This window comes from Labrenzia sp. CP4 (assembly GCF_001579905.1).
Classification (GTDB): domain Bacteria; phylum Pseudomonadota; class Alphaproteobacteria; order Rhizobiales; family Stappiaceae; genus Roseibium; species Roseibium algicola.
The window spans coordinates 454,978-569,972 of record NZ_CP011927.1 but is presented as its reverse complement, the minus strand read 5'-3'; the positions used below and the strand labels follow the sequence as shown (position 1 = coordinate 569,972).

Here is a 114,995-nt window from a genome sequence, read left to right as displayed (position 1 = left end):
CCCGGAACCCGTGCAGGCGCGGAACTGTCGTTTCCTTTTCGTCACGCCCGATCCTGTCCAGTGCTGAGACCAGGCCGAGAAGCGGCTGCGAGATGGTGCGAGACGCAAGCCATGCCAGCAGCGCGGAAAGACAGGCAACCGCAAATCCGATCAGAAAGATATTGCGAACCAGAGCCGCCACCCGAGCGGACACGACGCTGACCGGCTGCTGCACGGCAACTTTCCAGCCCAGCCCCGGATAATCGCCAAGGCCCGAGGTTTCGACCTCCGCGACCACCATGTCGGGATTGCCGGGATCGTAGGCAGCAGTTTCCCGGGAGAGGCTTGTGCCTTCGGCGTCTTCCCCGACAAGCACCGAGCCGTCGCGCGCAAGCACGAAGAGGTCGAGCCCTTCCTTGCCGAGATTGTTTTCCAGAACATCGCGCCGGGTTTCTTCCGCCCAGCTCCAGCTCATGTGCGCACCGAGTACGCCCGCCAGTTTTCCGTTTTCGTCTTTTACCGGCATTGCCACGTCAACGAAACGAAACGGCGCTTCGTCGGGGCTTGTCCGCAACAGGTGGTCAAGCAACTTGGCAAGATGCACATCTTCGACCGCGGGCCTTTTCAGGCCACTGATGAACCAGGGCCGCTCGGCAACGGATGCGCCCTCCAGCATGCCCTTGGTTGCCGCCACGACCGTGCCGTCGAGAGATGCAAATCCGATCCAGGCATATTGCGGCAGGCTGCGCTGCAGCTGGTCAAGCGTTTCACGGATGATGTCGGGATTGCGGGTCCAGACAGGCTTCAGCAGTTCCATGTCTGCGATGTTGCGCACTTCGCGGTAACGGTCGAACATCGTCTGGTCCAGCCGCTGCGCCATGCTGCGTGCAATCAGGGTCAGGTCCCACCGGTTTTCCCGGATGGCTTCGCCGCGTGCAATCAGGGCCGCACCGAATGCCGCCACCGCAATCGAAAGGATGCAAAGCGAAGCCGCCAGAAGGGCAATCTGCTGGCGCAGACTGGTCCCGTCCCGCAATCCGATGAGGACTGAAGTTATTCTGGAAATTGGCTTACGTATCATCGGATCGTTTCCTGCTTAGACCCGCGCTAAGGGAAACTACTAATGGCCAAGTATAAATAAATCTTGAACCCGCCAGCGAAACCGACGCAGCCACGACTGCGCCAGTTGCAACTGAAAGTTTATCCGAGACTAGAAGAGCGAATAATTTTCGCCAATAAATACTTCAATCGGCATTATTGTCACTTTCGACGAAGGCCGGTTCAAGCTGCCTGTTCTGCACGGTTGCCGACAATCTTCACCACATCGGCCATGATGTCGGTGAGCTGGAAGTCCTTGGGCGTATAGACTGCTGCAACGCCCTGGGCTTTCAGCTGCACGGCGTCCTCATCGGGAATGATACCGCCGACAACGACCGGGATATCGTCGGCTCCAGCCGCCCGCAGCCGATCCATCACGTCGCGGACCAGGGCCAGGTGCGAGCCGGACAGGATCGACAGACCGATCACGTGAACGTCTTCTTCCACCGCGGCGTTGACGATCTGCGCCGGCGTCAGCCGGATTCCCTCATAGACCACCTCCATGCCGCAGTCGCGCGCCCTGACGGCAATCTGTTCCGCTCCGTTCGAATGCCCGTCAAGACCCGGTTTGCCGACCAGGAACTTCAACCGGCGACCGAGTTTCTTTGACACTGCTTCCACATCCGAGCGGATGTCTGCCAAGGTGCCGGCATTGTCCCGCACGGCCTGGCCGACACCGGTCGGTGCACGGTACTCGCCAAAGACCTCGCGCAGGGTCCGGCCCCATTCGCCCGTGGTCGCTCCGGCCTTGGCCGCGGCAATGGAGGGCTCCATGATGTTGCGGCCTTCCTGGGCGGCGGCTTTCAGGTCCGCCAGCGCGGTTTCGACCGCGGCCTGATCGCGTGCATCGCGCCAGGCCTTGACCTTCTCGACCGCTTCTTGCTCGACATGCTCGGAAACGGTGAGAATGCCGCCGTCTTCCCCGGCGGCCAGAGGCGAAGGCTCGCTGTCTGTCCAGCGGTTGACACCGACCACCACCTGGTCGCCGCCTTCGATCGCGGCAAGGCGTGCGGAATTGGCTTCCACAAGCTGGCGCTTCATGTAGCTGCTATCGACCGCGGCGACCGCACCACCCATGGCATCGATCCGGGCAAGTTCCTCGCGGGCTTGCGCCTTCAGCTCTTCCACCTTGCGGGTAATTTCGGCCGAGCCGTCAAAAATGTCCGCATAGTCCAGAAGGTCGGTTTCATAGGCGACGATCTGCTGCATCCGCAGCGACCACTGCTGGTCGAACGGTCGCGGCAGGCCCAGCGCTTCGTTCCATGCCGGCAGCTGCACGGCGCGCGCGCGCGCATTCTTGGATAAGACCACCGCCAGCATCTCAATGAGGATACGGTAGACGTTGTTTTCCGGCTGCGGCTCGGTCAGCCCGAGGCTGTTCACCTGAACCCCATAGCGGAAGCGGCGATAGCGCTCGTCCTCAACGCCATAGCGCTCCAGGCAGATCTCGTCCCACAATTCGGTGAAGGCGCGCATCTTGCACATCTCGGTAATGAACCGCATGCCCGCATTGACGAAGAAGGAAATCCTGCCGACAGCCTTCGGGAAGTCTTCCTCGGGAATGGCACCGCTCGCCTTGATGGAATCCAGAATGGCCACCGCCGTTGCCAGCGCGAAGGACAACTCCTGAACCGGTGTCGCGCCTGCTTCCTGCAAATGATAGGAGCAGACGTTCATCGGATTCCATTTGGGCATGTTGGAATAGGTCCAGGCGATGACATCGGTCGTCAACCTGAGCGAAGGCGCCGGCGGAAACACATAGGTGCCCCGGGACAGATATTCCTTGATGATGTCGTTCTGGGTCGTGCCCGACAGCAGTTTGCGGTCGGCGCCCTGTTCGTCGGCAGCCGCTATATAGAGCGACAGCAGCCAGGGTGCGGTCGCGTTGATCGTCATGGAGGTGTTCATCCGCTCCAGCGGAATGTCCTGGAACAGGGTGCGCATGTCGCCGAGATGAGCCACCGGAACACCGACTTTGCCCACTTCGCCGCGCGCCAGGGCGTCATCCGGATCGTAGCCGGTCTGAGTCGGCAGATCGAACGCAACGGACAGGCCGGTCTGACCCTTGGCAAGATTGCCACGGTAGAGCTTGTTCGATTCGGCCGCCGTCGAGTGGCCCGCGTAGGTCCGGAAAATCCACGGACGATCTTTCTCCGGCCGGCTCTCACCCGATGCACTCATGCCACTCATCCTCCTAAGGCGTTCTGCTGCCTGTTTTTTCTTGATTTGGCAGCACCGCGTCAGCCTGTTTCTCCCGAACAGTCAGCAGTGTGCCGGAGTTTACGCGACTGCGAAACCCCAATGTGCAATGCAAAATATGGTTGGCATCAAAACGCAAGTTAAGCAATAGTCGTATAGAACGGTGATCGTTTTTGAACAATAGTTGCGCAAAATTGGGTATTTGCCCGATTACGACTTGTGCAAATGCGAAATTCTGAGGCCCAAAAGAAGCCCTGGGAGGGGAGAATGACAGCGACCGCGGAAGCCAATGACAACCAAACGCGAGAGGGCGCGCCGGTGAAAGATCTTTATGAAATCGGAGAGATCCCGCCGCTCGGACACGTTCCCAAAAACATGTATGCCTGGACCATCCGCCGTGAACGCCACGGACCGCCGGAAGACGCCATGAAACTGGAAGTCGTGCCGACCTGGGAACTCGACAGTCACGAGGTTCTGGTTCTGGTGATGGCCGCCGGCGTCAACTACAACGGCATCTGGGCAGGCCTCGGCCAGCCGATCAGCCCGTTCGACGGTCACGGCGCCGCCTATCACATTGCCGGCTCCGATGCCTCGGGCATCGTCTGGGCCGTTGGTGACAAGGTCAAGCGCTGGAAAGTGGGCGACGAGGTCGTGGTTCATTGTAACCAGGACGACGGTGACGACGAGGAGTGCAACGGCGGCGACCCGATGTTCTCCACCTCCCAGCGGATCTGGGGCTACGAGACACCGGACGGGTCGTTCTCGCAGTTCACCCGCGTGCAGGCCCAGCAGCTTATGCCCCGGCCGCGCCACCTGACCTGGGAAGAAAGTGCCTGCTACACGCTGACGCTCGCAACCGCCTATCGCATGTTGTTCGGCCATCACCCGCATGAGCTGAAGCCGGGTCAGAACGTGCTTGTCTGGGGCGCCTCGGGTGGCCTTGGCTCCTACGCCATCCAGTTGATTACTGCAGCAGGTGCCAATGCCATTGGCGTCATCTCTGACGAGGACAAGCGCCAGTTCGTGCTGGATCTCGGTGCCAAGGGTGTGATCAACCGCAAGGACTTCAAGTGCTGGGGTCAATTGCCGACGGTCGGCTCGCCCGAATATGCCGAATGGTTCGCGGAAGCGCGCAAGTTCGGCAAGGCGATCTGGGACATCACCGGCAAGGGCAACAACGTCGATATCGTCTTCGAACACCCGGGTGAGGCAACCTTCCCGGTCTCCACACTGGTCTGCAAGAAGGGCGGCATGGTTGTCATTTGTGCAGGCACGTCAGGTTTCAACTGCACCTTCGACGTTCGCTACATGTGGATGCACCAGAAGCGCCTTCAAGGGTCACACTTCGCCCATCTGAAGCAGGCCTCGGCCGCCAACAAGCTGATGATCGAACGGCGCATCGACCCTTACATGTCCGAGGTCTTCCCCTGGGATCAGATCCCGAAGGCCCATACCAAGATGTGGAAGAACCAGCACGCACCGGGCAACATGTCCGTCCTGGTCTGCGCGCCGACCACCGGTCTTCGGACCTATGAGGACGTTCTGGAAGCCTCCACCCGCTGATCCGGCACGCCGCCTTCAGGGCAACCACCTGCAGGCGGCGGGCTCAACAAGCTCCCTGAAAGGCTGGGGGCCTCAAGCCCCGTTAGCCTCATGCAGCCTGACCAGCCCGTATCTCACGGGCTGGTCTTTTCTTTTTGATTACCCGGCGGTGGCGACCCAGCCTCTGAAGGTGAAGGCCGTGTAGAAGGTCTCGACGTCGACAAATCCGGCCTGCCTCAACAGATCCGCATCCTGTTCGGGCGTCAGCACCGGCAATCGCTCCTTCATCGCAGCCATGCCGTTTTCGGTAAGCGAGCGGGAAGTGCCCGATAGGGTGGAAAACGCTGCATATCTTGCCAGCCACCTGTCCTTGCCCGCAGGGTCGGTCGGAAAGCTGTGATGAACCGAAACGAAGGCCGCTCCAGGCTTCAACCGTTGCCGCAGCCCGGAAAGCGTCTTTAACCTCTCCTCCCGATCCAGAAAATGAAGCGTCAGCAGGCAGGCGGCGCCATCAAATTGTCTTTCGGGGGCATCCTGGATGTATCCCTCCAGCAGGCTCACTCTTGCCCCGAGGGGACCAAGATGCTCTTGCGCCTTTTCCAGCATGTCCGCGGACGGGTCGACACCAAGGAAACGCCAGTCGGGCTGCATGCGGGCAAAGGCCTTCAGTTCAACGCCGCCACCGGCACCAAGCACCAGGATTGTTCCGTCCGATGGCGCCCGCTCCGCAAGCAGCAGGCCGGTCATCTTGTGCATGTCTGCAAGTCCGGGAACGAGCCTCGCCGTTCTTTCCGCATATCCGGCGGTTGATGCGGCTCCGGAAAACAGGGACATGGAAAAGGTCCTCAAGCAAAGCGTGGCCTGGTGCTCCGATCCATACCAAGACGCCCGGCACCATCATGTTACTTTATATGTAACTTGAAAATTGCCATTCAAGAAACCTGCTCCATTTTTTCCAACCCATTGCGCGCGCACCCCAGCTGAAAGGCTTGTGCACCGGTTTCAGGAGCCTTGCGCCGCAATTCTGCTCAACTGTCGTCCCATCACCTTCCAAAGTGAGGCGAATCATGTGCCTCACTAAATCTCATTGATCCTGAGCGGGAGCTTCAACAGCGTGGCTGACAATCCGATGGTCCATCGATCCCTGAAACTCGCCCTCGCCGGAGCGCTGCTGCTCTCGGTTGCCGCCTGCATGGGCGACCGCATGCAGACGCCGCCCTTCTACGAGGACATGGCGCGTGTAGACGGTGTGGTGGATGCTGCAACGGCCGCTCAGATGATCTCGCAATACCGGATCAACAACGGACTGTCGCCAGTGATTGCCGATCCGCAGCTGACGTCCATTGCAAAATCGCAGGCCGACGCAATGGCCGCGGCCGGAAACGTTCAGGCATCGCTCGCCCCGAACCAGCAGCTGGCAACCCGCATGGCCTCCATCGGCGAGCCGAAGACGGCTGCCGCCGAAAACGTCAGCGCCGGATACAGGACCTTTGCCGAAGCTTTTTCAGGCTGGCGGGAAAGCCCGAAGCATAACCAGGTGTTGCTGACGAAAGACGCCACCCGGCTTGGCATCGCGACGGCTTACGCGCCCAATGCCAAACACAAGGTATTCTGGTCGCTGGTCATGGCCGGACCGAAACCGGCCCGGTAACAGCCCGCGTCAATAGATACGCGGCTCGAAATACCTTTGCGGATAGCCGGGAAATGAATCCCAGTAGGGCCGGATAATGATCGGCTGCGGCGGCGCGACCACGACAGGCGGCGCTTCGTAAAGCGGTTCCGGTGCATAGACGGGTCCCGGTTCAACCGGCGGCGGATCATAGGGAGGATCGCCCTTGTAGACCGGCCCGCCGCGATAGGCAGGCGCAGGCGCCTCCGCATAGATCGGGTAATCCCGGTAGTAGCGCTGCACACCCAGGTTGATGCCCGCGCTGGGGATCGGCCGGCCATAATAGATGCCTTCACCGCCATAGCTGAGATATTGGCCGGAAACCCATCCCTTCACATTGGTGAAGGCGGCATCGCACCAGCCGAAGTCTGCCGTACACCCGAAAATGGTTACCCCGCCCCCGCGCGGCACGGTGGCCATTACGGGATAATTGGTTCCCGGTCCGGCGCGCATGTTGAGATTGGCCGTCGTAAAGGCAATGGCCGGCCGTGATTGTGCGCTTGCTGGCAGCACCATCATCACGATCGCGGCAAATGCCAGCGAAAAGCGGATCAACATGTTCAAAACTCCAAAGTTCTGCGCCCTGACGCTTTCAAGAAGCGGCTAGCATCATGGCAAAAGTATAGCGCTGCAGGCGTCTCTATTCCTTCTCACGCCAAAGGCTGCCCGCCCCAGCTTGCGCCCAGCTTGCGTCCGATTTGCGTTCGGCCCGCATTTCGGGCTTGATAGGCGCACGAACAGCCGGGGGGCTTTGTGAAGTGAAACGAATTCAATCTGTTGCGTCTGCCATGGCGCTGGCGGCGCTCTGGTTTGCTGCATCCATTGCACCGGTGTCGGCCTTCGATGCGCATGCCGGCTATTATTACCCGGAAGTGCAGACCCAGGAGGTTTACGTCTCAGAACTGGGCCTTGCACCTGACACCGGCAAGCGGTCGCGGGCAGCCTTCGTCAGCGGCCTTGCATCCCAGAACGCAAAACTGGGGTATCCGCCAGGATATCACCTGTTCGCCAAGGGCACCGAACTGGAAAAACTGATTGTGGTTGCAACCGGCGACGGGCGCTATGACACGCTGTTCAGGCTGCGGGCCCTGCTTGCCTCGCTGACCTCGATGGCCCGCACGACGGAACTCTTCGCGCGGTCAAACCAGCCGCAAGACCTGAACTTCCTCGATCTTTGCAAGATGATCGGCTTCACCCAGGTCACGGTCAGCAACGGCAAGGACGTCACGCACCAGATCAAGGTGCGCTAGCGGTATTGGCCCTGGGAACGGTCAGCGCCTCAGCTTGCCGTTCAGCCAGTCGCGGTATTGCGACTTGGTTCCGAAGAACGCATTCCGGTCGACGTCGCCTTTGACGCCCGGCACCCGGCCCTCGGCCGTATACTGCCAGAACACCCAGTCGTCGCGCTGCTCATAGATGTTGTTCGGGAAGCTGGCGACCGAGCGCAGCCAGAATTGCTCGTTCCTGAGCGCACCGACCAGCCTGTCTCGGTGAAAATCGACCGAGGAATAGATCACCGGGCGCTTGCCGTAGTGCTTTTCCATTTCATCGAGGAAGATCTTCATGTCCCGCAGGATCTGCGGTCGTTCCGGCCGTTCCCGGCAGGTCTTGGAATGCGCATTCCATTCCATGTCGAGAACAAGCGGTAGGGCTTGCGGGTCGACGGGAACGATTTCCTTCACCCACGAAATCTGTTCTTCAACCGGACGGCAGAAATAATAGAAGTGATAGGCCCCGCGCGGCATGCCCGCCTGGCGCGCTGCCACCCAGTTCTCGACAAAGCGCGGGTCGACGTGGTCGCCGCCTTCGGTCGCCTTGATCCAGGCAAAAGCCACACCGCCCTGTTTAGCTGCCGCCCAATCGATATCGCCCTGCCACCGGGACACGTCGATGCCGTGTACCGCGTAGTCTTCTGGCGTTGGATCCGGAAAGTCGTAAGCCGCGCACGAGCTTAAAAAGATGAACCCGAAAATGGAACAAAACGATTTTACGATTGCCAGCACAGCGTCCTCGGCAGGGTTAAGAAAGGCTTTCACTCACCGCACAAAATGCGCGGGATTTCCTAACGGAGCGTAGACGAAATCACGATTTCTCCGCATAAACACGTATCTGTTATCGTGCGGGCAATCGAATAGGGCGGGATTGCGGCGGATCAAAGACGTCTGGTCTCTTTCCCTCAATGTATGAGCATGGAAATCGCGACCACCCTGATCGCCATTGGCGCCCTGCTGCTGCTCGGCATGCTGGCCGACGAAATCGGCCACAGGACGCAGATGCCCCGCGTGACGCTGCTGATCCTGTGCGGACTGGCAGCGGGCCCCGCCTTTCTGGATCTTCTGCCTGAAAACCTGACCCAGCTTTATGAAACCCTCGCCGTTCTGGCCCTGTCGATGGTCGCCTTCGTTCTGGGCGGCAAACTCTCCAGGGTCCATCTGCAGAACAGCGGCAAGGCCGTAACGGTCGTTTCGGCTTCAGCGGTCGTGTCAACAGCGATCGTCGTCTTTGCAGGTCTCGCCCTGCTCGGCTTTCCGCTGGAACTGGCACTGATTCTGGCAGCCCTGGCCACCGCCACCGACCCGGCAGCCACCAGCGATGTCATCCGCCAGTACCGCGCCAAGGGGCCCTTCACAACCATCCTGTCCGGCATCGTTGCGCTGGACGATATATGGGGCATTCTGGTCTTTGCGTTCTGTCTCATGGGAGCACAGGCGCTCATGGGCGGCGATGGTTCGGGCGCCCTTCTGCATGCGGTTTGGGAAATTGCCGGATCGCTCCTGCTTGGCGCGATTGTCGGCCTCCCGGCAGGCTACCTGTCAGGCCGCCTCCAACCCGGCGACCCGACCCTTGCCGAGGCGCTTGGCATCGTGTTCCTGACAGCGGGTCTGGCCATCTGGCTCGACCTCTCGTTCCTGCTTGCCGGCATTGCCTGCGGGGCCATGGTGGTCAACACCGGGCGTCACCATACCCGGCCGTTCTATGAAATCGAACATATCGAATGGCCGTTCATGATCTTCTTTTTCGTGCTGGCCGGTGCAGCGCTGCAGCCGGACCTGCTTTTGCAGCTTGGTCTCCTTGGCGCGGCATATGTTCTGCTGCGGCTCGCCGGGCGTCTGGCAGGAGGCTGGCTGGGCGGCAAGCTCAGCGGCGGGGCCGGAACCGACCGAAGCTATCTCTTCGGCCTCTCGCTTCTGCCCCAGGCGGGCGTCGCGCTTGGCATGGCCCTGGTTGCTGCCGAAGTGCTGCCGCAGTTCCGGGACGAAATTCTGACCGTCGCCATCGGATCAACCATCGTTTTCGAACTGCTCGGCCCCGCGGCCACTCAGCTCGCCCTGAGACGGGTCGGCGAAACCGGCAAGGCCGGGGAAGACGATCCCGAGATCTGAATTCGTTTGCACTCGGTGGCCGAATCCGTATGACTTGGCTATTCCCGCAACAAGCCTTGGCAAATTTCCCATGACAGACCGGATCAAACTCGTCACCTGGAACATCAATTCCGTGCGCCTGCGCATGCCGATTGTGGAACAGTTGATCGAGGAAGTCGCACCGGACGTGATCTGCCTGCAGGAAACCAAGTGCCCGGACGCCAATTTCCCGGAAAACGCCTTCCGCAAGGCGGGATACGAACACATGGCCATCCACGGCCAGAAGGGCTACCACGGCGTCGCAACGCTTTCCAAGCTGCCGCTGAGCAACATCGAGAAACGCGACTTCTGCCAGGTGGGTGACAGCCGTCACGTGGCGGCGGACGTGCCGTTCAATGGCTCCAGCATCCGGCTGCACAATTTCTATGTGCCGGCAGGTGGCGACGAGCCGGATCGCACCATCAACCCGAAATTCGGCCACAAGCTCGACTTCATGGCAGAGATGCTGGGATGGCTGAAAGGCGAGGAAACCTCGAAACCCGCCATTCTGGTCGGCGACCTCAACGTCGCGCCTTACGAGCACGACGTCTGGTCCCACAAGAAGCTCCTGAAGGTGGTCTCACATACCCCGGTCGAAACGGAACTGTTCGAGCAGGTCCGCGAGGCAGGCGGCTGGCTGGACGCCATGCGCCAGTTCACCCCGCTGGACGAAAAGCTCTACACCTGGTGGAGCTACCGCGCCAAGGACTGGTCTGCCGCCGACAAGGGCCGCCGTCTTGACCACGTCTGGGTGTCTCAGCCGCTCGCCCCGTATGTGAAGGGCACCACGGTCCTGCGCGACGCACGCGGCTGGGAAAAGCCGTCCGACCACGCGCCGGTGATCGCCGAATTCGCGATCTGAGGTCAATTCGAACAAGCGGCCCGGAAGGCCGCGCCGCGCATACTTCCGCAGCACTCAAGGCGTCACGATCACCTTGCCCTGCACCCGGCGCGCAGCGATTTCCTCAAGCGCGGTTGCCGTTTCTGCCAAATTGTAAACGCCGTGGATGTGCGGCTTCAGCTTGCCTTCAGACACCCAGGACAAAAGTTCCTTCATGTTGCGGCGATGGCCTTCCGGATCCCGGTCGAGTGCGGCACCCCAGAAGACACCGCGAATGTCGCAACCTTTCAGCATCACGATATTGAGCGGAATTTTCGGAATGTCACCCGCGGCAAACCCGATCACCAGGAACCGCCCCTCCCAGGCCGTTGCCCGGATGGCCTGTTCCGACAGCTCTCCGCCAACCGGGTCGTAGACGACATCCACACCCTTTCCACCGGTCAGCTCCTTCAGGGTTTCCTTGAGCGGGTCAACCGAATAATCGACCGTCATGTCAGCGCCGAGCGAGCGGGCAAAAGCGAGCTTTTCCTCAGATGAGGCGCAGGCAATCACCTTTGCTCCCATGATCGCGGCAATTTCCACTGCAGCCTGGCCGACGCCGCCCGATGCGCCCAGAACGGCAACAGTCTCGCCAGGCTTCAACCCGGCCCGGTCGCGATAGGCATGCAGCGTGGTGCCATAGGTCACGGTCAAACCTGCCGCGACTTCAAAGGAAATATCGTCCGGCAGCGAGACGAGATCGCCAGCTGCGACCACCACTTTTTCCCGCGCCGCGCCCCAGCGCATATAGCCCATGACCCTGTCACCGGGCGAAACCCCCTCGACGCCGGAGCCCACCTGGTCGACCACACCAGCGAATTCGGCACTCGGCGAAAACGGCATTTCCGGCTTGTACTGGTACTTGCCCCTGATGATCAGCGTATCGAAGAAATTGAGCGCACAGGCCTTCACCCGCACCACGACCTCCCCCGGCCCGGCAACCGGATCGGCAATCTCCTCGACAACCAGGCTGGAAGGCGGACCGAAGGTTTTGCAGAGACAGGCTTTCACGGCATCCTCATGACATTCTACGGGTAAAGCGCCGCTCGCGCTGCGCCGGGTGAGACGTTAGCAAGCCCTGTTCGAGGCGGGAATTGGCTTTCCGGATAAGCTGAAAACTTTCGAACATGGCGAAAGTCGGCTATGAGGCTGCCAAATCGAAAACGGACAAACTGATGCGCGGATATTTTGCAATCGGGGCCGAAGGCCTCTCGAAACGGATGAACCTGGGCACCTTGATGCGCTCTGCCCATGCCTTCGGCGCCAACTTCTTCTTCACGGTGGATGCCGACCAGAAGCTGCGCAAGGCGCCCCCCTCCGACACCTCCAAGAGCCCCGGCCACCTGCCTGTCTTCACCTGGGACAGCGTAGATACGATGGACCTGCCCAGAGGCTGCCAGCTTGTGGGCATCGAGCTCACGGACGAATCGATCGAGCTGCCGAGCTTCGGACATCCCCTTCAGGCGGCCTACGTTCTTGGTCCTGAAAGAGGCTCGCTTTCACCGCAGATGCTGGCGCGCTGCGACCACGTGGTGAAGATCCCGACTAAGTTCTGCATCAATGTGGCGATGGCCGGCGCGATCGTCATGTACGACCGTCACAGGGCGCTGGGTCGCTACGCGGACCGCTCCACCACGGCCGGCGCTCCCAGGATCGAACGTCCGAAACATGTCAGCGGCGGTCCCGTGATGCGCACGGGACGGAAAGTGCCGGGAACCTGAATGAGTTGTGCCTGAACTTCAGGCCGCCAGAATTTTGGGCGTCTCTTGCCCGGGGCCCCAATTAGTCCACATCCACGGACGTGTCGGTTTCCAGAAGCTGGCGCAAACGTCCGAAAGCAAGCCGGATACGGGATTTGACCGTGCCAAGCGGCAAGCCCGTGTGTTCGGCGATCTCGCTGTGCGACTGTCCTGCGAAAAAAGCCAGCCGAACCACATTCCGCTGCTCTTCAGGCAACTGCGACAAAGCAGCACGCACGCGTTTTTCCCGCAACTTCGCATCCATCTCTTCGGCAATGTCCGGCAGCGGCGTCGGGTGCAGGGACGGATCTTCGGGATCGAGCGCGGCAGACTTCTGGCGGCGGATCCTGTCGATACGCCGGTTCCGGGCAACCCGGAACAGCCAGGTGCTGGCATTGGATTTTTTCGGATCGAACAGATCGGCCTTGCGCCACAGCGTCATCATGACGTCCTGGGCGACTTCTTCGGCAAGGGCCTCATCGGCGCCCTGCTTCATCAGGTAGCCCTTCAGGCGCGGCGCAAAGTGATCGAACAGCTCGATGAAAGCCGCCTTGTCCCGGTCTTCCGCCACTTTGACAATGAGATCGGAAAAATACTGCACCTGCGTCAAAGACAATCAATCCCCCTGCCGATCCATCTTCTTTATCAGGTTCGGCATAATTCGAAAGGGGGGTCAAGCAGGTCTGCCACACTGTTGCCGCGTTTAACCGCAAAGCGATTAGGTTGGTGCACGCACCGAAAAACAGAAAATACAATTGTCGGGCTTCAACCCTTTCGTAACCCGCTTTAAGTTATCATTAAAGCAAGGTTTATATGTCAGACGGCAGTTGAACTAAATTTGACGGAAACTCAAATCCAACGGTGTGGAGATGATGAAAGCAAAATCGCTGGTTCTGGCCATAGCAGGTCTTGCCGTTTCGAGTGCAGCGGCTTTCGCACAAACCCCGACACTTCTGAAGCAGCACAAGGACTGGGCGGCCTATGCGCTGACCAGTGGCGGCGGCAAGGTTTGCTACGCGCTTACCAAACCGACGACGTTGCTTCCGGGAGATCGAAATCACGGGGACGTATTCTTTTTCGTGACCACCCGCCCGGCAGAAGGCGTCTCGTCCGAGCCGAGCCTGCTGGTCGGTTATCCTTTCAAGGACAAATCCTCGGTCAGCGTAGACATTGACGGCAAGGGCTTCACGCTCTTCACCAACAATGACGGTGCCTGGGTCGAAAATGCTGCAACCGAAGCGCAACTCGTTTCTGCCATGAGGGCAGGCCGGGAAATGACGGTGACCGGCGAATCCAGCCGTGGCACCCGCACCACCTACAAGTTCTCGCTGTCCGGCGTCACAGCCGCGATCGACGACTCCAACGCTGCCTGCCGCTAACGCGTTCAGGCAGCAGCTTCTCCGGCTTTCCCCTGCATCCGCAGGGCGAAAAGCCGAAGTCGGCCGGTGGTTTCCTTTCAGTCTCGACGTCACCCTGGACGGGCCAAACGGCCTATCCGGGTCGTTGTCGTTGCGTAAAAACAGCTCTGCATAGCTCCCCTGCACGTCAGCAAACTTGATTTTCGGCGCTTTTTGTGGTTTTGGGAGCGCTTGAAATCAGACCTGCAAGTCAGGTGCCCGGCGACCGCGTAGTCTTGCTCCAAGACGCCTGAAGACCCTGCCGGAAGAGATTACGGATCACGACATGGCAATTACGCTCGACATCGCGCGGGACAATCCGAACGCGCACACCGTTTCAGCCGAAGCCGTCCTGCCCGGCGAAGACAAGCCGACGCTGATCGGCCTGTCGCGCGAGGAACTGGGTGAAGCGCTCGGCACCATCGGTGTGCCGCAGAAGCAATGGCGCATGCGTGCCTCCCAGCTCTGGCATTGGCTTTATGTGCGCGGCGTGTCCGACTTTGCGCAGATGACGAATATCGCCAAGGACCTGCGTCAGAAGCTGGACGAAGCCTTCACGATCGCCCGTCCGGAAATTGTGTCCGAGCAGATCTCCGTCGACGGTACCCGCAAGTGGCTGTTCCGCTTTCCCGCGCGCGGCGCCGGCCGCCCGGTCGAGGTTGAAACCGTCTATATTCCTGAAGAAGGCCGCGGCACGCTCTGCGTTTCTTCCCAGGTCGGCTGCACCCTCACCTGCACTTTCTGCCACACAGGCACCCAGAAGATGGTCCGCAATCTGACGGCCGAAGAAATTCTGTCGCAGATCCTGATTGCGCGCGACCGGCTGGGCGATTTCCCGCATGCGGACACCCCGCAGGGCGCCATCGTGCCGTCCGAAGGCCGTCTGGTGACCAACATCGTCATGATGGGCATGGGTGAGCCCCTCTACAATTTCGACAACGTCAAGAAGGCGCTTCTGATCGCGTCCGATGGTGACGGCCTGTCGCTCTCCAAACGCCGCATCACCCTGTCTACCTCCGGTGTCGTGCCGGAAATCTTCCGCACCGGTGAAGAAATCGGCTGCATGCTGGCCATTTCGCTGCACGCGGTGCGTGACGAGCTGCGCGACGTGCTGGTGCCGATCAACAAGAAATGGAACATCAAGGAACTGCTGGACGCTTGCCGGCAGTATCCGGGCCTGTCCAACGCCAAGCGCATCACCTTCGAATATGTGATGCTGAAGGGCGTCAACGACAGCAATCAGGATGCACTTGAACTGGTCCGCCTGCTGAAGGGCATTCCAGCCAAGATCAACCTGATTCCCTTCAACCCGTGGCCGGGTACCGATTACGAATGCTCGGACTGGGAGCGCATCGAGGAATTTGCCGACATCGTCAACCGCGCCGGCTATGCCTCACCCATCCGCACACCACGCGGCCGCGACATCTTCGCCGCCTGCGGACAGCTGAAATCCGCGTCCGAGCGCATGCGAAAGAAGGACCGTGAGGCCCTGGCAGCCTCCTGAGCCAACATCATCTGTTGAACGAAAAACGGCGGCTCCCTGGAGCCGCCGTTCCTGTTTTCAGATCCTGATCCGTCAGGCTGCAGCGACTTCGCGCAGGAAGTCGTTTACGGCCGTATTCAGCGAACGCAGTTTCTCGGAGGCGACCTGCGTCGCCTGATCCACCGACTGCGCCGAATTGGCCGTCGTTTCCACGGCAGTGCTGACATTCGACATGTTGTCGCTGGCCGCGCGTGTGCCCGAGGAAGCTTCCGAAGCACTGCGGCTGATCTCGCCGGTGGCCGCATCCTGTTCCTGAACGGCAGCGGCAATCGAGGTGGTGTTCTCGTTCGCCCGAACCATGATGGAAGCGATGCCTTCAATCGCGGTCACTGCCTGCTCGGTGGCAGACTGGATTTCCGCGATCTGGTTGGAAATTTCCTCGGTCGCCCTGGAGGTCTGGGTGGCCAGCTCCTTCACTTCGGCAGCAACCACTGCAAAGCCCTTGCCGGCTTCACCGGCCCGAGCCGCTTCGATCGTTGCATTGAGCGCCAGAAGGTTGGTCTGCTCAGCGATTGCCTGGATAAGGCCGATCACTTCGCCGATCCTGGCAGAACCCGACGACAGCATTTCCATTTTCTGGGTGCTTGCCTGGGTCTGGCTGGTCGCATCGGCAATCACCCGCGTGGTTTCCTCCACACGTTGACCGATTTCCGAGATCGACGACGACAGCTCCTCAGTGGCGGCCGCAACAAGCTGTACGTTGCCCGATGCCTGGGTTGTTGCCGCAGCAGCGCTGCTCACCTCTTCAGAAGCCCCTGAGGCCGTTTCCATCATGGAACTTGCATTGGCTTGCATTTCAGACATGGCAGCGTCAACGGAACCGAGCATTTCGGATGACTGCGTGCGGAAGCCCTCGATCAACGCCTCGATCCGGAGCTGACGGTCCGTACGAGCCTGTTCTTCAATCTTTCGTGCTTCTTCCAGACGCGCCTGCTCGGCGACGCCATCTCTGAAGCCTGCAATGGCGGCCGCGATTTCTCCAACCTCATCCTTTCGGTCTGCTTCCGCAAAGACGACGGATACATCACCACCGGCGAGGCGAGCCGCATTGGCGACAAGGCTTTTGATCGGGGCAACGATCGAGCGTGCAGCCAGCCAGCCGATTGCCATCATGATGCCGAAAATCCCGAGGCAAATCAGTGCGATCTGATTGCGCAGCGCCCGCACCGGCGCGAGAATTTCATCGCGTGCCTCGACCGTGACAACCGCGAGATTGGCTCCAAAAAACGTCAGAGGCACTGCAGCGGCCAGATAGTCCGTGTCGCGGAACCCTTCCAGGTTTCCGGAAGCCGGCTTGCCGCCAAGGGCTTGATCCACCAGAGACGAATCGAGGCTTGCAGTCAGGATATCGTTCTGTCCGGGTGTCTTGGAAGAATCGTTCCGGAACAGCTTGTCTGCACCGACAAGGATGGCCTCCCCTGTTTCTCCGAGACCCGCCGCGCTGCTCATCACGCTGTTGATGTTGTCGATGGGCATCTGGAAGGCCAGCACGCCAACACGCTTGCCGCCTTCAAAAACCGGTGTCGCAATGAAGCTTGCCGGTGCATCCGCGCTCGGAGCATATGGTTTGAAATCGAAGAAGCGAACTTCGTCCCGTCCACCGTTCAACGCCGCCCGGAAGGCATTGCCCAGATCCGTATCCTTGTATTTGCCGGTGGTCAGGTTGGTTGCGTAGTCGAGTTCCTTGAACACCGTGTAGACAAGCGAGCCGTCCTCCGCGAACAGGAAGATGTCGTAGTAACCGCGGGTCTTCAGCATCTTGCTGAACCACGGATGATACTGTTCATGCGCCTCGTCGTAGGCGGTGTCGCCAGCGCGCATCAGCGCGTCTTTCTGGCCCGTCGGATGCGGATTGTCGTGAATGTAGGCTTTCTGCAGGCTCGCCGTGGCATCGCCCTCCTGGCTTGCCCACCCTTCCTTGAAATCCGCCAGTGCGGATTTCACGAACGGACTTGCGGCGGTGACCTGCAGATCCTGCACGATGGAGTCCAGATAGTGCGAAAGATCTCCGGCGCGCGCACTTGCAAGAGCCGAAAGCCGCTCTTCCGCCTGCTCTTCCAGATCCGTTGAACTGACCCAATAGGCAAGGGTGCCTACAAACAGCGCGGCCACAACCGAACAACCGGAGATGATGGCCGGCAGACGAAAACTGAGTTTTGAGATTCGGGTTCCCAAGGCACCCTCCCGAAGTAGAATTATTATGAGAAGGCTAGATCTCAGCAATTTAATGTTGGTTAATATTGATAAAATTAGAAAAATAGAGAAGTTGAAAACAATAATAATGTAACTAACGGTAGAAAATAAGATTAATTCCTACATCAATGCTTATACCTGAGGATTCATCTTGAAATAATACCACCATAGATAGATCGCACATTTGCCTCTAATCCGGCGCTTGGCACCTCCGGCAAATGTTACGCTCTCATGAAAAAGGCCGCCCGCAGGCGGCCTTTTTGTATTCTTTGGCGAGGCTCAGACGAGACCGGACTTTGCCAGCGGCAGGCTGGTTGACCACTCGCCCTTGGCAGCGGCAATCGCGTTGGCGACAGCCGGGCCGATTGGCGGAGTACCGGGTTCACCGATACCGGTCGGTGCTTCGTTCGAAGGAACGATATGCACCTCGATTTCCGGCATGTCGGACATCCGGATCGGCTCGTAGGTGTCGAAGTTGGTTTCCTCGACAACACCGTCGGCGAGCGTCACCTGGTTCCGCAGGATCGCACCAAGGCCGTAGCCGATGCCGCCTTCGACCTGTGCCCGGATATTGTCCGGGTTGATCGGCGTGCCGCAGTCGACCGCTGCCGTCACCTTTTCCACCTTCACAGTGCCGTCGTCGCGGAAGGAGATTTCCGCCACTTCCGCCACAAAGGAACCGAAGGACTTGTGCACGGCGACACCGCGGTGGCGCCCTTCAGGCAAGGGCGTGTCCCAGCCCGCCTTTTCAGCCGCCAGCTTCAACACGCCCACCTTGCGCGGATCGTCCTTGATCATCTCGAGGCGATAGGCAACCGGATCCTTGCCGGCTTCCTTGGCCAGACGATCGATCATGGTTTCCATGACGTAGGCCGTGTGGGTGTGACCGACCGAACGCCACCACAGAACCGGGACCTTCGTTTCCTGGAAGGACTGGTCCATGTTCATCAGCGGAAACGCATAAGTGGTGTCATGCGCGCCTTCGGTCATGTTGTGGTCGACACCGTCCTTCATCAGCATGGCTTCGAAAGGCGTGCCCTTGACGATGGACTTGGCGGCGATGTTGTACTTGAACGCCGTCACGTTGCCCTGGTCATCAAGCCCGACCCGCAGCCGGTGAGCCGACATCGGACGGTAGTATCCACCGGCCATGTCATCCTCACGGGTCCAGACGATCTTCACCGGAGCCGGCGCCATGCCGGCGGCCTGCATCGCCTTGGCCAGCGTGGTAATTTCCACGACCGGATGCGCATCGGCCTGGGCGCGGCGCCCGAAGGACCCGCCTGCCCACAAGGTGTTGATCTTGACGTTCTCGAACGGAATGCCGAGTACGGTGGCCGCCACGTTGTGATCGATGGTCGGGATCTGGGAAGCGAACCAGAATTCCGCGGTTTCACCGTCGAACATCATGGCGATGTCCAGCGGTTCCATGGCGCCATGGGCCAGGAACGGGAAGTCATAGTCGGCTTCGATGACCTTGGCCGAAGCTTCCAGCGCCGCGTCGACATCACCGTCTTCGCGAACCTTCACACCCGGCTTGGTGGTCATGTCCTTCAGTTCGGCGATCATCGCATCGCTGGACCGTGTTTCCGCCTCGGCATCGTCCCACTCGATCTCAAGCAGGGAACGCCCCTTGATTGCCGGCCAGGTGGACTTGGCGATCACCGCTACCCCGTTCGGGATCTGCAGCACGTTGACGACGCCCGGCACCTTCTTGGCTTCGGTGGCGTCAAACGACTTCACCTTGCCGCCAAAACGGGGAGAGCGGGCAACAACGGCAACCAGCAGGTCATCACGCTGGAAGTCCATCGTGTAGGTCCTGGGCGCGCCGACGGTCTTGTTTTTGACGTCGAGACGCGGGAAGGACTTGCCGATGTAGACCCACTGGTCCGGTGTCTTCAGTGTCGGCTCTGCCGGAACGTCCTCGTTGGCGGCAAGACCGGCAAGCTCACCCAGGGTCGCGGACTTGTCCGCATCATGAGAGACCACGCCGCCCGACACGGTGATTTCACCCGCTGGCACACCCCATTCCTTTGCCGCGGCGGCAATGATCATCGCCTTTGCCGCGGCACCGGCCTGACGGTACTGCATGAACGAGTTCGCCATTGCCGTGGACCCGCCGGTGCCCTGCACGCCGAACAGCGAGTTGGCATAGACCTGCGGATTGGACGGTGCGAATTCGACAGTGACCTGCTCCCAGGAAGCGTCGAGCTCGTCGGCGACCAGACTGCACAGACCACTGGCCGTGCCCTGCCCCATGTCGAAGTGCTTGGACAGCACCACCACCGTGTTGTCCGGACGGATGTGAACGAACGGCTGGATGAACTCGCCTTCGGCGGCCGAGGCAGTCGAACGCGGCAGGTTCATGGCAAGCACCAGGCCACCAACGGTGCCGGCGGACATCTTCAGGAAGGTACGCCGTGTCGGCATTGCGGCTGCCAGCGGTTGTTTCAGGAGATGCAGCATGGCTCAGGCCTCCATCTTGTCTGAAGCAAGGTGGATAGCCTTGCGGATCCGGGCATAGGTGGCGCAGCGGCAGACATTGCCGTCCATGGCTGCGTCGATGTCCTCGTCGGTCGGCTTGGGCGTTTCGGCAAGCAAGGCAGTTGCGGCCATGATCTGGCCTGACTGGCAATACCCGCATTGCGGCACGTCCAGCTCGTTCCAGGCGGCCTGGACAGCAGCAGCCGCCTTGCCGTCGATACCTTCGATCGTTGTGATTTCAGCGCCTTCAAGGTCGCCGACGAACGTCTGGCAGGACCGGACCGGAATACCGTCCATGTGAACCGTGCAGGCACCGCAGGAAGCGATGCCGCAACCGAACTTTGTCCCCGTCATTCCCAGCTCGTCGCGCAGAGCCCACAGCAGGGGGCTCTCGGGATCCGCGTCGAGCGTACGCGTTTCCCCGTTGATTTTTAATGTCACTGACATGAGGAGGCGTCTCCTTTGGCTGGCCAATTCTGGCTAAAGGATGTAAACTACACCGTGCAGTTTAGTTCGTAACTGCACATCTGTAAACGCCAGAGTTTACATAGGGCGCGATTTTTGGGATTAAAGAGGCGGGGGTCCTGTCGTCTGACAGATAATGCAACGGGGTATATATGAGTAAGTAATGTCCGTATCGGATCAGAAAAAGAAGCAGATCGTCGAGGCTGCAATCGCGGAGTTTCAGGAAAAGGGTTATGCCGGAGCCAGCATGGACCGGATTTCCGAGCGAGCCCAGGTTTCCAAGCGCACGGTCTACAATCACTTTGAAAGCAAGGACGTGCTTTTCAAGGAGATCAACCAGTGCCTTGCCGATCAGATCAACTCGGCGCTTGAAGTCGCTTACGACCCGGCGGCGCCCATTCGCGATGCCCTTGTGCGTCTCGGCTGGGCCGAAGGCGAGCTCATGATCAACCCTTGCTTCATGAGCCTGGCCCGCATGGTCATGAGCGAAACGATCCGAGACCCGGCCCTTGCAGCCGATATGGACAGCCGCATGACCAAGATCTCCGTCTTTACCGAGTTCATGGATCGCGCCACGCGCGAAGGCAAGCTCACGGCCGACGACCCATCCCTGGCGGCCACGCAATTTCTCGGCCTGATCAAGGCCCGATCTTTCTACCCGAACATCCACAGCGGCCGCGTGACGACCCGCCCCGAGATGGAACGGATCATCGAGGAAAGCGTCGACATGTTCCTGGCCCGATACGGCGCCAAGGCAACCGCGCAAACAGTGGCGGCGCAGTAACGGGCACCCGCCAAAATTTCCCGACATGGCAGATCGTCCCGTGTAGAGCGAAACGCGACGAAATGAGTGCATCGCGGGGCTTGCGCCATGCATAGAACCGGCTAAATTGCCGCAAATTTTCATCGGCGGGAAACCGCCAGGAACATCGAACTGGATTTTTCCCAAAATGGCGCAAGGTGACATCAAAAAAGTCGTGCTGGCCTATTCCGGCGGCCTCGACACCTCCATCATCCTGAAATGGTTGCAGACCGAACTGGGCTGCGAAGTGGTGACCTTCACCGCCGATCTCGGCCAGGGCGAGGAACTGGAGCCGGCGCGCAAGAAAGCCGAAATGCTCGGCATCAAGGAAATCTACATCGACGACCTGCGCGAGGAATTCATTCGCGACTTCGTCTTCCCGATGTTCCGCGCCAACGCTGTCTATGAAGGCGTCTACCTGCTGGGCACTTCCATCGCCCGGCCGCTGATTTCCAAGCGCCTGATCGAGATTGCCGAGGAAACCGGCGCCGACGCGATTGCCCATGGCGCAACCGGCAAGGGCAACGACCAGGTGCGTTTCGAACTGTCCGCCTATGCCCTCAACCCGGACATCAAGGTGATCGCGCCGTGGCGCGACTGGACCTTCAAGTCCCGGACCGACCTTCTGGAATTCGCCGAACAGCACCAGATCCCGGTTCCGAAAGACAAGCGCGGCGAAGCTCCGTTCTCCGTCGACGCCAACATGCTGCACTCCTCATCGGAAGGCAAAGTGCTGGAAGACCCGGCCGAGGAAGCACCGAACTACGTGTTCCAGCGCACGGTTGACCCGACCGAGGCACCGGACGAAGTCACCTATATCGAAATCGGCTTCGAAAAGGGCGACGCCGTCTCCCTCAATGGCGAGAAGATGTCGCCGGCAACGCTCTTTGCCAAACTCAACGACTATGGCCGCGACAACGGCATCGGCCGTCTCGACATGGTCGAGAACCGCTTCGTCGGCATGAAGAGCCGCGGCATCTACGAAACGCCGGGCGGCACCATCCTCCTGACGGCGCACCGCGCCATGGAATCCATCACGCTCGACCGCGGTGCCTCGCACCTGAAGGACGAACTGATGCCGCGTTACGCCGAGCTGATCTACAACGGGTTCTGGTTCTCGCCGGAGCGCGAAATGTTGCAGGCGCTCATCGACAAGAGCCAGGAGCATGTCACCGGCTCCGTCAAGCTGAAGCTCTACAAGGGCAACGTCATCCTCGTCGGCCGGTCCTCGCCCTATTCGCTCTATTCCGAAGAGCTGGTCACCTTCGAGGACGACCAGGGTGCTTACGACCAGAAGGACGCCGCCGGCTTCATCAAGCTGAATGCCCTGCGCCTGCGCACCCTCGCCAAGCGCGACCGGATCGGCTGAGATCTCTGACATGACAACACCGGCGGCAGCAAAGCTCGAACAGAACCTTGCTGCCGCCGGTTTTTTGTTGCTCGGCGGCTTTGCTCCTGATGGCACCGTTGCCGTTCCACCTCTTGCCAGCGGCAAGCAGGCCCGAAGCCTTCTGTTGATCGGCAGTACCGGTCCGTCGATCTGGCCGCACCTGACGGCAAGTCCGGAATACAAAAACGGCGACCCGGATCCTCTCGACCGCTACACGCGACGCAGCCTTTTGGACCTTGCCGAGGCATCCGGCTACGAACCGGTGTTTCCCTTCGAAGGCCCGCCCTATCACCCGTTCCAGCAATGGGCGATGAAGTGCGGCGGCTTCTCCCAAAGCCCGCTCGGCGTTCTCACCCACCGGACCTTCGGCCCCTGGGCCGGCTTCCGCGCAGCGTTTCTGAGTGCGGAACCCTTTGACGGACCGACGCCGGTCACGATGGACGGCCCCTGCCCGACCTGCACCGATGCACCTTGCCTCACGGTTTGCCCGGTCGGTGCCGTCACGGTGCACGAAGGCTACAAGGTCACCGACTGCCGAAACCATCTGGCGACCAGCCGCAACCTCGATTGCTGGTCCGGCTGCCTGGCAAGACGGGCCTGCCCCTTTGGCCAGGAGCACCGACAAAGCCAGGCAACAGCCGGGTTTCACATGGAGAGTTTTGTTGGACTGGCAACGCGTTGAAACGACCAGCCAAACTGTAACAGATTACCACCCAAGTCAGATCTTGCTCCCAGAACAGCCATACTAGTTCTGGGTAGCTGACAACTTTGCCGCAAGTGTCTGTTGCTCGTCTCTTTTGGGCCTAAGGTGAAGCCAGGCAACTCTTCCTGGAGCAAACTTGTTGCGCGCACTCCGCGAAAAAAGAGGCGGATGGTGATCGCCGACAAGCACAATTTCGGTTTCCGCGAGACTTTCATCAAGCGCTATCGCCTTGACCAGATGTGAGACATTCACCCACTGCTCCGCCATCCGGCAAAGTTCGACATCTCCAAAAACACCGCCGCCATCGTCACAGGAAAATCTAGGCGGTACTTCGCCGGGGTTGACCGGCTTGTGGGAATTCAGCGTAAGCCAATAGGCAAACTTGCGGTCACCGTCAGCTTCCAACAGAAATTTCCCAACGGCTTCGGCAGCGTCTTCATCGCAATATCCCTGGAAAGCGATCCCGCACAGGGGCAGGGTTCGGTCGGCGCCAAACCCAAGTTTGTTTTCCATGAAGAAGAGGTCCTGGAAGCCGATCTTCGGATACCAATCGAACCGTTCGAAGAAGTTGCCCGTAAAGGCGTGAAACGCGGCTGTGCGGTATCCCGCCTGGACGGCTTTCAGCGGCAGACACTCACCACTCTCCCGATCGCGAAAATCCCGATAATCCGCCTTGAGATTGCAAAGCTCGCGAACCTCGCCGGAAGTCGTCGACCCGAAATACACCGCGTCGCCTTGTTCAACGACATAGTGATCGGCAACATCGCGTTCCAACAGAGGCTGCCAGATCAGGTCTCGCAGTTCCTGCGAGGCAAACGCGCCCAGGCCTTCCACCATCACCACAAGCACATTGCGCTTTTGTGCATCGTCCAGATGATCTTCCAGGCCGCTGTAGAGACTGGCCGCATCGTCGGTTGGCACATAGCTTTCCTCAACGCTCGTGGCTGCCAGCGCATATTCCTGAGGCAGGGAATTCGCCCACCAGTCGAACCCGGCGTAGATCGCCAGCACCACGAAAAAAGGCGCCAGGTTCACTGTCTGGCGGTTCTGACGGGTGCGAACCACGACTTTGTACGTCAGGGCAAAGGACACCAGCAGAACAATGGCGGCAGCAAGATAGACTGCAGAATTCATCAGGCTGAGATTGCCAGCGTAACGCAGGGAGTCCACCAGCATTGGCAACGGCATCTGGAAAAAGTTGGAAATCAGGACAAGAACGTCAACGGTCATCACCGCAAGAAGCAGAACAAAGAAGACAGACCGATGCAGGTAGAGACCCAGCAGACAGATCAAGGACAACAGGAGAACGAAGAACGTCCGGAAAGGGCAGTAGAACAAGCTGAGAAAAATGAAGACGGCATTCGGGATCAGGATAGCCCCAAAGGCAAACACGAGCGTGTCCGCCGACAGGAGATGCCGCTTCTCAAGAGCATTTTTCAGACTTTGAACAACTGACATGAATACGGGACCTGGATAATCTCCAGCCGAATCCTGTCCAAGAATGTTTAAATTAACGTTCCGACCGTCGGTTTTACCGCCCCGGCGCTATCGCCGCTCGGTTCAAAACTTCACCCGTCCAGCTTCACCACGCCATCCTGGTCCGGGCAGGTTTCCAATGCTTCCATCGCGGTGCGGCCGTCGCCCAATGGGGCGTCGGGCCAGATTTCGGCGAGCGGGATCAGAACGAAGGCCCGGTCGCCCATGCGCGGGTGCGGGATTTCGAGGTCGTTTTCGGCGACCTTTTGCAGACCGTAGATCAGAACGTCGATGTCCAGCGTCCTTGGGCCCCAGCGCACGTCGCGCACACGTCCGAGTTCGGTCTCGATTTCAAGACAGCGCTTCAGCAGCGCCTGCGGGCTCATGGTGGTATCGATCACCACGCAGCAATTGCGGAAATCGTCCTGCGGCACCGGCCCCCAGGGCGGCGTCCGGTAATCGGAGGACCGGGACACCAGCATGACGCCGGGTGTTTCCTCCAGCCGGCGGATCGCCTCATCCAGATTGGCCTTCGGGTCACCAAGGTTGGATCCGAGCCCGAGCGCACAACGGGTCGGGGCGTCAGCCATCGCATTTTCGGCATTCATTCGACAGGGTTCCGTTCCAGGCGGGTTGCCTCGATCATACGCACGCAATCGGCATGTGGACTTACGTCATGCGCCCGCACAATCGAAGCCCCTTTCAGCATGGCCGTCATGTGAACGGCAACGGATCCGAACAGCCGGTCTTCCGTTTCCGCTTCCAGCACGGCACCGATCATGCGCTTGCGCGACGCACCCGCCAACAGGGGCAGGCCGTGTTTCTTCAGCGTTTCGAAACGGTTCAGGACGATGAAATTCTGGTTGATGGTCTTGCCGAAGCCAAAGCCCGGATCAAGGATCTGCTTTTCCCTGGCAATCCCTGCCTTTTCCGCCAGCTCCATCGAGATTTCGAAGAACCGGTCGATGTCCGAAAGAATGTCCAGTCCGGCATCGGCGGCAAGACGGTTATGCATCATAACTACATGCACGCCGGCCTCGGCAACAACCTCAGCCATGGCTGGATCCTTTTGCAGACCCCACACATCATTGACGATGACCGCCCCTGCCGCGCAGGCGCGGCGCGCGATCTCCGCCTTGTAGGTATCGATCGATACGGGCGTTCCCATGTCGATCACCTGATCGAGGATCGGATCGAGCCGCGACCATTCCAGGTCCAGTGGCACCGGTTCGGACCCCGGCCGCGTGCTTTCACCGCCGACATCCAGAATATCGGCCCCTTCCAGAATCATTTCCTGTGCACGCCGCAAGGCGGCATCCGCATTGGCGTGGCGCCCGCCATCGGAAAAGGAATCCGGGGTCACGTTCAGGATCCCCATCACGTGGGGGCGTTGGTGTCCGGCGTCGAAACGCGGCGGCTCGTAGGCTGTCGGGGTCGGCATCATTGCGTCCTTTTGACGGTCAGGCACGTGTTTGGCCCGTCTGACACCGACGGTCAAGCGGCACCAATGCGACTTCACCCTGCTTGACCCCGCTCCAAGGCTGTGGACGATCACGATTTGGAAGCAATTTGGAGGTTCAATCGTTCGGCGGGGGTTTTCCGGCAATCTGTACACGCCGTCATCAAAAATTCGGGAAACGGTCTTGGAACAGACATCCGTCTGTCACGGAGCTTCAGCACCTGATGTTTTTGCCAAGGGACTCGCCCCTGCGGTCCCCAGCCACGGAGCTTGAAAATGTCTTCAAACGTTTCTCGACGCAATTTTCTGAAATCATCGGTTGCTACCGGTCTGGTACTGGCCTCACCGCTGGCCATGCCGGGCCTCTCGCGTGCGGCCTCGCGTCCGCAGATCACGCACGGCCTTCAGTCCGGCGACGTTAATGCCAATTCCGGCATGATCTGGGCCCGCTCGGACCGTCCGGCGCAAATGCTGGTGGAAGTCGACACGACCGGCACGTTCGAAACGCCGCGGCGCCTTGCCCCGATCAATGCGCTTCCCGACTCGGATTTTGCCGTCAAGCGACTGCTTGAGAACCTGCCGTCCGATCAGGAAGTCTTCTACCGCGTCGCCTTTGCCAACCTGAACGACGTCAATGCCGTATCCGAGCCGATCACCGGCCGGTTCCGCACCGCCCCGGCGTCCCGCCGCAACATTCGTTTCGCCTGGTCGGGCGATACCGCCGGTCAGGGCTGGGGGATCGATACCGACCGCGGCGGCATGAAAACCTACGCCACCATGGCAAAACATCAGCCGGACTTCTTCATCCACTCCGGCGACACGATTTATGCCGATGGCCCGATGAAGGAAACCGTCGAGCTCAAGGACGGCACCGTCTGGAAGAACATCGTCACGGCAGAAAAGTCCAAGGTTGCCGAAACGCTGGACGAATACCGCGGCCAGTGGAAATACAACCTCATGGACGAGAACCTCAAGGCGTTCAACGCGGAAGTGCCGACCTTCTTCCAGTGGGACGATCATGAAGTCGTCAACAACTGGTCGTCCTCCAAGGATCTCCTGTCTGACGACCGCTACAGCGAGAAGAACATCCACCTTCTGGCCGCTCGCGCCGGCCGGGCTTTCCACGAGCTGGCTCCCATCCGCTACACCCCGGCCGAGCCGGGCCGCGTCTACCGCAAGATCGCCTATGGTCCGCTGCTGGACGTATTCTTCCTGGACCTGCGCTCCTATCGCGGGCCGAACGGCGCATCGATGGAAGACACCATGACACCGGCTTCGCGCATCCTCGGCGCCGAGCAGCTTGCCTGGCTGAAGCGTGAACTTCTGAATTCCAACGCCACCTGGAAGGTCATCGCCTGCGACATGCCGATCGGCCTGATCGTCTGGGACAACTGGAAAGACCAGGCCGGCGCCGAAGCGGTTGCCAACGGCGACCACGGCGCACCGAAAGGCCGAGAACTGGAATTCGCCGATCTGCTGCGCTTCATCAAGACGGCAGACATCGACAACATCGTCTGGCTGACCGCCGATGTGCACTACACCGCCGCGCATTACTACAATCCGGACAAGGCCCAGTTCCAGGACTTCAAGCCGTTCTGGGAATTCGTCTCCGGCCCGATCCATGCCGGCACCTTCGGCCCGAACGATCTCGACATGACCTTCGGCCCGGAGCTTAAGTACATCAAGGCCCCGACCGCCGAACAGGGAGCCAACCTGCCCCCGTCCATGGGGCTGCAGTTCTTCGGCCTGGTCGACATCGACGGCCAGAGCGAACAGCTCACCGTCCGCCTGATGGACCGTGACGACGTCGAACTGCACACCGTCACGCTGGATCCGGTTCGCAAGGCCTGATCAGAGTTTCCAGAAAAAAGAGCGGGCCGGGAAACCGGCCCGTTTGTTTTAAAAACCTACCTTCGTCATCCCGGACGCAGCGAAGCGGAGATCCGGGACCGAAGAGCCGAGGTGTTTCCGATGGAGACTTATCATTCGGCGCTGTGCCTCCCCGGTCCCGGCTCGCGCTGCGCTTGGCCGGGATGACGACGGAGAGGCGGAAAATGTGCGCCTACTCCGCCGCCGCCGGCTGACGGATCTGGCTGCGCAGGATCAGGAACAGAATGATGCCGGCGATGGGCATACCCGGCAGAATGAAAGCGAGACCGAGGATCGGCTCTCCGAGTGCAGCGATCGCGAGGCTGGCGACAATGCCGCCACCGAACTGCAGAAAGCCGAGCATGGAACTTGCCGAACCGGCGATATGCGGGAACGGCGCCATGGATTCGGTGAAGCTTGCCGGCAGAACCAGCGCCAGCGCGAAGGTGAACAGCGCCACCGGCCCCATCACCGTCAGGATCGTCGGTTCATGGGTGAGCGTGACATAGCACATCAGCGTTGACGCAACGACCCAGAGGCTAAGCCCATAGGGCACCAGCTTGCGGGCTTCGAAGAAGCGAAGCAGACGACCCGTGAGGATGGTTCCAGAAATGAAAGAGCCCGACTGGATGATCATGGTCAGCCCGAAGGCGGACGGCGTCAGACCGACCTCATAGATCAGGATGAAAGGCAGGACGGTCGCCAGTGCATAAAGGTTGCCGAGCCCGAAACCGATGAGAAGGCTTGGCGCCAGAAACCTCGGGTCCTTCAGCAAGGTGCCGTAGTTGATCGCAAGTTGCCGTGGATTGAGGTGATGCTTGCCCGGCTGCGGGTTGGTTTCAACCTGAAACACGAGCACTGCAACCATCAGCAACGCACCGTAGATCACCATGCACCAGAACACTTCCTGCCAGCCGAACAGTTCCAGCACGATCCCGCCGATAGTGGGTGAGATCGCCGGACCAAGGGCCAGCATCATCGCGATCGTATTCATGATCCTGGCAGAGGCCTGGCCGGTAAACTGGTCGCGGACGATGGCGCGCGACACCGCGATGCCGACCGCGGCCCCCACACCTTGAAGGGCTCGGGCAAAGACCATGAACTCGACAGTCGGCGCGAAGGTCGCCAGCACGCTTGAGACGAGATAGAGGACAAGGAAGGCGATCGTGACCGGCTTGCGCCCAAAGGCGTCCGTCAGAGGGCCGCAAACCAGCTGCGTGACGGCAAAACCGGCGAAATACGCCGTCAGCGTAAGCTTGACCGCTGAATCGGTGGTCCCGAAGGCTTCGACCAGGGCCGGCATGGCCGGGGTATAAAGCGCCATCGAAATGGGGCCGATAGCGACAAGCCCGGCCCCGAGAAGCGATGTACGTCTTGCGCTCATGATTGAGCTGTCGGCGGTCATTTCTGTTTCCCTTTGGAAACCTCCTGCAGCAGGCTGTCTTTCATGGTCTGCAGAAGCGATTCCAGTATCTGCCGTTGGTCGGCGGGAATGTCCTCAAGCGCCCTGGAGCGCACCTCTTGCAGGGCAGTCCCAATTTTCTCAAGCAATGGATCGGCCGACGGCGTCAGCTCGATTATCTTGGCCCGGCGGTCGTTCGGGTCCTGGCAGCGGCGGATCAATCCGGCCTTTTCGAGCGTGTCGAGGTACCCGACCAGGGTCATAGGCTCGACATACATCGCATCTGCCAGAACAGCCTGCCGTTGACCCGGAAGTCGCCAGACATAAAACAGCGTACGCGCTTCTCCGGCAGTCAGACCAGTGTCGACCTTGGATAACTCCGCCTCGAAGTTTCGCCGCAGCAACCGTGCCAGATCAACGACCAGCATGGTGACACCGACATTCGGAGTTGGAACTCCCATCGCCACCCCATTTTAGTAAGGTTACCTTACGAATACGGTGCTTCAGGAAGCACTGTCAATGCGTAGATGTGACATTGCGTTGCACAATTCCCTCGCGCCACGTATAAAGGCGCCAAATTCGGCGCGGATGCCGATCCATAGCATAATCAACTTCCAGACAAGCTGCGGGTCCCCAAGGGCCCGTTCTGTCTTTTGGAGCCACTCATGAACCTTCGTAATATTGCCATCATCGCGCACGTTGACCATGGCAAAACCACACTCATCGACGTTCTTCTGAAGCAATCCGGTGCCTTCCGCGACAACCAGCGTACCGAAGAACGGATGATGGACTCCAACGATATCGAGCGTGAGCGCGGCATCACCATTCTGGCCAAGGTCACCTCGCTGGTCTGGAAAGACACCCGCATCAACATCGTGGACACACCGGGCCACGCCGACTTCGGCGGCGAAGTCGAGCGTATCCTACACATGGTCGACGGCGTGATCCTTCTGGTGGACGCTGCTGAAGGCCCGATGCCGCAGACCAAGTTCGTGCTCGGCAAGGCCCTCAAGCTCGGCCTGAAGCCGATCGTCGCCATCAACAAGATCGACAAGCCGGAACAGCGTGCCGATGAAGTGCTGGACGAGGTCTTCGACCTGTTCGCAGCCCTCGACGCCAATGAAGACCAGCTCGACTTCCCGGTGCTCTACGGTTCGGCCAAGCAGGAATGGATGGCTCTGGAGCCGAACGGCCCGCAGGACAGCATGGATCCGCTCTTCGACATGGTCCTCGACAAGGTGTCACCGCCGGAAGCCCAGCCGGGCGATTTCCGCATCTTGGCAACCACCATCGAATCCGACCCGTTCCTGGGCCGCATCCTGACCGGCCGTATCGTGTCGGGCACCGCTCTGCCGAACATGCCGATCAAGGCGCTCTCCCGTGACGGCAGCGTCGTTGAAAACGGCCGTATCTCCAAGATCCTTGCTTTCCGTGGCCTGGAACGTCAGCCGATCGAAAAGGGTGAAGCGGGCGACATCGTCGCCATCGCGGGCCTGACCAAGGCAACCGTTGCCGATACGCTGTGCGCCCCGTCGGTCAATGAATCCCTGCAGGCTCAGCCGATCGATCCGCCGACGCTGTCCATGACCTTCCGCGTCAACGACAGCCCGCTGGCCGGCACCGAAGGCTCCAAGGTTCAGTCCCGCGTCATTCGCGACCGCCTGAAGAAGGAAGCAGAAGGCAACGTCGCCCTGAAGGTGGAAGACACCGACGAGCCGGACGCATTTGTCGTCTCCGGCCGCGGCGAACTTCTTCTGGCGATCCTGATCGAGAACATGCGCCGTGAAGGCTTCGAGCTTGGAGTTGGCCGTCCGCGCGTCGTCTATCAGTATGACGATGCCGGCAACCGCCTGGAGCCGATCGAGGAAGTCATCATCGACGTTGATGAAGAACATTCCGGCGTCGTGGTTCAGAAGCTGCAGGAACGCAAGGCCGACCTTCTGGAAATGAAGCCGTCCGGCGGTGGCCGCACCCGTCTGGTGTTCCACGCTCCGACCCGCGGCCTCATCGGTTACCAGTCCGAACTGCTGTCCGACACCCGCGGCACGGCGATCTTCAACCGTCTGTTCCATGGCTATGAGCCGCACCGGGGTCCGATCCAGGGCCGTCACACCGGCGTGCTGCTGTCCAACGGCACCGGCGAGGCAGTTGCCTATGCCCTGTTCAACCTGGAAGACCGCGGCCCGATGATGATCGATCCGGGCACCAAGGTTTATCCGGGCATGATCATCGGCGAACACACCCGCGGCAACGACCTGGAAGTGAACGTGCTGAAGGGCAAGCAGCTCACCAACATCCGCTCCGCCGGCAAGGACGACGCTGTCAAGCTGACCACGCCGAAGAAGCTGACCCTGGAAGCAGCGCTTTCCTACATCGCAGACGACGAACTGGTGGAAGTCACGCCAGACTCCATCCGCCTGCGCAAGGCCGTCCTCGACCCGCATGAGCGCAAGCGCGCGGAACGTGCGGCGAACAAGGAATCGGCATAAGCCTGATTTGAAGAACCAGAAAAAGCCCGGGCACTGTCCCGGGCTTTTTGCTTTTTCAAGACCAGTTTCCATCGCACCTCATCCTGAGGAGCCGCGTCAGCGGCGTCTCGAAGGATGGGTACTTGCTCCGAAAACTGCCGCCCATTCTTCGAGACAGCGCTTCGCGCTTCCTCAAAATGAGGTTTTGGTTTCCCTTCCCCGGTTTTCAGGGCCCACTTGTTTCGCCGGCAGACCAGAAGACTTGAGGCTGTCTTCAAACCTTTGCCGCAACCAATTGCCACGGCGCATGTGCGCCTTGGTTTAAATTGTCAGTCCGGTGACGGAAATTGAAACGCCATCCCACGCCTCCCGACCGGGAACCCCTTAAAATTCCGCCTGAGAATTGAAGCGCCTGGCCTCAGGGCAACCGCGCACAAGGAAGGCTGAACCAATGAAACATTTCGCTCTCGCACTGGCGATGACCGCAAGCCTCGCCACATCCGCCACCGCCGCAAGCTTCGGCCCACTGGTGGAGGCTGCCGAGCTGTCCGCGTCGCTGGACACCGTGGAGCCGGTGCTTCTGGACATCCGCAACGAGGGATACGAGAAAGGCCATGCAGACGGCGCGCTGTTTGCGCCCTATCGCATGTTCCGCGGACCGGCGGAAAACCCCGGTGGCCTTGTGGATGTTGAAAAGCTGGAAGCCGAACTGGAAGAACTCGGCCTGGAGCAGGATACGCCAATCGTGATCCTGTCCGAAGGCAAGACCGATACGGACTTCGGCTCTGCCGCGCGTGTCTACTGGACCTTGAAATCCACCGGCTTCACCGACCTGTCGATCCTGAACGGTGGCCTGGAGTCCTGGAAAGCCGCCGGCCTTCCGGTCAACGCCACGGCCGAATCCGCCTTTCCGAGCGAGCTGGAACTGACCTTTGACGACACCTGGCTGGCCACCACGGCAGACGTTTCCGCCGTCGCTGCAGGCGAGTCGAACGCGCTTCTGGTAGATGCTCGCCCGGCAGACTTCTTCAATGGCAAGAAGGCGCATGAAGCTGCCTCGCGTCCGGGAACCCTGCCGACCGCCATCAACCACACCTACACAGCGTTCTTCAAGGAAGGCTCGCCAACAATGTCCACCGCCATCGATCCTGCCGCGCTGAAAGCATCGCTTGGTGTCGAAGACGGCAAGGATACGGTTTCCTTCTGCAACACCGGTCACTGGGCCGCAGCTCACTGGTTTGCGGTGTCCGAAGTCGCCGGAGTGGAAAACGCAAAGCTTTACGCGGGCTCCATGGTCGAATATTCCCAGTCCGGAAACGAGATGGCCAACACACCGGGTCTCGTACAGAACCTGATAAACCAGATACTGAACTGACGTGACCACAGCCGCAGACATTCATACCGCCGCTGCGACGCCAATCTGGCACCGCGGCGGTCTTGTTTTGGCCGCCCTTGCAGCCGTTCTGGCCACCGCCCTTCTGGTTGGTGGCCGGTATGGCCTGTTGCTTGCCGTCGGCCTTGGCTTCGGCATCGTGTTGGAAGGCCTGCGCTTCGGTTTTGCCGGCCCCTGGCGTGCGATGATCCTGCGCCGGGACCCGGGCGGCCTTTGGGCGCAGCTTCTGTCGATCGCCCTTGTCTCACTGGTGGCCTTTCCCCTGCTTGCCGCAAACCAGGGCGAGCTGAGCGGCGCACAGGGTCCAATCGGCTTTGCCATGATCGCGGGAGCCTTCGTCTTCGGCGCTGCCATGCAGGTCGTGCTTGGATGCGGGTCCGGCACCCTGGTCAATGCCGGGTCCGGCAACGCGGTTTCCCTTGTCGCCCTGCCTCTCTTTGCCATCGGCAGCTTTGCCGGGGCCTATCACCTGATCTGGTGGACAGATCTTGGGGCATTGCCCGTTCTGACCCTGTCCGGCTGGCAAGGCGCGGCGATTACCCTCCTCGGACTTTCGGCAATCGCCGCAGTGCTCTGGAAACTGGCAGCTCCCGAAAACCGGCGCCTGCCTCGCCGGTTGATAATTGCAGCTGTGCTGCTGGCCGCCCTTGCCATCCTGAACCTGATCGTGGCCGGCCAACCCTGGGGCGTTGTCTATGGCCTTGGCCTTTGGGCTGCAAAGGCGGCATCTGCAGCCGGGGCGGATCTTTCCGGATCCGCTTTCTGGAGTGCACCTGCCTCCGTCGAGCGCCTGACCCATAGCCTGCTGACGGATTACACGTCCCTCACCAATATCGGCATCATCCTGGGTGCCTTTCTGGTCGCCAGCTGGCGCACCGGCGGCCTGTCACAGAAAATCCAGTCGCTGCCGGCCCAGGCCTGGCTCGCCGCAATGGTCGCGGGCTTTCTGCTGGGCTATTCCTCACGCCTTGCCTTCGGCTGCAATGTCGGCGCGTTCTTTTCCGGCATCTCGACCGGCAGCCTGCACGGCTGGGTCTGGTTCGCGGCCGCCTTTGTCGGATCGATCTACGGCGTGAAACTGCGCCCGCTCCTGAAGCTGGAGGCAAGATCATGACCCGGCTGGTAACAGCTTCCGTCGCCCTTGCCGGACTTGCCGCAATGATTGCTCTCGATGCATCTGCGACACCGCCCAATCCCTACAAGGCCCCGAAACTTCTGGCTCTGGGCTCCGGCACCGCCCCAAGCGGCGGCTTTTGCGGTGCGCTGCCCGACCCGGCCGGCAAATAGCCGAGCGCCCTCTGCCAACCGGCAACCGCTCCTGCGTTGCCACAGGATGCCAAAGCCTCGACTTGCATTCACAAGGTCATCGGCAAAACGTCTGACTTGCTTGTGTGCACCGCAGCGGGCTTAATCCTCTCCGACAAATCAGAACCGGGAGGCACAGGTGAGCAAGACCAATCGCGGCAATTTCTTCGAAGACTTCAAGGTGGGACAGGTCATCCGCCACGCAACGCCGCGCACCGTCACCAGCGGTGACCAGGCGCTTTATACCGCGCTTTACGGCTCTCGCTTTGCGGTTCAGTCTTCAGACGCTTTCGCAAAATCCCTGGGTTATTCCCACGCCCCGGTCGACGACCTGCTGACCTTTCATATCGTCTTCGGCAAGACAGTGCCGGACATCTCGCTGAATGCCGTCGCCAATCTGGGTTATGCGGGCGGCCGATTCCTGGCACCGGTTTTCCCGGGAGATACCATTTCCACCGTCTCCGAGGTGATCGGCAAGAAAGAGAACTCCAACGGCAAGACCGGCGTCGTCTATGTGCGCTCGACCGGCTACACCGAAAACGGCACCGAGGTGCTGGATTATGTCCGCTGGGTGATGGTCAACAAGCGTGTTGCCGCCAATCCGGCGCCGGAACCGGTGGTGCCGGAACTTCCCTCAGCGCTCGACCCGCAGTCACTCGGCACCGCCGTGCCATTGCTCGACACCGCCAATTGGGACAATGACCTGGCCGGATCCGAGTACCGTTTCGACGATTACGAGATTGGCGAGAAGATCGACCATGTCGACGGAATGACGGTGGAGGAAGCCGAGCATCAACTGGCAACCCGCCTTTACCAGAACACCGCCAAGGTGCATTTCAACCAGCACACGGAAGCTCACAACCGTTTCGGCCACCGCCTGGTCTATGGCGGCCACGTGATCTCCATTGCCCGTGCACTGTCGTTCAACGGGCTGGCCAACGCGTTTCATATTGCCGGCATCAACGGCGGTCGCCACGTCGGCCCGCTGGCGGCCGGCGACACGGTTTATGCCTGGTCGGAAGTTCTGGACAAGGCGGACATCGACGGCCGCTCGGACGTCGGCGCGCTGCGTCTGCGGCTTGTCGCCACCAAGAACCGGACCTGCCATGACTTCCCCGGACAGGACCATGAGGACAACTACCTGCCCGAAGTGGTTCTCGATTTCGACTACTGGGCCCTGATGCCGAAATAAGCATGACACCCGGCCCGATCCTTTTGGATGACGGATCTCCTCTTCCTCGCTACCATGACGCAAGAGGAGGTCTGGCATGCTGACAACGCTTTCGGGCCGAGAAACAAATCTGATCTTCGCGATCATGCAGGACATGATCGCCATCCAGGACGCACGGCAACTCAGGCTGCAGCTTGGCACCCGCTTGCTGGACCTTCTGGAGGCGGACTACTTTGCCTCCTACGTCTGGACAAGGACCGACGGCGACACGGACGGCGTGTTCCTGAACATGGACGAGAGCAATCTCGCCGCCTACCAGCACCATTTCCAGCACTGCGATCCGATTACACCCAGATTCCGCATGTGCCGGCGCGCCACCCACCTCGATCAGGTCATTTCCCGGGAAGATTTCCTGCGCACCGAATTCTACAACGACTTTCTGGCACGGGACGGCCTGCATCAGGGCATGAACTTCCATGCCTATGCGGCGACCGGCCATCTGGGCGACCTGCGCATCTGGCGCGGCGCCGGCAAGGAAACCTTCCAGCAGCGCGACCTGGAAATACTGAACGCGATCGGCACGTCCTTCGGACATGCCCTTGCGAACATGCAGGCACACGAACGCAAACAACGCGATGCCGACCCCCGATTGCGCTTGACGGCCTGGGCGGGCCACCACGGGCTCACCAGCCGGGAACAGGACGTGCTTTGCCTGGTGAGTGAAGGCAAGCGCGACCGCGAGATTGCGGCGGAACTTGAAATCTCCGTCACGACCGTTCGCACCCACCTCAAGGCGATGTTTCAAAAATCGGGGGTGACCAGCCGGGCGGAACTGCTCGCCAGCGTCAACACGCGACTTTCTCTCCAATAAACGAAGCGCCTCCTCATTTTCGAGGATGCGCCGGAAAAGGCACGGGCGTTTGCTGTTTCCCTCATGCACAAGAAGGGGAACAAACATGAAAGTGCATCTCACAGCAGGGCTGACTGCGATCGCAGCCGTCTTTGCCGGTCCGGCGTTTGCCGCCGACGACATCACCAACATGAGTGCAGCGGAAACGGCGAGCGCCATAGCCGGACAGACGCTGACAGCCACGGATCTCGTCAACGCCCTCATCGCCAGAACCGGCGATGACCCGGGCAATGTCTACATAACGTTCGACAGCGAAGGCGCGCTTGCAGCCGCTGCAGCCGCCGATGAAAGCGTGAAGGCAGGTAAACCCCTCGGACCGCTGCACGGCGTGCCGATTGTCGTGAAGGACAACATTGCCTCCGCTGGCCTGCCAACCACCGGTGGGACCCCTGCCCTGAAAGGATGGGTGCCCGCAGAAGACGCGCCTGTCTTGAAGAAACTACGCGATGCGGGTGCAATCCTGCTCGGTAAGACCAATCTTCACGAACTTGCTTTCGGCATCACCTCGAACAACGCCGCGTTCGGCGCGGTTGCCAACGCCTATGATCCGGACCGCTTTGCCGGCGGCTCGAGTGGCGGCACCGGCGCTGCGATCGGTGCCAGGCTGGCGCCCGCCGGCCTTGGAACCGACACGGGTGGCTCGGTACGCATTCCCTCGGCACTCAACGGTGTCTCCGGTCTGCGCCCGACCACAGGCCGCTACCCGGCAGAAGGTATCGTGCCGATTTCCGCGACCCGCGACACGCCCGGTCCGATTGCAAGAACGGTTTCCGACCTGGTCCTCCTTGATGCGGTGATCACGGGTAGCACTGCGACACTCGACCCTGCAGACCTCGGCACCGTCCGCCTGGGTGTTCCAGGCGTGCTGACGGACAACCTCTCACCGGAAACGGACCGTCTCTTCAAGGAAGCCCTGGACAAGCTGCAGGCCGCCGGCGTGACTCTTGTTCCCGTCGATATCAGCACAGAGCTTGAACTTGCCGGAAAAGCCGGTTTCCCGATCGCCCTGTGGGAAGTGAAACGGGATCTTGCCGCCTTTCTGGAGACGCATGAAACCGGGCTCGGGCTGCAGGACATAGCCGATGAAGTCGCCAGCCCCGACGTCAAATTCGTCTTCGACAATCTGGTGCTGGGCAACCAGGCGATCCCGGATGCAGTTTACCGGGAGGCAATGGACGACATGCGGCCATTGATCCAGGCCGGATATGCTGAAGTCTTTGCAGCCAACAAGCTGGACGCACTGGTTTTCCCGACGACCCCGCTGCCGGCACAGCCCATCACCGGATCCGATGAAACCGTGTCGCTGAACGGAGAAGACGTACCGACCTTCCCCACGTTCATCCGCAACACTGATCCGGGTTCCGTCGCCGGTATTCCTGGCCTGTCCTTGCCCGCGGGGCTGACATCGGACGGCCTGCCCGTCGGCCTGGAGCTTGATGGCCCTGCCTATTCCGACCGGCATCTGCTGTCGCTCGGCCTGGCAATCGAAGCGGTTCTGCCGCACCTTCCGGCGCCAGCGTCAAACTAGGCAGAGGGCCTCCACAGAAGCAGGGTGTTTCCTGTCTGGACTTTATCGGAAGTCCTGGCGCACACTCCCGCAAAACAGGAGTGTGCGCCATGAAAACAGTGTCCTTCACCCAGATGAAAGATGGCACCAAGGAAGACTACGATCTGCTGGCGGAAGCGGAGCGGCCCTATCACGCCCTGACACCGGAACGGATCCTGTCCGAGCTGAAGCGCCAGAACGAGGACACGCTGTCCGGCTACAAGATCACCCGCATGCAGCATGGCCTGCAGGCGGCCACAAGGGCGCGTCGGGAAGGGGCGGACATCGACTGGATCGTCGGCGCGCTTCTTCATGATATCGGCGACGGGCTGGCCCCGCAGAACCACGACCGATTCTCGGCCGAGGTCATCCGCCCCTTCGTGCGGGACGAGGTTGCCTGGGTGGTGGAACATCACGGCATCTTCCAGATGCTCTATTACGGCCGTCACTATGGCTGGGACGAAAACGCCCGGGATCAGTTCAAGGATCACATGCACTTCCAGGCCTGCGCCGACTTCTGCGAACGCTGGGACCAGTCCTCCTTCGATCCCGATTATGAAATGGACATGCTGGAAAGCTTCGAACCTCTGGTGCGCGAGGTTTTCTCGCGAAAGGCCTACGACCCGGCCGTGCTGCAGGAAGGCATTTCAAGGGGATTGCCGCCGCTGCAGTAAAAGACAAGCACGTGATCGACGCGGTAGCTTTTGACTTTCAAAACACCGATCGACACTCCATCGCAAACAACCCGTCTATCGCTCCCTGAACCTTTCAAAGGTTCGGGAGACTGCCCTCCTGTTGCGACGAATGCCGCCGTTGCCGCGGATCGTAACCGGACTTTTCCTCGTAAAATCAGTTAGATCGAGAAAGACATGCGTCAGAGAATTATTGTTTGCCCTTTGATCGAAAACGAAGGCGCGTACCTTCTGTGCAAGATGCCAAGCGACCGGGGTGTCTTTCCCGGACAATGGGCACTTTCGGGGGGCGGTCTGGAACAGGGTGAGCGGATGACAGAGGGACTGCTTCGAGAAATCTCGGAAGAACTGGGATCCGACCTGACGATTGAGGCCGTCCAACCCTGGACGTTTCGCGACGATGTCCGGACAAAGACCTACCCGGACGGCACCTCCGAGCAGATTTACATGATTTATCTCATATTTGACTGCAAGGCGGCGAACCGCAGCGTTTCCATCAACGAAGAGTTCGAGGACTTCGCATGGGTCCTTCCCGAAGATCTCGGCAAATATGATCTCAACGAAGCCACAAGAATGACGCTTGAAGCAAAGGGCCTGCTGCCGTCCTGACAGGTGTCGAGGATCCCGAGATCTGCCCACCTTCTCTACCAGAGCAAGCGCGCCCGCCAGGAATGCTCCGCTCAAATCCCGGCACGATAGGTTCCTTCTTCAACGACAGCCCTTTCAGGTCAACTTTGCGCCGCAAACAGCCACCACAACTTCAAGTTATGCGAATTTGAAATTGAACCTGATGGGGAGGGGTGAGCGTCATCAATGACCAGCGAAACAGTGAATTTTTACAACACCACTGCCAAGGAATATGTTGCCGACAAGGAGACGCCTAATCCCAGATTGCCTGCCTTCCTGGAGCGATGCAAAGCAAAGGGCAGAATTCTGGAACTGGGAACCGGAGGCGGTGTGGACGCCGAGGCCATACTCAAGTCCGGCTTCGTCCTGGATGCGACGGATGGCTCGTCCGAACTCGCCGCGATAGCTGCGCAACGGTTAGGCCAGCCGGTTCGGACCATGTTGTTTAACGAGCTTGATGCGGTTGAGCTTTATGACGGCGTCTATGCCTGCGCTGCACTGACACACGCTCCAAGAGGTGACCTCGGCGATGTGGTTGAGAGAATTCATCGGTCGCTGCACGACAACGGGGTCGTTTGGGCCAGTTTCAAGGTTGGCACCAACGAAGGCGCAGACGCGTTTGGTCGCTACTACAATCTTCTGCCTCAGGACGAACTGACTGCGATCTGGCGAGCAGCGGCAACCTGGCGCATCCTGGAAACAGAAACCTGGCTGGGAAGTGGTTACGACCGCAAACCAACCCAATGGGCCGCCATCACCGCGATCAAATAACGTCCGTTGAGGCAGGCTGTGCCTGCGGGCTTGCGCCCCGAGCTCCCCACATCACGCAAGTTATGCTCACTCCACCGTCACGCAGTTCGGATCGCATCCCCTCCACATCCTGAGGACTTTGCAATCCTCTGGATGTGGACATCATCCGGGGGGCGGGATCTCCATGGTGCCGAGACCGGGTTTGAGGTTGGCCCCGGGACAGGGCCCGATCAGTTCGGCTTGGTATCCGGAACCACTTCGGTTTCGATCGGACCAACACCAGCGCCTTCTTCCGAAGCTTTCGGACCGAAGGGTACCCAACGCTTGAAGAAGCTTCCGACAGAGCTGCCGCCCGACTGGTCCTGCGGGGCAAAGGCGGTCTCGACCGCCGAGCCCGGACGCCGCTGTGCCGCCGGAGCCGCTTCTGCAGGAACTGCAGCCGTCGCCGTTTCGGCTGCGGGCTGTACGTCAGGCGCACTCGTCTCGGCCGTGGCAACAGCCGGGTTGGTGTCGTCCTCACCACCGCCGAGCGCTTCGGCAAGCCGGTTGGAGCGCTCTTCCCAGCGCTTCTGGCGCTCGTCACGAGCGTCGAAGCGGGCAGCAAGCTGCTGGTATTTCTCGTTGTCGCGGCGCTGCTTGGAGGCAACTGCCGTCGCGATGCTCGGGCTCACCTGATAGTCGGGGCATTTGGCGCTGGCGCGGAAGGGCACGCCTTCCACCAGTGTGGTGGCATCGAACACGTATTTCTTCTCGCAGACGGAAATCTGCGGCGGGGTCTGCGTGATCTCGAAATGGTCGTAGCCGGTCTTCAGCATTTTCCAGAATTCCATGTGCTCGCTGTCGCGGTGGCGAGCCATGTTTTCCGGCGTCATGCGGAAGGGAAAGGCCTGGACCTGGAAGGAGCGCTGACCACCCTTGAAGCTGTCGCGGGCAAGCGCGTAGATGTCCTGGACCTGCTCGTCCGTCATCGCGTAGCAGCCACGGGACGAACAGGCGCCATGCACCATCAGATGCGAGCCGGTGCGGCCGTGGGAGCGGTCATAGGAATTCGGGTAACCGAGGTTGAAAGCCAGGTGATAACTGGAATTCGGGTTCATCAGGGCAGGCGTGATCTCGTAGAAGCCTTCCGGGGCCTGACGGTCGCCTTCCTTGAACTTCGGGCCGAGCTTGCCGGACCATTTGCAGATCTCGAACTCGTCCAGAAGCTGGTATTTGCCCGTGCGGGTCTGTTTCCAGACTTCCAGAGCACTTTCTTCCTTGAAGATCCGGATCATGATCGGCGAGGTCGAGCTCATGTTGAGATCGTTCATCTTGCGCTTGATCGACGCGCTGACAGGCTGCTGCGCCTTGTTGGGGCCTGCAGTGAATTCGTCTGCCTGGCAAGCCGCCAGCACACCGGCAAGCATCAGCGCCGCACCAAGACGGGCTGCCTTGCGGCCACTCAGGCCGCTGTTGCCAAGAAGAAGGCCGGCTGGCGTGTTCATAAGGCGCCGAAAGACCATGATACTGTCCCAAACTAAGCGGAAACCGACAAAGGCGAACGAACTGCCTTGCCGCACTTCCTGCGTCCTCGCCCCCGCGCAAAGGCTAGGGAATGATGGTTGACGATAAGTTACTGAAACCGGATTGTGCCTGCGACCAAAATTATGGTGATAGGAACAAAAACTTGCCCAAGCGTCATCTTGTGCGTCCCAACTTCGCCTGAATGACGGCAAATTCTGGCCACAGGATGGCAAAAAGGCCGCTTTTACGGCGGCCTTGCATCGTTTTTTTCCGAAATACAGCAGTTTGGTGAACAGCGCGGTTACCAGCGTGGCGATATCGCCGAACCCGGCAACCGGAAGACACGAGGTCGAGCAGGAAGACCTAGCTCAGGGTTCTGCCGATAGCGATGAATTTTTCGCGCCGCTGCTTGCGTATTTCATCCGGCGACAGGCCTGCCAGCTCTTTCAGCGCAGATTCGATCGCCTTGCCCGCGTTGTCGATAACGATTTCACGTGCACGGTGCGCACCGCCGACAGGCTCCTTGATGATGTCATCGATGACACCGAGCTGCTTGAGATCCTGTGCGGTGATCTTCAGTGCTGTCGCAGCGTCCTGCGCCTTGGCGCTGTCGCGCCACAGGATGGAGGCGGCGCCTTCCGGTGAAATCACCGAATAGATCGCGTGTTCCATCATGAGAACCTTGTTGGCGGTCGCGATCGCGATCGCGCCACCGGAGCCGCCTTCGCCAATGACGACGGAAACGGACGGCGTTCCAAGGCCGAGGCCGACATCCGTCGAGCGGGCGATGGCTTCGGACTGGCCGCGCTCTTCAGCCCCGCGTCCCGGATAGGCACCGGAGGTGTCGACGAAGGTGATCAACGGCAGGCCGAAACGTTCGGCCATTTCCATGACCCGGACTGCCTTGCGGTAACCTTCCGGACGGACCATGCCGAAGTTGTGCTTCAGACGCGTTTCGGTGTCGTGGCCTTTTTCCTGAGCCAGAACAGCCACCGACTGACCGCGAAAACGACCGATACCGGCGATCAGCGCTGCATCTTCGGCAAACTTCCTGTCACCGGCAAGCGGTGTGAAATCCTCGATCAGACCGGCGATATAGGCAACGGCATGCGGGCGATCGGGATGGCGGGCAACGAGCGTTTTCTGCCAGGGCGTCAGTTTGGCGTAGAGGTCCTGCAGCGTTTGCGAGGATTTCGTTTTCAGCCGGTCGATTTCACTGTCGACATTGACGGCTTCGCCATCTTCCCCGGCCAGAGCGCGCAGCTCCTGGATCTTGCCTTCAATGTCTGCAACGGGCTTTTCGAATTCCAAATAGCTGTGCATTTACTCGGTTACCTGAAACAAGCCGGCACCGCCTTACGTCCGGCGGCTGCTCCGGAAATTCTGTCACAAGATCGAAGGATTACCAGCCGAAAGCGACCAGCCACCCGAATGTCGATCATTTCAAAGACGTTCAAGCATCTTTGCCGCGTCTGAACAACGCAAGATGCTCCAGGCAACGCAAGCGTGCCTGAACGCATAGTTGGAGGGCTGTATCAAGAGACGCAAGTGGGCGCAAGTCTCGGTGTGCCGGCAAACAGGGTTTGGAAGCCACTCGCCCCCGGCAAACCCTTCCCGGATTTTTGCCGGAAAGGGCCGAAGAAGGGTCGGTGATCAGTCGACGGATGCCTGATCGCTGCCGGCACCGTCGATCTTGAGCTTGTCCGCTTCCACGATCAGGCGACCGTTCTTGGTGTCGATGGAAATCCGGTAGGGGACGAGCACGTTGTCACGGCCCATCGGCGCAACCCACACTTCCATGTTGGCCTGAGCCATGTATTTGACCGAATCCTTGGACGGGCGGTGCCCGGCCACAGGTACCCAGCGGGCCTTGCAAACAACGACCTGGCCGTCATAGCCGTGGCCGGAGACTTCCTTCGTGCCGGAATAGCTCAGCTTGATGTCGAACCGTGTCCAGCCGTCGAACACCGGCAGACGACGCGAACAGGCCTTCGGCCCGAGACTGTCCTTGGCACGGCCCACCGGCATCAGAGCGGCGCTCAGCGGATCGATCGCATTGCGCGTATGCCGGTCCGTCACCTTGATCCGCTCCGGATTGGGCTTGAACTGCGGCGCGACTTCCATTGAGCGGATGGACCCGGAGCCCTGGCTCAGGTTGACGTAGAAATCGAGATTGGAGGCGTGCGACGCCATCCTGTATTTCGACGGCACGACCCGCGATCCGACCATCCAGCCGGATGCTTCCGCCCCACCCTTGCCGGTGGTGAACAGCGTGCCGATCCCTGCCGGCTCCAGGCTGACCTTGGCCGAATAGGCATTGCCCTGCATGACGAGCGACAGCGTTCCGCGCCCGACCTTGAAGCCGGCAATCGAAATATTGTAAAGGCCGCCGACGCTGTTTTTCTTGGCTTCCGCCGGTGTCGTCAGCAGCGCCGCAGCAAGCATTGGCAGGGCGACCAGCCGCCCGAGAGACATCAAACCAAACACTTCAAAACCTCCGGACTGCCGTCTGGCAGCGAATTGCGCCCCCGCGCCATGAGTGTTCCGCAACGGAAAGATACCATAGATCCCGCTCGATGAACGACCCCAATCATTCTAAATTATGGTAACTCACTGGTTAACAGCCGGGCGTCCTGCAAATAAAAGCAGTGAATCTCCGCAAAGCGGCGGAGATGTCTTGACGTTGGCCTTCACTCCCATTATAGCGGGGCAACTTTTTCCGAGAAATGCCGGAGACGATGTCGCCGGGCCTCAGGTCCGCGCCGGTTCCGGTTGGACTTGCTGGGTTCAAAGTAACGGCCCAGCCACGAAAACAAAAGGTGATATCATGGCACGCCGTTGCGAACTCTCCGGCAAAGATGTGATGACGGGCAACAACGTCTCCCACGCTAACAACAAGTCCCGCCGCCGGTTCCTGCCGAACCTGTGCAACGTGTCCCTCATCAGCGACACGCTCGGCGAAACCTTCAAGCTGAAGGTCTGCGCACACGCACTGCGCTCCGTCGAACACCGCGGTGGTCTGGACGCATACCTGATGAAGGCAAGCGACGCGGACCTGTCCGATGCTGCTCGCAAGATCAAGGTCGACATCAAGCGCAAGCAGGCTGAAGCCGCTGCCGCTTAAGGCCTGAAGCGCCTGCACGGCTCGTTCCGGCAGCAGGCAGCTCGCATACTTGCAAAGAACCTTTTCAGGACGCCCAATCGATATCGGTTGGGCGTCTGTCGTTATGAGGTGAACACATGACCGAAACCCGGACCTTTTCCGCGAGCCATCACGTAGTCGCCATTCTGGCGATGGCGGCCGTTGTCGTTGCATCCAACTTTCTGGTCCAGTTCCCGGTCGAGCATTTCATCGGCGGCGTCAATCTTGCCGATACGCTCACGTGGGGTGCGTTCACTTACCCCGTCGCCTTCCTGGTGACCGATCTCACCAACCGCCGCTTCGGCCCGACCGCCGCACGCAAGGTTGTGATTGCCGGCTTCCTGATTGCCGTGGTCCTGTCGATCTGGCTGGCGACGCCCCGCATTGCCATCGCCTCCGGCACGGCGTTCCTGGTCGCGCAATTGCTGGACGTGACGATATTCGACCGCATGCGAAAGCTGGCCTGGTGGAAAGCGCCGATCACCTCTTCCTTCATCGGCTCGGTAATCGACACGCTCCTGTTCTTCGGCATCGCCTTTTCCGCCAGCTTCGCCTTCATCGACGGCCTGTTCGGGATGGACGACAGCTCGCTCGCCTTCCCGGTGCCCTTCCTGGGCATCAGCGACGATACCCAGGCGCTGCTGTGGGTGTCGCTGGCCGTGGGAGACTTCCTGGTCAAGATGCTGGTTGCCGTCGCCCTGCTCGCCCCTTACCGCATCGTGCTCGGCCTGTTTCAGGCCATGCCGAAGGGAACTGCCGCCTAGGCACCAGGCGCGACAAAGGCGGGGTTGGTCGTCCGGGGATCGACTTGCCGGGCAGAAGTGCTCCCGCGCCTCAATCTTCCAGCCGAAACCTCAGGAACAAGGTCCTCTGAAGGATCGAACGGTTGTTGTCGGAGACAAGCGTCAGGATTGTTTCGCCGTTTTCATTGGTGTGAATACCCAGAGCTTCCATGTTGTCGATCTGGGAGTTGAAGTCGGCCTCCAGCAGCAACTCGCCATCCAGAACGGCTCCGGCAGCAATGTCGGCTCCTTTGAACCGCCGCAGCCGCAGGCCGATCAGATCACGCAGGCTGAAGCGGCGCTCCACCAGAACCATGTCGCCACCGGGCAGAAACGCCGCATCCGTCGCATCGAAGCGCTCATACCGGCGGATGGTGAAGCGTTCCGTGCCGTCCGGACCAATGATGAAGCCAGACAGATCATGCAGGTCGCTTGGCGCTGATTCCGCGACAGCCACGAGCTTGCCGGCCAACGGGCTGTCCTCCGGCCCGGCCGCCAGAGCTTCCAGTCCGGTGTTGCGCGGCAGATCGCGAATATCCTGCGGCAGCGCGACTTCACCGATCATCCTTTCCTTGCCGGTCGAAATCGGCCACGGATACCGGTAGATGGCGTTGCGGGTTTCAGCAGTGACATAAAGACCGGAGCCCGACAGCGTCAGCGCCTCGGTATCATGACCCCAGCGTGCATCGAGCGTTTTGCCATCGGCACCCAAAAGCGGCGCGAACCGCAAGTCTTCGATCTCCGTCGGCTTGCCATCCGCTGTCTGCACGATTCGGCCACTGACCCAATGTCCGTTGTCGGTGACCGCCAGAAACGCGCTTCCCCCGTCCAGACTGATCAGACCGGAAAGCCCGCCGACCTTGCGGTCCGCGGCTATCAGCTCCAGACCGCCAAGAAAAGTCAGTTTGCCGAAGGTCGTATCGGCAAGCCCTATGCGGAATGTGTCGATGGACCGGGTACGGGCCTTGACCGGCTGTGCGTCCGAAAGCAGCTCCGGCGCCCCGGCAGCGGCGGGCGCAGCAAACCAGAAAGTGGAGAGAAAGGCGGCAGCCAGCGCAAAGCTGCCTGCCGAAAGACGCCTTTCTGCTCCCATATTTTCCAGACCCTGCCGACTAACGATGACCCGCGCGGCGACGGCGGCCACGCGTGTTGAAGGAGGTGTCCACCTCGTCGTCGAAAAGGTTGGCAAGCTGGTCGGTCATGGCACCTGCCAATTCTTCGGCATCGACAATGGTGACGGCCCGCCGGTAGTAGCGCGTGACGTCATGTCCGATACCGATGGCGATCAGCTCGACCGGCGACCGGGTCTCGATTTCTTCGATGACGTAGCGCAGGTGGCGCTCCAGATAGTTGCCCGGGTTGACCGAGAGCGTGGTGTCGTCCACCGGCGCGCCGTCGGAAATCATCATCAGGATGCGACGCTGTTCGGGCCGCGCCATCAGCCGGTCATGAGCCCACAGCAGGGCTTCGCCGTCGATGTTTTCCTTCAAAAGGCCCTCGCGCATCATCAGGCCGAGATTGCGCCTGGCCCGGCGCCAGGGCGCATCCGCAGACTTGTAGATGATGTGGCGCAGGTCGTTGAGCCGGCCAGGTGTCGGCGGCTTGCCCGCACCGATCCAGCTCTCCCGCGACTGGCCGCCTTTCCAGGCCTTGGTGGTGAAGCCGAGGATCTCGACCTTCACGCCGCAGCGCTCCAGCGTGCGCGCCAGAATGTCGGCACAAGTGGCGGCAACGGTGATCGGACGCCCGCGCATGGATCCCGAGTTGTCCAGAAGCAGCGTCACGACCGTGTCGCGGAAATTGGTGTCCCGCTCCTGCTTGAAGGCAAGCGGGGCCATCGGATCGGTTACGGCACGGGTCAGCCGTGCGGTGTCCAGAAGCCCTTCTTCAAGGTCGAAGTCCCAGGCCCGGTTCTGCTGCGCCATCAGCTTGCGCTGCAACCGGTTGGCAAGGCGCGCCACGGCCCCTTGCAGGTGGGTCAACTGCTTGTCCAGGAACCCGCGCAGACGATCAAGCTCCGCCATGTCGCAAAGTTCTTCAGCGGTAATCGTCTCGTCAAACTGGGTGGTGAACACCCGGTAGTCGGATTCCGGCCGGTTGGAAAACGGCGTATCGGGCCGGTCGCTTTCGCCCGGTTCCTCGGTATCCTCCGACATGTCCTGATCGGCGAAGTCTTCCATATCGGCTTCGGCGGCTTCCGTATCGCCGCTTTCCTGCTCTTCGCCGGAAAGTTCCATCTCCTGCGGAGAGGCTTCCTGTTCGCCGGAATCTTCTTCGCTGTCGTCGCCCGATTCAGCTTCGTCGTTGTTGCCCTGGTCCCCGTTTTCTTCCGGGTCCATGTCCTGGTCGTGATCGCCAAGCTCATCACCCATGTCGAGCGATTTCAGGACGTCCCGTAGACGGGCCGCGAAGGAATTCTGGTCCTCGACTTCGGCTTCCAGCCTGTCGAGGTCGGCACCGGCCTTGTCCTCGATCCAGCCACGCCACATGTCGACGAGCTTTGTCGCGCTTTCCGGCGGCTTCGCACCGGTCAGGCGTTCACGCACCAGCAGGGACAGGGCATCCTGCAACGGCGCTTCTTCCCGGCTGGAGATATCCGGCGCACCGGATTTGCGGAACCGGTCGTCAAGCATCACCGACAGGTTGTCGGCAACCCCTTGCATCCGACGTGCGCCAACGGCTTCGCAGCGGGCCTGTTCGACCGCTTCGAAGATCGCCCGCGCGTCCGGGCCCTGCGGCATGTTCTTGGAATGAACAGCCTTGTCGTGGCAGGCAATGCGCAGGGCGATGCTGTCCGACAGGCCACGGGTGATCGCGATCTCGCGCGGGTTGATCTTGCGCGAAGGCTCGGGCAAGCGCGCGGACATGCCGCTGAGACCGGGCCGGTCACCGGAAAAGATGACTTCCAGCTCCGGCTCTCCGGAAATCGCCCGCATGGTACCGGACACCGATTGCTTGAATGGCTCGGTGCTCGGTGCGGGCTTGTTGCCCGGAAGGGAATTGTGACCCGGCCGCGGTGCCATCGGGACCTCAGCTCATGACTACGTTGACGGAGGATTCCGGCAGATCTTCACCGAAGCAGCGCTGATAGAACTCGGCCACCAGGGACTGTTCCATGTCGTCGCACTTGTTGAGGAAGGTCAGACGGAAGGAAAAGCCGACATCGCCGAAAATCTGGGCATTTTCCGCCCAGGTAATGACCGTACGCGGGCTCATGACCGTGGACAGGTCACCGTTGATGAAGGCGTTCCGGGTCATGTCCGCCAGGCGCACCATCTTGGAAACGGTGTTGCGGCCTTCGTCCGACTGGAAGTGCTTGGCCTTCGACAGAACGATATCCACCTCATTGTCATGCGGCAGGTAGTTCAGCGTTGTGACGATCGACCAACGGTCCATCTGCGCCTGGTTGATCTGCTGCGTGCCGTGATAAAGACCGGAGGTATCGCCGAGACCGACCGTGTTGGCGGTGGCGAACAGCCGGAAGGCGGCATGCGGACGGATGACCCGGCTCTGGTCAAGCAGCGTCAGGCGGCCGGAAGATTCCAGGATACGCTGGATCACGAACATCACGTCCGGACGGCCAGCGTCGTATTCGTCGAAGACCAGCGCGACATTGTGCTGATAGGCCCAGGGCAGGATCCCGTCGCGAAATTCGGTAACCTGCTTGCCGTCCTTGATCACGATCGCGTCCTTGCCGACCAGATCGATACGGGAAATATGGCTGTCCAGGTTGACGCGGATACACGGCCAGTTGAGACGCGACGCCACCTGCTCGATGTGGGTCGATTTACCGGTACCGTGATACCCGGTCACCATCACGCGCCGGTTATGAGCAAAACCCGCCAGGATCGCCAACGTGGTCGCGCGGTCGAACAGGTAGTCTTCGTCACGCTCGGGCACATGTTCTGACGGCGCGGAAAATGCAGGTACCTTGAGGTCGGACTTGAAACCGAAAACCTCTTCTACGGAAATTTCAGTGTCCGGCATGGCCATGGCCGCAGTCGTCGTCTCAGTCATCAGTCCTCCGCAGTCCCGGAAGTTCGGGAAGGGTCGTTTGGGAAAAGCCGGCAGGACCCTGCAGGCTCTAAAGGAAACCGGCTTTTTTCAGAACGTTATACGCCTGAATGATTTCCCGCAGGCGGTCTTCGGAAGACCTGTCACCGCCATTGGCATCCGGATGGTTCAATTTAACAAGCTCCTTATAGCGCGCTTTGATTTCGGCGCCACGGGCTGTGTAAGGCAGATTGAGCACATCCAGGGAACGTTTTTCAAGCGTTAGTAGCTTTCTTTCGCGCGGGCGCCGAACTTGCTCGGTGCGCCGCTGCGCATTGGAGCGCATGCTGGAGCGGGCGTCGAACCCGTCCGGCCCCTCGGCTGCCTGCCGGTTTACGCCCATTTTCCAGGTCGGCCGGTGCCCCGTCAGACTGTCCTTCTGATAGGTGCGCACGTCGTCGTCGCCCATACCTGTAAAATAGTTGTAGGACTTGTTGTATTCGCGCACATGGTCGACGCAGAAATTGAAATACTGCCCCTCCCGGTCACGCCCTTTCGGCGCCCGGTGCGTGCCTGGCCGCTTGCAACCCGGATGGTCGCACGAAGGATGGCGGTCCTGTTCCACCCGTTCCTTGTCCGGTTTCACACGGATGCTGTCGAAGAGTTTTGAGTCCAGTTTCATGCGCCGAAATATTGAAGTGTGAGGGCCGACGGGCAAGCCGCAGGCCGTTGCATTGTCCCGGTATCCAAAGTTAATTTCCCCGCACCGGATTTCGAAAGTCGAAGAGCCCGGCACTGTATCAGGCAGTGCCGGACCACGAAAGACTTGAACTTCGAAAACAGCTACGCCAAGTGAGACACATGAGCACAAAGCAGACGATCACCGACAAACTCTCCGCAGCCTTCTCGCCGTCTTTTCTGAACGTCATCGACGAGTCGGAAAAGCACAGGGGCCACGGTGGCTGGCGCGAGGGCGGCGAAACCCACTTCCGGGTACAGATCGCCGCAGCCGCTTTCGAAGGCATGAACCGGGTTGCACAACATCGAGCGATCAACGAGACGCTCTCCCATGAACTGGCGACCACCGTGCACGCTTTAGCGATCGAAGTTCAACGCCCAGAATGAGATTCGCTTAATTTTCTCGATGGATGAACTAAGACAAACAGCAAATTACATAAGCTGCCTCACGGTAGTTATATGTTTATTTTTAGTATATTCGGCATCAATGCTGATCTACGATCTACCGTTCTCATTTAACGAAATACTTTTACACTACGGATGCTTATCACTCGCCGCAACTTTCAGCCTGTTTCTGATTTTCGGAAACGTGAAAAGATATTTCATTGTCAAAACAACCCTTAGCGCGATTTCAACGAAATATCTCTTGCGCTGCTGCGTGTTGTTTCTATCTACCCTGATCGTATTGGCAGCAATAACAGAGCTTCTTACTCTTTTCGAGGTCACCAATATCGCTCTAGCCAGCATATTTTTTTCTTCAGTTCTACTAACATACGCCGTACTTAGCAGAGCAATCCTGAGATTTGTTTTCTTACGCACTCTATAAGTTAACAGATGCAAGCATTCACAAGCACAGCTGAAGACAACACGCGCCCCTTAACTCGCTCAACGATCAAGCGCCTTGCTCAACCGCCCGCTTTCGCAGCCGCGCCCGCAACGGCCTGGGCAGCTCCGGCCGGCATCTTGACGCCCGGAATCTGGCCAAGCGGCATGATGCGCAGCCGCGTGATGCGGTTCTTCTCCCGCCGCAGCACCGTGAAGCGGAAGCCGTGGAAGGTGAAGATCTGGCGCTCGTCAGGAATCATCCGCGCTTCGTGAATGACCAGACCGGCGATCGTGGTCGCCTCGTCGTCCGGCAGGCTCCAGTCGGCAGCGCGGTTGAGGTCGCGAATCGGCACCGAGCCGTCGACAATCACCGAGCCATCGGCTTGCGGCCGCAGGCCTTCCAGCTCCACGTCGTGTTCGTCTGCGATCTCGCCGACGATTTCTTCCAGAATGTCTTCCAGCGTGACCAGGCCCATCACCTCGCCATACTCGTCAACCACGAGCGCGAAATGGGACTTGTGCCGCAGGAATGCATTGAGCTGATCCTGAAGCGAGGTCGTGTCGGGAACGAACCAGGCCGGGGCAGCGATATCCAGAACGTTGATCTTCGCAGCATCGCCACCGGCAGCCTGCAACGCACGCAGCAGATCCTTGGCATGCAGCACGCCGACGAAATTGTCGCTCTCCCCGCGCCAGAGCGGCAGGCGGGTATAGGGCGATGCCAGAGCCGCGTTCACCAGCTTGTCCGGCGCATCGTCCGCATTCAGCGCCACCATGTTGGTGCGGTGAACCATCACGTCCGAGACTTCCAGTTCCGCCAGGTCGAGCAAACCGCCGAGGCGGTCGCGCTCACCCTTTTCCAGGCCACCTTCGATATGCTGCAGATCGACAGCGCCGCGCAGCTCCTCATGCGGCGACAGGATCGAGGTGTCGTCGCCGATATTGACGCCAACCAGCTTCAGGATGTTGCGGACAATCCACTCCACCCCGACCACGATCGGACCGAACACGGCCACCACGAAGCGCACGATCGGCGCCACCGCCAGCGCAAACCGCTCCGGATTCGAAATGGCCCAGGTCTTCGGCAGCACTTCGGCAAAAACCAGAACGAGGGCGGTCATCACCAGGGTGGCAAGCGCAACGCCAGCGTCGCCGAACAGGGACAGGAACACACTGGTTGCCAGCGCAGACGCCAGAATGTTGACCAGGTTGTTGCCCAGGAGCAGCGCGCCGATCAGACGTTCCCGGTTGGCGATCAGCAGGCTGACCACCCGGGCGCGCCAGTCGCCGGTTTTTTCCATCTGGTGCATGCGCGCACGCGATGCGGCGGTGAGCGCCGTTTCCGAACCGGAAAAGAAGCCGGACAGGAACAGGAGAACGAAGATGGCGACAATCGCCAGCCAGAGAGCCGTTTCCGTCATGCCTCGAGTTTCTCCTTCAGGAAGTCAGAGACCAGTGCGGGATCGACGCCTTTTTCGACAAAGGCTTCGCCGATACCGCGCGTCAGAATGAAGGTCAGCGCGCCCCGGCTGACCTTCTTGTCCTGCGCGATGATATCCATGAGCGTTTCAGCCGGCGGCAGCTGACCGGGGATGTCCTGCACCCGCACTGGCAGGCCGACATCGCTCAGATGCTTGTGGACACGTTCGACGGTGTCCTCGCCGATCAGGCCGAGGCGCTGAGAGAATTCATGTGCCAGCATCATGCCGATGGAAACGCCTTCGCCATGAACCAGACGCTCGGTCTCGTAGGCGACCGCCGATTCAAGCGCGTGGCCGAACGTGTGACCCAGATTGAGGAGCGCCCTGCGGCCGGATTCCAGCTCGTCGGCAGCAACCACATCCGCCTTTGCCTGACAGGACCTTGCGACGGCCTCGTCCCGCTCCGCGCCACCTGCAAAAACCGCCTGCCAGTTGGTCTCCAGCCAGGCGAAGAAATCCGCATCACCCAGGAGCCCGTATTTGGCGACTTCCGCATAACCGGCGCGGAAGTCGCGCAGCGGCAACGTGTCCAGTATGGCGGTATCGGCCAACACCAGGGCGGGCTGGTGGAAAGCGCCGATCAGGTTCTTGCCATGACGTGAATTGATGCCGGTCTTGCCGCCGACGGAACTGTCGACCTGGGCAAGAAGCGTGGTCGGCACCTGAATGAAGGCCATGCCACGGCGCACGGCCGAGGCGACAAAGCCCGTCAGGTCACCGACGACACCACCACCAAGGGCGACGACCGCGTCGCCGCGCTCCAGCCGGGCGGCCAGAACCTCGTCGCACAGGCGCTCGAATTCACGGAAGCATTTGGTGCTTTCGCCTGCCGGCACAGTGATGGCGGTGTGCTCCAGACCGGCGGCCTTGAGGCTCTGCGAAAAAGCCTTCAGATGAAGGCCCGCAACGGTTTCATCGGCAACGACCGCAAGACGCGCGCCGGGCATAACGGCCGCGATTTCCGCTCCCGCGCCTTCAAGCAGACCCCGACCGATCTTGATGTCGTAACTGCGCGCGCCAAGATCAACCCGGACGATTTTCTCGTCCCGGCCCAACAATGCTTTTGCCACTACCGTGTCTACCATGCCGTCACGCTTCTAAATTCAGGTCATTGATGTTTGCGCGGCGCTGGTGGCCTCGCGTTCGAACAGGTGATCCGCAAGGGTGGCGACGATCTGATCGACCACCGCCTCATGCGGAACGTCCTTGGAGGTGACCGTCAGGGCCGCCTTGGCATAGACGGGCTCGCGGTCAGCCATCAGCTTGCGCATCGTTCCCTCGGGATCGGGGTTTTGCAGCAGTGGACGCGTGGACCTGCGCCGGACCCGTGCCATCACCGTGTCGAAATCGACTTTCAACCAGATGGACAGTCCAAGCTCGGCGATTTCCGCCCGCGTTGCCTCGCTCATGAAAGCGCCGCCGCCCGTTGCCAGCACCTGCGGTCCTTCACGCAGAAGACGGGCGATCACCCGTTCTTCACCGCTGCGAAAATAAGGCTCGCCGTGTTCGGCGAAAATTTCCGCCACGCTCATGTTGGCCGCGCGCTCGATTTCGGTATCGGCGTCGACAAATTCAAGGCCCAGCCGGTGCGCCAGCCGCTTGCCGACGGTCGACTTGCCACAGCCCATGATTCCCACCAGAACGATGGACCGATGCCCCAGGGCAGCTACCAGGCGGGCCAGATCAACGGGTTTTACGTCTGTCTCCGCGGATCCTCCTTCGGAAGACCGCGCCTTGTCGTGTTCTGTCATGGCGGCGTTTTAGCATATTCGTCAAAAAAGACACGGGGGAACTCCGCCTGCCGGACTGCTGCTTTGCCTTGCATGCGCCCCCGCCTTGTTGAAACAATCGCCTATCCGATTCGCTTGCCCGTGAGCGGACCGACGCCCTGACCTGGAGACAGCCGACGTGCCGACCCTGACCCGCCTGTTGCTCGTGCTGCTTCTGCTCGGCGCGCTCGGTTATGGCGCGATCTACTCCCTGGCCAACCTTGTCGATCCGCGTGAACGGGAAATCGAGGTTAGGGTGAAGAAAGACGGCTTCGGCCGCTAGCACACCCTTTCAAATGGCGGGTCATCAACGGGACAAGTTTCAGCTCCTTTGCGAAGGCATACGCAATGGCAACCGGTTTCGATCTTGAAAACTTTCTCGAAATGCTGGCCGCCGAACGCGGCGCGGCAGAAAACACGCTGGCCGGATACCGCCGCGACCTGGAGGATTTTTCAGGCTTCCTCGGCCGAAAGACCCTTGCATCAGCGCAATCCGAAGACATTTCGGCTTACCTGGGCGACCTCAACCGGCGCGGATTTGCCGAGACCTCGCAGGCAAGACGCCTGTCCGCGCTGAAGCAGTTCTACAAGTTCCTTTACGCGGAGGGCTCCCGGGAAGACGACCCGACCCGCACACTGTCCGCCCCGAAAAAGCGCGCGAGCCTGCCCAAGGTGCTGTCGATGGAAGACGTCGACAGGTTGATCGAAACCGCCAGGGCGGAAACCGAAAAGCCCCAGAAAAGCGCGGCGGCACGCTTGCGTACGCAGCGCATGTACACACTTATCGAAGTGCTTTATGCGACCGGCCTGCGCGTTTCGGAACTGGTTGCCCTGCCGGTTACCGCTGCGCTCCGGGACGCCCGCCTGATCGAAATCAGGGGCAAGGGCGGCAAGGAGCGGCTGGTGCCGCTGTCCCGCGCTGCCCAGGCTGCCATGAAGGACTACGTCGGTCTGCGTGCCGCCGAAGGAGCGTACGAAAAAAGCCCGTGGCTGTTTCCCTCCCATGGCGACAGCGGACACCTGACGCGCCAGCATTTTGCACGAGACCTGAAGGACCTTGCCGTCGCCGCCGGTCTTGATGCCGGCAAGATTTCCCCGCACGTGCTGCGCCACGCATTCGCTTCCCACCTGTTGCAGAACGGTGCCGACCTCAGAGTGGTGCAGCAGTTGCTGGGCCATGCGGACATTTCCACGACGCAGATCTACACCCACGTCCTGGACGAACGCCTGCGCGAACTGGTGGAAAGTGCACATCCCCTCGCGAAGAAGTAATTCTTTCCGCAGCCACAACCTCGCGAAACACAAAAATACCAGCCTTCCTGGCGGAAGGCTGGCCTTGTTCGTCGTGATGTCGCGCGGTCAGGCCGCGCGAACACCGGAAAGGAAGTTGGAGATCTCGCTGCGGATAAGGGCTGCCTGTTCGGACAGCGACGTTGCCAGCTGCTCGACCTCGCCGCCGGTTGCCCGGGCGTGTTCGGTGGCGGAACCGACCGCGGTCATGCATTCGGCCCCTTCATGCGAGCGGGTCGAGGCATCGACCACGTTCTTGGCGATGGACTGAACCGCGGCATCCTGCTGGATGACGGCCGATGCCACGGCCGAGGCCAGGCCTTCCATTTCGGAGATGATACCGGTCACCTCATCGATCGCTTCAAGCGCATGGCTGGACGACATCTGGATTGCTTCCACCTGGCTGGCGATATCTTCCGTCGCACGCGAGGTCTGGTCCGCAAGCTGCTTCACTTCGGCGGCCACGACCGCAAAGCCCTTGCCGGCCTCGCCTGCCCGGGCAGCCTCGATGGTAGCGTTGAGCGCCAGGAGGTTGGTCTGATTGGCAATATCGCGGATCAGCCCCATGACTTCGCCGATCCGGTCGGCCGCGCGGGACAGTTGCCCCATGGTCTGCGACGTGCCTTCCGCGCTGGCAACCGCCTTCTTGGCCACCGTCGTGGAGTTTGACGCCTGGTTGGAGATCTCGTTGATAGACGCTGCCAGTTCCTCGCTGGCCGATGCGGCCGAGTTGACGTTTTCAGCAGCCACCCGCACGGCGTTGCCGGCCCGGTCTGCCTGCTGGGCAACATCGTCCGCCGCGGCTTCGACGGCGGCAGAGGTCTGCGTCAGGTCAGAGGTAGACCGGTCGAGACTTTCCAGAGCCTGCCCGACCGTTGCCTCGAAATTGGCGATCAGTGATTCCAGACGGGCCACACGGGCGTCGCGCTGCGCGTTTTCTTCTTCCGATGCGGCCGCGAGGCGCTGCCGTTCGACAGCGTTTTCCTGGAAAACGGAAACGGTGCGCGCCATGGCGGCGATTTCGACACTGCCTTTGGCGGCAGGCAGATTGACGTCCACATGCCCGGACGCCAGTTCTTCCATGGCGTTCTGGAGACGCGAAAGCGGATTGGCGATCGACCGGCCGATGAGCATTCCGGCCAGGACGCCGGACACCAGGAAAGCGGCGATCACGCTGACGACGGCGAGGGTCGAGTAGGCCCGGACGGTTTCAAGATCCTGCTCGGCTGCCAGTTCGGCGTCGCGCGCGGCGTTGTTGAGCGCTTCCAGGCGTGGCGGCACGAGATCGAACAGCGTTTCCAGAAGTTCGATCGATTTGTCCTTTTCGGCGACAGCCGCCGTGTAGGCGTCGAACGCTTCCCGGTAGATCGCCATCTTGATGCCGACGTCTTCCTTGATCTCGTTCGGCAGATAAGCCTTCTTCAACAGGCGCTCATACCGACCGAATGCCACCTCGAAGTTGCCGAGGGCAACGTCGTTGCGGTCGAGAATGAATTTCTTTTCCGACAACTGAACATCGAGCATGGTGGTGACCATCTTCTCGAAGTCCGGACCGCCGCCGAAGCGCATTTCCTTCTTCAGGCGTTTCAGCACCTCGTCGGCATTTTCGCTGAGAGTTGCTCGAAGGCCTGTTTCGGAATTGAAGCCGATTTCCCGCTGAACGGTATTGAGCGACGAAAAGGCACCCGACGCCCCGTCAAGCGTGTCGCCAACGTCTGTGATCTCCGCACTGAAGGCTGCGGCAACTGGCTTGGCGGAGATGTCATCCAGAACCCCATGCGCCTCACTGAGCTTGGCCTCGAAAAGTTCGTGATCCTTTTCCTCCGGCCGCGCCAGGTAGCCCTTGCCGATGTTGCGCATGCCGTTCGCAATATCTGAAAGATCAGCAACGCTGCGCGCCAGTCCCGCACTTTGATCAAGCTTGTTGAAGGCTCCGGCCACCTCGTTCTGGCTCCACCAGAACACCCCGCCGATCGTCAACATGCCGATTGCGGTCAGAAGGCTTAGAGAAAGGATTTTCAGTTTCACGGAAAGCGCGCCGACACGAGCGAGCGCGGACTGCCCAAACATCTTCATGGATCTACAGGTCCCCAGCCGGACTATTTTTTATCCTGGCGGGATTTTGATCCTCATAAGTTAAGGAAATCTCGCATTTATTAGTGAATACGTTGCTACCGGATGCTGATTTTCTCACCACAAAATCGCAGTCGCAGGCCAGCCGGAATGGTGGCGTTATGCCCCTGTTTCACGCAGGCAGGCGTTAACGATTTCAGGACCATCGCGCATGGCTGCCTCACTCGGACAACCGATAATTTATAAGGAATAATGACAGTATAAGATTTTATTCCAGCCACACTTGCCGGCGTGTTTCAGAAGTCCGGTTAAGGATTTCATCGTTGCTTTCAAAGGATGGATTTCGGCTCTATTGCGCTGCAGCAATGACCGCCCTACACTCCGCTGCTCAAAATTGAAGCACCGGACGCATCTGAAATGCTGCAGCCTACTGGCAACTACGACGCGCTGAGAGAGACATTCCGCTGGCCTCGGCCCGCAACCTACAACATGGCCACAGCCGTCAGCGATGAATGGGCTGCAAGAGACCCGGAGCGCCTCGCGATCCGTCAGGTTCTCGAGAACGGTTCCTGCCGGGACTGGAGCCATCTTGCGCTGAACCGGGCGGCCAATCGCCTTGCCAACGCCCTTGAAGGCCTCGGGCTCAACCGCGGCGACCGGGTTGCCCTGCTTCTGCCGCAGATCCCACAAACTGCCATCGCACATCTGACGGCCTACAAGACCGGCGCAATTGCAGTGCCTCTGGCAGCCCTGTTCGGGCTGGAGGCGCTGCGCTACCGGCTCTCAGATTCCGGCGCCCGCGTTCTGGTGACTGACACCGCCGGCCTGGCAAAACTTGCGGAAATCCGGTCCGACCTGCCCGGCCTCGATCTGGTGATCTCGGTCGACGGACCTGAAACCGGCGTGTTCGGATTTGACGATCTGCTGGACAAGGCGTCCGACACCTACCGGACCCTTGCGACCACACCCGACGATCCGGCTTTGATGATCTACACATCTGGCACCACGGGGCAGCCCAAGGGCGTGTTGCATGGCCACCGGGTGCTGCTCGGCCATATGCCCGGCATCGAGCTTTCACAGAATTTCCTCGGCCGTGAAGGCGACTTGCTCTGGACGCCCGCAGACTGGGCCTGGGCAGGCGGCTTGCTGAATGCGCTGTTTCCGGCTCTGTCTCTCGGCGTGCCGGTGGTCTGCCACGCGTCTCGCAAGTTCGACCCGGAATTCGCCTTCCATCTGCTTGAAAGACAGAAGATCCGTAATGCCTTCATTCCACCGACGGCTTTGAAGATGCTGCGCGCTGTGGAGCGTCCGGCCGAGCGCTTCGACCTCACCTGGCGCAGCGTCGGCTCTGCGGGAGAATCCCTCGGCAGGGAAACCTATGACTGGTTCGCTGCGGAATTCGGCTTCAACGTCAATGAATTCTATGGCCAGACGGAATGTAACGCGGTGCTCGGTTCTGCGGCCGCCCTTGGCGTCAGTCGCTCTGGCGCCATCGGCAAGGCAACGCCTGGCCATCAGGTTGCGATCGTCGATGATGACGGCAATGAGCTGCCGGCTGAAACCCTCGGCCAGATCGCCATCCGCCGGCCGGACCCGGTAATGTTCCTGGAATACTGGAACAAGCCGGAGGCGACGCGGGAGAAGTTCATCGGAGACTGGATGATCACCGGCGACCAGGGCCTGATGGACGAGGACGGCTACGTCCATTTCGTTGGCCGCGACGACGACATCATCACCTCGGCAAGCTACCGGATCGGCCCAGGCGAGATCGAGGATTGCCTGCTGAAGCATCCGTCGATCGCGCTTGCCGCGGCTGTCGGCAAACCGGATCCGCTGCGCACGGAAATCGTCAAGGCCTTCATCGTCCTGAAGCCGGGCACGGAAAAAAGCGCGGCTCTGGAAAACGATATCCGCACGTTCGTCCGCGAACGTCTTTCGGCGCATGAATATCCGCGGGAAATCGAATTCGTCACCTCGTTGCCGATGACCACCACCGGCAAGATCATACGCAGGAAATTGCGGGACCTGGAGAGCGTTGAAGGCTAGCTTCGCCTGTTTCAGGCGCGCAGGCGCTTTCTCAGCGTCCGTGCAGCTCGGCGCAGGGCTTGTTCAAGCTTCAGGTCCGTCTTGCACAACGACCGCTTCAGGCCATCGGCAAAAAGCATCGTGCCGGTTTCCAGCCGGCCTCGCCACAAGGGCTCGATCATCGAATGCCCAGGAATGGCCAGGGAATCCGCCCCCCTGAAGCCAGGAATGGCCAGATTGATCTTCAAGGCCTGCAGCGCGATCTGGGCGCCGGGAGAATAGCGGGCAAACTCCTCGTCAAAGGCGATCTTCCAAGAATACACCTTGCCGGACTGCTGAAACAGCACCAGGGCGGCAACCAGTGTCTGTCCCGACCAGAGCTGGTCGATCCGGACCCCGTTGCGACTTGCCAGATTGGCGACGGCCGTGCGGGCGAAGTCCGCCGTCCCGGACTGACTGCCCAGCGCGGTTCCGGACCGGCCCTTCCAGCCGGAGGCCTCGAGCTCCAGAAAGGCTTCGAACCCGGCAACGGCATCAGATCCGGACAGACTGCGGAAGGTGGTCTTGCCATGGTCACCGAGCCGGCGCATCAGCCGGCGCATTTCCTTGCGCCTCTTGCCGCTGTCAGCCTCGGCAAGTTGTGACTTGCCTGTCGCTCCGGCGCCGTGGCTCGCCCGGAAGGACTTCGCCAGAACCGACTTCTTTCCCGCGCCCACCGCCCTCAAGCGCGTTGCCGACTGGGAATGAAGCGGCAGATAGGGGATAGCGAGCGCATTCCCGGGCTCTCTGGCGGCATTGATGAATGCGGAGATTGCCTCGGCACTTGCGTCCGGGTGGATCAGCGGTGTTCCGAGCGGCGCGTATTCGCTTGCCCAGGTGGTGTTGACCGCAACGGCCAATCCAAAACGACGTCGGCCGACGGGGGCCGCCACCAGCCAGCGGCCACCCGGCCGCTCCCGGACCACGACAAGTCGAACCGCCTGTTTGCTCATCTTTTCCAGAAACGGACGAAGGAAATCCGGACCAAAGAAAGGGTTCGGACTGAGGGCAGCCGCACAAAGCGTCTGCCAGTCCTCAAGCGGTATGGCGGCGCTCAACGGATCGAGGGACAAGACCTCGAGCTGCACGGAAGAGAGCGTATCATTGGTCAACCGGACGGTTCCTGGCGAAAAGCAAGGGCAAAACGAACGTCGTGATATTGAGCTTCCGTTTTGCCACAACCGCAAGGGCAGTGGCCTCAAAAAGGATCGCAAGACTTGTGGCAATGGCCGCTCCGGCAAGGCCGAGCAGCGGGATCAGAACAAGATTGAGGACGACATTGAGAACAAACGTCCCGGCATAAATGCCGGCGCAGGTGTTCTGGTGCCCTGTCATCGTCAGAAGCGCGTCGGCCGGACCGACGGATGCGCGCGCAAGCACGCCGATCATCAGGAGGGCGATCAGCTCGTAGCCGCTTTCAAAATCGCTGCCGAAAAGAGCAAGCAGAAGCGGCGCGATCAGAAGCAACCCCACGCCCGCGGCCACAGACGGCCAGAAGGTCCAGAGAGTTGCCTGCCGCATGTAACCGGCAAGCCCCGAAAGATCCTGATTGTGAGTGTAGCTGGAGAAGCGATGCGCCGAGGCGGCCCTTACGGCAAAATAGACAAAATGCACCAGCGCCAGGGTTCTGGATGCAGCGAAATAGACCGCAACCTCGTCCGGATCCTGAAAGAAACTCACCATGATCACGTCAGCACTGGTGATCAGCTGCAGAAAACCGTCGACCATCAGCATCGGCATGGACACCGCCAGCCAGGATCTGAACTCGACCTTGTACGGCCCCTTCGGAACGCTTGGACCCAGCCGCCTGCGAAGATGCAGGAACTGGTAAAGCGCGACCAGCGCCGTTGCCACGACGGCCACGATGGCAGCTGTCAGTGCATCGGGCCGAAACCCGGCCAGAACGGCACCGACCAGCAGGAACAGGATCGCCAGCGGCCGCCAGATATAGGTTGGCAGCATTGCCAGCGACGACCAGTCGTAGCTGCGTGCGATACCGTCCTGCACCAATCCGAAGGCAAAGAAGGGCAGCGCCAGCAGGACGACCGACAAGGGCTGGAAATAGGACGTATCAATAAGCGGGCGAAACAGGGCGAGACAGCCGATGCCTATGACCGCCGCAGCACCCCCGAGAAAAAACGCCATTTGCCGGCTTGTGCGCAAGAACCCGCGCAGGCGCGCCATATCCCGATTCTGCAGATATTGCGGGATGAACCTGCTGGCAGAGGTGGAAAAGCCGCCGCAGGCCATGACACCCAGAACGATCACGAAAGTCCAGGCAACCGAATAGAGGCCATAGTCATGCGCGCCCAACAGGCGCGCGAGCACGATTTGCGACAGATAGGCGAGCGCTGCACCGGCGATCCGTACCGCAAAGGTCGATACCGCCATCCGGCCCGCAGCGTGCCGTTCGCTTCCACTTCCCTTCAGGAACTCCAGGATCTGATCAGCACCTTTCCCCAATCCCAGAGGCGAGGCGATGCCTTGCAAACGCTTGGTCCAGGAGTTGGCGGAAAAACGCACGTAGGGGTCCCTTATGAGTACTCTTCCGTATTTGTGACATGAGTGACTTAATATTCTATGGCGATCAGTCAAACGCAGCCAGCAACGTTTCACAGATGTGTGAGGACGATGGAAAGTTGCTCAAGACGTTGATTTTACCTTCTATCCTGCCAATTCCGTTCTCAGCGTTCGGACATCCATGAAGACAGCTTCCCTGCTTGACACCGGCACCGGGAATCATGCTAATGAGAACAAATAGAGAACGAGATTCGATTCGACCCTGTCGACAACCCTCGGCTGACCCTGCCGCGGGCTTTCCCGATCTCCTTGTTGCGGATGTTGAGGGCTGCCTCCCCTTCTATCCGCAAATTGGTCCGGTCCCTGCTCCCGCCGCCAATCGCAGGGACCGGACGATTTTTTCAAAGTCAAAAATGAATACAGCTAGCCGACCTATTCCGGCACGGCTTCCACGTAATACCAGCGACCGCTTTTCTTGCGAAAACGGCTCAGTTCGCGGTGTACGTGAAGCTTGCCGACGGACAGGTATTTTGCCTCGAAAAGAACGGTGCCGTCCCTGTCGGCAGGCCCGCCCTTGTCGGTGGCCAACACATTGAGGCCCGTCCAGTGGCTTTCCTCCGCCCAGCGCGCGGTGCCTTGCGCATCGAAACTCGGCTGATACTTCGGCCAGAGCGTTTCCTTCAGATACGGAATGAGTTGCCGGACGTAAGCGCTGTAACGCGAGCGCATCAAGGCCTCTGCGGTTTCGGGCATGGCCTTTCCGGCAAGATAAGGTTCACAGCACAGATCGAATCCCTTGCCGCTGCCACAGGGGCATCCCTCTCCGCTCATTTGCCTCTCCCCGTCTTTGGTCGGCTTATTCCTGCATCTGCGCTCTCTACCACTTGGCCCGATGCGCGGCTATGGTTTCAGGTACGCTTTCCAGCTTCGGGCCTGCTGAATGAGACTTGCCACCTTCAACATGGAATCCTTTGGTGCGGACCGGCATGATCCGGACGCACTGACACCCCGGCTGGACGCGCTTCGGCCAAAGATTCTGGAGCTTGAGGCCGACATCCTTTGTCTGCAGGAAGTCAACGCGCAGAAACGGAAAGGTGTTTCAGCACGGCAGTTCCAGGCGCTGGAACTTCTTCTGGAGGGAACGCCGTACGCGAAATTTCACCGGGCAACCAGCGAACGACCTTCGGGAAAGGGTCCCGGCGACCGCCATAACCTGGTGGTTCTCTCGCGCTTTCCGATAACCAGGCGCTTAAGTCTTTACCAGGCACATGCCCACCCGCCTCACTGGCAGCCCAAAACCGCTGTACCGGCCTATCGCAGCCCGCAGACGATCCTGTTCGACAGGCCCGTTCTGCAGGTGGAAATCGACATCGGTACCGGCCGCCCCCTGCACGTCTTCTGCGTTCATTTGCGGGCGCCGATCGCCGCGATGATACGCGGCGGCAAGGCAGAGGACCGCACGTGGACATCCGTTTCCGCGTGGGCGGAAGGGTACCAGCTATCAGTGCTGAAACAGACCGCCCAGGCACTCGAACTGCGCCTTGCGGTGGAAGACCTTTTCGATGCAAACAAGGATAGCCAGATCGTCTTGGCGGGTGATTTCAACGCGACCGGGGAAACCGGAACCTTGAGGCTGCTGCGCGCGGACCCGGACGACACCTGTTCGCCGCAACTTGCCGCGCGCCGCCTCTACCAGCTTGACGCTTCATTGCCGCCGGAAAAGCGCCAGACCGTCATTCACAAGGGCAAGGGACAGGCTCTGGACCACATTCTGGCCAGCGCATCCGTCGCCCACCGAACGGTTGACTTCAAGGTGTTCAATGTCGGTCTTCCGGATGAAGTCTTCGACGCGGATGAAGACGCCTATGCCGGATCCTTCCACGCCGCGATGCTGGCCGAGTTCGAGTTTTAAGGGACCAATGGCAAATCTTGCAGTGCCCCTAAACCACGTCCAGACGAGGCACGCGTGTGCCGTCTCGAAGGACGGGCTTCAGCCCCTCCTTGCAACGAGGTCTGGTGTAGCGAAGAACCTCAGGGTGCCAGGGATTCGATGTAGCTGGCGAGATTGGCGATTTCGATGTTGCCGAGGGTCATGTTCGGCATTTGCGGATGGGGATCGGCAAGGAAGGTCGCAAGTTTTTCTTCCGTCCAGCCGGGATCCTTTGCAATGTCGTAAAAGCTTGGCAGCGACGCGCTGGAGGCGCGATCCTGGTCTTCGGACACGAGGTGGCAGGCAGAGCACCATTGCAGCGCCAGCGCTTTGCCGGCGGCGGCATCGCCCGCCTCGGTTGCACTCGCACCGAAGAGGGCGGCGACGGCCATAAGAGTGGCCCCACCCAGGAATGATCGCACACCCGAATGGAGACGCGGTTTCGAAACGGCAATTGCCTTGCTCATGAATCCTCCTTCAACCAGTCGCGTTCTGGCCCACGTGCAGCTTGTCCCTTCAAGACTGCAGCCTATCTGATCATCTAGCCTTGCGCTGAATCAAGAACGACTTAAAGTTGTCGGACAGAGCGCCACGCCCGTTGCGCGTCCTGCCCTCCACTTGCCAACTCCCGCCATCCAGGCGACCGGAGAGACACATGAAACATCTTCTCAAATCCAGCTTTGCCGCGGTTTCCCTCGCGACCGCTCTTGTTGTCGGCATCGCGGCACCTCTCGCTGCGCAGGATTCGCCGATCTATTCGCTGAAAGACCGCTTCCAGCCTGAAACGGCGCAGAACGGCATGGTTGCCAGCCAGGAAGCCGTCGCAAGCCGCGTCGGTGTCGACATCCTGAAGAAAGGTGGCAACGCAGTCGATGCCGCCATTGCCACCGGCTTCGCGCTTGCCGTCACGCTGCCGCGCGCCGGCAACCTGGGGGGCGGTGGCTTCATGATGATCCACCTGGCGGACAGCGGCGACACCAAGGCGCTCGACTATCGGGAAATGGCACCTGCCGCAGCCTTCAAGGATATGTTCCTTGGAGAAGACGGCGAACCCGATAACCAGAAATCCCGCTTTTCCGGTCTTGCTGTCGGTGTGCCGGGCACGGTCGCCGGCTTTGCCGAGGCCTTTGAAAAACACGGCAGCGGCAAGCTGACCTGGGCAGAGCTGGTCGCACCTGCCATTGACCTTGCGGAAAACGGCATCGAAGTGACACCGGATCTCGCGGCATCGCTGACCGCATCCGCAAAGCGCCTTCTTCAGGACCCGGCCACTGCCGCGATCTTCTACAAGACCGGCGGCCTGCCGTTCGTACCGGGCGAGACACTCAAGCAGACGGATCTTGCCGCAACGCTGAAACTGATCGCCGACAAGGGTGCAGCCGGGTTCTACACCGGTGAAGTTGCCGAAAAGATCGCACAGAAGGTAACTGCCTCCGGAGGCGGCATGACCACGGAAGACCTGGCCGGATACAAACCGGTCTGGCGCGACCCCGTCGTGGGCAGCTACCACGGCTATGAAATCGCATCGATGCCACCACCGTCTTCCGGCGGCGTGCACATAGTGCAGATCCTCAACATGCTGCAGGGCTATCCGCTTGCCGAATATGGTCCGAACTCTGCAGACAGCATCCACGTGATGGCCGAAACGATGCGGCGCGCCTACGCGGACCGCTCCAAGTATCTGGGCGACCCGGATTTTGTCGATGTTCCGGTAAAGGGTTTGACCGATCCGGCTTATGCCGCTGAACTGGTGAAATCCATCAAGATGGATGTGGCAACGCCTTCCGAAGAGGTGAAGCCCGGCGATCCTTTCCCCTATGAAAGCAACCAGACCACGCATTATTCCGTTGTCGACAAGGACGGCAATGCGGTCTCCAACACCTACACGCTGAACTTCTCCTACGGCGTCGGCCTGACCGCCGACGGCACGGGGGTCTTGCTCAACAATGAATTGGACGACTTTTCCGCAAAGCCCGGTGTGCCCAACGCCTATGGCCTCATTGGCGGAACGGCCAACGCGGTTGAGGGCGGCAAGCGGCCACTTTCGTCCATGAGCCCGACGTTGGTGTTCAAGGACGGCAAGCTGTTCCTCGCCACCGGTTCGCCAGGCGGCAGCCGTATCATCACCACCACGCTGCAGATCATCCTCAACGTTGTCGATCACGGCATGAACATCGCCGAGGCGACGGCTGCTCCGCGCATCCACAATCAGTGGCTGCCGGATGAAATCCGCATCGAGGAAGGTCTTTCTCCGGACACGATCCGCTTGCTGGAAGCCCGTGGGCACAAGGTGGAAGTCAAGAACGCCATGGGGTCGACCCAGTCGATCATGCTCGTTGACGGTGTTCTGGCGGGGGCTTCCGACCCGCGGCGCCCCGGTGCGCTTTCCGCCGGCTACTGAGGCATAAACAGCCTTCGCATTATCCCGGGCGCACTTCGAGCGCCCGGTTTTTTTATATGAAGCTCCGGTCGAGGATTACTTTCTCGACCCTGTTTCTGTCGCCATTGCAACCAGCTGCGCAAAGCGCCGATCGAGGGCAACACGCTCATCTGCCGGCATATCCGGCCAGACAATCTGGCTGCCGACAAAAGCCGCGTACTCGATTTTAGCAACATCTGCTGCAAGCGCAGGCTCCACCCCTCCAGCTTCGTAGAGCCGCGCGACAAACCCGGTTCGCAAATCATCAACGTCCCGGACGATCTCCTGCGCCCGAAGGTCTGATTGCGCGAATTGGCGCACGGCCCGCTCCAGCCGGTGGTCCAGGCGATTGGCGAGATCCGAGAGCTTCCGCGCCCGCAGATCCCCCTTTTCGGCCAGCGCCTGTTCGGCAATGTCGAGCGTGTGCCGCTGTTTCCAGGCAAGCATCAGGGCTTCGACGAAAGCCCCGTGATCCTGAAAATGGTGATAGAACGAGCCACGCGTGCGGTCTGCTGCGGTGCAGAGAGCCTCGATGGTCAGTCCCGCCGGCCCATCCTTCGCAAGCTGTGTCAGACCGAGATCAAGCCAGTCCGATTTTCCGAAACGCTTCCTCAGGTCAACTCACTCCGCCCAGAAACCAAGACCACCCAGCAGGACAATCGGCAGAAACAGCCAGCCCTGCGGCATCTGGCTGTATTTCTGCTTCTTCAGCGGTGGCACCGCAAGGCCCAGCAGACAAAAAGAAGCTGTCAACACGGTCGCCACCAAGCCGAGATCGAGGCTTTCAGACCGCACACCAGCGATAGCAAACATGACGGCAATCATTGCCAGAACGATTGTCACGATATGCCAGCAGTAATAGGCGACATATTTCGGCACCGGGTGCAGATCCGACGCTTTCAGCAGCGGTACGGCGATCGTCCGCCCCCCTGCGAATGTATGCAGCAGGCAGACGGCAGCCGAAAGACCCGCGGCTGCGAGCAATAGACCATTCATTTCACTACTCCTCCAAAACAAACCATAACATATGGTATGTTTTCATGAACTGACCTGACTGGAAATGCGGCGGTGGGTCACAGCCCCAGGCTTCTCGTTCCGATCGGCTCCTTCTTTGCCTCGGCAGTATCCACCCCTGAGGCCCCGCCCTGAACGACGGACATCTGTCGACGACGCAGAGCGTACCAGCCGGGGAGCAACCGGCGAGAACTGTGATCGAATATTACAGCCTCTCCGATTGACAGCACAAAACCTCGGTGCTAGCGCTATCCAAAGCGCTTTGGAGAAACTTTTCGAAAGAAAGCGCTTTCTATCCTTAGCTCGCCAACAATTCTGCCAACATCTGAAGAACGGGAGAGGCTGAAATGCCGATCAGAGCCGTGGTCTGGGGCGAAAACGTCCATGAACAGCACAACAAGATCGTCGCGGGTGTCTATCCGGACGGCATGCACCAGTGCATTGCCGATACGCTGAACACCGATCCCGAAATCACCGCCACCACCGCCACCTTGCAGGAACCCGAACACGGCTTGACGAAGGAACGCCTTGCCGAAACGGATGTGCTGTTGTGGTGGGGTCACGCCGCCCATGGCGACGTTTCCGACGAAGTGGTGGAGCGCGTCTGCGACGCCGTCTGGTCCGGCATGGGCATGGTGTTTCTGCATTCGGCCCATTTCGCCAAGCCGTTCAAACGCCTGATGGGCAGCCCGTGCAATCTCACCTGGCGCGAGGCCGGGGAGCGCGAGCGTCTGTGGGTGACCAGCCGCAACCATCCGATCACCACCGGTCTTCCCGACAGCTTCGAGCTGGAGATGGAAGAGATGTACGGTGAGCCCTTCGGTGTGCCGGAACCGCTGGAGACGGTCTTCATCAGCTGGTTCCAGGGCGGCGAGGTCTTCCGCTCGGGCCTCACCTACAAGCGCGGCGCGGGCAACGTCTTCTACTTCCGCCCGGGGCACGAAACCTATCCGACCTATCACAATACCCATGTGCAGACGGTGCTGAAGAACGGCGTCAAATGGGCGTTCAACCCGATGGCCCGGATCGCCGACCCGAACATTGCGCCCAATGTTCCGGTGGAAGCGGCTCCCGAAAAGATCGAGGAACGCGGCCCGAAGCTGCACGCCGACGGCGAAGAAGGTTTCCGCTGATCCACTTTCCCTTCCGGACCGGCAGACTTTCGCCGGTCCGTCCTGCCCTCAAACGCTGAGGAAGATCCCCGTGACCTCTGCTGCACCCCCTCTCCGGATCCTGATAGTCGGCACCGGCAACATGGCGCGTACCCACGCGGATGCCTTTTCAAAGATCGACGGCGTTGAAATCGTCGGCGGCGTCGACCAGCGGCCGGACGTGCTCACCCAGTTCTGCGACACCTTCGCCATTCCGAACCGCTTCGCAACGCTGGAAGAGGCAATTGCCTGGGGCGATTTTGACGCTGCGGCAAACGTGACGCCGGACGCGGCGCACCATCCGACCACGATGGCCCTGATGACCGCGGGCAAGCACGTTTTGTGTGAAAAGCCGCTGGCGACCAACGCTGCCGACGCCCGGGAGATGGCGGATCTCGCCCGCGCGAAGAAGCTGATCGGCATGGTCAACCTGAGCTATCGCAATGTTGCCGTGCTGCAAAAGGCCGCCGAGCTGGTTGCAGGTGGTGCCATCGGTGCGCTTCGTCACTTCGAGGCTTCCTATCTGCAAAGCTGGCTGACGCAGCCGGCGTGGGGAGACTGGAAGACCGAGAGCCAGTGGCTCTGGCGCCTGTCGAGCGCGCACGGTTCCAAGGGCGTTCTCGGCGATGTCGGCATCCATATCCTCGACTTCGTCATCTTCGCCGCCGGCAGCCCGGTGAGCGAACTTTCCTGCCGGCTGAAGACCTTCGACAAGGCAGAGGGCGGCAGGATCGGCGAATACACGCTCGACGCCAACGACAGCGCCACCCTGCAGGCCGAGCTTGAAAACGGCGCGCTCGGCACGATCAGCGCCACCAGGTTTGCCTCCGGCCACCTGAACGACCTGCGCCTGCGCCTTTATGGCGACAAGGGCGGCCTGGAAGTGCGTTTCGAGAAGGGCATCGAAGGCCTGCGCATCTGCCAGGGCGAAGATCTTTCTTCTGCGACCTGGACCGACATCGAAGTTGGCGCTGTTCCGACAGTCTACCAGCGGTTTGCCGCCGCTATCCTGACCGGGGCTCCGGCCGACCCGGATTTCGAACACGGCGCGCGGCTTCAGGTCGCCCTCGACCTTGCCGAACGCTCACACGCTGAAAACGGCTGTTTTCTGAAAGTCTGAGGCTGACGTCATGAGAAATGTGAGCGGAGCCGCTCGTTAAAGCCTCGCTCACACGCCTCCCTCTCGATCGTCATGCCGGACGCAGCGACGCGAATTTTCGGGATCGGAGAGCGCCAAATAGGCAGCATCAAGAAACAGGAGAGGCTCTTTCCTCCCCGGTCCCGGCTCGCGCTACGCTTGGCCGGGACGACGATGGAGAGACTGGAGAAGGACGACAGGCTGGTCGGAGGTATCAACCTATCCAAGCCCAGCCTTCTCGGCCTGCATGGAGCCTGACCTGTCTGCCGGCTCAACCTTCCCGCAACGCCTTGAGATAACGCCTGCGGTTGGCCTCTGGCGTAACGGCGTCAGCCGGTGCAACCGGAACAAGGGCTGCAAATCCGTTGACGCCGATCAGCATCAGCCAGGTCACGATCACGAAGGTCGAGGTGAGCACCGGCATGCCGATGGGCTCCAGAAAGATCGCAACGGACGCCCAGAGCCAGGTCGACACAACAACGCCAAACAGTGTGTAGAGCGCGGAGGCTGGCGTCAGCACCAGGAAGAAGCCCCCGAGCGCGATCGCCGTCAGGGCCGCGTTATAGCCGAACAGGCCGTCACTGATCGCCCCTTCCGGCGCACCGTAAACAACGGCGACAAAGGCTGCCACATTGGCCCCGAGCAGCGCCATGAGCGCACTGACACGTGAATTCACCGCAATGCCGAGCACGATCAGGTAACCGCTGATCCAGTTGTCCTGAAAGAAGATCTGGCCGATGGCATTGCCGATGCCCTTGTACCAGGTCGCCAGAGTGTACTGGACCGTGCCGTCATACTGGGTGGGCGAAACAGGCTTGGCGAGCGGGCCGGCATCGATGCTGTGAAACTTCAGGACGGCAAACAGGAACAGCCAGCCGACCAGCACGAACGGCATTGTCAGCGGCGCGACCCTATGCGGGCCAAGCAGATTTGCAAGACTGGTGAAGACCATGGCCGTCATGGCGGAACCGAACGCGATATAGACCGTCAGATAAACGGACGGAACAGCGCCGTAATGGAAATCCTCGCTTGTAAACGCAATCAACGCCAGCGCGACAAGCGCTCCGTTGAAGCCGAACAGCCCGTCGCGGATCAGCCCCTTGTCCGCCTGCAGCAGAACCGCCGTCGCGGTGGAGATGACCACACCGAAAACGGCAATGGCGCCATAGATCGGCGAATTGAAGAAAAGCGCGCCCAGGATGATCAGACCCGAGACCGGATTGTTTTGAAACACGACCTGCCCGATGCCACGCAGGCACCAGTCGACAAAACCGAAAACCGGATGTTCCTTCAATGCGTTCAATGCCTTCCCCCCGACTGCAAGCGGCATCCGGGCACGGTAACACGGCCCGGCAGAAGGCGCGGAACTATTGACCGCGGAGATATCATTTTTTTGAAACGCAACCAGACGTGCCGGACAGCCGGTTCCGGGCGTGTCTCGTTGGGGATGAAAAGCTTCGGGTGTGCCAGGCAGGATCTGGATGGATCGACACGAGACGCCAAGCGCTGGCAGGCACTGGAACTGCAGCGGAACCGAGTGGTTCCACTGCAGCCAAGTTGGGTACTTGAGGCAAAGCAAAAGACGGAGAGAGCCGCTATCCGGCTTCTCCGCATGATGCTCGCTGACATTACGCCCTGGCCCCTGCAACTTCGTTCAGGTTGGGAGCCGCGTTTGTATCAATGTTTAGACGAACCTTGAAATACTGCCGATAGCGCGCGGCCAGCCGCCAATCCCGGAGCAAAAACAAAAAAACCAGCATTCTTTCGAATGCTGGTTCTCTGGACCCTTCGGTCGAATTGGAGCGGGCGATGGGATTCGAACCCACGACCCCAACCTTGGCAAGGTTGTGCTCTACCCCTGAGCTACGCCCGCATAGTGTCCCTGGTCCGTGGCGGTGACCGCCTCGGCGTCGGTGGCGCAGTATATGAACTATGCTGAGACGGATTGCAACACCGAAATTGAAGAATTTTTTTTAGCCGTCGATTTGTGGATTTCCTGTGAAATCAAAGCCGGAAAATCGCAGATTTCTGCCGCTTTTTCTACCCTTCACCTCTTGTGGCCGGCAGCCAAATCGCGTTAGACAGCGCAAAAGCTCTCAAAATTCTCAGGAAAACCCATGCCGGCGACACGCGACGACCTATTGGCCTATTTCGAGGAACTCGGGATCCCTGTCACGACGGTGGATCACGAGCCCGTCTTTACGGTTGCCGAGTCCGGCGACCTGCATGACCGCATTCCCGGTGGCCACACCAAGAACCTGTTCGTGAAGGACAAGAAGGGACGGCTGTTTCTGATCGTTGCCCTGCACGACGCGGAAATCGACCTGAAGAAAGTGCACCAGATCATCGGCGCTCAAGGGCGCGTATCTTTCGGCAATGCCGATCTTCTGATGGAGGTGCTGGGCGTGGAACCGGGTTCGGTGACCCCCTTCTCGCTGATCAACGACCGCGAAGCCCAAAGGGTCACGCCCGTGTTCGACGCAGCCATGATGCAACATGAAGTGCTGAATTATCACCCGTTGAAGAACAACGCGACGACGGCGATCTCCGCAGCCGACCTTCTGAAATTCGCTTCTGCTTGCGGCCACACGGCGCAGGTTCTGGCGGTCAGCGAAGAGGCCAAGGCAGCCGGCCTGTAACGGTCACCCACTTTCGGCAGGCGAAGGCGTTTGTATTTCGCGCGCAGTGGCTCCATGTTATGGGCCAAATCAACCCTTCAACGGCATTCACTTTGAGCCGGCAGGCCCCAGGCACCGGCAGGAAAATTCGAGGCGGCACATGAGCAACGGCAATTACAGCATCGGCGGCCAGGTCGGCGGCGGCTTTGGCGCCAGCATGGGTGGCGGTTATGGCGGCCAAATGGGCGGTGGCAGCATGGGCGGCGGCAACGGTGGTGGCGACACCCCTTCTGGCGACCTCATCTTCGACGTGACGACGCAGACCTTCATGGCCGATGTCATGGAAGCTTCCCGCCAGCAACCGGTTCTGGTTGATTTCTGGGCACCCTGGTGCGGTCCGTGCAAGCAGCTGACACCGATCATCGAAGCTGCGGTGAAAGCCGCCGGCGGCCGCGTAAAGCTGGCCAAGATGAACATTGACGACCATCCGGAAATTGCCGGCCAGATGGGTATCCAGTCGATTCCTGCCGTGGTGGCCTTCAAGGATGGCCAGCCGGTGGACGGTTTCATGGGCGCACAGCCGGAAAGCCAGATCCAGGCATTTATCGAGCGCGTTGCCGGCCCTGCCCCGGTCAGCCAGACCGACACCTTCCTGGAGCAGGGCGCAGAGCTTCTGCTGGCCAAGGATTATGGTCAGGCTGCCCAGCTTTTCGGCGCCGTGATGCAGATGGAACCGGACAACGTGACCGCGATTGCCGGCCTGGCACAGTGTTATATCGGTGCTGACGACCTGGAACGGGCCAAGCAGGCATTGGAACTGGTTCCGGAAGAAAAACACTCCGACGAAGCCTATGTGGCCGCCAAGGCCGCGGTGGAACTGGCCGAACAGGCCGCATCCCTCGGAGACCTTGCCGAGCTTCAGGACCGCATTGCCAAGGATCCGCTTGATCTGCAGGCCCGCTTCGACCTGGCTCTTGGCCTCAACGGCAAGGGCAACAAGGAAGGCGCAGTCGACGAACTGATCGAGATCGTTCGCCGCGACCGCGAGTGGAACGAGGACGGCGCGCGCAAGCAGTTGCTGCAGTTCTTCGAAGCCTGGGGCTTCAAGGATCCGGCCAGCGCCTACGGCCGTCGCAAGCTTTCCTCCGTGCTGTTTTCTTGACGACCGCCGCAACTGACACACATTTAGGAAACAGCACGAAGCAGGCAGTCATGCTGCGATAACGAAAACAAAGAAGGCATTGGAATGCAGGCGGGAAATGCCATTTACGAGACCATCGCGGACCTGCCGCCGGTCCTGCCCGTGTTTCCGCTTGCCGGTGCGCTGCTGTTGCCCCGCACACAGCTGCCGCTGAACATCTTCGAGCAGCGCTATATCGACATGGTGGATGCCGCATTGGCCGGCAACCGCCTGATCGGCATGGTGCAGCCTTCACCCGACCGTCATTCGGACGATCCGGACAATCCGGCTCTTGCCAGCGTCGGCTGCGTCGGAAGGCTCACCAGCTTTCAGGAAACCGGCGACGGGCGATACCTGATCACGCTGCAGGGCATCACCAGGTTTGCCGTTGGGCGCGAGCTTGAGGACTACAGCAGGTTCCGCCAGATCGAGTGCGATTTCTCCGCCTTTGCACATGACCTCAAGTGCGGCCAGGGCGAGGAGGAAGTCGACCGGACGAGCCTTCTGAGGACCTTGCGCGACTATCTGGACGCCAACAACCTGGAAGCCGACTGGCAAAGCGTGTCGGAAGCCGAAACCGAGGTGCTGGTCAACGCCCTGTGCATGATGTGCCCCTACGGCCCGCAGGAAAAGCAGGCCCTTCTGGAAGCCCGCGACCTGAAGACCCGTGCCGAAACCCTGATTGCCATCACCGAAATGGACATTGCCCGCTCGCAGAATGACGGCGGCACCACCTTGCAGTGAGTGCTCCGAACATGGCGCTCCAACCTGAAAGACACTCCCAGATGACAGAACCGACCGAACGCCCGGTTGACCGCAAGCTGCTGGAACTGCTGGTCTGCCCCGTGACCAAGACCACGCTGGAATATGACGCGGACGCCAAGGAGCTGATTTCGCGCACCGCCAAGCTTGCCTACCCGATCCGCAACGGCATCCCGATCATGCTGCCCGATGAGGCGCGCAAGCTGGAAGGCTGAAGCCACCGGCCATCAAAAAACCCGGGCGATTGACCCCAGTCCCACACCTAATTGTGGGCTTAGACGAAAAGCTTAAGCCGAACCCCTTGGTCCAGCAGGGCTTTCAGGGTTCGGACATGCTTTGAAAATCTGAAACAAGTAGGAAACTGCGACTTGCCCGGCCCTGAAAACCGCCATTCGTTGCACTGGAACCGGACATTCGTCGCGACGTGCACGAACGGCAGCAGAGCTGGACAAAGCGGACCTGGGGTCAGAACGCAAGCAAGCCTGATGTGAAGTCAACATAAGGGAACGACTGGGTTTACCATACTCTGAAGACAACTTTGTGTGGTCTTCCCATGCCAACTCAATCTTGAGTGTGTATGATTGCGCGCATAGTCAGCCAAAGGGGTTTTGATATGCGTCTGTATTCGGTTCCCGTGCTCGCCCTCGTTTTGATCCTTGGCCTGGCCCTGCCGCTCAGGGCGCAAAGCACCGATCCTTGTGCCGCCCCGCCAAGCGTGGATTCCACGTTCACCTGCCTTTTCAACATCTTCCCTCGCAGCCAAGGCAGTGCAGACAACCCCAGCATCGGCTGGGCGTTGGCGCAGGTGGTGGCCAAGAACGGCGGGGCAGGCCCTATTGCCTCCGATGGTCCCTTGGTCATCGTGAATGGCTACGGTGTATTTGTTTATGACGGCAAACAGGCCTCCGCTGGCAAGCTGCTGGACCATGTGCTCACCCGCAACGACCCGGCCACAGGTTTCGTGCAGGCGACGGCGCTGTCGCACATTGGCCCCGCCCTGGCCTATCTTGCGGCGCTGAAGGCAGACAACTCTCCGCTCTTTGACAAGCTGTTGTCGGACCTCGAGACCCGCATCGCCCATGCTGCATCGCAGCTGAAGCTTGACCCTGACTGGATCAGCAAGCTGGAGGCGCCCTCCTGGAAGGAACGCCCGGACGAGATCAACGCCATGATGACCTATGGGATGTGGATGGCGCTGGATTATGTCCAACGTGTCCGTGCCGGGACGGTGAAGAATTTTGACGCCAAGTCGGTCGCGGAAGATTTCTACAATGGCGGTGACAAGCGCTATGAAGTGCCGTTCAACAACGTGATGATCGGCACCTTCATGCTGGCGGCACTCAACAGTGTCCAGGAGTTGCAAATGATGATCGCCAACAACACCGATACAATCAACTGGGCTGACGCCCGTGTTGTGGTGCACATGCCCATCGGCACCAATTATGGGGCGGGGCTGACCTTGTCGACCAACCAGCTTGCGGCGGCCCTGCCTGTCTTGAGCGACGGCAAGATCGGGGCAGAGAACATCCTGATCATGCCCTATGCGGTGGCCCCCTGCACGAAGGTTTCGGTGATCACACAGTGCCCGCTTGAAGTGTTTACCAGTGATCTCAATGCCGCGACTTACGGTTTTTATTCCCAGACCGCTTGGCTGGGTGTCTACAATCGCACCCAGATCGCGCGGAATGCGTTCTACAACGTCGACGACATTGAAACCGTGTTATCGAAGCAAATCCCCGGAGATTACCCGTTGACCTCGGCGGATGACATCGATGCCTTCATGATGCGGCTCAAGTATTCGCTGATCAACGGTGACCAGCTGCTGTCAAACTCGGTTGGGTTCTGGCTGCCAGGCGCGCTGAAAGCCAACGGGTGGGACACCAGCACGCTGAAAATTCCCGGCGTGAACGCCGGGTTCCCGAAGGGTGTCAAGCGATACCCCAAGCCGAAAAGCTAGAGCATCCTGCGGTCAAGGGAACTGCGGTGAATGCCATAACCGCCATCGCTGCGGTCGCTTTGTATCGGTCTGCAGTACCGCGCAGACTGCGCCGCCGATCTTGATCCTCCAATTGCCGTACGGAGTGGTTTCAGCATGCTGGAACCGTGGACTAATAAAAGCCGAGGGCCTTGAATGGCGAGTGAGCGGACTTAGCTGCCATCTACATTGTCGCGGGCAACGTCCGCTTTCTCACTTCGACGAGGCTTGCTGGAACACCTCGTACTGCGCGTCGAATGCTCGCTTGTAGGCGGGTCGCTCTGCCGCACGCGCGATGTAATCCATAAAGATTGGATACTCTTCCAGTATTCCCGATCCCTCTAACCTGCGGATCGCGTGAACCATAAGGATATCGGCTGCGCTGAAAGGTCCGGCCAACCAGGTCGGCTCTCCCAAGGCGGCGGCGAGTTGATCCAGCCGTGTTCGGATGCGGTCATCGACCATGGCGAACCGTTCCGCTTGCCAACTCTTGTCGGCCTCGAAATACTTGACGTAGTCGCGCTCGATGATCGGAGGCTCAACCGTGTTCAGGGCAGCGAACATCCAGCTTATCGCCCGTGCGCGTCCTGCTCCATCGCCGGGCAGCAGGCCAGCGTGACGCTCCGCGATGTGGAACACGATGGCCCCAGATTCGAACAAAGCCACGTCACCGTCTTCATAGGTTGGTATCTGACCGAAGGGCTGGAGGGCGAGGTGCGCTGGCTGCTTCAATTCTTTGAAAGTCACCAGTCGCACATCATAGGACTGGCCGACTTCCTCAAGCGCCCAACGGACACGCATATCACGCGCAAGGCCGACACCTTTGTCGGGAGATGATTTGAATGCGGTGATGGTGGGCACGGGTTCTCCAACGCGAATTTTGGATGGGTGCGTTTAAGAAAAGTCTCTTACAAAGCTGACTTTGCTGCAAAATGCAGCATTGGTCAAAGCGGGCTCAAACCGGCCATGCCGCGGGGTGGAACAATCGACTTCACTGGCGCCGCTTACGGCCCTGAGCAGTCCTCCAACACCTATTGATTCAATGGCAGCTTTGCGCCCCCATTACTTTCGAAATGTGTACCCATTTCCAAACCGAACACCGCACTTTTCGGAATTGAATTCTTGAAGATCAGTTCATTTGCGGCGTGCAGACAGGGCAATCGCAACGCCTGAAACACAGATCAGCCCCATCCCGGCCAGGCTGAACACGCCAGGGACATCTCCGAAGAACAAGAATCCAAGTCCTCCCGCCCACACCAGATGGGCGTAGTTGACAGGCGCCAGAAGAGACGGCGGCGCTGCGCGATAGGCGGCTGTGAAGAGATAGTGACCCAGGGAATAGGCAACGCCCAGCCCAAGCATGACGACAAGATCGAAGGCAGCGATTGCAAGTCCGGACAATGAAGGGGCTGCCCACAAGCCAAAGACGACGGTGCCCACCCAAGCCGTATGGAACAACAGGGATATTGTGGTTTCCGTGCGCGAAAGCAAACGGGTTAGCAGGTGATAGGCTGTTGCAAGCCCAGCATTTATAAGGGCGAGGGTAACCCCAAACGCATCCAGACCACCTCCCGGCCTTACGATGATCAAGACGCCGGCAAAACCCAAGGCAGCCCAGATCCAGTTCCCGCGCCGGACAGGCTCGCCCAGAAATGGCGCGGAAAGAAGCATCACGACAAAGGGCGATAGGTAAATTATGGCGATGGTTTCACCGACGGGCATCAGGCGAAGGGCCAAGGCGAGCGTGAGGGAAGCAAGGGCCAGGCAACCACCCCTGCCTATGACAAGCCAGACACGGTTGGTTGCCCAAAGGCGGGCGCCCAGCTTCGGATAAACGAAAGCCAGCAAAAGCGCCGTGTTCAGCGCGTAGCGCACTGCCAGAATGACTTCGACGGGATAGCGGCCAGCAAGATATTTGGTGCTGACGTCTCCGAGCGCAAAGGAGAAGGTCGCTGCCAGTACCAATGCGATCCCGGCAAGTGCCGCACGGAGTGGAAGACCGGGTTCCTCCAAAGTGTTCACTGGCCCGAAAGCTTCAGGAAGGCTTCGGGGTAACGGTCGCCTTGCGCCTGGAAACCAGCAGAGAGTTGATCGACTTCCTCGAAATCATCGCTGGAGAGTTCAACGTCCAACGCGCCCAAATTTTCCTCCAACCGGCTGACACGGCGCGTCCCGAAGAGAGGCACGATCCACGGCCTCTTGGCCAGCATCCAGGCAAGTGCCAATTGCGCCGTCGAGATGCCGACACGTGTTGCAATCCCGGTCAGGCCTTCGACCAGCGAAGCATTTGCAGCCCGGGCCTCAGGATCAAATCGCGGGATGTTGCTCCGGAAATCCGCGCCATCGAGCTTCGTATCCTGGTCGATCTTGCCCGTCAGAAAACCCTTTCCAAGAGGACTGAAGGGAACGAGCCCGATCCCCAGGTCTTCGAGCACCTGGAAAACGTCCTGCTCCAGATCCCGAGTCCAAAGCGAATATTCGCTTTGCAGCGCCGAGACGGGAAAGACCGCATGTGCACGATGGATGGAGGCTGGCCCCGCTTCGGACAAGCCGAAATAGCGTACCTTGCCGGCTGCGGCGAGATCGGCGACCGTACCGGCAACATCTTCCATGGGCACGTTTGGGTCGACCCGGTGCTGGTAGATGAGATCGATGACATCGACGCCAAGCCGCTTCAGAGAGCCGTCAACCGCATTCCGGATCTGCTCCGGCCGGCTGTTTACGCCGCCCTTGTGCCGCCCGGTCTTTTGATCGATGTCCCAGCCGAACTTCGTGGCTATCTGGACCCTGCCGCGAAGCGGGCGAAGTGCCTCTCCCACGATTTCCTCGTTTGTCCACGGACCGTAGGACTCGGCGGTGTCAATCAGGGTGATGCCCCGGTCTACTGCCGCTCTGAGGAGCTCTATCAGGCCCTGGCGGTCGCGCAGTTCGCCATACCCCATGGCGCCGAGTGCCAGCGCGGAAACCTCAAGCCCTTCGGAACCAATCTTGCGTATGAGCATTTTTCCCTCCGATGATCGACACGGTATCATCTGCAGTTTAAATCGATAATGGGCATAATCTCGATTAGACTGATACTGGAATCGAATGAATGAGGCGCAATCACCTGGCTGACCTGAATGTCTTTCTGGAAGTGGTCGAACAGGGCGGCTTCACCAGGGCAGCGGCACGGCTTGGCACTTCTCAATCGGCCGTCAGCAATTCGGTGAAGCGGCTGGAGGCTGCACTGGGCCTGCGCTTGCTGAATCGGACCACCAGAAAAGTATCTCTGACGCAGGCGGGAGAGCGGCTCGCGGATGGCCTTGCGGTGCCGCTTGAGGAAATTGACGACCAGATTGCCGCCTTGAGCTCGCTCCGCGAGGAACCTTCCGGCCTGATCCGGATCGCAGCGCCTGCCCTGGCGGCGGAAACAATTCTTTGGCCCAGACTTTCGCCGCTTCTCGTCCAACATCCTGACCTGCGGATCGAATTGATTGTCGAAAGCCGTTTGACGGATATCGTGGCGGAACGTTTCGATGCGGGAGTGCGGCTTGGCGAAAGCATCGACCGGGACATGATCGCGGTGCGCATCGGTCCGGATCTTCGCATGGCACTCGTCTGCTCTCCATCCTATCTGGATGCCGTCTCGCCCCCGGAACATCCGCGGGATCTCGTGGAACACAATTGCATCAACCTCCGGCTCGAAACGCTCGGTGGATATTATGTCTGGGAATTCGAAAAGGAGGGGCGTGCGCTGAATGTGAGGGTCGATGGCCGAACAGCTTTCAACACGCCACGTTTATGCTGTGCCGCAGCCGTTGCCGGACAAGGATTCACTCTGTTGCCTGAAGACCACGTTCAGGAAGACATCGCCTCGGGCAGGTTGGTTCGTTTGTTTGAAGACTGGTGTTCGCCCTTTGCCGGCTACCACCTCTATTTTCCAAACCGGCGACAATCCTCCGCAGCGCTGCAATCCGTCGTAAAAACACTTCGGCTGCGTTGAGAGTCTGAATCGAAAAAGGGCGATGAGATTGTCGCGAGCCTCATGTGGCAAAAGCAATCCCTTGTTCGAACGACCACGATAACGCTCTCATCGAGTAAAGTAGCCAGTGTTCTTCCAGCCAAATTCCGGTCGTTCGACCACGCCGCAGCGAATGACAGCTCCCCGCCCTTAAAAGTCGTTGAGTGCAAAGCACCGAAGGTCTTGAACGGGCTCCAGGCAGACCTTCGCCGCAGACTGATCGAACGTCCCGTTGGGCCGGGAAGCGCCTGCGAGCCAATCTGGCGCGAATGTCTGCTTCGCTAAACGCTGGAGCCGTTTTACTTGCAACCACACTTAGGCTTAGAGGCCCGGCGATTGACCCGGGCTTTTTTATAACCTGTTGCGACCCGCCATCCCGATGCAAATGTGCGTGAAGCACTTGGGACGAAGAGGCCGGAGCAACCTATTGAAGCCCGGCACACCGGCCCGGGCCCTTCATGGTGAGGGCGTCAGTAGCCTCGGAACATCGGCAGGATGTTCAGGATGATCAGCTGGCGGACAAAGATGATCGCCAGCAGCAGGATCACCGGAGAGATGTCGACACCACCGAGATCGGGCAGGAACCGGCGGATCGGCCGGAGCGCGGGCTCCGTCAGATTGTAGAGAACCCGGCCAATGGAATTGATGATCTGATTGCTCGAATTGACGATGTTGAAGGCATAGAGCCAGGAGAAGATCGCGCTGGCGATGATCACATACGTGTAGAGTTCAAGGGCGAGCAGTATCACGTTGAAGAGTGCGGTCATGGTCCGGTCCGTTGCCGTTCGAAATCTGGTCTTGCCCTCATGTAGCTTCCTGACAGCCCTGCTGCAAGACGGCAGCGTCACCGACATTTGATTGTGCTTAAGCTTCGCACCAGCAACAGGGCGGTGCGGAAATGCAACAGTCCGGCAAAACCCTCTCAGCTTAGGGTTTGTGTAAGCCCTTCTCGTGCTATCTTCCTGCCAACGGAATTCCTTGTCGGATGGGGTTGAATGTTCAAGTTGATGACGCGCGCCGCGCTGGCGCTTGCTCTAAGCGCTGTGTCTGGAGCCGCTCTGGCGCAGAGTGGAGACCTGTCTGAGCAGGATGCGAACCGCCAGTTCGTGGTTGACCTCGGTGTCGGCGCCATTGTCCAGCCGCGTTACGAGGCTGCAGACTCCTATCTGGTCTACCCCTTCCCGATCGTTTCGGTCGGCCGCTTCTACTTCCCGGGCCTTGGCCAGGTTGTCGACGGCCGCCGCAAGTCCGGTGTGTTCTTCTACCCGTCGTTCAACTTCATCGGCGAACGCAAGGCCAGCGACAGCACCGATCTGACCGGCACCAACACCATCGACTGGGCGCTTGAACTCGGTCTCGGCGGTGGTTTCCGCACCGAGCATTTCCGCGCTTTCGCCGAACTGCGTCAGGGCATCAACGGGCACACGGGCCAGGTTGGTCAGCTCGGCCTCGACGGCATCGTCTATCCCGCTGAAAAGTGGGAAGTCAGCTTCGGTCCGCGTGCGGGCTTTGCTTCTGACGAATACATGGACACCTATTTCGGCGTGAGCTCGACCGAAGCAGCCAACAGTGGTGGCCGCCTGACGAAGTTCAACCCGAGCGCCGGCTTCAAGAGCGTCGGCCTGGCAGCCCGTGCCAGCTACGATTTCAACGACGACGTCCGCCTGCACCTGCAAGGTGGCTATGACCGGCTGGTTGGCGACGCAGCGGACAGCCCGATCGCCAAGAACGGCAGCGAAAACCAGTTCAGCATCGGTGCCGGCGTCACCTACCGTTTCGCCTTCGACCTGTTCTAGGAAACCCGTTTCCGCAATGTTCAAGATGCTGCTGCACCACGTGTGGCAGCATTTTTTTTGTTTCCGGTCGACCGACACGCCGGTTGATCCGCCTGTTCGGGACCTACATCCCGGGAACGCATGGAAGTTGTTCAGTTCAAGCCGGCTTGACCTGTCCTGCAGGCACGATCATTGCGCAACCCGTGCCTGCGTTTCGGCAAAGCCGGAACGCTCACTTCGCGAAGTGGCAAGTCGGATGGACGGAGAACCGCTCGGACGCACCTAGTAGGCGCAGGGGACGAGCTTGATGCCGTTCGGCAGCTTGGTGTTCTCGTCGCCGCAGGCACCGAGGATGCGGCTGGGGTCGAGATTATAGGCACCCGACAGATCCGCACCGGCGAGACGGGTACGGCGCAGAAGAGCGCCATCGAAATCAACGCCCTTCAGATTTGCGCCCGTCAGGTCCGAACTGACCAGCCGCACACCGGTGAAATCCGCCCCGGAAAAATTGGCGTTATGAGCCTTGACCCTGTCGAGCTTGGCCTGGCGCATGCGGGCATCCTGGAAGTTGGCGCCATTCAGGTCCACGCGCTCAAGGTTGGCATCGTCCATCTTGGCACCCTTGAAGGAAGCCGCGTCCGCAATCGACCGGGTCAAAAGGACATTGCGCATGTCCGCGCCGTCGAAAACGGCTCCATTTGCCTCAACCGTGTTCAGGTCCGCGTCCCGAAGGTCCGCATCCTGGAAATTCGATTTGTTCAGATTGGCTTTTTCAAGATCGACGGAGCGCATGTTCGCACCGGAAAAATCGCTGCCGGAGAAATCCGCCCGCTCGGCTTCCGTCCGCCGGAAATCGGAGCCCTTGAAGTTCGCGTCTTTCAAAAGGGCTTCCTTGAGGTCGACTTCCCGCAGATTGGCACGGCCGAAATCGCCGTTCTCAAGAACCAGACCACGAAGTTCCGCCAGCCGAAGATCGCAACCGGGGCAACCGCCCTTTTCCTTGATCTCGGCCATGCGCTCTTCGTCACTGCCAGCCTGTGCTCCACCGACTGCCACCAGCAGGGCCATGGCGCCAACGCAGCCTGCAAGAACCCGGGTCACCCTGTTTTTCATCGCGAATCCCTTTGCCAATCTCCACCTAAAGATAGGTCGCACTTGTGGCGGTTGAAGGACTGTATCCGATCAGAAGATTGAAAAAGTGAGAAAATGAGGCAGATCCGCTTCACATCGTGGCGATCCTTTGCCGCAGGGCGGGCATCATCGCCGGGAAGCAAGGAAGGGAGGGAAGAAGCAGGCGGGGTCGCGAGTGCCCACTCCTTCCGTCCATCTAAGCGCTGACGACGCACTACCTGACAATCAGCGTGCCAATCAAAACGCAAAAGCCTTGCCAATTTGTTTTCAAAGCCATTCAAACCAGATCTGGTTCCGCCAAAACTATCTGACACAAGATGCTGATTCCGTTTAGACTTTCTTCACATCTGCTGCATTGCAAATTGCAACGCCACCTGCAAACACGGCTAACAAAAGGTTAAGAAATTGAGCCGGACGCCCGTCAGGAAATCTCTTCCTTGACGTCGATGGTCGAGCGCTTGCCGATGTCGTCATAGTGCCGCTCGAGCCATTCCTGCGCAGTCTTGCGCCCAAGATCCTTGAGATCGGTGAGAAACGCCCATTCGGCGTTGAGTTTCGACGAGGCTTGCAGCGGCTTCAGCTCCCCGGCGGAGATCCGGTGCATGTTGACCTTCATGTATTCCTCGCTCGACAGCTTGCCTTCCTCGATCAGGCGCGTGACGAAGTCGATGGCCCGGAGCTCGCGAAGGAGCGTGGAATTGAAGGTGATCTCGTTGAGCCGGTTGACGATCTCCCGCGCGGTCTTCGGCACCTTGCGCCGTTCGATCGGGTTGATCTGGATGAGCATCACATCCGGCGTGTCGGTGTCGTAGAACAGCGGATAGAGCGGCGGATTGCCCATGTAGCCGCCATCCCAATAGGGCTCGCCCTCGATTTCCACCGCCTGGAACACCTGCGGCAGACACGCGGATGCCATCACTGCATCCAGCGTGACTTCCTTTTCGCTGAACACCCGGATCTTGCCGGTGAAGACGTTGGTTGCCGAAACGAAGATCTTCATGTGTTCGCATTGGTGAACACGGTCGAAATCGACGGTTTTTTCCAGGACATCGCGCAGCGGATTGGCGTTGAGCGGATTGAATTCGTAAGGCGACGCAAACCGCGTCAGCACATCGAAAAACAGATAGCTGGGGGAATGATCAAGGCTCCATTCCCCCAGGAACACGTCCAGCGGCGAACGCTGGATCGGGCTGTATTTCGCCTGCCGGCTGACCTCGTACCAGAAAGCTTCCAGGCGCTCTCTCGCACCGTCTTCGCCGCCGTCCTGCATGCCGCCGGCAAGCACCACCGCATTCATGGCACCGGCCGACGTGCCGCTGATGGCGTCGATCTTCAGCCGCTTGTCTTCCAGGAACCAGTCCAGAACGCCCCAGGTGAAGGCGCCGTGTGCGCCGCCACCTTGAAGGGCAAGGTTGATCTTCTTAGGCGCGGCCATGACGGCTCCCTTGTTCCGGTGGTTCGGCGACGGTCGCGGGCGGGCATCAGCCCGCACCGCGAGCAGCGTGGATCAGTGAGCGGTCCAGCCGCCATCGATGGGCAGGATCGAACCGGTGATCGATGATGCCGTATCGGAGCACAGGAAAACCGCATAGCCTGCCACCTGTTCGATGGTCACGAACTGCTTCGTCGGCTGCGCGGCCAGCATGACGTCGTTCTTGACCTGCTCTTCGGTCATGTTGCGCGCCTTCATTGTGTCGGGGATCTGCGCTTCCACCAGCGGTGTCCAGACATAGCCCGGGCAGATGGCGTTGACGGTGATGCCCTGCTGCGCGACTTCCAGCGCCACGGTCTTGGTGAGACCGGCAATGCCGTGCTTGGCGGCTACATAGGCGGACTTGTAGGGCGAGGCGACCAGCGCGTGGGCGGAAGCGGTGTTGATGATCCGTCCCCAGCCCTTGGACTTCATGCCGGGCAGCGCGGCACGGATCGCATGGAAGGCAGACGTCAGGTTGATGGCGATGATGGCATCCCACTTGTCGACCGGGAATTCATCGACCGGCGAAACGAACTGGATGCCGGCATTGTTGACCAGGATATCGACACCGCCGAATTCCTTTTCCGCATCGGCGATCATGCCGGCGATCTCGTCGCCCTTCAGCATGTTCGCCGGCGAATAGGTGCAGCGCACCCCGAAATCCGCCTCGATGGCGGCCCGGGTCTTTTCGATCTCATCGGCATCACCCAACCCGTTGATCACGACATTGGCGCCTTTTTCCGCGAAGGCGCGGGCGCATCCGAGCCCGATGCCCGAAGTGGATCCGGTGATGACGGCGGTTTTGTTGGCAAGCATTTGGGATCTCCCTTGATCGGCGGATCATCGGCCGGGAGTGTCCGGCCATCCGGAAACGGATCGTTGAAAGGCTTGGCCTCGTTCTGCCTTCCACGAAAGGCAACAAGGCGTCAGAACAGAAAATTTCAGGCACACATTCGACCAGTTGTCGCCGCACTGCAACATCGGAATGATGAAATTTGATCCATGTTGCCTTCATCAGCGCCGGTTCATGCGCTGCGCCCCGTCAAGCGCCTTGCGTGCACGGGCCCTGGCGGCATCCCGCGTTTCCTCCACTTTGGAAAGATCTTCCTGTCGAAGTCCGAGTTGCGCGGCAAAGCGTTCGCGGATCAGGCCGTAGAAGGTCGCATGCAGGCTGGCAAACGCCCAGACCAGGATCAGCATGGTGCCCATCGGAAAGACCGCAGAGCGGATCTGCTGCCACAAGACGCTGGCAGGCATCAATCCATCGCTAACGCCAAGAACGACCGCCCAGATGCCGACCAGGAAACCTGCAAGCAGGCTCATCACCAGCGCCGCAAAGGCCATGGCCCAGCCAAGCCCGGACGTTGCCCGCCAGCTTTCCTTGAGCGTCAGCGGATCGTCCACCGCCGATGCCGGCAGCACGACGGAAAAGCGTTGCACCACCATCAGTGCAACGAACGGTGCCAGAAACAGGAGCAGCAGCCCGATGCCCGCCGTGACCGCGGCCAGCAGCAGGGAAACAATCACCAGCGGTATCAGTGACAGGGCGCCGATCAGGCTGAGGACGATCTGGTTGAGAATGACGCGTATGTTGCGCGCCCCGAAGGTGACTGGAAAATCCCGCGCGTCGATCAGAATGCGCCGCACATAGGCAATGGCAATGGAAAAGCCGACCAGCAGGTTGGCAATGGCGGCCAAGGCCCTGAGCGCGCCTTCGTCGGCAGCGGCGACCGGCTCGGTCATGTAGGAAACGGTCTTGAAGCCGCTTTCCGGCATCAGCGATCCGCCGATGGCGAAATTCAAGGCGACCAGAAGCAGGATATAGGCCCACCCGGTTTTCAGAAGCGTCCCGAAATTATGCTGCGCCAACGACAGCGAACGTTCCAGAACGGTGAAAAACATGGTCGGCTCCGGTTGCTTGCAACGGCCGCAGGATACGCGATTCAGGCCGGCGCACCAGCCCCCTCCGGCCGTTCCATCGCAATCCGGTAACCCGCCGTCAGGATCGAGATTCCCAGCACGGTAACGATGATCTGCACCAGCACGTTCAGCACCAGGATCTTCATCTGGATGAGGGCTGCCGGCAGGCCGCCGGACAGAAGACCAAGAAGATACTGCAGCCCCTCGCCAACGGCGACAAAAGGCAGGATCAGGATAAGTGCGGCCAGGAACATCGGCATGCCGAGGCCTTTTCCGAACTGAAGCATCTGACTGAAGCCGAGCGGTCGCTCAACGGCAACGGCCGGCAGGCTGAGGTTCAGGCGGAACAGGAACGGGGCGAGAATGAATAACGCGACGATCCACAAAACCACCGTCATGGCGGTGCTGTTGAACAGGCTCGACAGCACACCAATCACCAGCCCCGCGGGCAGCACGACAACGACCGCGGCCAGCGACAACAAGAGCATTTGCCCGATGAAACGGAACTCGACAGCGCCAACGCGAAAGTGCAGAGGTCCCGGCCGCTCGTTCAGCAGACCGAACCGGTGCCAGGCGACCGAAATGGATGCGGACGACAGCAGGGCAATCACCATGGTCGTCAGCAGCAGCAGGACCGTCGTTCCGGAAATATCTTCAGGCGCGGTCGCCTCATTGATCTGCGCGCCATTCGCCAGAATGAAGAGAGACAGCACAAACTGCAGGAGAAACCAGCCACCACAAACCTTGAACACGGTTTCCAGATTGCCAAAGACAATGGAAACAGAGTCCGACAGCAACCGTTTCAACATGCAGCACCCTCCATAACAAGACGGCCGACGGTTAGGACCGGCCCATGCAAGCTCATAGCGGGCTGAAAACCATGTGGCAACGTCCGCGAGCCTGAAGATCGACCTGCCTTTGCCGCGGCTCTGCCATTGCCCTTTTTTGCCGCACGCCCTAATCATGCGCTGGAAAGTCGGCCCCAGTTCCCTCATATGAGGGGCAAACGCTCAAAACCCGTTGGTTCCTGTGATGATCGATGATTTCGCGAAAGCCCTGCCCCGCCGCTCCTCCGTCGGTGTGAAGGTCGGCAATGTGATGGTTGGCGGCGATGCACCTATCGTGGTGCAATCCATGACCAATACAGACACGGCGGATGCCGATGCAACCGTCGCGCAGGTGGCGGCACTCGCCCGTGCCGGGTCTGAAATCGTGCGCATCACGGTGGACCGTGCAGAAGCTGCGGCCCAGGTGCCACGGATCAAGGAGCGGCTGGAGCGGATCGGCATCACGGTGCCGCTCGTCGGCGACTTCCACTACATCGGCCACAAGCTGCTGACCGACTATCCCGACTGCGCCGCAGCGCTCGACAAGTACCGCATCAACCCTGGCAACGTCGGCTTCAAGGCCAAGCGCGACACGCAATTCTCGCAGATCATCGACATCGCACAGAAGCACAACAAGGCGGTCCGGATCGGCGTCAACTGGGGCTCACTCGACCAGGAGCTTCTGACGAAGCTGATGGACGAGAATGCCGAAAGTGCAAATCCGGTTTCAGCAGCGGCCGTCATGCGCGAAACGATTATCCAGTCCGGGCTTCTGTCCGCCGAGCGCGCCGAAGGCCTCGGCATGGGCCGTGACAAGATCATTCTCTCGGCCAAGGTCAGCCAGGTGCAGGACCTGATCGCCGTTTATGCCGATCTCGCCCGTCGCTGCGACTATGCCCTGCATCTCGGCCTCACCGAAGCCGGCATGGGCACCAAGGGCATCGTTTCGTCCGCCGCTTCCATGGGTATCCTTTTGCAGCAGGGCATCGGCGACACCATCCGCGTGTCGCTGACACCGGAACCGGGCGGCGACCGCACCCGCGAGGTGCAGGTGGCTCAGGAGCTTTTGCAGGTGATGGGCTTCCGCGCCTTCGTGCCGGTGGTGGCCGCCTGCCCCGGCTGTGGCCGCACCACGTCCACGGTTTTCCAGGAACTGGCCCAGGACATTCAGGACCACATCCGCGTGTCCATGCCCAAGTGGCGCGAACAATATCCGGGTGTTGAAAGCCTCAACGTTGCCGTGATGGGCTGTATCGTCAACGGCCCGGGCGAATCCAAGCATGCCGACATCGGCATTTCCCTGCCCGGCACCGGCGAAACCCCCTCGGCGCCTGTCTTCATCGACGGCGAGAAGGTCATGACCCTGCGCGGGCCCGGCATTGCCGACGAGTTCAAGCAGATGGTTCTGGACTATATCGAAAAGCGCTACGGCACCGGCAGCAAGTCGTCCTCCGACGCTGCCTAACCCCGGAAGGAACACGACCCCATGATGCAGCCGGGCGCTCCCGAGCCACAGAGAAAGCCGGTTCTGGTGATCACGTCACAGGTGGTGCGCGGCGGTATCAGCGGCCGCGGACTGACCTTCGCGCTGGAGCGGATCGGCCATGATGTCTGGTTTCTGCCGACCATCCTGCTGCCCTGGCATCCGGGACAGGGCAAGGGCACCCGCATCGTTGCCCCTGCAGCAGACTTCACCGCCATTGTTGAGGATCTTGCCGCATCCCCGAAACTGGCCGAAGTCGGCGCGGTGATTTCCGGCTATCTCGGCAATCCGGAACAGGCGGCCGCCATCGCGTCACTTGTGAAGGCGGTCAAGACCCACAATCCGGATGCGCCATACCTGTGCGATCCGGTCATGGGCGACCAGCACGAAGGCAGCGGCAACCTTTATGTGCCCACGGCAACGGCCGAGGCAATCCGAGACCAGCTGGTGCCCCTGGCCGATGTCGTCACGCCCAACGCCTTTGAACTCGGCTGGCTGACGGGCCGCGAGATCGACAGCGAAATGCAGGCTCTCGCCGCCGCCCGGGTTCTCGGCAACGAGCGCGTGATGGTAACCTCTTCGCCAGCCCTGCGCCGCAACGCCATTGCCAACCTTCTGGCAGGCCCGCGTGGCGCCGTTGCCGCCGAACATGCTTCCATCGCCAATCCACCGCACGGCACCGGAGACCTGATTGCAGGCCTGTTCCTGTCCAACCTTCTGGCCGGTCAAAACGACGAGGAAGCCCTGAAACGTGCGTCGGCCTCCGTTTTTGAACTGGTTGCCCGCAGCGTGCGCAAGGGCGCGGACGAATTGCTGTTTGCCGAGGAGCAGAACTCCGTGGTGAAGGCAATGGCCCTCGTCACCTCGCGCCGGGTTCTGGAAGCAAAGGCCCGTGCCTGACGGGGCAGGCACAAGGGTTGCCGGTGTCGACGGCTGCAAGGCCGGCTGGGTTGCGGTCATCCGCAATCTGGAAGACCCCGCCGATCTGGATCTGATCGTCTTTCCGACCTTCGCGGATATTGTCGGACACACCCCGCATCTTGCCATTGTCGCTGTCGACATGCCCATCGGCTTGCCGGACCGCATCGGCCCTGGCGGTCGCGGCTCGGAAAAGGCTGCTCGCAAACACCTTGGCATGCGCCAATCCTCGGTGTTTTCCGTGCCCGCCCGCCCCGCCGTTTATGAAGTCGATTACCTGAAGGCCTGCAACACGGCACTCGCCACGTCCGACCCGCCGAAAAAAGTCTCCAAGCAGTGTTTCTTCCTGTTCCCGAAAATACGGGAAATCGACGCCCTGATGACACCGGAGCTGGAGACACGCGTCCACGAGGTGCACCCGGAACTTGCCTTCTGGCGCCTCAACGGCGGAGCGGAAATGAGCCTGCCCAAGAAGGTCAAGAGCCGCGCCAACCCGGCAGGCCTCGACCAGCGGCGGGACCTTCTCGTCTCCAAGGGGTTGCCCGGAGAGTTTCTTGACCAGAGCCCCCCGCGCGGCTGCGGACGCGACGACCTTCTGGACGCCGCCGCCAACAGCCTGATTGCCGAGCGGATCTTTCGGGGAGAAGCGGAACCGTTTCCGAAGGACTTCCGCCGCGATGAGCGCGGCCTGAGGATGGCGATCTGGGCGTAATGCGCCCGCGTTGTCCATTTTCCTGCTTTTCCTGAAAATCCTTCAAGGCATGCCCCACCCTTCCCTTTTCGCCAAAACCTGCTAAAACGCGCGCCGTTCCCCAAAAGGGAACCACCGGTCGCAGCCTACCCGGTGCCAGCGAAAACAAGGGACCACATCGTTGAAAACACTTGTCATCTGTTCCGGCGGATTGGATTCCGTCACCCTTGCGCACAAGGTTGCGCGGGAACACGAGCTGATCGGCCTCGTATCTTTCGACTATGGCCAGCGCCACAAGAAGGAGCTGGACTACGCGAAGGCCTGTGCCGATGAGCTGAACACCGAGCATATCCTGATCGACATTTCCAATATCGGCCGCCAGCTGACCGGCTCGGCGCTGACCGACAACGTGGACGTACCGGACGGGCATTATGCCGAGGAAACCATGAAGATCACCGTTGTGCCGAACCGCAACGCGATCATGCTTTCCATTGCCTTCGGCATTGCCAGCGCGCGCGGTGCCGAAGCGGTCGCGACCGCCGTCCACGGCGGCGACCACTTCATCTATCCGGACTGCCGTCCGGCCTTCACCGAAAGCTTCGAGACCATGCAGCGCCACGCGCTGGAAGGCATGGGCGAGATCAGCCTCTTCACGCCTTACGTCCACACCTCCAAGGCGGACATCGCCGCCGAGGGATTGAGGCTTGGCGTCGACTATCGCAAGACATGGTCCTGCTACAAGGGCGGCGAGGTTCACTGCGGGCGCTGCGGCACCTGCGTGGAACGGCGCGAAGCCTTTCACCTGGCCGGTGGCATCGACCCGACGGTCTACGCAGACGAAGCGTTCTGGAAGGAGGCGTGCAATGTTTAGGATCACCAAGGAATTCCACTTCTCCGCCAGCCACCAGATCCTTGGCCTGGGAGAAGACCACCCCTGCGCCCGCCTGCATGGCCACAACTATGTGGTCCAGGTGGAGCTGATGTCGGAAGAGCTGAACGGCATCGGCTTCGTGCGCGATTACCGCGAACTGTCCGAATTCAAGCGCTTCATCGACGACACGCTCGACCACCGGCACCTGAATGACGTGCTCGGCAATGATTGCGTAACCGCCGAGACCATGGCGCGCTATTTCTACAACTGGTGCCGCCAGCGCTGGCCGGAAACCTCGGCCGTTCGCGTGAAGGAAACGCCGAAGACCTGCGCCGAATTCCGTCCCCTCGTCTATCCGGGAGCGCGTGCGGCATGAGTATCGAACAGATCCGGGTCAGCGAAATATTTGGCCCCACCATTCAGGGCGAAGGCGCCCTGATTGGCCAACCCACCGTGTTCGTGCGCACCGGCGGCTGCGATTACCGCTGCTCCTGGTGCGACACGCTGCATGCTGTCGACAGCGCTCATCGGGACGAATGGTGTCCAATGACGCCGGAAGCCATCCTGATGCAGGTGGAGATCCTGTCCGGCGGCAATCCGCTGACAGTGTCGCTTTCCGGTGGCAATCCGGCGATCCAGCCGCTGGGTGGCCTGATCGAACTCGGCCGGAAAGAGGGCTACCGTTTCGCGCTGGAAACGCAGGGCAGCCTCGCCAAGGACTGGTTTGCCGATCTCGACGTCCTGACGCTGAGCCCGAAACCGCCGTCCTCGGGCATGACCACCGACTGGCAGCGCCTGGCGGAATGCGTCGAGGCCGCAGGGCCTGAGACACAGACCGTCCTGAAGGTCGTTGTCTTCGACGAGGCGGACTATGCCTTCGCGCGGGACGTCTCAGACCGCTACCCGCATCTCAGCTGCTTCCTGCAGCCGGGTAACCACACCCCTCCGGCGGCAGCCGACAAAGATGCCACCATCGACATGGCCGGCATCATGGAGCGCATGCGCTGGCTTGTGGACCGGGTTACCTCCGACAGATGGTACGCAGCCACCGTCCTGCCGCAGCTTCACACGATGATCTGGGGCAATTTGCGCGGGGTTTAGGAACCGGCCTCTCCGGTGTCATCCCGGCCAAGCGTAGCGCGTGCCGGGACCGGGAAGCCAACGGTGTCGCGAGCAGAATCGACAGGCCTTCGCCTCCCCGATCCCGGATCTTCGTCCGGGATGACAACGGAGAGGAAGCTTTTCAAAACCGCTCCCTCATCCTGAGGAGCCGCTCCAGCGGCGGCTCGAAGGATGGGCGGCACGCACAGAACAAGCGGCCCATCCTTCGAGACGGACCTGACGGCCCTCCTCAGGATGAGGGCGTAGAGAAGCGAAAGCCCAAATTTTGGGTCTTTGCGAGTTCATTCAAGAACACGGAGCCCATCCACTGACAGCGCAAAAGCGTGTCTCCGGAACAGGCTCAAAATCAGGAGACAGTCATGTCCGACAAGAGCATCTACGAGAACCTGACCCAGCTCGGGTCTTCCACCGAACTTCCCGATGATCCCGACAAGGCGGTTCTGGAAAAAGTGCCGAACCCGCAGGCTGGCACGGGCTACATGGTCCGCTTCGTTGCCCCGGAATTCACCTCGCTGTGCCCGATTACCGGCGCGCCGGACTTCGCTCATCTGGTGATCGACTATGTGCCGCGCGATTTCCTGGTCGAGAGCAAGTCGCTGAAACTGTTCCTCGGCTCCTTCCGCAATCACGGCGCCTTCCACGAAGACTGCACGGTTTCCATCGGCAAGCGCCTGGTCGACCTGCTCGATCCGGAGTGGCTTCGCATCGGCGGCTATTGGTATCCGCGCGGCGGCATCCCGATCGACGTCTTCTACCAGACCGGCCCCGCTCCGGTCGGCGTCTGGATCCCCGACCAGGGCGTCGCCCCCTATCGCGGACGCGGCTAAGGCTAACGGGCTACCTTCGCGGATATGGCGATCCCGAGGTCCGGGCTGGAATTCGGAACCATCGATCAACGCCAGGCCGCACCCCACCCGGAAGTGTCACCCCGGGCTTGACCCGGGGCCCACTCATTTCCAGAGCCTCAAGACTTGCCCAAGGCTCAAAGCGACTGCCTGAACGCAATAGAGGTTTCCGAGCTCGCCGTGATGGGGATTGGATCCCGGGTCAAGCCCGGGATGACATCTGAGGGTGGGGCGAGCCTCGCTTGCCATCCGCTTACCAGAACCACCTGTTGTTCCGCGCAATCGGTACACCCGCCGTCCGCCCCGCGATCCTTCCGCCTGGCTGGCTGCCTTACTCCGGCACCGGCAGGTTCAGGCCAAGGGCTTTTTCGATCACCTGGGTGGTCACCATCTCGAAAGACGGGGCCTTGCTGTCGTAGATCGCCTTGACGATGAAATCGTCACTGCGGCGGACATAGTAGGTGTAGCGGTTTTCCGTGACCATGCCCTGGCTGACGGTGATATCCGCTGCGACCACCTCCACGGCCTCACCCTCCAGCTCTTCCTCGCTGCAGGCCGCGTTGCGGATTGTGGCTGCGTTCGTTTCCTTGTCGGCACGTGCCTGATCCGCGTTCTGGCCGGTGTCCATCTCGCGGATCTTTTCCCAGGTCGACCCCTGGTCCGCGGATTGGTAGAGCACGTTGCCGTAGCCAAGCACCCACGGGCCTTCCGGTGAGGTTGGCACGGTCAGATAGTGATCCTGCGACAGGTAGAAAAAGTCATTGGTGGTCGGCGGCGCGCCCTTAAAGGCGGTGGTCACCTGGGTCTTGGTCGGCGTCGTCTGATCGAGTTGCAGATAGAGTTCCGTGAAACGATCCTGACACGGGTCAGCCAGAGCGCTCTGCATAGAGCCGGCAAGAAGAAAAAGAACTGCGGGCACGCGGTATTTCATGAAAGCCCCCATGGAAATGAATTTAAGAAATCGGCCGAAATCACCGGCCATTCCCATGGAACACTTTTTCCTGCCGCCAAACAATCACCTCGTTGGCTTCAACGTCCCGTCCTGACCCGCAAATGCAGCAGGGCCGCCCGATCGGTATCGATCGGGCGGCCCCAGATTGCGTCTGTGTTCTGAATGAACGCAGCTAGCTCTTAGAAATGAACCGACCGTGCGTCGAGCGGCTTCTGGTTCGGCGGAGCGAACTTGGTCAGATCGATCCCTTCGACAGCCGCCTTGTACTCGTCGAGGCTCGGCGTCCGGCCAAGGATGGCCGAAAGAACCACGACCGGCGTCGAGGCCAGCAGGGATTCGCCCTTTTTCTCGGAGGAATCTTCCACGACACGGCCCTTGAAGAGGCGCGTGGAGGTTGCCAGAACCGTGTCGCCCTTGGCGGCCTTTTCCTGGTTACCCATGCAAAGGTTACAGCCCGGACGCTCAAGGTAGAGAATGTTCTCGTATTCGGTGCGGGCGGTGTTCTTCGGCGAGTTGTCGTCGAATTCGAAACCGGAGTATTTCTGCAGAATGCTCCAGTCGCCTTCTTCCTTCAGCTCGTCGATGATGTTGTAGGTCGGCGCAGCCACCACGAGCGGTGCCTTGAACTCGACTTTCTCGTTGGTCTTTTCGAGGTTCTTGAGCATCTGGGCGACGATCTTCATGTCGCCCTTGTGCACCATGCACGAACCGACGAAACCCAGATCGACCTTCTTCTCGCCGCGATAATAGGAAACCGGGCGGATCGTGTCGTGGGTGTAACGCTTGGAGACATCCTCGTTGTTCACGTCCGGGTCGGCGATCATCGGCTCGTCGATCAGGTCCAGATCCACCACGACTTCCGCGAAATACTTCGCGCTGTCGTCCGGCATCAGGGCCGGCTTCTCGCCGGAGCGGATTTCGGCAATGCGTTTGTCTGCCTTGTCGATCAGGCCCTGCAGAACCTTGTTGGCGTTGTCCATGCCCTTGTCGATCATGATCTGGATACGGCTCTTGGCGATTTCCAGGGATTCGATCAGGGTGTCGTCGTTGGAGATGCAGATGGAGGCCTTGGCCTTCATTTCCGCGGTCCAGTCGGTGAAGGTGAACGCCTGGTCGGCGAGCAGCGTGCCGATGTGCACTTCGATGATGCGGCCCTGGAAGACGTTGTCGCCGAACTGCTTCAGCATCTGTGCCTGGGTGGCATGAACGACGTCACGGAAGTCCATATGATCCTTCATGGTGCCCTTGAAGGTCACTTTCACCGATTCCGGGATCGGCATGGTTGCTTCGCCCGTGGCCAGTGCCAGCGCAACCGTGCCCGAATCCGCACCGAAGGCAACGCCCTTGGACATGCGGGTATGGCTGTCGCCGCCGATGATGATTGCCCAGTCGTCGACGGTAATGTCGTTCAGCACCTTGTGGATCACGTCCGTCAGCGGGTGATAGACGTCCTTGGGATCGCGTGCGGTGATGAGGCCGAACTTGTTCATGAAGCTCATCAGCTTCGGAATGTTGGCCTGTGCCTTCAGATCCCAGACCGAAGCGGTGTGACAGCCGGACTGGTAGGCGCCGTCGACGGTCGGTGCGATCACCGTTGCCGCCATGGCTTCCAGTTCCTGGGAAGTCATCAGGCCGGTCGTGTCCTGCGAGCCGACGATGTTGACCTTCACACGAACGTCGGAACCGGCATGCAGCACCTTGCCTTCCGCAACGCCGACAGCGTTCCGGTTGAAGATCTTCTCGACTGCCGTCAGGCCCTGGCCTTCGTGCGACACTTCCTTGTTGGGTGCGAACACCGGCGGCATCTCGATGCCGAGGGTTTCCGCGGCAAAGCTCTGCAGCTTCTTGCCGAAGACGATGGCGTAGGAACCACCGGCCTTCATGAACTCGACCTTCTGCGGGGTCAGCGCGGAAGCGACATCGGCCAGTTCTTCGTCACCGGTATCGTTGTAGAGCTTCTTGGTCTTGGTGTTGATGGTCAGCACCGTGCCGGTCTCGACGGAATACTTCTGTTCCAGAACCGGGCTGTCGTCATTGTTCAGGATCGGCTTGCCGTTTTCGTCCAGCTTCTTGACCCAGTTCTTCAGGTCAATGCCGATGCCGCCGGTCACGCCGACGGTGGTCAGGAAGATCGGTGAAATGCCGTTGGTGCCGGCAACGACCGGGGCAATGTTCACGAACGGAACATAGGGGCTGGCCTGCTTGCCGGTCCACAGGGCGACGTTGTTGACGCCGGACATACGGGACGACCCCACACCCATGGTGCCCTTTTCGGCAATCAGCATGACGCGCTTGCCCGGATGCTGCAGCTTGAGCGCTTCGATTTCCTTCTGGGCCGCTTCGGAGATCATGCACTTGCCGTGCAGCTCGCGGTCGGAACGCGAATGCGCCTGGTTGCCGGGGGACAGAAGGTCGGTGGAAATGTCGCCTTCGGCGGCGACATAGGTGACGACCTTTATTTCCTCGTCGATGTCCGGAAGCTTGGTGAAGAACTCGGCCTGAGCGTAGCTTTCCAGAACATCCTTGGCGATTTCGTTGCCGGCCTCATAGGCGGCCTTCAACCGATCCGTATCGGCATCGTAGAGGAAAACCTGCGTCTTCAGGACTTCAGCAGCGTCCCTGGCGATCTGGGCATCGTCGCCAAGAGCCAGGTCCAGCAGAACCTCGACGGAAGGGCCACCCTTCATGTGGGACAGGAGTTCGAAGGCAAACGCCGGGGTAATCTCATCAACAACTGACGTGCCGAGGATGATTTCCTTCAGGAACTTCGCCTTCGCGCCGGCAGCGCTCGTGGTGCCCGGCAGCGTGTTGTAGATGAAGAACTTGAGCGACTCTTGCCGGTGCTGATTACCGGTATCCTTGATCTGCGCGACGATCTCTTCAACGAGAGCGGCGTCTTCGATGGGCTTGGGATGCAGACCCTGGCCTTTGCGCGTTTCGATCTCTTTCAGGTAGTCTTCATACAAGCTCATGATGATCCCGGCGTCCTGGTGTTGTTTGAAGCCTGGCTTCCGGATCGCCGAGAGGTCTGGCGGGCCGGGACAGGCTAGCTGAGCGGCGTTTTAATTCAGTATACAATGGTATGCAATATCTTCCCATCCAATAAATGATGTCTATATACCGGTTGGCGCATCTGCATGCACCCAAGATCGCATTTTCGAATTTCCGAAGGTGTTTTCTGGCTTCGATTTCCGGACGACGCCGTTTCAAGAGGCTGAAACTTCAACCGAAGTCTCGACAACGGCGACGGCGTCGTGTCTGGTGGTCGCAGCCAAAGATTGCTATAGGTGCGGCGCATCAATTTGCGGCGGCGACTGAGGGAGAGGCTCTCATCGTATCCGCGCGGAAGGATGCCGGATGACAGAGCGCTGCAGCTCCGTTTCCGGAGCCTTGAGAGAGTATGCCAGGCACCGGTGCACACACGGCCCGGGCCTTTTGGACAATAAAGGAGATCGCACGTCGTGACCCAGTCCCTCGACAGCTTCAAGTGTAAGAAAACACTGACCGCCGGCGGCAAGACCTACACCTATTTTTCCATTCCCGAAGCGGAGAAGAACGGCCTCGAAGGTGTTTCCAGGCTGCCGTTCTCGCTGAAGGTGGTGCTTGAGAACCTGCTGCGCTTCGAAGACGGCCGCACGGTGACCAAGGCAGATATCCTTGCCTGCGCCGAATGGCTGAAGACCCGCAAGTCCGATCACGAGATCTCCTATCGCCCGGCCCGCGTGCTGATGCAGGACTTCACCGGTGTTCCGGCCGTGGTCGACCTTGCCGCCATGCGCGATGCTGCCGTGAAGCTCGGCGGCGACCCGGAGAAGGTCAACCCGCTGGTTCCGGTCGACCTTGTCATCGACCACTCGGTGATGATCGATTATTTCGGCACCAAGGACGCCTTCAGGCAGAACGTCGAACTGGAATATGAGCGCAACCGCGAGCGCTACGAGTTCCTGCGCTGGGGCCAGTCCGCCTTCAACAATTTCCGTGCCGTCCCCCCGGGAACCGGCATCTGCCACCAGGTGAACCTGGAGTATCTGGCCCAGACCGTCTGGACCAGGGACGAGGACGGTGAAACCGTCGCCTATCCCGACACGCTGGTCGGCACCGACAGCCACACCACCATGGTCAACGGCCTGGCGGTTCTGGGCTGGGGCGTCGGCGGCATCGAGGCGGAAGCCGCCATGCTCGGCCAGCCGATCTCCATGCTGATCCCGGAAGTCGTCGGCTTCAAGCTGACCGGCAAGTTGAACGAGGGCATCACCGCGACCGACCTCGTGCTGCGCGTCGTGGAAATGCTGCGCCAGAAGGGCGTCGTCGGCAAATTCGTCGAATTCTATGGCCCCGGCCTCGACAACCTGTCGCTGGAAGATGCGGCCACCATCGCCAACATGGCGCCGGAGTACGGCGCGACCTGCGGCTTCTTCCCGGTCGACAAGGAAACCCTGAAGTACCTGGAAGCCACCGGCCGCGACAAGGACCGCGTCGCCCTGGTTGCCGAATACTCCAAGGCACAGGGCATGTACCGTTCCGGCGGCGAGGAGCCGGTCTTCACCGACACGCTGGAACTCGACATTTCCACCGTCGTTCCGTCGATTTCCGGACCGAAGCGCCCGCAGGACCGTATCAATCTTGCCGATGCCGCAGCCGGTTTCGCCAAGACCATGACGGACGAATTCAAGAAGGCGGGCGAGCTGTCCAAGCGCGTTGCCGTTGAAGGCAAGGACTACGACATCGGCAACGGCGACGTTGTGATCGCCGCCATCACGTCCTGCACCAACACCTCCAACCCGTCCGTTCTGATCGGTGCCGGCCTCGTGGCCCGCAACGCGCTGAAGAAGGGCCTGAAGGTGAAGCCATGGGTGAAAACCTCCCTGGCGCCCGGGTCCCAGGTCGTGACCGACTACCTAGAAAAGGCCGGCGTTCAGGACGATCTCGACGCGCTCGGCTTCACGCTGGCCGGCTACGGCTGCACCACCTGTATCGGCAACTCCGGTCCGCTGGACCCGGCGATCTCCAAGGCGGTCAACGACAACGACCTGATTGCCTGCTCGGTGCTGTCCGGCAACCGCAACTTCGAAGGTCGCGTCAATCCGGACGTGCGCGCCAACTACCTGGCCTCGCCGCCGCTGGTGGTCGCCTATGCCCTTGCAGGCAACCTGAACATCAACATCACCGAGGATCCCCTCGGAGAGGATCAGGACGGCAACCCGGTCTACCTGAAGGACATCTGGCCAACCACGGAAGAGATCACCGACCTCATCCGCGCCTCGATCAACGAGGAGATGTTCCGCACCCGCTATTCCGACGTCTTCAAGGGCGACGAGCACTGGCAGGGCATCAAGGTGGAAGGCGGCCTGACCTACTCCTGGCCGGTGTCCTCAACCTACGTCCAGAACCCGCCCTACTTCGAAGGCATGACCATGGAGCCGAAGCCGCTTCAGGACATCGAGAATGCGGCGGTCATGGGCCTGTTCCTGGATTCGATCACCACCGACCACATTTCACCGGCCGGCTCGATCAAGCTGGACAGCCCGGCTGGCAAATACCTGTCCGAGCACCAGGTCGCCCAGAAGGACTTCAACTCCTACGGCTCGCGCCGCGGCAACCATGAAGTCATGATGCGCGGCACCTTCGCCAACATCCGCATCAAGAACCAGATGGTTCCGGGTGTCGAAGGCGGCGTCACCATGAAGGACGGCAAGAAGGAATGGATCTACGACGCCTGCATGGAATACAAGGAAGCAGGTGTTCCGCTGGTCATCTTCGCCGGCAAGGAATACGGCACGGGCTCGTCCCGTGACTGGGCCGCGAAGGGCACCAACCTCCTTGGCGTGCGCGCGGTCATCGCGCAGTCCTTCGAGCGTATCCACCGCTCCAACCTGGTCGGTATGGGCGTCATCCCGCTCACCTTCAAGGAAGGCGAAAGCTGGCAGTCGCATAACATCACCGGCAAGGAACGCGTGACCATCAAGGGCATCGCCGACATCCAGCCACGCCAGATGATGGACGTCGAAGTCACCTATGAGGACGGCACCACCAAGACCATCGAATGCCTGTGCCGTGTCGATACGCTGGACGAGCTGGAATACATCAAGGCCGGCGGCATCCTGCACTACGTGCTCAGGAACCTCGTGACGAGCTGAGGGCCGGCTTTTCAAGTCAGGTGAGATCGAAGCGGGCCCCGAGGGGCCCGTTTTTTTGGATACCCCCCCAGCGAGTCATTCCGGACAAGTGCAGCGAAGCTGCGCGCTGATCCGGACCCCAGCGCATGCTTCGCGCCGCAGGCGCGTCTTTTTTAAGTGTCGGATGTTTGTTTGAGTTTGCGCTCGCTTTCGCTCACGCTGATTCACTGGATCCCGGATCGGGCCATGCAGCTACGCTGCAGACCGTCCGGAATGACCAGCCGAGAGTTAGTCGCCTGGCCGCGGACCCTGCAGGGCGCTTTTGTTATTTGCCACTGGTGGAAAAGTCCGTCAGGCTCAACCTCAGGCAGTTCCGGAGGTTTACTCATGCCAGATACCAAACCACCGCATCTCTCCAATATCGCTCCGGTCTTTCCGGTTTCCGACCTGAAGGCCGCCGTCGCCTATTACCAGAACAGGCTCCTGTTCGAGAGCCGGTTCGAATGGGCGGATACGGAGGCCGAGCCCGTCCGCTATGCCATTTTGTGCCGGGACCATGTCGAATTGCATCTGTCGGCCGGGGCCGGACGGCATCCGGCGACGGCCTATTGCTTCGTGGCCGGGATCGACGGCTATTACACCTCGGTGACAGAAGCGGGCGCCGATATCGCCGAGGCGATCATCGACCGGCCCTGGGACATGCGCGAATTCGGCGCAAGGGACCCGGACGGGAACATGCTCTATTTCGGCGAACATCTGGAGCGGATCGGGCAGTGAATGCCCTGGGTAAAAACGGGGAGCGAGACCCTGACGGAACCCTGGCAGCAGCTGTCGGTTGCGAAGCTCAGACCGAGCCGCTAATAAACCCGTCATGCGCCGATTTTTGATCGTCTGTTTTTTATTGATCCTTTCAGGGACGTTGCTCCCCTCATATGCACAAGAAGCCGTTCAGGAACCGCTTGAAATCGGCGACTCGGGCACGGAATACCTGCGCGCAATCCGTCTGCGCGGGATCGATACGGACGTGGCCTATTTCGACCCCTCCGCACCGCCACCCAAACTGGACACCACCCAGGAGCCGCCGAAACCTGCGGCGGATCAGGCAGACCCGACCATCGACAACCGCTGGATTCCGGGCCTGATCGTAGGCGGCATCCTTGTTGCCGTTGCCTATTTCTTCCTGCGCTTCGGTGGACGGTTCACGGTGTCGCTAGGCCGTGAGGCCGGCAATCCCGACAGCACCCGCCCCCGAATCCGCGGACAGGCCCCGATCTGGGCGGAAAAACTCGCTCCGCTTGACGAGATCCTGCGCATGGAAGACCGTCAGAGGGCCCTTGTGCTGCTGACGCAAAAGGTGCTGGCCACCGCCATTGCAGCCAACGGCATCCTGATGCAGCGCAGCTGGACGGCACGCGACGCCTTGCGCCAGTTGCCCGAAAGCCAGGCAAGGGAACTGCTGCGCAAGCTTGTGACCATGGCCGAACGAGTGCAATTCGGCGGCAGGAACGTCAGCGAAGACGAGTTCAACGACCACGTTGCGAACTGCCGCTACCTGCTGGGTCCGGAGGCGGCATGAGCGAGAGTGCTGCAAATACGCGGCCGAAGGGCCCGAGCCTTGAAACCGCCGTCATCGCACTGATCTGCGTCGCGGTTCTGATTGCCGGCTGGTACATCCTGTCCCAGCGCCAGCAGGTCTTGCGCCGCTCGCCCGCCGGGCTGGACGGCCTGCAGGTCTGGCTGGCGACAAATGGGGCCAGTGCGCAGAATTTTGCCGGCGGCTGGCTGATGGACCAGACAGCGGTCGGCCTGCTTGTGGTACCGCTTTACGATACGCTGCCGGACAGCGAACGCAGCAGCCCCCGTACCAAGGAAGAACTGCTGCTGCAGCAGGACGAATACGATCTGGCGACCGCGGTCGTCCTGGAAAAGGCCGAGCGCGTTCCAACCCTGCTTGTGCTGCCGAAATGGCGTAGCGGCATGCGCCTGACAGGCCTTGCCCACCCTTTCCTGAAGGTTGAGGCGGACCGTCTTCAGACAATCGTCAACAAGGTGACCGGCACCAGCGGCACGAAAATTGCCGCCGCAAGTCGGCCCTTCTCCGACTTCCGGTACCAGTCACAGCAAGGCGAGCCCTTGCGGGCGGAGATCTACGCCGCCCAGACCTTCGCCAACGAGGCCTGCCGCCCGATCGTCGGTGACACCGGCGCAATGCTGCTGGCCGATTGCCCGCTCGCCAATGCCGGTGACGGCGAACAGGATCGTATTCTGGTGCTGTCCGATCCGGACCTGATCAACAACCACGGCCTGCGATTGGGCGACAATGCCAAGATTGCCCTCGATGTCCTGACCGAAAAGGCCGGCAGCCGAAATATCGTCATCGACTACAGCCGCTCCTCTTGGCTGCGCGATCCCGTGAGCGAACCCAAGCGCGAGCGCACCTGGGAAGATCTGCGCCGTTTCTTCGGACCGCCCTTCCTGACCCTGTGGCTCGGCACAGCACTGTTGCTGGGGCTGGCGCTCTGGCGCAGCTTCATCCGCTACGGCCCCATCCGCGACGAAGAGGCGGGACCTGGCGCCGGCAAGGATCTGGCGGTCCAGGCGCGCGCTAGGCTGATGCGGCTTTCCGGGCAGGATGGCGCTCTCATTCGCGAATATGCCACCGCCCGTATTTCGGCGACGGCCTCTGCCCTGTTCGGTCCGGCCCATGCCCGCCACTATGCCGGGGAAGACGCCTTCCTGACCTACACCGAACGCCGGCATCCGGCCCTTGCACCGCGCCTGCGCGCGATCTTGGCCGACATACGAAAACTGCCTGCCCGGCTTCCGGCCACGGAAGCCATCCAGCAAATCGACCAATTGGAACAGGTATTGGAGCAAATAACCCATGACGCTTGAAGCGCTGCGCGAACGGACCGATGCCTTGCGGACGGAGATCGGCCGGACCGTACTCGGTCAGGACGACATCATCGACCTGTTGCTGATCGCCTTGTTTGCCCGCGGCCACGTGCTGCTGGAAGGCCCTCCCGGCACCGCCAAGACGCTGCTTGCCCGCAGTTTCTCGGCGGCTCTGGCACTCGATTTCGGCCGTATCCAGTTCACACCGGACCTGATGCCCGGCGACGTGCTCGGCACCTCGATCTTCGATTTCCGCACCAACGCCTTCGTGCTGACCAAGGGCCCCGTGTTCTCTCAGGTGCTGCTGGCCGACGAAATCAACCGCGCCCCGCCCAAGACCCAGGCCGCCCTGCTGCAGGCCATGAGCGAACGCATGGTCAGCATCGACGGCACGGATCATTCCCTCGGACGGGAATTCATTGTCGTGGCAACCCAGAACCCCATCGAGCAGCAGGGCACCTATCCCCTGCCGGAAGCCCAGCTCGACCGGTTCCTGTTCAAGCTGGTGATCGACTTCCCGCCCGAAGACATCGAGATGGCGATCCTGCGCCAGCACGCGGACAAGCCGCTGGAAGCCGGCATGGAAACCGCCACACTGTCCAAGGTGCTCGATTCCACCACCCTTGAGGAAACAAGGGCGCTGGTCGACAGCATCATCCTGAAGGATGACATCCTCGCCTATATCCTGCGCCTGATCCGCGCGACCCGCCAAAGTTCCGAAATCGCCTTCGGTGCCTCGACCCGCGCGGCCGACGCACTGGCAAGTGCGGCACGGGCAACGGCGGCGCTCAATGGACGCGATTACGCCATTCCCGACGACGTCAAGCGTCTGTTCGTGCCGGCCCTCCGCCACAGGATCGTTCTCGGCCCGGCGGCGGAAATCGAAGGCCGCAGCCCGGCGCAGGTCCTGGAAAACATCCTCAACCAGATCGAGGCTCCCCGCTGATCCGGCCGTCTAAACGACTGCTCGCCTTTGGCGCATTGGCTCTGGCCATCTCGGTGATCACGGTTGTCACCGGGGGCGCTGCGCGTGAAATCGGCGCGGTTCCCTGGATCGTGCTCGTGCTTCTGGTCGTCATCGACATGGCCATGTCACTCCGGCGACCGCAGAACCTGACGTTCGAGGCTCCGGCGGAGGTATTTGTCGGCGAGACGGCAAAGCTTCAACTGGAACTTGCCCAGGCGCCCTTGGCCCTGCGAGCGAAACTGGACTGGCCGGAAGGCCTTGGCGGCGACGCGGAATTCGCGTTTGCCCCGGCGGCGGACGGCAGCTCGCGGGCGGAGGTTGCCTGCCGGGCGATCCGGCGCGGCATCTGGCGCGTGGACCATCTCTGGCTGTCCTGGCACTCGCGTCTCAAACTGCTGGAGTTCGTGCCGAAACTGGCCGTCGGGGCGGAAATCCGCGTGGTCCCGAACATCCGCATGGTCCAGTCCGGGCAGATCACCACCACCGTTCTGTCGACGCTTTACGGCGTGAAGGAAAACCGCGCTGTCGGTGAAGGATCGGAATTCCAGCAACTGCGGGATTTCGTCCAGGGCATGGACATCAAGACGATCGACTGGAAGCGGTCGGCCCGACGGCGTTCCCTTGTCGCCAAGGAATTGCGCGCCGAGCGCAATCACCATGTCATTGTCGCACTCGACAACGGCTATCTGATGCGCGAGGAGATCGGCGGCCTGCCGAAGATCGACCACGCTGTGACCGCAGCGCTGGCGACCGCCTGGGCGGCTGCCATTGGCGGTGATCTGGTCGGTTATTATTCCTACGACGTCAAACCGCGCACCTTCTCCGCACCCGCTCCGGGCAGGACGGCGTTTGCACGGCTGCGCAGCTGGACGGCGGAGCTTTCCTATGTCAGCCGCGAAACCAACCACACCCTCGCGCTCACCGAATTGAACGCCCGGACGCCCAAACGCAGCCTGCTGATCATCTTCACTGATTTCGTCGACACCACATCGGCCGAATTGCTGGTGGAAAACATCGGCATCCTGGCCAAGCGGCACCTGCTGATTTTCGTCGCAATCCGCGATCCCGACCTTGAGAAGCTGGTGGAAACGGCACCGGGAGATCTCGATGGCGCGGCCACGCTTGTTGCCGCCAACCAGGCACTCAATGAACGCCGCCTGGTGTTCGAAAAACTGTCCCGAATGGGCGTTACCATCGTCGACGCCAAACCGAATGCCGTGACCGCGCGGCTGATTTCCGCCTATCTTGAGATCAAGGCCCGGGAGCTGATCTGATGGACACACAGGATCTGATGCGCTCCGCCCGGTTCCGAAAGGAGCGTGAAGCCGACTGGCAGAGGCTGGAAACGCTGGTTCGCAAGGCCGAAGGCCAGGGCCTTCAGCATATGGAATTCGCGGAGACCCGCGACCTTGCCTCTCTCTACCGGCAGGCGACGACCTCGCTGGCGATTGCGCGCGAAATCTCGCTCGACAAGGCCCTGCTCGGCTATCTGGAAGCGCTCACAGCCCGTGCATATCTGTGCGTCTACGCCCCGCAGGAACGGCTTGGAGGCCTGCTGGAGCACTTCCTGAGGGAAGGCGCGCCACGGGCAATGCGCCGGTCCTGGTTCTACATTCTGATCGGCTTCCTGTGCATGGCGCTCGGTGCCCTCACGGGTTATCTGCTCTATTTTGAGAACAACGACTGGTTCTACGTGATGATGCCGGCCGAACTTGCCGGCAACCGTGGGCCGGACGCGACCACGGAATCCCTGCGCTCGGTCATCTACGGCACCGACCAGGCAAGCGGGCTCGGAGCATTCGCGACCTATCTGTTTTCCCACAACACCCGCATCGCGATCTTCGTTTTCGGTCTTGGTGTCTTTGCCTGCGCCCCTGCCGTCTTGCTGACATTCTATAACGGCCTGTCGCTCGGTGCCTTCCTCGCCCTTCACGTCGACCGGGGCCTGGGTCTCGATCTCGTCGGCTGGCTGTCGATCCATGGCGTCACCGAAATCTCGGCCATCTGCATTGCCTGCGGCGGCGGGTTGCAACTGGGGGCCGCGGTGCTTTTTCCAGGTGACAGATCACGCAGCGTTGCCTTGCGCGAAGCCGGTCGCGATGCTGTGAAACTGGCGATTGTCGCAGCCATCATGCTGGTGGCAGCCGCACTTCTGGAAGGCTTCGGCCGGCAACTGGTGCAAAGCCTTGAGGCCCGGCTGATCATCGGCTGGGGGATCGGCGCGCTCTGGCTGTCCTGGTTCCTGTTGGGAGGCCGGAGCCGGCGATGAGAGTGCGTTTCTGGAAACGAACCAAGACCGACCGGCCACCGGCGTCAACGCTTGTGCCGCCGGAGGGCGTTGCACTGACGCTGCCCATCGCGGGTGTTGGGGTGCGCTTTTCTGCCCAGCTCATCGATATCATCCTGACCGCGATTGCCGCGACCTGCCTGGTGATCCTGCTCGCTCTGATCAACCTGACGACACCGCAGACACTGATGGCCATCGCCGCCCTGCTGTTCTTCCTGATCCGGGTTCCCTACTATGTGCTGGCCGAACTGGCCTGGAACGGCCAGACCCTCGGGAAACGGCTGATGAAGATCAAGGTGGTTTCCCATGACGGCGGACCACTGACCGCCCGCGCTCTTGTCCTGCGCAACCTGATGAAGGAGGCGGAGATCTTCCTGCCCGGGACGCTTCTGCTGACGCTGGATTCGGCAACGCCGCTTGCCTCGCTCGCCGCTTTTGCCTGGGTTGCCATGTCGCTGATGATCCCCCTGTTCAACCGCTACCGGCGCCGGCTGGGCGACATGATGGCAGGCACCCATGTCATCCACCTGCCGGTACCGGTGCTTTTGAAGGATCTGGCCAGCGAGACGGTCGCGACCGGGACTGCACGCAAGAAATTCGTCTTCCTGTCCCATCAGCTCGACCACTACGGCGCCTTCGAACTGCAGACACTGGAAACGCTGCTGCGTGGCCAGAATACACCGTCCGGAGCCGAAGCTGCCCACCAGCGGAACGCCACCCTGGAAGCCATCGTGGAAAAGATCCGCAAGAAGATCGGCTATGCCGCTCCGGTTCCTCCGGTGGATCGTATGCCGTTCCTGCAGGCGTTCTACAACGCCCAGCGGGAACATCTCGAGCAACGCCAGCTGTTCGGCGACAAGCGGGAAAACAAGCACTACGCCCAATCCGGTGAGGAAAAATAGACCTTTCGCCCTCTCCGGCTCCAGTCATCAAGTGGATCAGCCAGATTGCAGAAACAGGATAATCATAGCCTCAGAGCCTATTTCCTTGATCGGGTTGGCCAGTCCGAGGGGTCGCAGGGGCGCCATGTCCGGCAGTCACTTGGGATCGGCGCGCTGATAGGAACCAGTTTTTCCATCACGATCCGGAATCTTGTGCCGGTGCTTGCGATCGGTTTTGTAGTCAGCCTCCTGGGCGCTCTGCTGGCTGGATCGCTTGTCGGCGTCGATGCCGCGCTCAATCTGGAAACGGACGACACCAGCGACCTGGCCGGCCTCGTCGACCTTGCGACGGCCTTTGTCGATGTGATCGTTTTTGCCGTGACTGCGGCCTTTCTCGCCCAGCTGACCTATGACGCCCGGTTGAACCGCCCGGTCTCGATTTCCCGCTATTTGCTCCCGGCCCTCAAGGCCAGCGCACCGATCTGCCTGCAAAACGGGCTGTTGGTCGTCATCTTCGTGTGCATTGCGCTGCCGCTGGTCTTCATCGCAATCTTCGTGAATACGACCCTGATTTCCATCACGGCGCTTGCGGTTCTTCCTTTTGTCGCCCTGTGGGGATGTTCGGTCTTCTCGGTTCTGGCCCCCGCTGTCGTCATTGAACGGATTGGCTTCAGCGGCATGAGCCGCAGCTGGGCGCTGACGAAAACCTATCGTTGGCAGATTGCCGGCGCACTGCTGCCGGTCTGGCTTTGCTCGCTGGCTGTCACGATTGCCGGCGCTTTTCCAGTGGAGCTTCTCGCCCGTGAGGGAAGTTACGTCTGGGCCCTGCCCGTCTTTGCCGCAACCAACGCGCTGGCAAGCGGACCGTTGGCAATTCTTGCCACGTTGGTTTACGCGCGACTGCGCGAAATCAAGGAAGGTATCAGCGTTGACCAGGTCGCCGATGTCTTCGACTGAGTGTCAGGAGGGTTGAACTTCCGCGCTCGGCCCCGCTTGTGACCTGCTGCAGAAGGATTTATGGTGAAAAATCGCAAGAGTAACTGTCTTCGGCAGAGGGCGGGCAAGATGCTCATGCGATCGGGATCTACCGGTTTTCGGACAGTCCACGGCTTCAGGCGGATGATCGTCGCTCCTCCCGTTTGGCGGGCAGCGTTCGTCGGTATGTGGGCTGGAATTAGATAACCACTTTTGAAAAAACTATTGGAAGTTTTACGGAGCAATTGAATGACCGACACGACCCTAAGCCAGCCCACGGCCTCCCTTGGCGTTGGCTCCATCATCGGCGAGAGCTTCTCGATCCTCCTCAAGCATTTCATTCAGGTCGTCATCGTAGGCTTCGTGCCGAACCTGATCGGCTTCCTGATTTCCGGCCTGCTGGTCGGCTTCGGTGCCGCACTCGGCATCCAGCCGCAGGAGTTCACCGGCCCTGGCAGCGCTGTTGCCAACGTGCTGTCAATCCTCGTCAGCATGGTGGTCTATTCCATCACCACCGCGCTTCTGGTGCAGCTTGCCTATGACGCGAAGCTGTCGCGCCCGGTACAGCTTGGCCGTTACTTCGGTCCGGCCCTGAGTGCTGTCGTGCCGCTGGCGATCCTTTCGATCGTCGTCTCGATCCTGGTTGGTATCGGCCTGGTCCTGCTGGTCGTTCCTGGCCTTTGGGTCTATGCGGTATTCGCCGTCATGGCACCGGCCGTGGTGATTGAACGCGCCGGCTTCGGCGGTCTTGGCCGCAGCAAGTATCTCACCAAGGAATACCGCTGGCCGATCCTGGGTGCGCTGGTACTGGCCATCATCTGTGCCACCATCATCAACATCGTCGCTCTGTTCGTCGTCGGCCTCGTGGCCTCGGCCGGCAGCATCGGCATGGTCATCGGCATCATCCTGTTCGCTGCCATTTCCACAGTCGGCGCAGGTTTCCTGAGTATCCTTGTCGCACTGATTTATGCGCGCCTGCGTGAAATCAAGGAAGGCGTCAGCGTCGACCAGATCGCATCTGTGTTCGACTGATCGCCCTGCAACGCGGGCAAACCGCGCTGCTTTTTGAAATTGTCCGGCAAGCGGGTCCGGACACCAAAGCACCCGGGGCAAGCCCCGGGTGTTTTGTCTTTGAGCAAAGACAAGGCGGGGAATTTTCCTTGCATCATAACAGTGCGGCCAACTAACAAGGTTCAACCCAACCTGCCGCCGGAGCATTCCCCTGAGACTGATTGCCGAAAACCTGACCATCGATCGCGGCGGACGCCGGGTGTTTCAGGACCTGTCCTTTGATCTTCCCTCCGGCACGGCGCTGGTCGTGACGGGCGCGAACGGCATCGGCAAGTCGTCGCTGCTGCGGACGCTGGCAGGTCTTGTCGCGCTGGCTGGCGGCACGCTTCGGCTGGAACAGGGAGAAACCGACCGGTCACCGGCTGAACACGCCCATTATTTCGGCCATCAGAACGCAGTCAAGGCGGCGCTTTCCGTGCTGGAAAACCTGACGTTCTGGCAAGGCTTCACCTCACCGGTTTCGGCATCTGTCTTTGGCGCAACGGCAATGTCTCCCGAGGAAGCGCTTGATCTCCTCGGCATAGGCCACACGACAGACCTGCCGGCAGGATTTCTCTCCGCCGGTCAGACGAGGCGCCTGGCCCTTGCCCGGCTTCTGGTCACGCCCCGGCCGATCTGGCTGATGGATGAGCCGACATCGGCGCTGGACAAGGCATCGGAAGGCCAGCTTCTGGACCTGATGAACGGACATCTGTCCGCCGGCGGCATGATCATAACTGCTACCCACACCGATCTGGCACTTGCCAAAACCAAGATCCTGCATCTGCGCACCGCTGAACCCGTTTCGCTGCACGAGGAGGATCTGCCCGCATGAGTTCCTGGGCTGTTGTGCTGTTTCGGCGAGATCTTCGGCTGTCTGTGCGCGTCGGCGGCAGCGCGCTTGTCGGTGTGCTGTTCTTCCTGGCCGTTGTCACCGTCATTCCCTTCGGCGTCGGTCCGGATCTGAACCTGCTTTCCCGCATCGGTCCTGCCATCTTGTGGATTGGCGCGCTGCTGGCGACGCTCCTCGGACTGGACAGGCTGTTTCAGGCTGATCGGGAGGACGGAACGCTGGACCTGATGCTGATGGCCGGACGGTCGCTGGAACTGCTTGTGCTGATCAAGTGCCTGGCGCACTGGGTCGCAACGGGCCTGCCGCTGGTGATCGCCGCCCCCCTGCTCGGCATCTTTCTCAATCTCGACCCCGTCGCCACGGGAGCCGTCACGCTCACGCTGCTGGTCGGCACACCGGCCCTGACGCTGATCGGCGCCATCGGCGCGGCCCTCACCGTCTCGTTGCGCCGAGGCGGTCTTCTGCTGGCAGTGCTGGTGATACCGCTGGCCATTCCCGTGCTGATTTTCGGCGTCAGTGCCGCGGATGCCGCTATTCATGATCCCGTGCCGTTTCTGACGCCGTTCCTGATCCTGTGTTCGCTGTCGCTGATTGCGGCGGTGATCGGCCCGCTTGCCGCTGCCGCGGCGCTCCGGTTTGCAGGAGATTGACGGCAATTTGACACCGCGCAATGCACCCTGCGGCATACTCGTCCATTGAAGCGGACAACGCTCTAGATTAGAACGGTTCCATGGCAATTTGGGATTATGCAAATCCGACGCGATTTTTGAGGCTGGTCCAGGTGGTTCTGCCCTGGCTTATCGGCTTGTGCGTCATTGCGTTCGCCGCCGGGCTCTACATGAGCTTCTTCGTTGCGCCTGAAGATTATCAGCAGGGCGACACCGTGCGGATCATGTATATCCACGTGCCGGCCGCCTGGCTCAGCATGATGTGCTATTCCGTGATGGCGCTGTCCTCACTTGGCACCCTTGTGTGGAAACACCCGCTGGCGGATGTTTCCGCCAAGAGCGCGGCCCCCATCGGCGCGGCCTTCACCTTCATGGCACTCGTGACCGGATCGCTCTGGGGCAAGCCCATGTGGGGCACCTATTGGGTCTGGGACGCGCGACTGACGTCGGTCCTGGTCCTCCTGATCATGTATCTCGGCCTGATGACGCTGTGGCGCACGATGGAAGATCCGATCAAGGCCGGCAAGGCGGCAGCCGTGCTGACGCTCGTCGGCGCGCTGAACCTGCCGATCATCAAGTTTTCGGTCGACTGGTGGAATACGCTTCACCAGCCGGCAAGCGTCATGCGCATGGACGGCCCGACCATTCATCCGGACATTCTCTGGCCCCTGCTGGTCATGGCGATCGCCTTTACGCTGCTGTTCTTCGTGTTGCATCTGATGGCAATGCGTAACGAGATCCTGCGCCGCCGCGTGCGTGCCCTGCGCTTGCGCGCAGCCAGCGCTGCCCAGCCAGGCACAGCGGCAGCCACGGCTCAGCCTGCGGAGTAATTCTCATGGATCTAGGCCCACACGCTGGCTTCATCTGGGCGTCCTACGGCCTTTGCCTCTTCACGGTCATCGGACTGATCGCCTGGGTGCGCATCGACAAGGCCCAACAGGAAAAAGCCCTCAAGGACCTGGCAGCCCGGGGCATTTCCCGCGCCCGGCCGGCCGGTGAAGGAAAAGCAAGCTCATGACGTCCCACGATACCGGTGCCGGCCGACACGGGCAGCAGACTGCCAAACGCGGTTTCCCGGTTCTGGTGCTGCTGCCCTTGGTGGTGTTCGCAGCGCTCGCCGCCCTGTTCCTGTTTCAGCTGACCCTCGGCGGCGATCCGCAAAAAATTCCCTCTGCGTTGATCAACAAGCCGGCGCCGGAATTCGACCTGCCGCCGGTTGAAGGCCTCACCGATGGTGACACCGCCGTTGCCGGGTTTTCCCGTCAGGATCTCATCGGCAAGGTTTCCGTCGTCAATGTGTTTGCATCCTGGTGCGTGCCCTGCCGCCAGGAGCACCCGCTTCTGGAAGAGCTGGCAAAGGTCGAAGGCATCCAGCTTCTCGGTATCAACTACAAGGACAAGCCGGAAAACGCGCGCCGCTTCCTGGGCAGTCTCGGCAATCCGTATCAGCGCGTCGGCGCTGATACCGGTGGCCGCACTGCGATCGAATGGGGTGTCTACGGTGTGCCGGAAACCTTCGTCGTCGATGGCGAAGGCACGATCCGGTATAAGTTCATCGGTCCGCTGAGCCCCGAAAGCTATTACGACGTCTTCCTGCCGGAACTGCAGAAGATCATGGACGGCAACAAATCCTGATCTTGCCAACCTTGTGGTGCCTGCCTGTCACCTGCGCAGGCCATTGTCCCCGCTGATTGTTTGCGGTGACAACGGCGAACCGGCCAAGCCCCATTTACAAATCGCCACGGGGCCGTTCTAAAGTCCGGATCATCTTTTTCAGCCGATTCCGGAGAGGCCCGTCTTGAAAGTACTTGTGATCGGTGGCTGCGGGTTCATCGGGTCTCATGTCGTGGACAAGTGCCTTCAGCAAGGCCTGTCGGTGCGGGTCATGGACACCCGGCCGGAACTGTATCGGCCGCCGCTTCCCGGTGTCGACTACGTCTTCCACAGCCTGTCCGATCATCACCGGCTCGCCGACACCCTGTCCGGTGTGGATGCGGTGGTGCATCTGGCCAGCACGACCGTTCCCTCGACCTCGAACCTCGATCCGGCCGCCGACATCTCCGGCAACCTCGTTCCCACGGTTCACCTTCTGGAAGCCATGCGGGCAAGCGGAACGAGGAAACTCGTCTTCTTTTCCTCCGGTGGCACAGTCTATGGCATCCCGACAAAGGATCCGGTGCCGGAAGATCATCCGCTGAACCCGATCTCATCCTACGGCATCGTCAAGCTGGCGATCGAACAGTACCTGCGCATGGAACAACAGCTCCACGGGCTCGAGTTCGTCGCCCTTCGTCCGGCGAACATCTATGGACCGCGCCAGGCACAGGTCGGCCTTCTGGGCGTGATCGGAACCTATCTGCGCAAGGTGGCGGAGGACGCCCCCATCGAAATCTGGGGGGACGGCAGCGTCGTGCGCGACTTCGTTCACGTCGAAGACATTGCCGACCTGTGCCATCGCGCCCTGATCTCCGGCGCGTCCGGCAGCTTCAACGCCGGAAGTGGTGAAGGCACGTCCATCTCGCAGGTCGTCGACATCATCGGCCAAACCACAGGGCGCACCCTGGAACCTGTCTACAAGCCGGGCCGCAACTTCGATGTGCCACGGGTGGTGCTGGATATTGCCAGGGCACGAGCGACATTCGGCTGGCAACCTGCCGTTCCCCTGCGGCGCGGCATCGGAGAAACGTGGGAATGGGTGAAGCAGCACAGCGCACCTTGATGTGCCGTTGGCGCGGGAACCTGCAGAAAATCTTCGACTGACTGAATCGGACCCGCCGCATCAGTTCATTTACCCATAATAAAATCGACGCTGGCATAGATTTCCCGGAAGCCTGCGGTCATTAGTGTCCCTGGGTTAATTGAGGGGATGATTTGCGCATGAACGTGACCGACGGCGCGGCAAAGGTTCGACTGGAACAACTGACCGGACTGCGCTTCTTCGCAGCCTTGCTGGTATTTGGCGTTCATTTCCGCTGGGATACCAGCGGCGACTTCGTCAAGACAATCGCCGAACAGGGCTATGTCGGCGTCTCTTTCTTCTTCATCCTGTCCGGCTTCGTGCTGACGCAGTCCTACAAGACGAGAATCCTTGCCGGCACGATGTCCTTTCGCGACTACTTCCTGCTGCGCATTGCCCGTCTGACACCTCTGCATTTCCTCACAGGATTGCCGTTTCTCTATTTCTCGATCATGCAGGTCGAGGCGATCTACTCGGAAGAATTCAGCGTCATCAAGACGGTTCTGAATTTGACCTACCTGCAGAGCTGGATTCCGGTTTCCTCGATCTATTTCTCTCTCAACGCACCGTCCTGGTCGCTGTCGGATGAAATGTTTTTCTATGTGTGCTTCTTCGGCCTGGTTGCGTTTTCACCGCGA

The 114,995-nt window shown here is 60.4% G+C and carries 107 protein-coding genes, 1 tRNA gene and 1 pseudogene (2 of these 109 only partly in view); 63 read left to right on the top strand and 46 right to left on the bottom strand.

Features of this window, described 5'->3' with window-relative positions:
• Together ACP90_RS02765 and ACP90_RS02760 are read right to left on the bottom strand one after the other, a co-directional pair.
• Positions 1–1,060, bottom strand: the 5' portion of a protein-coding gene (locus ACP90_RS02765) for a diguanylate cyclase (protein ID WP_082809652.1). 698 nt of this gene lie to the left of the window's left edge; the window shows 1,060 of its 1,758 coding nt (coding positions 1–1,060); the start codon lies at positions 1,058–1,060; its stop codon lies off the left edge, out of view.
• Positions 1,061–1,260: 200 nt separating this feature from the next.
• The gene (locus ACP90_RS02760) at positions 1,261–3,258 is read right to left on the bottom strand and encodes a protein meaA (protein ID WP_062486644.1); all 1,998 of its coding nucleotides are present in this window, start codon (positions 3,256–3,258) and stop codon (positions 1,261–1,263) included.
• Between the two features lie 285 nt (positions 3,259–3,543).
• Between ACP90_RS02760 and ccrA the strand changes: the two genes are divergently transcribed.
• Positions 3,544–4,839, top strand: a complete 1,296-nt coding sequence (gene ccrA, locus ACP90_RS02755; protein WP_023002848.1) for a crotonyl-CoA carboxylase/reductase — start codon at positions 3,544–3,546, stop codon at positions 4,837–4,839.
• A 138-nt stretch (positions 4,840–4,977) separates the two neighbouring features.
• Here ccrA and ACP90_RS02750 read toward each other — a convergent pair whose 3' ends face one another.
• Positions 4,978–5,652 carry a class I SAM-dependent methyltransferase gene (locus ACP90_RS02750; protein WP_062486641.1) on the bottom strand — a complete coding sequence of 225 codons (675 nt, stop codon included), beginning with the start codon at positions 5,650–5,652 and terminating at the stop codon, positions 4,978–4,980.
• A 280-nt stretch (positions 5,653–5,932) separates the two neighbouring features.
• On the opposite strand from ACP90_RS02750, the gene ACP90_RS02745 reads away from it, so the two are divergent.
• Positions 5,933–6,469, top strand: coding sequence for a CAP domain-containing protein (locus ACP90_RS02745; protein ID WP_306355459.1), 537 nt, complete (start codon positions 5,933–5,935; stop codon positions 6,467–6,469).
• Between the two features lie 9 nt (positions 6,470–6,478).
• On the opposite strand, the gene ACP90_RS02740 is transcribed toward ACP90_RS02745, so the two are convergent.
• Positions 6,479–7,045 carry an SH3 domain-containing protein gene (locus ACP90_RS02740; RefSeq protein WP_023002845.1) on the bottom strand — a complete coding sequence of 189 codons (567 nt, stop codon included), beginning with the start codon at positions 7,043–7,045 and terminating at the stop codon, positions 6,479–6,481.
• Positions 7,046–7,245: 200 nt separating this feature from the next.
• On the opposite strand from ACP90_RS02740, the gene ACP90_RS02735 reads away from it, so the two are divergent.
• Positions 7,246–7,737 carry a hypothetical protein gene (locus ACP90_RS02735; protein WP_208984621.1) on the top strand — a complete coding sequence of 164 codons (492 nt, stop codon included), beginning with the start codon at positions 7,246–7,248 and terminating at the stop codon, positions 7,735–7,737.
• A gap of 21 nt (positions 7,738–7,758) precedes the next feature.
• Here ACP90_RS02735 and ACP90_RS02730 read toward each other — a convergent pair whose 3' ends face one another.
• The gene (locus ACP90_RS02730; RefSeq protein ID WP_228148099.1) at positions 7,759–8,523 is read right to left on the bottom strand and encodes a glycoside hydrolase family 25 protein; all 765 of its coding nucleotides are present in this window, start codon (positions 8,521–8,523) and stop codon (positions 7,759–7,761) included.
• Positions 8,524–8,676: 153 nt separating this feature from the next.
• Between ACP90_RS02730 and ACP90_RS02725 the strand changes: the two genes are divergently transcribed.
• Both ACP90_RS02725 and xth read left to right on the top strand, forming a co-directional pair.
• Positions 8,677–9,870 carry a cation:proton antiporter gene (locus ACP90_RS02725; protein ID WP_062491287.1) on the top strand — a complete coding sequence of 398 codons (1,194 nt, stop codon included), beginning with the start codon at positions 8,677–8,679 and terminating at the stop codon, positions 9,868–9,870.
• Positions 9,871–9,940: 70 nt separating this feature from the next.
• The gene (gene xth / locus ACP90_RS02720) at positions 9,941–10,750 is read left to right on the top strand and encodes an exodeoxyribonuclease III (protein ID WP_023002841.1); all 810 of its coding nucleotides are present in this window, start codon (positions 9,941–9,943) and stop codon (positions 10,748–10,750) included.
• A gap of 54 nt (positions 10,751–10,804) precedes the next feature.
• Here the strand turns inward: xth and ACP90_RS02715 are convergent, their stop codons facing one another.
• Positions 10,805–11,779, bottom strand: a complete 975-nt coding sequence (locus ACP90_RS02715) for an NADPH:quinone oxidoreductase family protein (RefSeq protein ID WP_062486639.1) — start codon at positions 11,777–11,779, stop codon at positions 10,805–10,807.
• 164 nt (positions 11,780–11,943) lie between these two features.
• Between ACP90_RS02715 and ACP90_RS02710 the strand changes: the two genes are divergently transcribed.
• The gene (locus ACP90_RS02710) at positions 11,944–12,489 is read left to right on the top strand and encodes an RNA methyltransferase (protein WP_031270178.1); all 546 of its coding nucleotides are present in this window, start codon (positions 11,944–11,946) and stop codon (positions 12,487–12,489) included.
• 61 nt (positions 12,490–12,550) lie between these two features.
• Here the strand turns inward: ACP90_RS02710 and ACP90_RS02705 are convergent, their stop codons facing one another.
• A complete protein-coding gene (locus tag ACP90_RS02705; RefSeq protein WP_035907892.1) occupies positions 12,551–13,123 on the bottom strand; it encodes a sigma-70 family RNA polymerase sigma factor in 573 nt (190 codons plus the stop codon).
• Positions 13,124–13,376: 253 nt separating this feature from the next.
• Here ACP90_RS02705 and ACP90_RS02700 point away from each other — a divergent pair, with 253 nt between their 5' ends.
• Together ACP90_RS02700 and rlmN are read left to right on the top strand one after the other, a co-directional pair.
• A complete protein-coding gene (locus ACP90_RS02700; protein WP_023002837.1) occupies positions 13,377–13,886 on the top strand; it encodes an invasion associated locus B family protein in 510 nt (169 codons plus the stop codon).
• Positions 13,887–14,190: 304 nt separating this feature from the next.
• Entirely contained in the window at positions 14,191–15,408 is a 1,218-nt protein-coding gene (rlmN, locus tag ACP90_RS02695; protein WP_023002836.1) for a 23S rRNA (adenine(2503)-C(2))-methyltransferase RlmN, read from the top strand.
• Between the two features lie 72 nt (positions 15,409–15,480).
• On the opposite strand, the gene ACP90_RS02690 is transcribed toward rlmN, so the two are convergent.
• The 3 genes from ACP90_RS02690 to ACP90_RS02680 form a co-directional block, all read right to left on the bottom strand.
• Positions 15,481–17,622, bottom strand: a complete 2,142-nt coding sequence (locus ACP90_RS02690; protein ID WP_145915709.1) for a methyl-accepting chemotaxis protein — start codon at positions 17,620–17,622, stop codon at positions 15,481–15,483.
• A gap of 297 nt (positions 17,623–17,919) precedes the next feature.
• Positions 17,920–20,106 (bottom strand): xanthine dehydrogenase family protein molybdopterin-binding subunit, encoded by a 2,187-nt coding sequence (locus tag ACP90_RS02685; protein ID WP_062486634.1) that lies wholly within the window; start codon positions 20,104–20,106, stop codon positions 17,920–17,922.
• Positions 20,107–20,109: 3 nt separating this feature from the next.
• A complete protein-coding gene (locus ACP90_RS02680; protein ID WP_023002833.1) occupies positions 20,110–20,571 on the bottom strand; it encodes a (2Fe-2S)-binding protein in 462 nt (153 codons plus the stop codon).
• A 181-nt stretch (positions 20,572–20,752) separates the two neighbouring features.
• Between ACP90_RS02680 and ACP90_RS02675 the strand changes: the two genes are divergently transcribed.
• The 3 genes from ACP90_RS02675 (at position 20,753) to ACP90_RS02665 (ending at position 23,463) form a co-directional block, all read left to right on the top strand.
• Entirely contained in the window at positions 20,753–21,373 is a 621-nt protein-coding gene (locus ACP90_RS02675; protein ID WP_062486631.1) for a TetR/AcrR family transcriptional regulator, read from the top strand.
• 166 nt (positions 21,374–21,539) lie between these two features.
• Positions 21,540–22,760 (top strand): argininosuccinate synthase, encoded by a 1,221-nt coding sequence (locus tag ACP90_RS02670; protein WP_062486628.1) that lies wholly within the window; start codon positions 21,540–21,542, stop codon positions 22,758–22,760.
• Positions 22,761–22,770: 10 nt separating this feature from the next.
• A complete protein-coding gene (locus ACP90_RS02665; protein ID WP_062491285.1) occupies positions 22,771–23,463 on the top strand; it encodes a hypothetical protein in 693 nt (230 codons plus the stop codon).
• A 63-nt stretch (positions 23,464–23,526) separates the two neighbouring features.
• Here ACP90_RS02665 and ACP90_RS02660 read toward each other — a convergent pair whose 3' ends face one another.
• The 3 genes from ACP90_RS02660 to folP all read right to left on the bottom strand — a co-directional run bounded on the left by ACP90_RS02660 (position 23,527) and on the right by folP (position 26,401).
• Positions 23,527–24,942, bottom strand: a complete 1,416-nt coding sequence (locus tag ACP90_RS02660; protein WP_062486625.1) for a sulfatase-like hydrolase/transferase — start codon at positions 24,940–24,942, stop codon at positions 23,527–23,529.
• Between the two features lie 110 nt (positions 24,943–25,052).
• The gene (gene folK / locus ACP90_RS02655; RefSeq protein ID WP_077291535.1) at positions 25,053–25,568 is read right to left on the bottom strand and encodes a 2-amino-4-hydroxy-6-hydroxymethyldihydropteridine diphosphokinase; all 516 of its coding nucleotides are present in this window, start codon (positions 25,566–25,568) and stop codon (positions 25,053–25,055) included.
• Positions 25,565–26,401 carry a dihydropteroate synthase gene (folP, locus tag ACP90_RS02650; protein WP_208993544.1) on the bottom strand — a complete coding sequence of 279 codons (837 nt, stop codon included), beginning with the start codon at positions 26,399–26,401 and terminating at the stop codon, positions 25,565–25,567. Before folP ends, folK begins: the two co-directional genes overlap by 4 nt.
• Positions 26,402–26,695: 294 nt before the next feature.
• Here folP and ACP90_RS02645 point away from each other — a divergent pair, with 294 nt between their 5' ends.
• Positions 26,696–28,270, top strand: coding sequence for an alkaline phosphatase (locus ACP90_RS02645; RefSeq protein ID WP_062486618.1), 1,575 nt, complete (start codon positions 26,696–26,698; stop codon positions 28,268–28,270).
• 211 nt (positions 28,271–28,481) lie between these two features.
• Here the strand turns inward: ACP90_RS02645 and ACP90_RS02640 are convergent, their stop codons facing one another.
• Entirely contained in the window at positions 28,482–29,693 is a 1,212-nt protein-coding gene (locus ACP90_RS02640) for a multidrug effflux MFS transporter (protein ID WP_023002824.1), read from the bottom strand.
• Positions 29,690–30,151 (bottom strand): MarR family transcriptional regulator, encoded by a 462-nt coding sequence (locus ACP90_RS02635; protein ID WP_023002823.1) that lies wholly within the window; start codon positions 30,149–30,151, stop codon positions 29,690–29,692. Before ACP90_RS02635 ends, ACP90_RS02640 begins: the two co-directional genes overlap by 4 nt.
• A 204-nt stretch (positions 30,152–30,355) precedes the next feature.
• Here ACP90_RS02635 and typA point away from each other — a divergent pair, with 204 nt between their 5' ends.
• The 10 genes from typA to ACP90_RS02590 all read left to right on the top strand — a co-directional run bounded on the left by typA (position 30,356) and on the right by ACP90_RS02590 (position 40,573).
• Positions 30,356–32,179 carry a translational GTPase TypA gene (typA, locus tag ACP90_RS02630; protein WP_023002822.1) on the top strand — a complete coding sequence of 608 codons (1,824 nt, stop codon included), beginning with the start codon at positions 30,356–30,358 and terminating at the stop codon, positions 32,177–32,179.
• Between the two features lie 430 nt (positions 32,180–32,609).
• Complete coding sequence (locus tag ACP90_RS02625; RefSeq protein WP_062491282.1) at positions 32,610–33,533, top strand: rhodanese-like domain-containing protein; 924 nt, start codon at positions 32,610–32,612, stop codon at positions 33,531–33,533.
• Between the two features lies 1 nt (position 33,534).
• Positions 33,535–34,665, top strand: coding sequence for a YeeE/YedE family protein (locus tag ACP90_RS02620; protein WP_208993437.1), 1,131 nt, complete (start codon positions 33,535–33,537; stop codon positions 34,663–34,665).
• Entirely contained in the window at positions 34,662–34,838 is a 177-nt protein-coding gene (locus ACP90_RS28495; RefSeq protein ID WP_168687431.1) for a hypothetical protein, read from the top strand. The genes ACP90_RS02620 and ACP90_RS28495 overlap by 4 nt, the downstream gene beginning before the upstream one ends.
• 157 nt (positions 34,839–34,995) lie before the next feature.
• A complete protein-coding gene (locus ACP90_RS02615; protein WP_062486615.1) occupies positions 34,996–36,048 on the top strand; it encodes a MaoC family dehydratase in 1,053 nt (350 codons plus the stop codon).
• Positions 36,049–36,124: 76 nt separating this feature from the next.
• Positions 36,125–36,898, top strand: a complete 774-nt coding sequence (locus ACP90_RS02610; RefSeq protein ID WP_062486612.1) for a LuxR family transcriptional regulator — start codon at positions 36,125–36,127, stop codon at positions 36,896–36,898.
• An 85-nt stretch (positions 36,899–36,983) separates the two neighbouring features.
• Positions 36,984–38,465 (top strand): indoleacetamide hydrolase, encoded by a 1,482-nt coding sequence (gene iaaH / locus ACP90_RS02605; protein WP_062486609.1) that lies wholly within the window; start codon positions 36,984–36,986, stop codon positions 38,463–38,465.
• 89 nt (positions 38,466–38,554) lie between these two features.
• Positions 38,555–39,157, top strand: a complete 603-nt coding sequence (locus ACP90_RS02600) for an HD domain-containing protein (RefSeq protein ID WP_082809647.1) — start codon at positions 38,555–38,557, stop codon at positions 39,155–39,157.
• 195 nt (positions 39,158–39,352) lie between these two features.
• A complete protein-coding gene (gene nudI / locus ACP90_RS02595; protein ID WP_062486606.1) occupies positions 39,353–39,784 on the top strand; it encodes a nucleoside triphosphatase NudI in 432 nt (143 codons plus the stop codon).
• Between the two features lie 204 nt (positions 39,785–39,988).
• The gene (locus ACP90_RS02590; RefSeq protein ID WP_062486602.1) at positions 39,989–40,573 is read left to right on the top strand and encodes a class I SAM-dependent methyltransferase; all 585 of its coding nucleotides are present in this window, start codon (positions 39,989–39,991) and stop codon (positions 40,571–40,573) included.
• A 209-nt stretch (positions 40,574–40,782) separates the two neighbouring features.
• On the opposite strand, the gene ACP90_RS02585 is transcribed toward ACP90_RS02590, so the two are convergent.
• The 3 genes from ACP90_RS02585 to ACP90_RS02575 form a co-directional block, all read right to left on the bottom strand.
• A complete protein-coding gene (locus tag ACP90_RS02585; RefSeq protein ID WP_062486599.1) occupies positions 40,783–42,054 on the bottom strand; it encodes a murein L,D-transpeptidase family protein in 1,272 nt (423 codons plus the stop codon).
• Between the two features lie 364 nt (positions 42,055–42,418).
• The gene (locus tag ACP90_RS02580; RefSeq protein WP_023002811.1) at positions 42,419–43,378 is read right to left on the bottom strand and encodes an acetyl-CoA carboxylase carboxyltransferase subunit alpha; all 960 of its coding nucleotides are present in this window, start codon (positions 43,376–43,378) and stop codon (positions 42,419–42,421) included.
• A 330-nt stretch (positions 43,379–43,708) separates the two neighbouring features.
• Positions 43,709–44,542: a DUF3108 domain-containing protein gene (locus ACP90_RS02575; RefSeq protein ID WP_208984624.1), complete on the bottom strand. Its 834-nt coding sequence runs from the start codon at positions 44,540–44,542 to the stop codon at positions 43,709–43,711.
• A 340-nt stretch (positions 44,543–44,882) separates the two neighbouring features.
• Between ACP90_RS02575 and rpmB the strand changes: the two genes are divergently transcribed.
• Positions 44,883–45,179 carry a 50S ribosomal protein L28 gene (rpmB, locus tag ACP90_RS02570; protein WP_023002809.1) on the top strand — a complete coding sequence of 99 codons (297 nt, stop codon included), beginning with the start codon at positions 44,883–44,885 and terminating at the stop codon, positions 45,177–45,179.
• A 116-nt stretch (positions 45,180–45,295) separates the two neighbouring features.
• The gene (locus ACP90_RS02565; protein ID WP_023002808.1) at positions 45,296–45,961 is read left to right on the top strand and encodes a VUT family protein; all 666 of its coding nucleotides are present in this window, start codon (positions 45,296–45,298) and stop codon (positions 45,959–45,961) included.
• Positions 45,962–46,031: 70 nt separating this feature from the next.
• Here ACP90_RS02565 and ACP90_RS02560 read toward each other — a convergent pair whose 3' ends face one another.
• The 4 genes from ACP90_RS02560 to ACP90_RS02545 form a co-directional block, all read right to left on the bottom strand.
• A complete protein-coding gene (locus ACP90_RS02560) occupies positions 46,032–47,072 on the bottom strand; it encodes an esterase-like activity of phytase family protein (RefSeq protein WP_062491275.1) in 1,041 nt (346 codons plus the stop codon).
• Positions 47,073–47,091: 19 nt separating this feature from the next.
• Positions 47,092–49,002, bottom strand: a complete 1,911-nt coding sequence (cobT, locus tag ACP90_RS02555) for a cobaltochelatase subunit CobT (protein WP_062486596.1) — start codon at positions 49,000–49,002, stop codon at positions 47,092–47,094.
• 7 nt (positions 49,003–49,009) lie between these two features.
• Complete coding sequence (cobS, locus tag ACP90_RS02550; RefSeq protein ID WP_023002805.1) at positions 49,010–49,996, bottom strand: cobaltochelatase subunit CobS; 987 nt, start codon at positions 49,994–49,996, stop codon at positions 49,010–49,012.
• A 67-nt stretch (positions 49,997–50,063) separates the two neighbouring features.
• Positions 50,064–50,654 carry a DnaJ domain-containing protein gene (locus tag ACP90_RS02545; RefSeq protein WP_023002804.1) on the bottom strand — a complete coding sequence of 197 codons (591 nt, stop codon included), beginning with the start codon at positions 50,652–50,654 and terminating at the stop codon, positions 50,064–50,066.
• Positions 50,655–50,833: 179 nt separating this feature from the next.
• On the opposite strand from ACP90_RS02545, the gene ACP90_RS02540 reads away from it, so the two are divergent.
• On the top strand, positions 50,834–51,097 hold the full coding sequence (locus ACP90_RS02540; protein ID WP_023002803.1) for a BolA family protein: 264 nt from the start codon (positions 50,834–50,836) through the stop codon (positions 51,095–51,097).
• A gap of 518 nt (positions 51,098–51,615) precedes the next feature.
• On the opposite strand, the gene ACP90_RS02530 is transcribed toward ACP90_RS02540, so the two are convergent.
• Genes ACP90_RS02530 through ACP90_RS02520 form a run of 3 tightly spaced genes read right to left on the bottom strand, consistent with a single transcriptional unit; the run spans position 51,616 to position 54,767 of the window.
• A complete protein-coding gene (locus ACP90_RS02530; protein ID WP_055659829.1) occupies positions 51,616–52,956 on the bottom strand; it encodes an HlyC/CorC family transporter in 1,341 nt (446 codons plus the stop codon).
• On the bottom strand, positions 52,953–54,101 hold the full coding sequence (gene aroB, locus ACP90_RS02525; RefSeq protein ID WP_023002800.1) for a 3-dehydroquinate synthase: 1,149 nt from the start codon (positions 54,099–54,101) through the stop codon (positions 52,953–52,955). Before aroB ends, ACP90_RS02530 begins: the two co-directional genes overlap by 4 nt.
• An 18-nt stretch (positions 54,102–54,119) precedes the next feature.
• Positions 54,120–54,767, bottom strand: a complete 648-nt coding sequence (locus tag ACP90_RS02520; RefSeq protein WP_023002799.1) for a shikimate kinase — start codon at positions 54,765–54,767, stop codon at positions 54,120–54,122.
• Positions 54,768–54,924: 157 nt separating this feature from the next.
• Here ACP90_RS02520 and ACP90_RS28490 point away from each other — a divergent pair, with 157 nt between their 5' ends.
• Entirely contained in the window at positions 54,925–55,068 is a 144-nt protein-coding gene (locus ACP90_RS28490) for a hypothetical protein (protein WP_167579543.1), read from the top strand.
• A 65-nt stretch (positions 55,069–55,133) separates the two neighbouring features.
• A complete protein-coding gene (xerD, locus tag ACP90_RS02515) occupies positions 55,134–56,057 on the top strand; it encodes a site-specific tyrosine recombinase XerD (protein ID WP_062486590.1) in 924 nt (307 codons plus the stop codon).
• Positions 56,058–56,144: 87 nt separating this feature from the next.
• Here xerD and ACP90_RS02510 read toward each other — a convergent pair whose 3' ends face one another.
• The gene (locus ACP90_RS02510) at positions 56,145–58,151 is read right to left on the bottom strand and encodes a methyl-accepting chemotaxis protein (RefSeq protein WP_062486587.1); all 2,007 of its coding nucleotides are present in this window, start codon (positions 58,149–58,151) and stop codon (positions 56,145–56,147) included.
• Between the two features lie 414 nt (positions 58,152–58,565).
• Here ACP90_RS02510 and ACP90_RS02505 point away from each other — a divergent pair, with 414 nt between their 5' ends.
• Positions 58,566–60,194: an AMP-binding protein gene (locus ACP90_RS02505; protein ID WP_062486584.1), complete on the top strand. Its 1,629-nt coding sequence runs from the start codon at positions 58,566–58,568 to the stop codon at positions 60,192–60,194.
• Positions 60,195–60,205: 11 nt separating this feature from the next.
• On the opposite strand, the gene ACP90_RS02500 is transcribed toward ACP90_RS02505, so the two are convergent.
• From ACP90_RS02500 to ACP90_RS02490, 3 genes are all read right to left on the bottom strand, one after another.
• Complete coding sequence (locus ACP90_RS02500; RefSeq protein ID WP_062486581.1) at positions 60,206–61,324, bottom strand: GNAT family N-acetyltransferase; 1,119 nt, start codon at positions 61,322–61,324, stop codon at positions 60,206–60,208.
• Complete coding sequence (locus ACP90_RS02495; RefSeq protein ID WP_208993436.1) at positions 61,314–62,735, bottom strand: lipopolysaccharide biosynthesis protein; 1,422 nt, start codon at positions 62,733–62,735, stop codon at positions 61,314–61,316. The genes ACP90_RS02500 and ACP90_RS02495 overlap by 11 nt, the downstream gene beginning before the upstream one ends.
• Positions 62,736–63,164: 429 nt before the next feature.
• Positions 63,165–63,563 carry a YchJ family metal-binding protein gene (locus ACP90_RS02490; protein ID WP_062486574.1) on the bottom strand — a complete coding sequence of 133 codons (399 nt, stop codon included), beginning with the start codon at positions 63,561–63,563 and terminating at the stop codon, positions 63,165–63,167.
• Between the two features lie 109 nt (positions 63,564–63,672).
• Here ACP90_RS02490 and ACP90_RS02485 point away from each other — a divergent pair, with 109 nt between their 5' ends.
• Positions 63,673–64,644: an endonuclease/exonuclease/phosphatase family protein gene (locus ACP90_RS02485; protein WP_062486570.1), complete on the top strand. Its 972-nt coding sequence runs from the start codon at positions 63,673–63,675 to the stop codon at positions 64,642–64,644.
• A 119-nt stretch (positions 64,645–64,763) separates the two neighbouring features.
• On the opposite strand, the gene ACP90_RS02480 is transcribed toward ACP90_RS02485, so the two are convergent.
• Positions 64,764–65,129 (bottom strand): c-type cytochrome, encoded by a 366-nt coding sequence (locus tag ACP90_RS02480; RefSeq protein ID WP_286145728.1) that lies wholly within the window; start codon positions 65,127–65,129, stop codon positions 64,764–64,766.
• A 188-nt stretch (positions 65,130–65,317) separates the two neighbouring features.
• Between ACP90_RS02480 and ggt the strand changes: the two genes are divergently transcribed.
• Positions 65,318–67,063 carry a gamma-glutamyltransferase gene (ggt, locus tag ACP90_RS02475; RefSeq protein ID WP_062486562.1) on the top strand — a complete coding sequence of 582 codons (1,746 nt, stop codon included), beginning with the start codon at positions 65,318–65,320 and terminating at the stop codon, positions 67,061–67,063.
• Positions 67,064–67,138: 75 nt separating this feature from the next.
• Here ggt and ACP90_RS02470 read toward each other — a convergent pair whose 3' ends face one another.
• The 3 genes and pseudogenes from ACP90_RS02470 to ACP90_RS02465 form a co-directional block, all read right to left on the bottom strand.
• Positions 67,139–67,528 (bottom strand): hypothetical protein, encoded by a 390-nt coding sequence (locus ACP90_RS02470; RefSeq protein WP_286145727.1) that lies wholly within the window; start codon positions 67,526–67,528, stop codon positions 67,139–67,141.
• A 12-nt stretch (positions 67,529–67,540) separates the two neighbouring features.
• Positions 67,541–67,654, bottom strand: a pseudogene (locus ACP90_RS28675) (TetR family transcriptional regulator); the annotation flags it as partial.
• Between the two features lie 48 nt (positions 67,655–67,702).
• On the bottom strand, positions 67,703–68,077 hold the full coding sequence (locus tag ACP90_RS02465; protein ID WP_062486556.1) for a hypothetical protein: 375 nt from the start codon (positions 68,075–68,077) through the stop codon (positions 67,703–67,705).
• Positions 68,078–68,442: 365 nt separating this feature from the next.
• On the opposite strand from ACP90_RS02465, the gene ACP90_RS02460 reads away from it, so the two are divergent.
• Positions 68,443–69,228, top strand: coding sequence for a ThuA domain-containing protein (locus ACP90_RS02460; protein WP_055659853.1), 786 nt, complete (start codon positions 68,443–68,445; stop codon positions 69,226–69,228).
• A 70-nt stretch (positions 69,229–69,298) separates the two neighbouring features.
• On the top strand, positions 69,299–70,366 hold the full coding sequence (locus ACP90_RS02455; protein ID WP_286145726.1) for a Gfo/Idh/MocA family oxidoreductase: 1,068 nt from the start codon (positions 69,299–69,301) through the stop codon (positions 70,364–70,366).
• 289 nt (positions 70,367–70,655) lie between these two features.
• Here the strand turns inward: ACP90_RS02455 and ACP90_RS02445 are convergent, their stop codons facing one another.
• Together ACP90_RS02445 and ACP90_RS02440 are read right to left on the bottom strand one after the other, a co-directional pair.
• The gene (locus ACP90_RS02445) at positions 70,656–71,714 is read right to left on the bottom strand and encodes an urea transporter (RefSeq protein ID WP_062486548.1); all 1,059 of its coding nucleotides are present in this window, start codon (positions 71,712–71,714) and stop codon (positions 70,656–70,658) included.
• 468 nt (positions 71,715–72,182) lie between these two features.
• Positions 72,183–72,257 (bottom strand) — tRNA-Gly (locus ACP90_RS02440).
• A gap of 244 nt (positions 72,258–72,501) precedes the next feature.
• On the opposite strand from ACP90_RS02440, the gene ACP90_RS02435 reads away from it, so the two are divergent.
• The 5 genes from ACP90_RS02435 (at position 72,502) to ACP90_RS02415 (ending at position 76,901) form a co-directional block, all read left to right on the top strand.
• Entirely contained in the window at positions 72,502–73,023 is a 522-nt protein-coding gene (locus ACP90_RS02435; protein ID WP_023002782.1) for a prolyl-tRNA synthetase associated domain-containing protein, read from the top strand.
• A 139-nt stretch (positions 73,024–73,162) separates the two neighbouring features.
• Positions 73,163–74,164, top strand: a complete 1,002-nt coding sequence (gene trxA, locus ACP90_RS02430) for a thioredoxin (protein ID WP_023002781.1) — start codon at positions 73,163–73,165, stop codon at positions 74,162–74,164.
• 84 nt (positions 74,165–74,248) lie between these two features.
• Entirely contained in the window at positions 74,249–74,926 is a 678-nt protein-coding gene (locus ACP90_RS02425; protein WP_023002780.1) for an LON peptidase substrate-binding domain-containing protein, read from the top strand.
• Between the two features lie 41 nt (positions 74,927–74,967).
• A complete protein-coding gene (locus tag ACP90_RS02420; protein WP_031270137.1) occupies positions 74,968–75,159 on the top strand; it encodes a Trm112 family protein in 192 nt (63 codons plus the stop codon).
• 398 nt (positions 75,160–75,557) lie between these two features.
• A complete protein-coding gene (locus ACP90_RS02415) occupies positions 75,558–76,901 on the top strand; it encodes a DUF5624 domain-containing protein (RefSeq protein ID WP_062486544.1) in 1,344 nt (447 codons plus the stop codon).
• 231 nt (positions 76,902–77,132) lie between these two features.
• Here ACP90_RS02415 and ACP90_RS02410 read toward each other — a convergent pair whose 3' ends face one another.
• From ACP90_RS02410 to ACP90_RS02400, 3 genes are all read right to left on the bottom strand, one after another.
• Positions 77,133–77,720: a glutathione S-transferase family protein gene (locus ACP90_RS02410; RefSeq protein ID WP_077293309.1), complete on the bottom strand. Its 588-nt coding sequence runs from the start codon at positions 77,718–77,720 to the stop codon at positions 77,133–77,135.
• A gap of 333 nt (positions 77,721–78,053) precedes the next feature.
• The gene (locus ACP90_RS02405) at positions 78,054–78,941 is read right to left on the bottom strand and encodes a DMT family transporter (protein WP_077291513.1); all 888 of its coding nucleotides are present in this window, start codon (positions 78,939–78,941) and stop codon (positions 78,054–78,056) included.
• Positions 78,938–79,921 (bottom strand): aldo/keto reductase, encoded by a 984-nt coding sequence (locus ACP90_RS02400; protein ID WP_062486536.1) that lies wholly within the window; start codon positions 79,919–79,921, stop codon positions 78,938–78,940. The genes ACP90_RS02405 and ACP90_RS02400 overlap by 4 nt, the downstream gene beginning before the upstream one ends.
• 89 nt (positions 79,922–80,010) lie before the next feature.
• Between ACP90_RS02400 and ACP90_RS02395 the strand changes: the two genes are divergently transcribed.
• On the top strand, positions 80,011–80,901 hold the full coding sequence (locus ACP90_RS02395) for a LysR family transcriptional regulator (protein WP_062486532.1): 891 nt from the start codon (positions 80,011–80,013) through the stop codon (positions 80,899–80,901).
• Positions 80,902–81,389: 488 nt separating this feature from the next.
• Here ACP90_RS02395 and ACP90_RS02390 read toward each other — a convergent pair whose 3' ends face one another.
• The gene (locus ACP90_RS02390) at positions 81,390–81,686 is read right to left on the bottom strand and encodes a YggT family protein (RefSeq protein ID WP_023002770.1); all 297 of its coding nucleotides are present in this window, start codon (positions 81,684–81,686) and stop codon (positions 81,390–81,392) included.
• 228 nt (positions 81,687–81,914) lie between these two features.
• On the opposite strand from ACP90_RS02390, the gene ACP90_RS02385 reads away from it, so the two are divergent.
• Positions 81,915–82,715, top strand: a complete 801-nt coding sequence (locus tag ACP90_RS02385) for a MipA/OmpV family protein (RefSeq protein WP_023002769.1) — start codon at positions 81,915–81,917, stop codon at positions 82,713–82,715.
• 261 nt (positions 82,716–82,976) lie between these two features.
• On the opposite strand, the gene ACP90_RS02375 is transcribed toward ACP90_RS02385, so the two are convergent.
• The 5 genes from ACP90_RS02375 to ACP90_RS02355 form a co-directional block, all read right to left on the bottom strand.
• Entirely contained in the window at positions 82,977–83,807 is an 831-nt protein-coding gene (locus ACP90_RS02375; protein WP_062486525.1) for a pentapeptide repeat-containing protein, read from the bottom strand.
• A gap of 439 nt (positions 83,808–84,246) precedes the next feature.
• Positions 84,247–85,260, bottom strand: coding sequence for a patatin-like phospholipase family protein (locus ACP90_RS02370; protein WP_031270129.1), 1,014 nt, complete (start codon positions 85,258–85,260; stop codon positions 84,247–84,249).
• A gap of 72 nt (positions 85,261–85,332) precedes the next feature.
• Positions 85,333–86,115, bottom strand: coding sequence for a 3-hydroxybutyrate dehydrogenase (locus ACP90_RS02365; protein ID WP_023002766.1), 783 nt, complete (start codon positions 86,113–86,115; stop codon positions 85,333–85,335).
• A 198-nt stretch (positions 86,116–86,313) separates the two neighbouring features.
• Positions 86,314–87,201 carry a hypothetical protein gene (locus tag ACP90_RS02360; RefSeq protein ID WP_062486522.1) on the bottom strand — a complete coding sequence of 296 codons (888 nt, stop codon included), beginning with the start codon at positions 87,199–87,201 and terminating at the stop codon, positions 86,314–86,316.
• Between the two features lie 41 nt (positions 87,202–87,242).
• Positions 87,243–88,028 carry a hypothetical protein gene (locus tag ACP90_RS02355; protein WP_062486519.1) on the bottom strand — a complete coding sequence of 262 codons (786 nt, stop codon included), beginning with the start codon at positions 88,026–88,028 and terminating at the stop codon, positions 87,243–87,245.
• A 223-nt stretch (positions 88,029–88,251) separates the two neighbouring features.
• On the opposite strand from ACP90_RS02355, the gene ispG reads away from it, so the two are divergent.
• The 7 genes from ispG (at position 88,252) to queF (ending at position 93,958) form a co-directional block, all read left to right on the top strand.
• The gene (ispG, locus tag ACP90_RS02350) at positions 88,252–89,511 is read left to right on the top strand and encodes a flavodoxin-dependent (E)-4-hydroxy-3-methylbut-2-enyl-diphosphate synthase (protein WP_062491273.1); all 1,260 of its coding nucleotides are present in this window, start codon (positions 88,252–88,254) and stop codon (positions 89,509–89,511) included.
• 21 nt (positions 89,512–89,532) lie between these two features.
• Positions 89,533–90,429, top strand: a complete 897-nt coding sequence (gene pdxY, locus ACP90_RS02345; protein WP_062486516.1) for a pyridoxal kinase — start codon at positions 89,533–89,535, stop codon at positions 90,427–90,429.
• Entirely contained in the window at positions 90,422–91,159 is a 738-nt protein-coding gene (locus tag ACP90_RS02340; protein WP_062486513.1) for a DUF429 domain-containing protein, read from the top strand. The genes pdxY and ACP90_RS02340 overlap by 8 nt, the downstream gene beginning before the upstream one ends.
• A 160-nt stretch (positions 91,160–91,319) precedes the next feature.
• A complete protein-coding gene (queC, locus tag ACP90_RS02335) occupies positions 91,320–92,009 on the top strand; it encodes a 7-cyano-7-deazaguanine synthase QueC (RefSeq protein WP_082809644.1) in 690 nt (229 codons plus the stop codon).
• Positions 92,002–92,385 (top strand): 6-carboxytetrahydropterin synthase QueD, encoded by a 384-nt coding sequence (queD, locus tag ACP90_RS02330; RefSeq protein WP_062486510.1) that lies wholly within the window; start codon positions 92,002–92,004, stop codon positions 92,383–92,385. Before queC ends, queD begins: the two co-directional genes overlap by 8 nt.
• The gene (gene queE / locus ACP90_RS02325) at positions 92,382–93,110 is read left to right on the top strand and encodes a 7-carboxy-7-deazaguanine synthase QueE (protein WP_062486507.1); all 729 of its coding nucleotides are present in this window, start codon (positions 92,382–92,384) and stop codon (positions 93,108–93,110) included. Before queD ends, queE begins: the two co-directional genes overlap by 4 nt.
• Positions 93,111–93,490: 380 nt before the next feature.
• Entirely contained in the window at positions 93,491–93,958 is a 468-nt protein-coding gene (queF, locus tag ACP90_RS02320) for a preQ(1) synthase (protein WP_062486505.1), read from the top strand.
• Positions 93,959–94,307: 349 nt separating this feature from the next.
• Here queF and ACP90_RS02315 read toward each other — a convergent pair whose 3' ends face one another.
• Positions 94,308–94,964 carry a hypothetical protein gene (locus ACP90_RS02315; RefSeq protein WP_145915708.1) on the bottom strand — a complete coding sequence of 219 codons (657 nt, stop codon included), beginning with the start codon at positions 94,962–94,964 and terminating at the stop codon, positions 94,308–94,310.
• Between the two features lie 143 nt (positions 94,965–95,107).
• Positions 95,108–97,900: a bifunctional aconitate hydratase 2/2-methylisocitrate dehydratase gene (locus ACP90_RS02310; RefSeq protein WP_062486500.1), complete on the bottom strand. Its 2,793-nt coding sequence runs from the start codon at positions 97,898–97,900 to the stop codon at positions 95,108–95,110.
• A 489-nt stretch (positions 97,901–98,389) separates the two neighbouring features.
• On the opposite strand from ACP90_RS02310, the gene acnA reads away from it, so the two are divergent.
• The 17 genes from acnA to ACP90_RS02225 form a co-directional block, all read left to right on the top strand.
• Positions 98,390–101,065, top strand: coding sequence for an aconitate hydratase AcnA (acnA, locus tag ACP90_RS02305; protein ID WP_023002755.1), 2,676 nt, complete (start codon positions 98,390–98,392; stop codon positions 101,063–101,065).
• A 366-nt stretch (positions 101,066–101,431) separates the two neighbouring features.
• Positions 101,432–101,821 carry a VOC family protein gene (locus ACP90_RS02300; protein ID WP_062486497.1) on the top strand — a complete coding sequence of 130 codons (390 nt, stop codon included), beginning with the start codon at positions 101,432–101,434 and terminating at the stop codon, positions 101,819–101,821.
• A 142-nt stretch (positions 101,822–101,963) separates the two neighbouring features.
• Positions 101,964–102,620: a DUF4129 domain-containing protein gene (locus ACP90_RS02295; protein WP_062486494.1), complete on the top strand. Its 657-nt coding sequence runs from the start codon at positions 101,964–101,966 to the stop codon at positions 102,618–102,620.
• Positions 102,617–103,939, top strand: coding sequence for a hypothetical protein (locus ACP90_RS02290; protein WP_062486491.1), 1,323 nt, complete (start codon positions 102,617–102,619; stop codon positions 103,937–103,939). The genes ACP90_RS02295 and ACP90_RS02290 overlap by 4 nt, the downstream gene beginning before the upstream one ends.
• Positions 103,929–104,885 (top strand): MoxR family ATPase, encoded by a 957-nt coding sequence (locus ACP90_RS02285; protein ID WP_023002751.1) that lies wholly within the window; start codon positions 103,929–103,931, stop codon positions 104,883–104,885. The genes ACP90_RS02290 and ACP90_RS02285 overlap by 11 nt, the downstream gene beginning before the upstream one ends.
• 53 nt (positions 104,886–104,938) lie before the next feature.
• Positions 104,939–106,180 (top strand): DUF58 domain-containing protein, encoded by a 1,242-nt coding sequence (locus ACP90_RS02280; protein ID WP_082809885.1) that lies wholly within the window; start codon positions 104,939–104,941, stop codon positions 106,178–106,180.
• Positions 106,180–107,175 (top strand): stage II sporulation protein M, encoded by a 996-nt coding sequence (locus ACP90_RS02275; RefSeq protein WP_062486486.1) that lies wholly within the window; start codon positions 106,180–106,182, stop codon positions 107,173–107,175. Before ACP90_RS02280 ends, ACP90_RS02275 begins: the two co-directional genes overlap by 1 nt.
• Positions 107,172–108,095, top strand: coding sequence for an RDD family protein (locus ACP90_RS02270; protein ID WP_062486483.1), 924 nt, complete (start codon positions 107,172–107,174; stop codon positions 108,093–108,095). The genes ACP90_RS02275 and ACP90_RS02270 overlap by 4 nt, the downstream gene beginning before the upstream one ends.
• 45 nt (positions 108,096–108,140) lie before the next feature.
• The gene (locus tag ACP90_RS02265; RefSeq protein WP_088665217.1) at positions 108,141–109,031 is read left to right on the top strand and encodes a hypothetical protein; all 891 of its coding nucleotides are present in this window, start codon (positions 108,141–108,143) and stop codon (positions 109,029–109,031) included.
• A gap of 267 nt (positions 109,032–109,298) precedes the next feature.
• A complete protein-coding gene (locus ACP90_RS02260; protein ID WP_023002746.1) occupies positions 109,299–110,081 on the top strand; it encodes a hypothetical protein in 783 nt (260 codons plus the stop codon).
• 184 nt (positions 110,082–110,265) lie between these two features.
• The gene (ccmA, locus tag ACP90_RS02255; RefSeq protein ID WP_353612767.1) at positions 110,266–110,934 is read left to right on the top strand and encodes a heme ABC exporter ATP-binding protein CcmA; all 669 of its coding nucleotides are present in this window, start codon (positions 110,266–110,268) and stop codon (positions 110,932–110,934) included.
• Positions 110,931–111,602, top strand: coding sequence for a heme exporter protein CcmB (ccmB, locus tag ACP90_RS02250; protein ID WP_023002744.1), 672 nt, complete (start codon positions 110,931–110,933; stop codon positions 111,600–111,602). The genes ccmA and ccmB overlap by 4 nt, the downstream gene beginning before the upstream one ends.
• Positions 111,603–111,682: 80 nt before the next feature.
• Positions 111,683–112,450 carry a heme ABC transporter permease gene (locus ACP90_RS02245; protein WP_023002743.1) on the top strand — a complete coding sequence of 256 codons (768 nt, stop codon included), beginning with the start codon at positions 111,683–111,685 and terminating at the stop codon, positions 112,448–112,450.
• 5 nt (positions 112,451–112,455) lie between these two features.
• Entirely contained in the window at positions 112,456–112,638 is a 183-nt protein-coding gene (gene ccmD / locus ACP90_RS02240; protein WP_023002742.1) for a heme exporter protein CcmD, read from the top strand.
• Positions 112,635–113,255 carry a DsbE family thiol:disulfide interchange protein gene (locus tag ACP90_RS02235; protein WP_023002741.1) on the top strand — a complete coding sequence of 207 codons (621 nt, stop codon included), beginning with the start codon at positions 112,635–112,637 and terminating at the stop codon, positions 113,253–113,255. The genes ccmD and ACP90_RS02235 overlap by 4 nt, the downstream gene beginning before the upstream one ends.
• Positions 113,256–113,418: 163 nt before the next feature.
• Positions 113,419–114,339: an NAD-dependent epimerase/dehydratase family protein gene (locus tag ACP90_RS02230; protein WP_062486474.1), complete on the top strand. Its 921-nt coding sequence runs from the start codon at positions 113,419–113,421 to the stop codon at positions 114,337–114,339.
• 158 nt (positions 114,340–114,497) lie between these two features.
• Positions 114,498–114,995: the 5' end (the start) of an acyltransferase gene (locus ACP90_RS02225; RefSeq protein WP_062486471.1), read on the top strand. 621 nt of this gene lie beyond the right edge of the window; 498 of the gene's 1,119 nt are visible here — the first part of the coding sequence; the start codon lies at positions 114,498–114,500; its stop codon lies beyond the right edge, outside the window.

Coding starts and splice junctions, on each gene's coding strand:
- ACP90_RS02760 (WP_062486644.1), bottom strand. CDS start 3,258: ATGAGTGCATCGGGTGAGAGCCGGCCGGAGAAAGATCGTCCGTGGATT.
- ccrA (WP_023002848.1), top strand. CDS start 3,544: ATGACAGCGACCGCGGAAGCCAATGACAACCAAACGCGAGAGGGCGCG.
- ACP90_RS02750 (WP_062486641.1), bottom strand. CDS start 5,652: ATGTCCCTGTTTTCCGGAGCCGCATCAACCGCCGGATATGCGGAAAGA.
- ACP90_RS02740 (WP_023002845.1), bottom strand. CDS start 7,045: ATGTTGATCCGCTTTTCGCTGGCATTTGCCGCGATCGTGATGATGGTG.
- ACP90_RS02725 (WP_062491287.1), top strand. CDS start 8,677: ATGGAAATCGCGACCACCCTGATCGCCATTGGCGCCCTGCTGCTGCTC.
- xth (WP_023002841.1), top strand. CDS start 9,941: ATGACAGACCGGATCAAACTCGTCACCTGGAACATCAATTCCGTGCGC.
- ACP90_RS02710 (WP_031270178.1), top strand. CDS start 11,944: ATGCGCGGATATTTTGCAATCGGGGCCGAAGGCCTCTCGAAACGGATG.
- ACP90_RS02700 (WP_023002837.1), top strand. CDS start 13,377: ATGATGAAAGCAAAATCGCTGGTTCTGGCCATAGCAGGTCTTGCCGTT.
- rlmN (WP_023002836.1), top strand. CDS start 14,191: ATGGCAATTACGCTCGACATCGCGCGGGACAATCCGAACGCGCACACC.
- ACP90_RS02685 (WP_062486634.1), bottom strand. CDS start 20,106: ATGCTGCATCTCCTGAAACAACCGCTGGCAGCCGCAATGCCGACACGG.
- ACP90_RS02680 (WP_023002833.1), bottom strand. CDS start 20,571: ATGTCAGTGACATTAAAAATCAACGGGGAAACGCGTACGCTCGACGCG.
- ACP90_RS02675 (WP_062486631.1), top strand. CDS start 20,753: ATGTCCGTATCGGATCAGAAAAAGAAGCAGATCGTCGAGGCTGCAATC.
- ACP90_RS02670 (WP_062486628.1), top strand. CDS start 21,540: ATGGCGCAAGGTGACATCAAAAAAGTCGTGCTGGCCTATTCCGGCGGC.
- ACP90_RS02665 (WP_062491285.1), top strand. CDS start 22,771: ATGACAACACCGGCGGCAGCAAAGCTCGAACAGAACCTTGCTGCCGCC.
- ACP90_RS02660 (WP_062486625.1), bottom strand. CDS start 24,942: ATGTCAGTTGTTCAAAGTCTGAAAAATGCTCTTGAGAAGCGGCATCTC.
- folK (WP_077291535.1), bottom strand. CDS start 25,568: ATGAATGCCGAAAATGCGATGGCTGACGCCCCGACCCGTTGTGCGCTC.
- folP (WP_208993544.1), bottom strand. CDS start 26,401: ATGCCGACCCCGACAGCCTACGAGCCGCCGCGTTTCGACGCCGGACAC.
- ACP90_RS02645 (WP_062486618.1), top strand. CDS start 26,696: ATGTCTTCAAACGTTTCTCGACGCAATTTTCTGAAATCATCGGTTGCT.
- ACP90_RS02640 (WP_023002824.1), bottom strand. CDS start 29,693: ATGACCGCCGACAGCTCAATCATGAGCGCAAGACGTACATCGCTTCTC.
- ACP90_RS02635 (WP_023002823.1), bottom strand. CDS start 30,151: ATGGGAGTTCCAACTCCGAATGTCGGTGTCACCATGCTGGTCGTTGAT.
- typA (WP_023002822.1), top strand. CDS start 30,356: ATGAACCTTCGTAATATTGCCATCATCGCGCACGTTGACCATGGCAAA.
- ACP90_RS02625 (WP_062491282.1), top strand. CDS start 32,610: ATGAAACATTTCGCTCTCGCACTGGCGATGACCGCAAGCCTCGCCACA.
- ACP90_RS28495 (WP_168687431.1), top strand. CDS start 34,662: ATGACCCGGCTGGTAACAGCTTCCGTCGCCCTTGCCGGACTTGCCGCA.
- ACP90_RS02610 (WP_062486612.1), top strand. CDS start 36,125: ATGCTGACAACGCTTTCGGGCCGAGAAACAAATCTGATCTTCGCGATC.
- iaaH (WP_062486609.1), top strand. CDS start 36,984: ATGAAAGTGCATCTCACAGCAGGGCTGACTGCGATCGCAGCCGTCTTT.
- ACP90_RS02600 (WP_082809647.1), top strand. CDS start 38,555: ATGAAAACAGTGTCCTTCACCCAGATGAAAGATGGCACCAAGGAAGAC.
- nudI (WP_062486606.1), top strand. CDS start 39,353: ATGCGTCAGAGAATTATTGTTTGCCCTTTGATCGAAAACGAAGGCGCG.
- ACP90_RS02590 (WP_062486602.1), top strand. CDS start 39,989: ATGACCAGCGAAACAGTGAATTTTTACAACACCACTGCCAAGGAATAT.
- ACP90_RS02585 (WP_062486599.1), bottom strand. CDS start 42,054: ATGGTCTTTCGGCGCCTTATGAACACGCCAGCCGGCCTTCTTCTTGGC.
- ACP90_RS02580 (WP_023002811.1), bottom strand. CDS start 43,378: ATGCACAGCTATTTGGAATTCGAAAAGCCCGTTGCAGACATTGAAGGC.
- rpmB (WP_023002809.1), top strand. CDS start 44,883: ATGGCACGCCGTTGCGAACTCTCCGGCAAAGATGTGATGACGGGCAAC.
- ACP90_RS02565 (WP_023002808.1), top strand. CDS start 45,296: ATGACCGAAACCCGGACCTTTTCCGCGAGCCATCACGTAGTCGCCATT.
- ACP90_RS02560 (WP_062491275.1), bottom strand. CDS start 47,072: ATGGGAGCAGAAAGGCGTCTTTCGGCAGGCAGCTTTGCGCTGGCTGCC.
- cobT (WP_062486596.1), bottom strand. CDS start 49,002: ATGGCACCGCGGCCGGGTCACAATTCCCTTCCGGGCAACAAGCCCGCA.
- cobS (WP_023002805.1), bottom strand. CDS start 49,996: ATGACTGAGACGACGACTGCGGCCATGGCCATGCCGGACACTGAAATT.
- ACP90_RS02545 (WP_023002804.1), bottom strand. CDS start 50,654: ATGAAACTGGACTCAAAACTCTTCGACAGCATCCGTGTGAAACCGGAC.
- ACP90_RS02540 (WP_023002803.1), top strand. CDS start 50,834: ATGAGCACAAAGCAGACGATCACCGACAAACTCTCCGCAGCCTTCTCG.
- ACP90_RS02530 (WP_055659829.1), bottom strand. CDS start 52,956: ATGACGGAAACGGCTCTCTGGCTGGCGATTGTCGCCATCTTCGTTCTC.
- aroB (WP_023002800.1), bottom strand. CDS start 54,101: ATGGTAGACACGGTAGTGGCAAAAGCATTGTTGGGCCGGGACGAGAAA.
- ACP90_RS02520 (WP_023002799.1), bottom strand. CDS start 54,767: ATGACAGAACACGACAAGGCGCGGTCTTCCGAAGGAGGATCCGCGGAG.
- xerD (WP_062486590.1), top strand. CDS start 55,134: ATGGCAACCGGTTTCGATCTTGAAAACTTTCTCGAAATGCTGGCCGCC.
- ACP90_RS02510 (WP_062486587.1), bottom strand. CDS start 58,151: ATGAAGATGTTTGGGCAGTCCGCGCTCGCTCGTGTCGGCGCGCTTTCC.
- ACP90_RS02505 (WP_062486584.1), top strand. CDS start 58,566: ATGCTGCAGCCTACTGGCAACTACGACGCGCTGAGAGAGACATTCCGC.
- ACP90_RS02490 (WP_062486574.1), bottom strand. CDS start 63,563: ATGAGCGGAGAGGGATGCCCCTGTGGCAGCGGCAAGGGATTCGATCTG.
- ACP90_RS02485 (WP_062486570.1), top strand. CDS start 63,673: ATGAGACTTGCCACCTTCAACATGGAATCCTTTGGTGCGGACCGGCAT.
- ACP90_RS02480 (WP_286145728.1), bottom strand. CDS start 65,129: ATGAGCAAGGCAATTGCCGTTTCGAAACCGCGTCTCCATTCGGGTGTG.
- ggt (WP_062486562.1), top strand. CDS start 65,318: ATGAAACATCTTCTCAAATCCAGCTTTGCCGCGGTTTCCCTCGCGACC.
- ACP90_RS02470 (WP_286145727.1), bottom strand. CDS start 67,528: ATGCTTGCCTGGAAACAGCGGCACACGCTCGACATTGCCGAACAGGCG.
- ACP90_RS02465 (WP_062486556.1), bottom strand. CDS start 68,077: ATGAATGGTCTATTGCTCGCAGCCGCGGGTCTTTCGGCTGCCGTCTGC.
- ACP90_RS02460 (WP_055659853.1), top strand. CDS start 68,443: ATGCCGATCAGAGCCGTGGTCTGGGGCGAAAACGTCCATGAACAGCAC.
- ACP90_RS02445 (WP_062486548.1), bottom strand. CDS start 71,714: ATGCCGCTTGCAGTCGGGGGGAAGGCATTGAACGCATTGAAGGAACAT.
- ACP90_RS02435 (WP_023002782.1), top strand. CDS start 72,502: ATGCCGGCGACACGCGACGACCTATTGGCCTATTTCGAGGAACTCGGG.
- trxA (WP_023002781.1), top strand. CDS start 73,163: ATGAGCAACGGCAATTACAGCATCGGCGGCCAGGTCGGCGGCGGCTTT.
- ACP90_RS02425 (WP_023002780.1), top strand. CDS start 74,249: ATGCAGGCGGGAAATGCCATTTACGAGACCATCGCGGACCTGCCGCCG.
- ACP90_RS02420 (WP_031270137.1), top strand. CDS start 74,968: ATGACAGAACCGACCGAACGCCCGGTTGACCGCAAGCTGCTGGAACTG.
- ACP90_RS02415 (WP_062486544.1), top strand. CDS start 75,558: ATGCGTCTGTATTCGGTTCCCGTGCTCGCCCTCGTTTTGATCCTTGGC.
- ACP90_RS02410 (WP_077293309.1), bottom strand. CDS start 77,720: ATGCGTGTCCGTTGGGCGCTTGAGGAAGTCGGCCAGTCCTATGATGTG.
- ACP90_RS02400 (WP_062486536.1), bottom strand. CDS start 79,921: ATGCTCATACGCAAGATTGGTTCCGAAGGGCTTGAGGTTTCCGCGCTG.
- ACP90_RS02395 (WP_062486532.1), top strand. CDS start 80,011: ATGAGGCGCAATCACCTGGCTGACCTGAATGTCTTTCTGGAAGTGGTC.
- ACP90_RS02390 (WP_023002770.1), bottom strand. CDS start 81,686: ATGACCGCACTCTTCAACGTGATACTGCTCGCCCTTGAACTCTACACG.
- ACP90_RS02385 (WP_023002769.1), top strand. CDS start 81,915: ATGTTCAAGTTGATGACGCGCGCCGCGCTGGCGCTTGCTCTAAGCGCT.
- ACP90_RS02375 (WP_062486525.1), bottom strand. CDS start 83,807: ATGAAAAACAGGGTGACCCGGGTTCTTGCAGGCTGCGTTGGCGCCATG.
- ACP90_RS02370 (WP_031270129.1), bottom strand. CDS start 85,260: ATGGCCGCGCCTAAGAAGATCAACCTTGCCCTTCAAGGTGGCGGCGCA.
- ACP90_RS02365 (WP_023002766.1), bottom strand. CDS start 86,115: ATGCTTGCCAACAAAACCGCCGTCATCACCGGATCCACTTCGGGCATC.
- ACP90_RS02360 (WP_062486522.1), bottom strand. CDS start 87,201: ATGTTTTTCACCGTTCTGGAACGTTCGCTGTCGTTGGCGCAGCATAAT.
- ACP90_RS02355 (WP_062486519.1), bottom strand. CDS start 88,028: ATGTTGAAACGGTTGCTGTCGGACTCTGTTTCCATTGTCTTTGGCAAT.
- ispG (WP_062491273.1), top strand. CDS start 88,252: ATGATCGATGATTTCGCGAAAGCCCTGCCCCGCCGCTCCTCCGTCGGT.
- pdxY (WP_062486516.1), top strand. CDS start 89,533: ATGATGCAGCCGGGCGCTCCCGAGCCACAGAGAAAGCCGGTTCTGGTG.
- queD (WP_062486510.1), top strand. CDS start 92,002: ATGTTTAGGATCACCAAGGAATTCCACTTCTCCGCCAGCCACCAGATC.
- queE (WP_062486507.1), top strand. CDS start 92,382: ATGAGTATCGAACAGATCCGGGTCAGCGAAATATTTGGCCCCACCATT.
- queF (WP_062486505.1), top strand. CDS start 93,491: ATGTCCGACAAGAGCATCTACGAGAACCTGACCCAGCTCGGGTCTTCC.
- ACP90_RS02315 (WP_145915708.1), bottom strand. CDS start 94,964: ATGGGAATGGCCGGTGATTTCGGCCGATTTCTTAAATTCATTTCCATG.
- ACP90_RS02310 (WP_062486500.1), bottom strand. CDS start 97,900: ATGAGCTTGTATGAAGACTACCTGAAAGAGATCGAAACGCGCAAAGGC.
- ACP90_RS02300 (WP_062486497.1), top strand. CDS start 101,432: ATGCCAGATACCAAACCACCGCATCTCTCCAATATCGCTCCGGTCTTT.
- ACP90_RS02290 (WP_062486491.1), top strand. CDS start 102,617: ATGAGCGAGAGTGCTGCAAATACGCGGCCGAAGGGCCCGAGCCTTGAA.
- ACP90_RS02285 (WP_023002751.1), top strand. CDS start 103,929: ATGACGCTTGAAGCGCTGCGCGAACGGACCGATGCCTTGCGGACGGAG.
- ACP90_RS02275 (WP_062486486.1), top strand. CDS start 106,180: ATGGACACACAGGATCTGATGCGCTCCGCCCGGTTCCGAAAGGAGCGT.
- ACP90_RS02270 (WP_062486483.1), top strand. CDS start 107,172: ATGAGAGTGCGTTTCTGGAAACGAACCAAGACCGACCGGCCACCGGCG.
- ACP90_RS02260 (WP_023002746.1), top strand. CDS start 109,299: ATGACCGACACGACCCTAAGCCAGCCCACGGCCTCCCTTGGCGTTGGC.
- ccmB (WP_023002744.1), top strand. CDS start 110,931: ATGAGTTCCTGGGCTGTTGTGCTGTTTCGGCGAGATCTTCGGCTGTCT.
- ACP90_RS02245 (WP_023002743.1), top strand. CDS start 111,683: ATGGCAATTTGGGATTATGCAAATCCGACGCGATTTTTGAGGCTGGTC.
- ccmD (WP_023002742.1), top strand. CDS start 112,456: ATGGATCTAGGCCCACACGCTGGCTTCATCTGGGCGTCCTACGGCCTT.
- ACP90_RS02235 (WP_023002741.1), top strand. CDS start 112,635: ATGACGTCCCACGATACCGGTGCCGGCCGACACGGGCAGCAGACTGCC.